Consider the following 97,021-nt stretch of genomic DNA (forward strand, 5'->3'; position numbering starts at 1 on the left):
GATATTCCGCAGTTAAGCGAGGAGCAGGTCAAGGCGCGCTGGGAGCAGATCAAGGCCGAGGAGCGCGCGGAAAAATCCGACGCACCGGAGCAGCTCTCGCTGCTGGACGATGTGCCGACCGCGTTGCCATCGTTGTCGCGTGCCGCCAAATTGCAGAAGCGCGCCAGCCAGGTCGGGTTCGATTGGCCATCGGCCTTGCCGGTGGTCGACAACGTGCGCGAAGAGCTGGATGAAGTGCTCGAAGCCATGGCCGATAACGACCCGGTGGCTATCGCCGACGAGGTCGGTGACCTGCTGTTTGCGGCGGTCAACCTGGCCCGTCATCTCAAGGTCGACCCCGAAACCGCGCTGCGTGGCGCCAACGCCAAGTTCGAACGCCGTTTCCGATTTATCGAACAGGCATTGCGCGACACGCACCAACCCATAGAAGATTGCACCCTCGAAGAGTTGGACGCCCTGTGGGGCGAAGCCAAACGTCAGGAAAAGAATGTGTCCAGCTGCGGTTGAGCAGTTGCCTAAGTGAGTAAGCACCATGAGCCTTTCCCTTCGCGACCAGTTGCTCAAAGCAGGTCTGGTCAACCAAAAGCAGGCCAAGCAGGTCGGCAAAGAGAAACAGAAACAGCAGCGCCTGGTCCACAAGGGCCAGATCGAGGCCGATGATACCCAGGCTCGCCTGGCTGCCGAGGCGCAGGCCGAGAAGGTCAAGCGCGACCAGGAGCTGAACCGCCAGCAGCAGGAAAAAGCCGAGGCCAAGGCCCGCACGGCCCAGGTCAAGCAACTGATCGAGACTTCGCGCCTGCCCAAGCTGACCACCGAGGACTACTACAACTTCGTGGATGACAAGAAGGTCAAGCGCCTGTCGGTCAACACATTGATGCGCAACAAGCTGAGCAACGGCTCCCTGGCCATCGTGCACCACGGCGGCGGCTACGAGGTGATCCCGCGCGAGGCCGCCCTGAAGATCCAGGAACGCGCCCCGGAGCGTATCGTGCAGCTCAACATCCTCACCGAAAGCCAGGTGCCGGACGAGGATGATCCATACGCCGCGTACCAGATCCCTGACGATCTGATGTGGTAAGGCGTCAAAGCATTGCAATGACCCGATTGTGAGGAGCTGCAGCGTCGCCGTGGCACACAGGCTTGTGAGAATGGCAGGTGTGTCGTGGCAAGCAGGCTTGTCAGGGTGACAGGCGTGTCGTGGCAAGCAGGCTTTTGAGGATGGCAGGTGTGTCGTGGCAAGCAGGCTTTTGAGGATGGCAGGTGTGTCGTGGCAAGCAGGCTTGTGAGGATGACAGGCGTGTCGTGGCAAGCAGGCTTGTCAGAGTGACAGGTGTGTTGTGGCAAGCAGGCTTGTGAGGATGGCAGGTGTGTCGTGGCAAGCAGGCTTGTCAGAGTGACAGGTGTGTTGTGGCAAGCAGGCTTGTCAGGGTGACAGGTGTGTCGTGGCAAGCAGGCTTGTCAGGGTGACAGGCGTGTCGTGGCGAGCAGGCTTGCCCTGCGTTGGGGTGCGAAGCGCCCCCAAAAAAAACCAAGCCAACAAAACACAAACCCCGCTCAAAAGGCGGGGTTTTTGTTTATCGGCACCCCAGCTGCGTGGGGCTGGGATGCCTACCGGATTTCAGAGTCTCAGGAGCCTTGCGCCTGGCTTCTCATTTCAAGGGCTTCAAGCTCGTTTTTATAATTATGAGCGTCGCTCTCATTGTGAAACATGCCGACCAACATATCTTGTTGGTGTACATCCCAGATGTGAATCCCATGGCCCAGTGCTTCGTGGGACATATGTTCGTCGTCGCGTTCAGTTACTTTTACAGTCATCTGCTTGCTCCAATCTCTGGTGGATCTGCGGCAAGTCGTCGCAGGCCTTTGTTATATGTTTTGTTAGCTTGCTAAGTAAACCGATTTTGCACGCAACAAATCATTGCGCAAAACGCAACAGTGCTGCAGGCCGCGAAAACCGCGACATTGCGCCGCAGGGTGCTGAGTTATATGACAAAAGTTTCATGTTCGAGTAAGGCTTTTTAGCCCTGTATTGGGCCTGCCGGCGATGGCGTTCTTCGAGCCGCCACACATCCAAGGCGAAAAAAAGCCCCGCATTCGCGAGGCTCTTTGTTCCATCTACCGATCAGCTACCTTTGACAGCCTTGCCGTCCACGGTACCGTCCTGCAGCATGATGTTGTATTCCTTGCCGTCGGTCTCGACCTGGCGCAGGGCAACGAGGATGCCGCCCTGGTCCTTGGCAAACCACATCTGGGTGATGCGCTTGCTCTGAGTCGGGTCACGCACGCGCTCGACCTTGATCGCGTCGATGGAGCCGACCTTGGTCTGGACCTTTTCCGGGCCGATCACGCGGAAGTCGTACGTGTCGACGTCAGTGCCTTCCACCACGTTGTAGCTCATGCTCTTCTTGCCCGCTGCCACGTCGCGCTGCAGCGCCAACTGGTAGGTGGACTTGTCGAGCATGCCGCTTTGCAAGGGCACATTGACCGGGTCCTTGTTCTCGAAACCGGTGACTTTCTTGGCTGCCTGGTCGAAGTCCAGGTTGATCTTCTTGGCCTTGCCCAGGCCACCGCGCTCGAAGGTGTAGCTCTTCGGTTGCAGGGCATCCTTGTCAAACTGGATCACGCTGGTTTCGGTCAGGCTGGCGATCATCATGGAAGCCTTGAAATTCAAGGTCCAGGTGCCGTCGCCGTTCTTGGTCAGGCTGCGCTCAGCCGAACCACTCATGGGCAACTGTTTCCAGTCGGCGGTGTAGCTCGCGGAGAAAGGGTGAAGGTCTGCTGCTTGCACGGCAGGCAAGGCGAACAGCGCAAAAGCGAAGAGCAAGGCGCGACGCATAAAATCTCCTAGGTTCGAATCAAGTGGCCGCTGGCCGCAAGTAACTGACCGTCCAATAATGCACCCTGGTCGCCAAGAATCAACCGCCCCTCGGCAAACCAGCGAACCGCCAGCGGGTAAATCCTGTGTTCCTGGGTGTGAACCCGTTGCGCAAGCGTCTGCGCCGAGTCGTCAGACTCTACCGGAACCACTGCCTGTACGACCAGAGGCCCGCCATCGAGTTCCTCGGTGACGAAGTGCACACTGCAGCCATGCTCGCTGTCACCGGCGTCGAGTGCGCGCTGGTGCGTGTGCATGCCTTTGTACTTGGGGAGCAGGGAAGGGTGGATATTGAGCAGGCGCCCTTCGTAGTGCCGCACGAAATCCGCGCTGAGGATGCGCATGAAGCCGGCGAGTACCACAAGTTTGGGGTTGAAAGCGTCGATCAGGTCGACCAGGGCACTGTCGAAGGCCTCGCGGCCTTCGAAAGCCTTGTGATCCAGGGAGCGGGTTTCAATGCCCGCGTCCCTGGCGCGCTGCAGGCCGTAGGCGTCGCTGCGGTTGGAGATCACCGCAGCGATGCGCACCGGGCTGTCGCCGGTGCGCGTGCTGTCGATCAGGGCCTGCAAGTTACTGCCGGTGCCGGAAAGCAGCACCACGACATCACAGGTCTGGGACATCAATGCGCCTTGAGGTTCTTCAGTTCAACCTGGGCTGCGCCTTCCGGGGCAGTGGCGATCTGGCCGATGACCCATGGCTGCTCGCCGGCTTCACGCAGTACATTCAGCGCGGTTTCCACGTGCTCTTGTGCCACGCAGATGACCATGCCCACGCCGCAGTTCAGCACGCGGTGCATTTCGGTTTCGTTGACGTTGCCTTTCTCTTGCAGCCAGTCGAACACTGCAGGACGCTGCCAGCTGGCCACGTCGACGATTGCCTGGGCGCCTTTTGGCAGCACGCGCGGAATGTTGTCCAGCAGGCCGCCGCCGGTGATGTGGGCCATGGCCTTGACCGCGCCAGTGTCCTTGATCAGCTTGAGCAGTGGCTTGACGTAGATGCGCGTCGGGGCCATCAGCAGGTCGGTCAGTGGCTTGCCGTCGAGCTGGATGTTCTCGATATCGGCGCCGGACACTTCGATGATCTTGCGGATCAGCGAGTAGCCGTTGGAGTGCGGGCCGGAAGAAGGCAGGGCGAGCAGGGCGTCACCCGCGGCGACTTTGGAGCCGTCGATGATCTCGGCTTTTTCCACGACGCCGACGCAGAAGCCGGCCAGGTCGTAGTCTTCGCCTTCGTACATGCCTGGCATTTCAGCGGTTTCGCCGCCGACCAGGGAGCAACCCGACAGTTCGCAGCCGGCGCCGATGCCGGTGACTACCTGGGTGGCGGTCTCGACGTTGAGCTTGCCGGTGGCGTAGTAGTCCAGGAAGAACAACGGCTCGGCGCCGCACACCACCAGGTCGTTGACGCACATGGCCACCAGGTCGATGCCGATGCTGTCGTGCTTGTTCAGGTTCAGCGCCAGGCGCAGCTTGGTGCCCACGCCGTCGGTGCCGGAAACCAGCACAGGCTGCTTGTAGCCGGCCGGGATTTCGCAGAGGGCGCCAAAACCGCCCAGGCCGCCCATGACTTCGGGGCGCGCAGTGCGCTTGGCGACGCTCTTGATGCGTTCGACCAATGCTTCACCGGCGTCGATGTCTACACCGGCGTCCTTGTAGCTCAGGGAGGGTTGCTTGCTCATGATCCAGGCCTTTAGGGGGGATTTCTGGGTAACGACCGAGCGGGCAGGGGCTTTTGAACAGCGGCCCAGCCGTTGACGGTCTGCGAAGGCGCGCGATTTTATCAGGCTTGAGGGGCAGCGGCCATCCTCGGGCCGACGGGCAGGGCTGCATATCTGAAAAAAGCCGGTTAAAAAAATGCTAATCGGGTCTGCCATGCTGCGTATTAAGGTATAGCCTTTAATCCGCTATCGTTATGACAGTACGAAAACTTACCGAGACCCTGTGAATGTTTTACCGGTCGCTGTGGTCACAGCCTTGCCAAGCCGAGTTCACGCGGTCTGTTCCAGCCGCTAAATTTGTCGTTCGGGAATCTTCCATGCGTCTGTGTAAATTCTTTTTTGTGGGCTGCCTGTCTTGGGTCAGCCTGGCGAGTCATGCCGAAACCCTCAATGGTCTTTATCAAGTACTTGAACCGGTCAGCAGTCAGTCCCCGCAGGAGCGCGACCAAGCCACCCAGCGCGCCGTGCAGACGCTGGTGATCCGCCTCACCGGCGATGCCAAGGCCGCCGATGGCCCGGGCCTGGCGGCGGTGCGCAAGGATCCGCAGCAAATCATCAGTCAATACGGCTACGACGCCGGCCCGCCGGAAAGCCTGCAAGTGGATTTCGATCCAGTCAGCACCGATCGCGCCCTGCGTGACGCCGGCCTGTCGATCTGGGGCAGCAATCGGCCCTCGATCCTCGGTTGGTGGCTGAACGACTCCACCGAAGGCAGCAGCCTGGTGGGTGATGGTCAGACTGTCGCCCAGGCGCTGCGCCGTGCGGCACAACACCGTGGCTTGCCGTTGCGCCTGCCGCTGGGCGATCTGGATGAACAGGTCGTTGCCACCGCGCCGAACCTTGAAAGCGCCGATGCCACGCCATTGCGCGCCGCTTCTGAACGCTACGGCGCCGATGCCTTGCTCGCCGTGCACGCGCGCCAGGAAGGCAACCAATGGCAGGCCAAATGGCGCCTGTGGCTGGGCGACAAGAGCGATCAGGGCACCGCGCAAGGCGCCGACACCGCCGCCGTGGCCGATGCGGTGATGTTGGCCGTCAGCCAGAAGCTGGCGCCGCGTTTTGCGGTCAAGCCCGGTGCGAGCGCCGAACAACTGCTGGAAGTGCAGGGCATGAACCTGGAGCGCTACGCGGCCCTGGGACATCTGCTCGAGCCGTTTGGTGGCCATCCGCTGCGGGTGGATGGCAATCGCATTGTGTATCGCGTCAACGGCAGCGCCGACCAGTTGCGTACCCAGTTGAGCCTGGCCAAGTTGCAGGAGGTGCCGGCCGGCGAGGCGCCTGTGCAGCAGCCAGTGGGTGATGGCACCCAGCCGGCGCCCGCTCCTGAGCCGCAGGCGCAGCTGCGTTTTCGCTGGTAAACGTTCTTCCTTTATATAGAAGCAAAGACAGATGGAGTGGTTTATGGCGGATACGCGTCGTTGGGTGTGGCTTGGTGGGCTGGTCCTGCTGTGCGCTTTTGTATTCTTGCTGCATTCGATCCTGACGCCGTTCCTGGTGGCGTTGCTGCTCGCCTATCTGTTCGATCCCGTGGTGGATCGCCTGGAAAAAGCCGGACTGTCGCGGACCCTGGGCGTGGTGACGGTGTTTGCCCTGTTCACGTTGATCATCACCGCATTGGTGCTGGTGCTGGTGCCGATGCTGGCCAAGCAACTGTTTCGCTTGTACGAGTTGGCGCCGCAAATGCTTGACTGGCTGCAACACACGGCCATGCCGTGGGTGCAGACCAAGCTGGGGTTGGCGGATGGCTTCTGGAAGTTCGACAAGGTCAAGGCTGCGATCAGCGAACACATGGGCCAGACCACCGACATTGTCGGGGTGGTGCTCAGTCAGGCCACCGCATCCAGCCTGGCGCTGATCGGCTGGCTGACCAACCTGGTGTTGATCCCGGTGGTGGCGTTCTACCTGCTGCGCGACTGGGACATCATGATGGCGAAGATCCGCAGCCTGCTGCCGCGCAACCGCGAAGAGCGCATCGTGGCCCTGGCTGGCGAATGCCATGAGGTGCTGGGCGCCTTCGTGCGGGGGCAGTTGCTGGTGATGCTGGCCTTGGGGATCATCTACGCGGCAGGCTTGATGGCGATCGGCCTGGAGCTGGGCCTGTTGATCGGCCTGATCGCCGGCCTGGCGGCTATCGTGCCGTACATGGGTTTTGTGATCGGGATCGGCGCGGCGCTGGTTGCCGGGTTGTTCCAGTTTGGCGGCGACCTGTACCCGATGCTGGGGATTGTCGCGGTGTTCATGGTTGGCCAGGCCCTGGAAGGCATGGTGCTCACGCCGTTGCTGGTGGGCGACCGGATCGGCCTGCACCCGGTGGCAGTGATCTTTGCGATCCTGGCGGGCGGTGAGCTGTTCGGTTTTACCGGCATCCTGCTGGCGCTGCCGGTGGCGGCGGTGATCATGGTGCTGGTGCGCCATGTGCACGATCTGTACAAGGATTCGGATGCGTATACCGGGGTCGAAGACCCTGACCTGTAACCGTTTCATCACAAACCCGGCCTGAGCCGGGTTTGTTGTTTCTGGGGGCGGGGCGTCAAACAATCCGCGAAAAACCGCCAAGTTAACGCAAACCTTTGATTTTGCTTGTGGTCTGCTGCATTGTGCGCCCGGCGTCACGGGTATAAACTTTGCAAACTTTACACAGAGGCCACTAACGGTTCGTTTGGAGCCGTTCAGTCAGCATGAAACCGATTCAGCTGCCCTTGGGTGTGCGTCTGCGTGATGACGCCACCTTTATCAACTACTACCCAGGCGCCAATGCCGCTGCACTCGGCTATGTCGAGCGGCTCTGCGAAGCCGACGCCGGGTGGACCGAAAGCCTGATCTATCTGTGGGGCAAGCACGGCGTAGGGCGTACCCACCTGTTGCAGGCCGCGTGCCTGCGTTTCGAACAGATGGGCGAGCCGGCGGTGTACCTGCCATTGGCGGAGTTGATGGACCGCGGTATCGGCATCTTCGATCACCTCGAGCAATACGAGCTGGTGTGCCTGGACGACTTGCAGGCGATTGCCGGCAAGGCGGAGTGGGAAGAGGCGCTGTTTCATCTGTTCAACCGCCTGCGCGACAGTGGCCGGCGCCTGCTGATCGCCGCCTCGACGTCGCCGCGTGAATTGCCGGTGAAGCTGGCAGACCTCAAATCGCGCCTGACCCTGGCGTTGATCTTCCAGATGCGCCCCCTGTCCGACGAAGACAAATTGCGTGCCCTGCAGTTGCGCGCATCCCGTCGCGGCCTGCACCTGACCGACGAGGTCGGACACTTCATTCTGACTCGCGGTACGCGCAGCATGAGCGCGTTGTTCGATTTGCTCGAACAGCTCGACCAGGCCTCTTTGCAAGCCCAGCGCAAGCTGACCATTCCCTTCCTCAAGGAAACCCTCGGCTGGTAGCCGGCCCTTTGTTTTCAGGGCTTTCGGCAATTTCCAGGCGTCAGAAAACCCGCGTTTGGGCCGTTTTGGCCACGCGAAAGGCGGGTAAGGGGTGTTAAGGGCTTAGATGTCATAGTCCAAACAAGAAGTCACATAGATCACGATTGAATTTGCAAATCGATGTGATAGAAGGCATAGTCTCGACTTCTTTACATATCAGCCACGGTCGTGCCCATGCTAAATCGCTTCGCACCCCTCGTGCCTCTCGCACTCGTTACCCTGTTGTTTGGTTGCGCCTCCCACCCTCAACAGGTGGCAGAACAGCAAAAACCACAGGTTCAAAATCAGGCAAAATTCGTTGCTGCACAGTCTTCCACTGTTTATGAGGAAGAAGTGGCAACTGAAAAGGAACTGGCCGACTTCGCCGGCAACAAGCCTTACCAGCTTCCAGTCCTCGCCGACAGTATCCTCGAACGCGGCATGTCCCTGATCGGTACCCGTTACCGTTTCGGCGGTACTTCTGAAGCCGGTTTCGACTGCAGCGGCTTCATCGGTTATCTGTTTCGTGAAGAAGCTGGCATGAACCTGCCACGCTCCACGCGCGAAATGATCAACGTGAATGCACCGTTGGTCGCACGCAACAACCTCAAGCCCGGTGATCTGCTTTTCTTCAGTACAGCGGGTCGTGGTCGCGTCAGCCATGCCGGTATCTACCTGGGCGATAACCAGTTTATCCACTCCAGCAGCCGTCGCAGTGGCGGTGTTCGAGTCGACAACCTGGGTGACAGCTACTGGAGCAAAACCTTCATCGAAGCCAAGCGCGCACTCGCCATGGCCCCGACGACGGTTACCGCTAGCAAGTAAACTTAAAGTGATACTTGAAGTTTGACGTGTAAGCGCTAGAATCCCTGGATATTGTTGGAATCCGTTCGCGCGAGCTTTGCTTGCGCGTTCTGGTTTTCAGCGTTCGGCAGCGAAAGCCGCATCCAGACCAGGATTGTTCTGCACATGTCGACCTCGGCCCGCCTGATTCTCATTGTTTGCGCCGCGCTGCTCAGCGCCTGCGCCAGCCGTCCACCGCCGCCCGCTCCCGTAGCGGTGAAACCCAAGCCGGTGTTCAACTACTCCACACAGAATTTTTCGCCTGCTGCCGAAGATGTGCTCTTCCGTGCCTTGGGCCTGGTTGGCACGCCTTATCGATGGGGCGGCAACACGCCGGACTCAGGGTTTGACTGCAGTGGCTTGATCGGCTTTGTGTTTCGCGATGCGGCCGGTATTTCCCTGCCGCGTACCACCCGTGAGTTGATCGTGATGCGTGCGCAGGACGTCAGCGAGCAGAACCTGCAAACCGGCGACCTGCTGTTCTTCGCCACCGGTGGCGGTTCCCAGGTCAGCCACGCCGGGATCTATGTGGGAGAGGGCCGCTTCGTGCACGCGCCACAGACCGGCGGTACGGTGAAGCTGGATACCTTGTCCAAGGCGTATTGGCAGAATGCCTACCTGAGTGCCAAGCGCGTATTGCCAGGCAATCTGGCGCGTAACCCCTGACGCACAGTATCCCTGTAGGAGCCGGCAAGCCGGCTCCTACCCATCATTTAGCGGCCGACACCCGCCACACCTTGTTCCCCACATCATCTGCCACCAGCAAATCCCCCTGCTGATCAATCACCACGCCCACCGGCCGGCCCATGGCTTTCTCATCCTTGTCGAGGAAACCGGTCAGCACGTCCACGGGCTGCCCCTTCGGCTGGCCAGCCTCGAACGGGACGAAGATCACCTTGTAGCCACTGTGCGGCTTGCGGTTCCACGATCCATGCTGGCCGATGAATGCGCCGTTGCTGAACTGGGCGGGCAGTTTGCTGCCCTCGGCAAACGTCAAACCCAGGGAGGCGGTGTGCGGGCCCACTGCGTAATCCGGCGCGATCGCCTTGGCGACCAGGTCCAGGTTCTGCGGGCTGACGCGCACGTCCACATGCTGCCCGTAGTAGCTGAAGGGCCAGCCATAGAATGCGCCGTCCTTGACTGAGGTGATGTAGTCCGGCACCAGGTCGCTGCCGATTTCATCGCGTTCGTTCACTGCCGTCCACAGCTTGCCGCTTTGTGGCTCCCAGGCCATGCCGTTGGGGTTGCGCAGGCCGGAGGCGAAGATGCGGTGCTCGCCGCTGGCACGATCGACTTCCCAGATGGCCGCCCGGCCTTGTTCCGCTTCCAGGCCGTTTTCACCGACATTGCTGTTGGAACCGACGCTCACATACAGTTTGCTGCCGTCCTTGCTCGCCACCACGTTCTTGGTCCAGTGGTGATTGATGCTGCCGCCCGGCAGGTCGACGACTTTGGTGCCGGCCTCCTTGATCGCGGTTTCACCCGGTTGGTAGGGGAAGCGCAACAGCTTGTCCGAGTCGGCCACGTACAGATCGTTACCGACCAGGGTCATGCCAAACGGCGAATTGAGGTTTTCCAGGAACACCGTGCGCGTTTCGGCGACGCCGTCGTGGTCGGCGTCACGCAGCAAGGTGATGCGGTTCGGGCTCGGCACAGCGGCGCCGGCACGGCCCATGACTTTCTCCATGACCCAGCCGCGAATACCCTTGGCGTCATCCGGCTTGGGTGGCGCGTTGGTTTCCGCCACCAGCACGTCGCCATTGGGCAATACATACAGCCAGCGCGGATGGTCCAGGCCTTCGGCGAACGCCGCCACCTGGGTGCCGGCGGCGGCGGTGGGCTTGGCGCCGTCCGGCCAGCCAATCGCCGGGGCGATATTCACGGTCGGGATCAGGGTCTTGTTCGGCTCCGGCAACTTGGGCGAGGGTCCGGTGCCATCGGAGACCTGCAAGGTAGAGCTTTCCCCGCAGGCAGCGAGGGTGCCGGCGAGCATGATAAGCAGGGCGAGTCTGGTTTTGTGCATGGTGTTCTCCTTAATACCTGTAAGGGTAGAGGAGGCCGGCCGTAGGATGGTTCAAGTGCAAGGCCAGCTTTAATTGACGCTCCACCCCCAACCCACTAACCTTCGCGGCTTGTTCCAGGTGCTCTGTGACCCATGGGTCGACGGAGTGAAACAGGGAAGCCGGTGAGTGAGCACACTTGTACACAGTGCTGCCGCGATTCCGGCGCTGCCCCCGCAACGGTAAATGAGTCAAGACGGTGCTTTCTGCCACTGTATCGCGTGCGATATGGGAAGGCGCGCTGTCGGCCTGTCCGAGTGCTCTCTTTATAAAGAGCCAGGGCGCCACTCATGAGTCCGGAGACCGGCCTGGTTCATCCAACAGCATCACGGTGGGCGATGCTTGGCTGTCTGTTTATCCTTTTTCCTGCCCGCCGTTTTTGTCCAGCCCCAACGGAGAGCTGTCATGACCGATTCCCCCGACCGCGACGAACGCCACCTGGCGCGCATGCTGCGCAAAAAAGCCGTGATCGATGAGCGCATCGCCAACTCCCCCAACGAATGCGGCCTGCTGCTGGTGCTCACCGGCAACGGCAAAGGCAAGAGCAGCTCGGCATTCGGCATGCTCGCCCGCGCCATGGGCCACGGCATGCAGTGCGGGGTGGTGCAGTTCATCAAGGGGCGCAACAGCACCGGTGAAGAGTTGTTCTTCCGCCGCTTTCCCGAGCAGGTGCGTTTTCATGTGATGGGCGAAGGCTTTACCTGGGAAACCCAGGACCGCCAGCGCGATATCGCCGCCGCCGAAGCCGCGTGGGCGGTGTCGCGCGAGTTGCTGCAAGACCCGTCCATCGGCCTTGTGGTGCTGGACGAGCTGAACATCGCCCTCAAGCACGGCTATCTCGACCTCGACCAGGTACTCAGCGACCTGCAGGCGCGCCCGCCAATGCAACACGTGGTGGTCACTGGCCGTGGCGCCAAGCCCGAGTTGATCGAAATGGGCGACACCGTCACCGAGATGGGCATGCTCAAGCACGCGTTCCAGGCCGGTATCAAGGCACAGAAGGGCGTCGAACTTTGAATCAGCCCCGTCATTGCCCGGCTGTCTTGATCGCCGCACCGGCGTCCGGCCAGGGCAAAACCACCGTCACCGCCGCGCTCGCCCGTTTGCACCGCAATATGGGGCGCAAAGTCCGCGTGTTCAAATGCGGCCCGGACTTTCTTGATCCGATGATCCACGAGCGCGCCAGTGGTGCGCCGGTGTATCAATTGGACATGTGGATGGTGGGCGAGCAGGAAAGTCGCCGCCTGTTGTGGGAAGCCGCCGCTGAAGCCGACCTGATCCTCATCGAAGGGGTGATGGGGCTGTTCGACGGCACGCCATCCAGCGCCGACCTGGCGCGGCATTTTGGCGTGCCGGTATTGGGCGTGATCGACGGCACTGCGATGGCGCAGACGTTTGGCGCCCTGGCCTTGGGCCTCGCGCGTTATCAGCCGGATTTGCCGTTCGCGGGCGTGCTCGCCAATCGCGTCGGCACCTTGCGCCATGCGCAACTCCTCGAAGGCAGTCTCACCGAAGGTCTGCGCTGGTATGGCGCGCTGTCCCGCGAAACCGGGATCGAACTGCCGAGCCGCCACCTGGGCCTGGTGCAAGCCAGTGAGCTGAACGACCTCGACCTGCGCCTGGATGCTGCTGCCCAGGCACTGGGCAGCAGTTGTGAAGTTGCCTTGCCGCCGCCGGTGACCTTTGCCGCCCCCGAAGTGATCGAGGCCGAGCCGTTGCTGGTCGGCGTGCGCATTGCGGTTGCCCGTGACGAAGCGTTTGCCTTCACCTACGGCGCCAGCCTTGACCTGTTGCGGGCGATGGGCGCCGAGCTGCGCTTTTTCTCGCCGATCCATGACCGCGAATTGCCTGACGCCGACAGTCTGTATCTGCCCGGCGGCTATCCGGAACTGCACCACCAGGCGCTGTCGGAAAATACCTCGATGCTCGATGCCATCCGCGCCCATCACGCGGCCGGCAAACCCTTGCTCGCTGAATGTGGCGGCATGCTCTACCTGCTGGACTCGCTGACCGACGTCGACGGCACCCGCGCCGAACTGGTCGGCCTGCTGCAGGGCGATGCGGTGATGCAAAAGAAACTTGCGGCCCTGGCCCTGCAAAACGTCGAGCTGCCGGAAGGCGTGCTGCGTGGGCACACTTATCACCATTCCCTGACCAGCACCGAGTGGCAGCCGATTGCCCGTGGCGTCAGCCCCAATGGTGGGCGCGGCGCCGAGGCGGTATTCCGACAAGGGCGTATGACCGCGTCCTACGTGCACTTCTATTTCCCGTCCAACCCGAGGGCGGTGGCGGCCTTGTTTGCGCCCGACCCTGAGGTCGCCAGCGCCGGCCAGCCGGCTCCCACCATTGACCGCGTTGAATCCCCATCCACTGTGGGAGCGGGCTTGCCCCCGATGCGGCCATGACCGACAACGCCTTCCCCCAGGCCGACCGCGACGCCGTCTACCGCGCCATCGCCGAGCGCCGCGACATGCGCCACTTCAGCGGCGGCAGCGTGGCCCCCGAGTTGCTGCACCGCTTGCTCCAGGCTGCACACCAGGCGCCGAGTGTCGGCCTGATGCAGCCGTGGCGCTTTATCCGCATCAGCGACCGCCAACTGCGTGGGCAGATCCAGCAATTGGTGGAAGAAGAACGCGTGCGCACTGCCGAGGCGTTGGGCGAGCGTTCCGATGAGTTCATGAAACTCAAGGTCGAAGGCATCCATGACTGCGCTGAAGTGCTGGTGGCAGCGCTGATGGATGATCGCGAGCGGCATATCTTCGGCCGGCGCACCTTGCCGGAAATGGACATGGCCTCGCTGTCCTGTGCGATCCAGAACCTGTGGCTGGCGGCTCGCGTCGAAGGGCTGGGCATGGGCTGGGTCTCGCTGTTCGAGCCCCAGGCCCTGGCCGACCTGCTGGGCCTGCCGCTCGGGGCAAAACCCCTGGCGGTGTTGTGCCTGGGGCCGGTGGCCGAGTTCTATCCGGCACCGATGTTGCAGCTCGAAGGCTGGACCGAACCACGGCCGCTGAGTGAGATGTTGTATGAGAATGTGTGGGGAGTGAGTCAATGAGTGTGGCCTTGCTGTGTGTCGCCGCAGTGGCGCTGGATGCGCTGCTGGGTGAACCCAGGCGCTGGCATCCGCTGGTGGCGTTCGGCAATTTTGCCGGGCGCATCGAGCAACGTTTCAACAGCGGTGGCCGTGGCTGGCGCAGCCATGGGGTGACCGCGTGGTTTATCGCGGTGGTGCCGCTGACCCTGCTGGCGACCGCCTTGTCGTGGGCGCCGTATATCGGCTGGGTGCTGGAGATCCTCGCGCTGTACTGTGCCCTCGGCATGCGCAGCCTTGGCGAACACGTGATCCCGGTGGCCCAGGCGCTGCGCAGCGATGACCTGGAAGAAGCCCGCCAGCGCGTGAGCTACCTGGTCAGCCGCCAGACCAGTGAACTGGATCGCACCGAAGTCGCCCGCGCCGCCACCGAGTCGGTACTCGAAAACGGCAGCGATGCGGTGTTTGCCGCGCTGTTCTGGTTCGTCGTCGCCGGCGTGCCGGGCGTGGTGCTTTACCGCCTGAGCAACACCCTCGACGCGATGTGGGGCTATCGCAACGAACGCTTCGAGCGCTTCGGCTGGGCTGCGGCGAAAATCGACGATCTGCTGAACTACATTCCGGCACGCCTGGTGGCGTTGACCTACGCAGTGCTGGGCAAAACCCGCCTGGCGCTCAAATGCTGGCGCACCCAGGGCCCGACGTGGGACAGCCCCAACGCTGGCCCGGTGATGGCCGCCGGTGCTGGCGCCTTGGGCGTGGAGCTGGGCGGCGCGGCGATCTACCACGGCGAGGTGCATCAACGGCCGCCACTGGGCGAAGGTCCGGCGGCGGATGCCGATTCCATCGACCGGGGCTGGCAACTGGTGCAGCGCGGCGTATGGTTATGGCTGCTGATCCTATGTGCGGGGGCGCAATTCTATGCTTGAACACGGTGGCCGGCTGCGCAAGGCGGCGATGCAGTACGGGATTGCCGAGGCTGATTGGCTCGACCTCTCCAGCGGCCTGGCGCCGTGGCCCTGGCCGATCCCCGAAATCCCGCTGCGAGCCTGGGCGCGTCTGCCGGAAACCGACGACGGCCTGGAGCAGGCCGCCAGCGAGTATTACGGCGCTGCGCATCTGTTGCCGGTGGCCGGTTCCCAGGCGGCGATCCAGCTGCTGCCGCGCTTGCGCCGTGCGGGCAAGGTCGGCGTGTTGTCACCGTGCTATGCCGAACACGCCGAAGCCTGGCGCCGTGCCGGTTATGTGGTGCGCGAGGTGCAGGAGCAGGAAGTCGACTTCTTCCTTGATGGCCTCGACGTGCTGGTGGTGGTCAATCCCAACAATCCCACCGGCCTGAGCCTGGCGCCGCAACGCCTGCTCGACTGGCACACCCGGCTGGCCCAGCGCGGCGGTTGGCTGGTGGTGGACGAAGCGTTCATGGATGTCACCCCGCAACTGAGCCTGGCCAGCCAGGCCCATCAGGTCGGTTTGATTGTGCTGCGCTCATTCGGCAAGTTTTTCGGCCTGGCCGGTGTGCGCCTGGGCTTCGTGCTGGCCGAACGCAAACTGCTCAAGCTGCTCGCCGAACAGGTCGGGCCCTGGGCCGTCAGCGGGCCGACACGCGTGCTGGGCCAGGCCTGCCTGCGCGACACCGCCGGGCATGCGCGACAACGTGCGCGCTGCATCGAGGCCGGCCAGCGCCTCTACGCCTTGCTCAAGCGCCATGGTTTCCAGCCCCAGGGCGGCTGCGCGTTGTTTCAATGGCTGATCACACCGCATGCCGAACGCATGCACGAATTCATGGCCCAGCGCGGCATTCTGCTGCGCCTGTTTGTCCACGACAGCAGCCTGCGCTTTGGCTTGCCCGACACCGAGGCGGACTGGCTGCGCCTCGACGAGGCCCTGGGCGCCTACAAGGAAGCTGCATGACTACGCTGATGGTGCAAGGCACCACCTCCGACGCTGGTAAAAGTACCCTGGTGACCGCGCTGTGCCGTTGGCTGGTGCGCCAAGGCGTGGCGGTGGCACCGTTCAAGCCGCAGAACATGGCGCTCAACAGTGCCGTGACCGCCGAGGGTGGCGAAATCGGCCGCGCCCAGGCGGTGCAGGCGCAGGCTGCCAACCTCGCACCCCACACCGACATGAACCCGGTGCTGCTCAAACCCAACAGCGACACCGGCTCCCAGGTGATCATCCACGGCCGCGCCGTGACCAGCATGAACGCCGTGGCCTACCACGACTACAAAGCCATCGCGATGCAAGCGGTGCTGGCCTCCCACGCGCGGTTGAGCGAACGCTTCCCGGTGGTGATGGTCGAGGGCGCGGGCTCGCCGGCGGAAATCAACCTGCGCGCCAATGACATCGCCAACATGGGGTTCGCCGAGGCGGTGGACTGCCCGGTGCTGCTGATCGCCGACATCAATCGCGGCGGCGTGTTCGCCCATCTGGTCGGCACCCTGGAGCTGCTGTCTCCGAGCGAACAGGCGCGGGTCAAGGGTTTCATCATCAACCGTTTTCGCGGCGACATCGCGCTGTTGCAACCGGGCCTGGATTGGCTCGAGGCACGCACCGGCAAACCGGTGGTGGGCGTGTTGCCCTACGTGATGGACCTGCATCTGGAAGCTGAAGACGGCATCGACCAGCGCCAGATCGACAAGGCCGCGCAAGTGCTCAAGGTGGTGGTGCCGGTGCTGCCGCGCATCAGCAACCACACGGATTTCGACCCGTTGCGCCTGCACCCCCAGGTGGATTTGCAGTTCATCGGGCCGGGCCAGCCGATCCCGGCCGCCGACCTGATCATCCTGCCAGGCTCGAAAAGCGTGCGCAGTGACCTTGCCTACCTGCGCGCCAATGGTTGGGACAGCGCCGTGGCCCGGCATTTGCGCTACGGCGGCAAAGTGCTGGGGATTTGCGGTGGCCTGCAGATGCTCGGGGAGCAGGTGCATGACCCGCTGGGCCTCGAAGGGGCGGCCGGCTCCAGCCCTGGCCTGGGTCTGCTGGCATTCAGCACGACGTTGGAAGAAGAGAAGCAATTGCGCAATGTGCGCGGGCGTTTGTTGCTGGAGAACGCCGAGGTCAGTGGCTATGAAATTCACGCGGGCGTGACGTCCGGCGACGCGCTGTCGACCGCCGCGGTCGTGCTCGATGACGGCCGCAGTGATGGCGCGCAAAGTGCCGACGGGCAGATTCTTGGCACCTACCTGCATGGCCTGTTCGAGACGCCGGCGGCGTGTAGCGCCTTGCTGCGCTGGGCCGGCTTGCAGGATGTGCAGGAGGTGGATTACCACGCCCTGCGCGAGCGCGATATCGAGCGGTTGGCCGACTTGGTGGAAAATCATCTGGATACCGAACTGCTGCGCACGCTATGTGGGATTTGACGGTGCGCACGCACTCTCCCGGTACGCGCTGGCTAGCCTGCGATGCAGGCACCTCGGTGAATCAGCAAACCCCGGTTGACGCCATCGCAGGCAAGCCCACGCCTACGGTTGAGCGGGTGGTAAATAGAGGGAGTGTCCCATGCACCAACTGATTCTCGGCGGCGCTCGCTCCGGCAAAAGCCGCCTGGCGGAAAAGCTCGCCGCTGACAGCGCGTTGCCCGTCATCTACATCGCCACCAGCCAGCCGCTGGACGGCGAAATGAACGCGCGCGTGGCCCTGCATCGCCAGCGCCGCCCCGACCACTGGGGCTTGATCGAAGAGCCCGTCGAACTGGCGCGGGTGCTGCGCGCAAACGCATCGCCGGATCGTTGCCTGCTGGTGGATTGCCTGACGCTGTGGCTGACCAATCTGCTGATGCTCGAAGACGCCGACCGCCTGGCGTTCGAGCGCGATCAATTGCTGGAAACCCTGGCCGCGCTGCCGGGGCAGATTATCTTTGTCAGCAACGAAACCGGACTGGGTGTCGTGCCGCTGGGCGAATTGACTCGCCGCTATGTAGATGAAGCCGGTTGGCTGCATCAAGCTTTGGCCGAGCGGTGTCAGCGTGTGGTCCTGACGGTTGCCGGCCTGCCCCTGACTTTGAAAGGTACTGCGATATGACTGACACCTGGTGGCTCAACCCCTGTAAGGCGATTGACGCTCAAGCGTATGAACAAGCCTTGGCACGCCAGCAACAATTGACCAAGCCGGCCGGCTCCCTTGGCCAACTCGAAGCGCTGGCGGTGCAATTGGCCGGCCTGCAGGGCCAGGTCAAACCCTCGGTCGAGCAGCTATGGATTGCGATTTTTGCCGGTGATCACGGTGTGGTAGCCGAAGGCGTGTCGGCGTTTCCCCAGGAAGTGACCGGGCAGATGCTGCTCAATTTCGTCAGCGGCGGCGCGGCGATCAGCGTGTTGGCGCGGCAGTTAGAGGCGCAACTGGAAGTGGTCGACCTCGGCACTGTCACGCCGTCGCTGGATTTGCCCGGGGTTCGTCACTTGAACCTCGGCGCGGGCACGGCCAACTTCGTCAATGGCCCCGCGATGACCGCAGCCCAAGGGCGCCTGGCCTTGCACGCCGGGCGTGAGAGTGTGCTGCGCGCGCGCGAAAGCGGCGCACAGCTGTTTATCGGCGGCGAGATGGGCATCGGCAACACCACTGCCGCCAGTGCACTGGCGTGTGCCTTGCTCGATTGCCAGGTCAGTGACCTGACCGGGCCGGGCACCGGGCTGAATGCCCAGGGCGTCAGTCACAAGGTGGCGGTGATCGAGCGCGCGCTGGCCGTGCATGCCGGGCAGCGCGGTGATGCGTTGCAAACCCTGTTCAACCTGGGCGGCTTTGAGATCGCGGCGCTGGTGGGCGCCTATCTGGCCTGTGCCCAGGAAGGCATCGTGGTGCTGGTCGACGGGTTTATCTGCAGCGTCGCTGCGCTGGTTGCCACGCGGTTGAATCCGGCCTGTCGCGAGTGGTTGCTGTTTGGCCATCGTGGCGCCGAGCCGGGCCATCGTCATGTGCTGCAGAGCCTCGACGCACAGCCCTTGCTGGAACTCGGCCTGCGCTTGGGCGAGGGCAGTGGGGCGGCGCTGGCGGTGCCGTTGCTGCGCCTGGCGTGTGCGTTGCACGGGCAGATGGCGACCTTCGCCGAAGCGGCCGTGGCAGACCGCCCCGCATGAATCTGCACCTGGACCTGTTGCGTCACGGCGAAACCGAACTGGGCGGCGGCCTGCGCGGCAGCCTGGACGATGCACTGACTGCCCAGGGGTGGGAGCAGATGCGCGCCGCCGTCGAGGCGCGCGGGCCGTGGGACCGCTTGATCAGCTCGCCGCTGCAACGCTGTGCGCGCTTTGCCGATGAGCTGGGCGCGCGCCTCAATGTGCCGGTCAGCCTCGAAAAAGATCTGCAGGAGCTGCATTTCGGTGCCTGGGAAGGCCAGAGCGCGGCGGCGTTGATGGAAACCGATGCCGAAGGATTGGGGCTGTTCTGGGCCGATCCCTACAGCTTCACACCGCCGGAGGGGGAGCGTGTCAGCGATTTTTCCGACCGTGTCCTGGGCGCCGTCTCACGCTTGCACCAAGCCTATGCTGGCCAACGGGTGCTGTTGATCAGCCACGGTGGTGTGATGCGCCTGCTGTTGGCCCGGGCGCGGGGATTGCCCCGGGAGCAGTTGCTGAACGTCGAGGTCGGGCACGGTGGATTGTTCAGTCTGCAGGTCGCGGCTGACGGCGTATTGAAGGAAGTGGATTGAGCATGTTGCCCTTCTGGATTGCCCTGCAATTTCTCAGCAGTCTGCCGATTCGCCTGCCGGGCATGCCGCAACCTCAGGAGCTGGGACGTTCGCTGCTGTTTTATCCGCTGGTTGGCCTGTTATTCGGCGTGCTGTTGTGGGCGCTGAATTCGGCGCTGATGGGCGCACCGCTGTTGCTGCACGCCGCGTTGCTGCTGACTGTTTGGGTGCTGCTCAGTGGCGGCCTGCACCTGGACGGCCTGGCGGACAGCGCCGACGCCTGGCTGGGTGGCTTCGGCGATCGCGAGCGTACCCTTGCCATCATGAAAGACCCGCGTAGCGGACCGATTGCCGTGGTCACTCTCGGCCTGGTGTTGCTGCTCAAGTTCACTGCGTTGGTGGCCTTGATTGAACAGCACAATGGCGCGGCGCTGATCCTGGCACCCCTGATCGGCCGGGCGTCGATGCTGGCGTTGTTCCTCACCACGCGTTACGTGCGTGCCGGGGGATTGGGCCAGGCGCTGTCGGATCACTTGCCGCGCATCGTCGGCCAGCAGGTGCTGATCCTGAGTGGCTTGGCATGCCTCCTGGTCGGAGGTTTCAGTGGCGGGATCGCGGTGTTGCTGGCGGCCCTGTGCTTTGTCGGCCTGCGCCAGCTGATGATCAACCGCCTGGGTGGCACCACCGGCGACACGGCGGGCGCGTTGCTGGAGCTGCTGGAAGTCGCGGTATTGGTCGGCCTGGCGCTGTAACACTTTCTTGCATTTCCTTAATCGCGGGTATATACACGTTCCATGCTTGCCTCCCAATGTTTATGTACCAACCTGCGACGTGCCGCCCGTGGCGTCAGCAGGCATTACGACGGCGCTCTCGACGGCTTCGGGATCAACGTCGCCCAGTATTCTCTGCTGTGCAACCTGCAGCGCCTTGATCAACCGAGCATTTCCAGCCTGGCGGAAGCCATGGGCCTGGATCGCAGTACGTTGGGGCGCAACCTGCGGGTGCTGGAAGGCGAGGGCCTGGTGCAGTTGGTCGAGGGCGATGACCTGCGCAACCGCCTGGTGCTGTTGACCACAGCCGGTGAGGAGCGACTGGCCGCAGCGTTACCCGCCTGGGAAGCGGCGCAACAGAAATTGATCAATCAACTCGGCGCGGAAAAACGCGAAACCTTGTTGGCCTTGCTGGATGAACTCGCCTGACGGCGGGTTTGTTCGACTACAAGCGGGTATATACCCGCGAACGGAGAATAAGAAATGACCTCGATGTGGCGCACCAGTGGCTGGATTCTTGTAGGAAGTGCGCTGATCCTGGCGTTGTCATTGGGTGTGCGGCACGGTTTCGGCCTGTTCCTGGCGCCGATGAGCAGCGAATTTGGCTGGGGCCGTGAGACCTTTGCCTTTGCCATCGCCTTGCAGAACCTGATCTGGGGTCTGGCGCAGCCGTTCACCGGCGCGCTGGCCGACCGCTTCGGCGCGACCAAGGCAGTGTTTGTCGGCGGTGTACTGTACGCCGCGGGCCTGGTGCTGATGGGCATGTCGGATTCGGCGTGGTCGTTGTCGCTGAGTGCCGGCCTGTTGATTGGTATCGGCCTGTCCGGCACCTCGTTCTCGGTGATCCTGGGTGTGGTCGGGCGCGCCGTGGCGCCGGAAAAACGCAGCATGGCCATGGGCATTGCCAGCGCTGCCGGCTCGTTCGGCCAGTTCGCCATGGTGCCAGGCACCCTGGGCCTGATCAGTTGGTTGGGCTGGTCGGCAGCGCTGCTGGCGCTGGGCTTGATGGTGGCGTTGATCCTGCCGCTGGTGGCGATGCTCAAGGACCGCCCGCTGCCGGTAGTGGCCGGCCAGCAAACCCTGCGTGAAGCGCTCAAGGAAGCCTGCTCGCACTCGGGTTTCTGGCTGCTGGCCTTCGGCTTTTTTGTCTGCGGTTTCCAGGTGGTATTTATTGGTGTGCACCTGCCGGCCTATCTGGTCGACCAGCACTTGCCGGCCACGGTGGGCACCACGGTGCTGGCACTGATCGGCCTGTTCAATATCTTCGGCACCTACACCGCCGGCTGGCTGGGCGGGCGCATGTCCAAGCCACGCCTGCTGACGGGCCTGTACTTGCTGCGCGCCGTGGTGATCGTGTGGTTCCTGTGGGCACCGGTCACTGAAGTCACGGCTTACCTGTTCGGCATGGCCATGGGCTTTTTGTGGTTGTCCACGGTGCCACTGACCAACGGCACGGTCGCCACGCTGTTTGGGGTGCGCAACCTCTCGATGCTCGGCGGGATCGTATTCCTGTTCCACCAGCTCGGCTCGTTCCTCGGCGGCTGGCTGGGCGGGGTGGTCTATGATCGAACCGGCAACTACGATTTGATCTGGCAGGTGGCAATTCTCTTGAGCCTGCTCGCCGCAGCCCTCAACTGGCCGGTGCGTGAGCGACCCGTGGCGCGCTTGCAGGCGCAGATGGAGGCGGCATGAGTTTCAACGGGTATTGGCTCGTCGGGGCAGGGACGGTGGCACTGCTGTTGCTGCTGGCGTGGTGGGGCTGGCAACGCGGTGGCCTGGCGTTGATGCAACTGGGTATGTCGATCTGTTAAGTTCGTGGTCTGAACTCTTTAAAGGACTTTTCGACATGCAGATGCGCTGGCTTGCAGTTCCCGTGCTGATGGCTGCTTTTGGCGGTGTGGCGATGGCCGCCGATTGCCCACCGTTGCTCGAAGGCCAATTACCCAAGTTGCGCGCCAAGGAATCCATCGACCTGTGCCAGCGCTTTGCCGGCAAGCCCTTGGTGATCGTCAATACCGCGAGTTTCTGTGGGTTTGCCCCGCAATTCAAAGGCCTTGAGGCCTTGTACCAGCGCTACAAGGGTGAAGGGCTGGAGGTCATCGGTGTACCGTCCGATGACTTCAAGCAGGAGGCCAAGACCGGCGAGGAAACCGCCAAGGTCTGCTATGTGAATTACGGCGTGACCTTCACCATGACCGAGCCACAGAAGGTCAAGGGGCCGGACGCGGTGCACTTGTTCAAGGTGCTGGCACAGCAGACCGACGCGCCGCCGAAGTGGAATTTCTACAAATATGTGGTCGATCGCCAAGGCAAGGTGATTGCCAATTTCTCCAGCCTGACCAAGCCGGACAGTCCGGAGCTGATCAAGGCAGTCGAGCAGGCGATCGCCTCTAAACCTTGATCGAAGCCCACTAAAAAGCCCCGCCTCCTTTGCAGGAGAGCGGGGCTTTTTTATGCGGCGTTGAATCAGAACTTGTACGTTACACCCAAGCCGAAACCGTTGGCGCTGTTTTCGTACTTGGAAGCGTAGGTCTGGCCCAGCGCGTTCTCTTTGTTAACTTTGACGGGCTCTTCCTTCAGGTAGGAATAAGCCAGGTCGACGGTCATGTTGTCCATTACCGCGTAGCCCAAGCCGACACTGAAAATGGTCCGGTCACCGGTAGGAATACGTGGCGAACGGTCAGTGTTGTTGGTTGGCGACTGGTCGAATGTCAGACCGGTACGCAGTACCACTTGCTTGGTGATCTGGTACGAAGTACCCACGGCGTAGGCCCAGGTGTCGTGCCAGTTCTGTGGCTCGGTGATCTGGCCGACGATCCGAGGCGCCAAGGCACCACCGCTAGCTGCCGTGACACCTTCGTTGTTGACAGTGATGTCTTTCAGGCGGCTCCAGCGAGTCCAGGTAGCACCGCCATACACCTTCCAGGCATCGCTCAGGTCTTGGGTGACCGAGGCATCCCAGGATTCAGGGGTGTCAACTTTCAGCGAGGCATCGTAACGGGCGCCAATCAGGTAGGGCGCTGGAACTCGCGCTCCTGGCGTGACTTCGGTGTGGCCTTCGAGCTTGTATTTCACTTTCGAGTGGTACGTCAGACCTACACGAGTGGTGTCGGTGGCTTGCACGAGGATACCGGCGTTGAAGCCGATAGCGGTGTCGTCGCCCTTGACTTTGATTTTGGCGTCGCCGGTGCCAGCCAGGCCTGGCAGTGGCAACAAGCCCAGGTTTGGCCGCGATTCCAGGGTGCCGTCGATACGGTTAATAGTCGGGCCGAAACCGATCGAAACTTTGTCATTGAAGGCGTAGCTGACGGTCGGCTGGAAGGTGATAACCGACACTTCGCTCTTGCTGCCAAACGCACGACCTTGGAAACCACTTTCGTAGTCGGTCTTCAGGCCGAACGGCGCGTAGACACCGAAGCCGATTGCCCACTGATCATTGAGTTTGTTGGTGTAGAAACCAAAGGGGACTGCGGTGAAAGGCACCATATCGCCTTTGTTACTGCCGCTGGAGCGGCCGCTGGCATCTTTGATATCAGTCGACGCATCAATCGCTGCAACGCCACCCGTAATCTGCTGGCCTTCAAGGCGAGCCATACCGGCAGGGTTACCATAAACGGTGCTTGCGTTATCGGCAGAAGAAGAGCGACCTGCGAAACCTGTACCCATCCCGGCGACATCTTGTTCGTTAAGGGCGAAGCCGCTTGCGAAGATGCTGGAAGAGGCCATGGCAACGGCGAGGCTAAGTGTGGTCTTGAGCATTACTTTTTTCATTATTAGAACTCCGTGGTGATCACCGCTGCGGAAAGTAACAATAATTTTAAGATCGCGCTATAGGCTGAAATGCAGGAGATAGAGCGGTTTTGTAGGACAATCCGACCAAAATTCGTGATTTTTGGCGAATCTTGCAAAATGCCCGGTCAGCAAACCACGTGATTCATGGGTGAAACACAGGTTTGCCAGGCTTGAGTGAAATCACGCAGCCGTCCTTGTGGATGAAAAATTTCTTTCCAGATACGCGCCATGGCCAAGACGTCACCCGGTTCCGGCAGTGCCGGACGGTGCTGTTCCACCAGTAGCCAGGCGATGGCCGTGGCGTAACGCAGGTTGACCGTCAGCTCAAGCTGGGGTGCGCTGAGAAACGCGTGTTGGCTGGCGAGCCCGCGTACCAGGCTGGCGCGTTCCGGGTCCAGCGCCAGGTAGTTGTCCCACAAGGCGCGGTGGCGGGGTTCGGTGATGCTGTACAGGCCGTGGCCGCGGCGGTCGTGCAAGGCGGAGCCGAGCTCCGATTGACTGGCGGCGATGCCCAGCAGCAGGGACTCAGCCGTTTGATCGTGTCGGCCCAGGTACATCAACGTTGGCCGGATCACATAACGACACAATTCGCTGGCGGCGATACCCATACAAGCCTCAATCCGTGGAAGTGGGCGACGGGCCTGAGAAGGGTGGGGGCTTGGCAGCAGTGGATCGGATCTCAGGCGCGTCGCAAGCGGATCATGCCGCTTGAGTTGAAGTGTAGTGTCATATTTGTGATGTAAAGGACTGTTTTTAAAACATCTTCGCTATGCAGTTATAACGGTTATATCTATTTGAACTTAGTGCAAAAGCTCAATGGCCGAATTCCAGGCAATAAAAAACCCTGTTTTTCAGACAGGGTTTTTGGTGTTTCAGCGACTCGGGTCGATCAGGCAACCAGTGCCTGACGGGTACGCTCGATCACGGCCTGCAGCGGTTCTGCGCTGGAGTATTGATCGGGGTACAGGCGTTCGCTGTGACGAGCGATGCCGTGTTCGTTGACCAGGGTGAAGCTGAAGCAGCCTTTGCGAGCGGCCATGATCAGGCAGTTCATTGGAGCAAAAGCGTTGGTGAGGGTGCGAATGGCATCCTGAGTGTGGATAGTCGACATATTATTGGTGTTCCTACAAATGACACGGTTAAGAACCGTGCAACGTTAAAACGTTCCAGTGACGTTGATCACCATTGATCGAACGAAGAACCCGACTGGAACAAAGCAGCCAGTTTGAAGCGCTGATAAGTTAGGCGCGCTTGGGCTGGCAGGTAGGTACTTAGGAGGGCAGGCAACACAACAGGGGCAAAGGTTCTGGGCCCGGGGTGAAGATCCTGATCAATTTGCAGGTTGGTTCGGTCAGAGTATTGAGACTTCGCGGCACCCTTTGCTTGTTCAAAGGCAGTGTCGTCGCAAGTGATACCTGGAAACCATCGAGGTGGTCGATCCCGTGTTGTTCAGGGGAGTTGTTCGACCAGAATTGACTTTCAGCTTGGTACTAACGCCGCGGATAGTAACGGATTGAAACAGGGAAGGGAAGTGTGCTAGCCAAAAAACTTCAATCAGGCGCTCAGCAGGCCACGGTAGACCAGCACCGTGATCGCCGCCGCCAGCGAGCAACCCAGGGCATAGGCCGCCAATGTCAGGCGCATGGACCGACCGGTCTCGATCACGTTGATCACATCGCCCATGTCATCGATGCGACCTTCACCCAGTTCGATGCACAGGCACACGGCCGTGAAGGCTGCCGACAGCAGAATGGCAATGGCAAACAAGGCGCCGTCCGGCGACGGCAGGGCCGCGTTGATTCCCAGGGAAAGGGCGCAGATCGCCAGTAACAGCAGCGCGAACAGCAGAATGCCTTTCATCGACCCACCCACTGTTGTGCTGTCGGTCGGGCAGTGTGGCGAGCGCGCAAAGTTTTGAAAAGTCCCGACCTGGCCTGTCGGTAACATTTTTGGCGGCGGTCGCTTCAAAAAACGCCGGCGATATAACCAATGGATGGGTACTTGTGCACATTAGTTGCCGCATGTGTAACCGCGCTGTCAACTGCTTCGCTCGGCCGCCATTTGCCTGCAATGGAAATTTAAGTCAATGAAAAATCTGGCTTTTTTTTATTGGTGAAAAAATCGTCAGTTTGACTGCGGCCCCCATTCCATGGGGCTTTGCGCGAGTTAAAGGGGGGTTGTCCACTGAGTTATCCACAGCTTCTGTGGATTGTCCCGAGCGCTTGCTCTAGAACGGGCGTGCAGGGTTTTTTCAGCTTTACCTGTACGAAAAAAAGAGTAGAGTGGCGCGCCTTCCGTTCTGTCCCACAGTGCTTTATGAAGTTTCGCTCAGTATCACCTTCTGTTACCGATACCCCTCAGACTGTTACCGCACCCAAGCGTTTCTCTATGAAAGTTGCCTTGTGGTTGCTCGACAGTCCACGCCTGGGTCACAACACCAACGTCAAACACTTTGCCGGACGTTTGCTCAAGCAGCCTGCCCGTGAAGGTGTGGTCGCGGCACAGAGCCGCCTGGGCCAATTGATGTGCCGTGAATGCGGCAACGCCCGCGACCGTCGCATTGGCCACGATCTGTTGCGCCTGGCCGCCCGCGCGGGCGACCGCCGCGCCCAACGCGAACTCGGCCAGGTCGAAGACTGAGCTGTCCTCCAGCCCTGTGCTTGGTTAACCTTGCTCTTTTTCGGTAATGGCAGAAATGGCTATGGTTTTTGACTGGACCAGTATCGCCCTGGGCCTGGCGGGTGCCGCAGTGCCTTTATTGGCGGTGTGCTGGCAGATTCAGCGACGACTGACTGCGCGCATGGCCGGTTGGGAGCTGCTCGAAGAGCGCCTGGCCACTGCGCAACTGGCCCAGGAAGGCCTCGCCGCCCAGCTGGATGCCAGTCGCGACGAGATCAGCGACTTGAGCCAGGCCAACGCCGCCAAGCAGGCTGACCTGGCCGCCGTCCGCCGCGAAGTCGAGCTGCTGCAGATCGACCGCGACAACGCCCGTGATGCGGCCCACGCCTGGAACCTCGACCGCAGCGCCAAGGAAACCGAATTGCGCCGCCTCGATGCGCTGGCGGCGGCCTTGCGCGCCGAACTGCGCGAGCAACAGGACAGCCATCAGCAGCGCCTCGCCGACCTTCAGGGCTCGCGCGACGAGCTGCGTGCGCAGTTCGCCGAGCTGGCCGGCAAGATCTTCGATGAACGCGAGCAGCGCTTTGCCGAAACCAGCCAGGAGCGCCTGGGCCAGTTGCTCGACCCGCTCAAGGAGCGCATCCAGTCGTTCGAAAAGCGCGTGGAAGAAAGCTATCAGAACGAGGCGCGCGAGCGCTTTTCCCTGGCCAAGGAGCTTGAGCGCCTGCAGCAATTGAACCTGCGTCTGTCAGACGAAGCCACCAACCTGACCCGCGCACTCAAGGGCCAGAAAACCCAGGGCAACTGGGGCGAACTGATTCTTGAGCGGGTGCTGGAGCACGCCGGCCTGGAGAAGGGCCGCGAGTACCAGACCCAGGTCAGCCTCAAGGGCCCGGATGGCGAGCGCTTCCAGCCTGACGTACTGATCATGTTGCCCGGCGACAAGCAGGTGGTGGTCGATTCCAAGGTCAGCCTGACCGCGTATCAGCAATTCGTCGCCGCCGATGATGAAGTGATCGGCCAGGCAGCGCTGAAGCAGCACGTGCTGTCGCTGCGCAATCATGTCAAAGGCTTGGCCGGCAAGGATTACAAACGCCTGGAGGGCCTGCACAGCCTGGACTTTGTCCTGCTGTTCGTGCCCATCGAAGCGGCGTTTTCGGCGGCGCTGCAGGCCGAACCCAACCTGTTCCAGGAAGCTTTCGACCGGCATATCGTCATCGTCAGCCCGACGACGTTGCTCGCCACCCTGCGGGTGATCGACAGCCTGTGGAAGCAGGAACGCCAAAGCCAGAATGCCCGGGAGATCGCCGAGCGTGCGGGATGGCTGTACGACAAGTTTGTACTGTTTATCCAGGACCTGGATGAAGTGGGCAACCGTCTGCAGCAGTTGGACAAGGCTTACAGTGCTGCGCGGAACAAGCTGACAGATGGACGCGGAAACCTGGTCAGCCGCACCGAGCAATTAAGACTGCTCGGCGCGCGTGCCAGTAAAAGCCTGCCGGCCGATCTGCTGGAGCGGGCGATGACCGACTCCGACGGTGTGGCGCACCTGCCCGAATGATTGCTGGCGATGGCGTCGGTAAAATCGGCGCCACGCTGGAGGCCCGCTTCGCCGGCAAGCCGGCTCCTAGAGGGGACTGAGTCGGGCCGGTCTACAGCGGGAGATGCCGGCTCAGCAGCGCCCGCAGGGCCGCGGGCTTGACCGGCTTGGCCAGGTAGTCCAACCCTGCCGCATGCACCTGGGCGACCATCTCCGGGCGGCCATCGGCGCTGATCACCACGCCGGGAATCGGCTCCGCCAGTTGCGCTCGCAGCCATCCCATCAGTTCGGTACCGGTTTCCCCATGGTCGAGGTGATAGTCCACCAAGGCCAGTTGCGGGCGCACGCCCTCGGCGAGCAGCGCTGCGCATTGTGCCTGGTCGGTGGCGGTCCACACCTCGCAGCCCCAGCGCGTCAGCAGGCTGCGCATGCCGATCAGAATGCTTTCTTCATTATCCACGCACAGTACCTGCGCGCCGCTCAGCGGCAGGCCGTTTTCCGGCGCAGCCTTGATCTGCGGACTGGCCTGGTTGCGCGCCAGCGGCACGCGCACACTGAACACGCTGCCCTTGCCTGGCCAGGAGCGCACGCTCAATCGGTGATCGAGCACCCGGCACAGGCCGTCGGCGATCGCCAGGCCCAGGCCCAGGCCTTTTTCTGCACGGGTCTGGTGGCTGTCCAGGCGTTTGAATTCCTCGAAGATCACTTTCTGTTTGTCCAGCGGGATGCCGGGCCCTCGGTCCCACACTTCCAGGCACAGTTCGCCCTTGCGACGGCGTACGCCAAGCAGCACCGGGCCGTCGGCATAGCGGAAAGCGTTGGTCAGGAAATTCTGCAAAATCCGCCGCAGCAACTTGATATCACTGTCCACCCGCAATCGGCTGCCACGCAGTCGGAAGCGCAAGCCCTGCTCGTGGGCCAGCGCCTTGAATTCGGCGCCGAGGGTATCGAACAGCTCGTTGAGCACGAACGGCTGGCGTTGTGGATTGATCTTGCCGTTTTCCAGGCGCGAAATATCCAGTAAATCGCTGATCAAGTCTTCGGCGGAGCGCAGCGAACTGTCCAGGTGTTGCACCAGTTGCCGCGCTTCACTCGACAGGCCGTCGTGCTGGTGGGAGAGGGCGGCGGAGAACAGGCGCGCGGCGTTCAACGGCTGCATCAAGTCATGACTGACGGCGGCAAGAAAGCGTGTCTTCGACTGGCTGGCAGACTCGGCCACACCCTTGGCGTCGGTGAGCGCCACATTCAGTTGCGACAGCTCATGGGTACGCTCGGTGACTCGTTGCTCCAGGCCCTCGTTGGCTTCGGTGAGGGCCTGTTCGGCTTCGCGGAACGCAGTAATGTCGGTAAAACTCATGACGAAACCGCCACCGGGCATCGGATTGCCAATCAGCTCGATCACCCGCCCGTTCGGAAACAAGCGTTCGGACGTGTGCGCGCGGCCCTGGCGCATCCAGTGCAGACGGCGCGCCACATGCACCTCGGCCTCGCCTGGGCCACACAAGCCGCGCTCGGCGTTGTAGCGGATGATGTCGGCAATCGGCCGCCCCACGCTGATCAGCCCGTCCGGGTAGTTGAACAGCTCCAGGTAGCGTCGGTTCCAGGCCACCAGCTTGAGGGACTGGTCCACCACGCTGATGCCCTGGGTGATGTTCTCGATGGCGCCCTGCAGCAGGGCCCGGTTGAATTGCAGCACTTCGGAGGCTTCGTCGGCGATCCGTACCACGTCCTCCAGTTGCATTTCGCGTCCTTCGATGGCGGCTTTCACCACCGCCCGCGTCGACGATGCACCGAGTACACCGGCCAGCAATCGCTCGGTGTGAGCGATCCAGTCGTTGTCGGCATTCTGGTTGGGGTTGAAGCCTTTGCCCTGCCGGTAGGCAAAGCGAATAAAGCTCTGCTGGGCCCGCTCATCCCCGACGAAGCGCGCGGCCAAACTGAGCAGGTCGCTGATTTGTACCGAGAGCATCGAACGGGCGCTGGCACGTTGGTTGATTTCCTGGCCAATGAAGCGTCCGGCCTGCCAGTGTTCCGACACGCGCGTGCGCGACAGCATCGACACCCACACAAACAGCGTGAAGTTACCCGCCAGCGAGAACACGGTGCCCAAGGTCAATGACGTCACGGACAAACCCAGCGGGTGCGAATGCATCCACGTCAGCCCAGGGAAAAGGCTGAGGGACCAGCCCAGGCTTTTCGCCGTCACCGGTAGGACCAGGGTGTAGAACCACAGGAAGGTGCCCGCCGCCAATCCGGCAAATACGCCGCGCCGGTTCGCCTGTTTCCAATACAGCGCACCGAGCATCGCCGGCGCCAATTGGGTCACGGCGGCAAAGGCGATCTGGCCGATGGTCGCCAGGCTGGCACTCGAGCCGAGCAAGCGGTAGCTGACATACGCCAGCAGCAGGATGATCACGATGCTGACCCGGCGCACCGACAGCATCCAGTGGCGGAACACTTCGAACGGCCGCTCGGCACTGGAGCGACGCAGCAACCACGGCAGCAGCATGTCGTTGGAGACCATGGTCGACAGCGCGATGCTCGCCACGATCACCATGCCGGTGGCCGCCGACGCACCGCCGATAAACGCCAGTACGGCGAGGGCCGGATGGGCTTCGGCGAGTGGCAGGCTGATGACATAGGAGTCCGGCATCACCGAGCCGGGCAGCATCATTTTGCCGCCGAGAGCGATAGGGATCACAAACAGGGCGGCGAGAATCAGGTAGGCCGGGAACACCCATTTGGCCAGGCGCAGGTCCTGCGGGTCGATATTCTCGACCACGGTGACGTGGAATTGCCGCGGCAAGCAGATGATCGCCATCATCGCCACGCCGGTCTGTACCACCATCGATGGCCAGTTGACGGTTTCTTTCCAGTATTCCTCCAGCCTCGGCGCGAGCATGGCCTGGCTGAACAAGTCGCCGAAACCGTCGTACAGGCCGTAGGTCACGAACGCGCCGACGGCGAGAAACGCGAACAGCTTGACCAGCGATTCAAAGGCAATCGCCAGCACCATGCCACGGTGGTGCTCCGTGGCGTCGAGGTTGCGCGTACCGAAGACGATGGTGAACAGCGCGAGCACCAGCGACACGATCAGTGCCGTGTCCTGGGCGCGGGTGCCCGTGGTGTCGGCACCCGCACCGATCAGCAGGTTGACGCCCAGCACGATGCCTTTGAGTTGCAGGGCGATATAGGGCAGCACGCCAACCAGGCAGATCAGTGCCACGACCACGGCCAGCGATTGGGATTTCCCGTAGCGTGCGGCGATAAAGTCGGCGATCGAGGTAATGTTTTCTTGCTTGCTGATCAGAATCATCTTCTGCAGCACCCAGGGTGCCAACACCAGCAGCAGCACGGGTCCCAGGTAGATCGGTAAAAACGCCCACAATTGTTCGGCGGCCTGGCCTACGGCGCCGAAGAACGTCCAGCTGGTGCAGTAGACCGCCAGCGACAGGCTGTACACCCACGCGCGCATGCGCGGTGGCAGCGGCGCACGGCGGCGGTCACCGTAGAAGGCGATGGCAAACATAATGGCCATATAGGCCAGGGCAACGGCGGCGATCAGCCCGCTGGACAGCGTCATGGTAACTCCGAGCGTAAGAACACCCAGGCATTCCAGGCCCGGTTGGACAGTCTCGCATGATGCCTGGGGTTAGTCAGTGTCGACCAAGGTCGTGTGGGCGCTAATGTCGCAGGCAGTGATCAACGTGGCGGCAGGGTTTTCTGGCGCAGGATGTAGATCGTCACCAGCACGGCGCTGGTCAGCATGAAACCACGGGCCCACGGCAGCGGTACCAGGTAGCAGGAGACACCGATGCTCAGCCACATCAAGCCAATGGCGTAGACCTTGCCTTTGAGCGGGATGCCATTGCCGTCCAGGTAGTCCTTGATCCACGGACCCAGGCGCGGGTGTTCCACCAGCCAGTGGTAGAAACGCGGGGAGCTTCGGGCGAAGCAGGCGGCGGCGAGCAGCAGGAAGGGCGTAGTCGGCAGTACCGGCAGGAAGATGCCGATGACGCCCAACGCTACGCTGAGCCAGCCGATGGCCAGCAGCAGGTAGCGCAGGAGCAGCGAGCGATTGCCCATGGGTGTCACGGGCAACTGACTCAGTGGTGACGTGGCTTGAGGATCGCCGGTTTTTCGTCAGGGGCGTTGCACAGCAGGTACAGCGCGGTCAGTGCTTCGGGGATCTGTACGATCATGTCGTCCATCAGGTTGGCGTCGGCGGCGATGTCGGAGAATTCCGGCTGATCGTCGAACAGGCCCGAACCGACCATGATCGGCAGCAGCATTTCGCTGACTTCTTCCTCGGCGGTTTCGAACCAGGCGGCTTCGCGCAGGAACACACCTTCCATGAAACCGATGCACCAGCCGCGCAGGTCGGAGTCATCCGGCTCTTCGCCCAGGTCCAGGTCGCACGGCAACTCGAATTCCTCGTCGGAGGCCAGCTGGCGACCGATATGGGCCTTGAGGGCGAGCAGGGTCGATTCGATTTCTTCACGCTGGGCCGCGTCGGTGTAGTGCGGCTCTTCGGCGAACAAGGCGTCGATCCACTCACGGTCCGGCACGGCCTCGGAGCAGATGGACAGGGCGGTCAGGTAGCCGTGGGCGGCCACGTAGTCCAGCGCCTCGTCATGCAGCTCATCGGCGTCGAGGAAGGCTTGCAGGCGGGTTAGTTGCTCAGCGAAGGACATTGAAGGGCTACCTTGGGAATAAACGATGCTGAATTCTAGGCTTTCTTGAGCGCCCAGGCCAGCTGCAAGGCATATTTGCCGGGTTTTAGAGACGGGCGTCTATTCGTCAGTCGCGCCCTTTGCCGAGTGTCGCTCGGGTATACTGCCGCGTTTTGTGATGCCCCTGCAGGTTAGGCGCCCGTCCGCGAAAACTTCGCTTACGGATTATTCTCCGTGAAAACGTATTTTTTCGGCCAGCCTGTACAGAGGGATTTCGGCACTATTTGGAGTTTTACATGCTCGAGCAGGCTCAACGCGTCCTCAAGGACATCTTCGGCTACGACAGTTTTCGTGGCCGCCAGGGTGCGATCATTGAGCGCGTGGCCAGTGGCGGTGACGCGCTGGTCCTGATGCCTACCGGTGGCGGCAAATCGTTGTGCTTCCAGGTACCGGCGCTGTTGCGCAACGGCCTGGCCGTGGTGGTGTCGCCGCTGATCGCGTTGATGGACGACCAGGTGGCGACCCTCGAAGAACTTGGCGTCGCCGCCGCCTCCCTGAACTCCACCCTCAGCGCCGAGCAGCAGCGCGACCTGGCCGCCCGCATCAAGCGCGGTGAAGTCAAGATGCTCTACCTGGCCCCCGAGCGCCTGGTGCAGCCGCGCATGCTGGCGTTTTTGCAGAGCCTGGAAATCGCGCTGTTTGCCATCGATGAAGCCCACTGCGTGTCGCAATGGGGGCATGATTTCCGTCGCGAGTATCTGCAGCTGGGCCAATTGGCGGAGCTGTTTCCTGACGTGCCGCGCATCGCGCTGACCGCCACCGCCGACAAGCGCACCCGCGAAGAGATCGTCGAGCGCCTGCATTTGCAGAATGCCGAGCGCTTCCTCTCGAGCTTCGACCGCCCGAACATCTTCTACCGCATCGTACCCAAGGAGCAGCCGCGCAAGCAGTTGCTGGCGTTCCTGTCCGAGCGGCGCAGCGATGCGGGCATCGTGTACTGCCTGTCGCGCAAGAAGGTCGATGAGGTCGCCGCATTCCTCTGCGAACAAGGTTACCCGGCGCTGCCCTATCACGCCGGGCTGCCGAATGATTTGCGTGCCTACCACCAGAAGCGCTTCCTCAACGAGGAAGGCCTGATCATGGTGGCGACCATCGCGTTCGGCATGGGCATCGATAAATCCAACGTGCGCTTCGTGGCGCACATGGATCTGCCCAAGTCCCTCGAGGCGTATTACCAGGAAACCGGACGTGCCGGCCGTGATGGCCTGCCGGCCGATGCCTGGATGGTCTATGGCCTGCAAGATGTGGTGATGCTCAAGCAGATGCTGCAGAACTCCGAAGGCGATGAGCGCCACAAGCGCCTGGAGCAGCACAAGCTCGACGCCATGCTCTCGCTGTGTGAAGAAACCCGCTGCCGTCGCCAGACGCTGCTGGCGTACTTCGACGAGGATATGCCCGAGCCGTGCGGCCACTGCGACAACTGCGTCGACGGCGTGCAGACCTGGGACGCCACCGAGCCTGCGCGCCAGGCGTTGTCGGCGATCTACCGCACCGGCCAGCGCTACGGCGTCGGTCACCTGGTGGATGTGCTGCTGGGCAAGGACAACGAAAAGGTGCGCAGCTTCGGCCACGAGAAACTGTCGGTCTACGGCGTCGGCAAGGCCCGCGCCGAGGGCGAGTGGCGCTCGCTGTTCCGGCAGATGGTCGCGCGCGGCCTGGTGGATATCGACCTGGAAGGCTATGGCGGGCTGCGCCTCAACGACAGTTGCCGGCCATTGCTCAAGGGCGAAGTGAGCCTGGAGCTGCGACGCGACCTCAAGCCGCAGACCACCGCCAAGAGCAGTACCAGCCAGGCCAGCCAACTGGTGCGCGGCGAAGAGCGCGAACAGTGGGAAGCCTTGCGCACCCTGCGGCGCAAACTGGCACAGGAACACAGTGTGCCGCCGTACGTTATTTTCCCCGACTCGACCCTGCTGGAAATGCTGCGCGAGCAGCCGACCACGATGGCCGAAATGGCGCGGGTCAGCGGTGTCGGCGCGCGCAAGCTGGAGCGTTACGGCCAGGCCTTCCTCGAAGTGCTCGGCGGCCAGGCCGAAGCACCCAAGGAAGTTGCCGATATTCGCCACGAACTGATCAGCCTGGCGCGCGCCGGGATGACTCCGATCCAGATCGCCGGCCAGCTGCAATGCTCGGAAAAAAATGTGTACACCTTGCTGGCCGAGTCCATCGGCAAGCAACAGTTGTCGCTGGAGCAGGCGCTGGATTTGCCGGAGGATCTGCTCGGTGAAATCCAGGATGCCTTCCTCGACGGAGAAGGCGAATTGCCACCGGTTGCCGAGATCGCGCCGCTGTTTACCGGGCGTGTTCCGGAGGGCGTTTTGTACTGCGTACGCGCTGCTTTGCAGTCTGAATTCGAAATTTAGTGCGTTGATTATGACAATGTAACGAATCAGTACATAGCAACTCTTGCCTACTGGCATGGCTCATGCTTAGCTGACTAATAATTAGCCACACTTTATTTTCAGTCTAAACCATGAGTTTTTTATGCCGTTAACCGATCAACACCGTTTTGGCATGCAACTGGCGCAAATGTCCCGAGGTTGGCGCGCCGAGTTGGACCGCCGTCTGGCGGGGCTGGGCCTGTCCCAGGCGCGCTGGCTGGTGCTGCTGCACCTGGCCCGTTTCCAGGACGCGCCGACGCAACGCGAGCTGGCGCAAAGCGTCGGCGTCGAAGGGCCGACACTCGCACGCTTGCTCGACAGCCTGGAAGGCCAGGGTTTGGTGCAACGCCAAGCCGTCGTGGAAGATCGTCGTGCCAAACGCATTCTGCTGTGTGACACCGCGCGCCCCCTGATCGAACAGATCGAAACCATCGCCACCGCCCTGCGCCATGAGTTGTTTGTGGGTGTGGACGAAGCTGACTTGAGCGTGTGCATGCGTGTGCATGGGCACATCCTGGCAAACCTGGAAAAGTCCTGACCTCCAGAAACGACAGCCCCCGTAGGAGTCGGCTTGCCGGCGATGAGGCCCTGGAGCCATGCGGTGAATATCCGCTGCCATCGCCGGCAAGCCGGGCGCCTGTGAAGTGCGTGTCAGAACGTCTGCCCCAGGTTCAGGTACACCGCTTTCTGATTGTCATCGTTGAACCCGTAGCTGAAGTTCAGCGGCCCCAACGGTGTGTCAAAGCCGAGGAAGATACTCGCCGCGTTGATATAGCCACTGTCGAACTCATTGTCGTTGTTCCACGCCCGGCCGCGTTCCAGCGACGCGCCCAGGTACAGCGGGAAATCCAGCGGCAGGTACGAGCGTGGCGTCAACCTGCGGTAGTACACGGCACGCATCAGGCTGATGTTCTGCCCCGAGATCGCATCCTGGCGAAAGCCCGATAGCTGCCGTGCACCGCCGAGCAAGAAGCTGGAAATCACCACGTCCGAATCATCCAGGGTGCGCCCGTAGCGACCGCCCAGCACCAGTGTGTCCGGGCCGTGGCTCATGGCCTTGTCCAGCTTGAATTCCCATTGGCGATAGCGCTGGTCCGAGCCCAGCCCCGGTTCGAATTCGCGGTAGGCCAGGCCGATGTCTTCGCCGGTATGGGGGAAGTACACGTTGTCCAGTGAATCGAAGGAGTACTTCAGTTCATAGAAGCCTTCGCTGAAGCTCACGCTGGGCAAGCTGCGATCGCCGATGCGCACATCGGCCTTGCCCCAGGCTTCGCCGACGCCGAAGCGGATCTCGCCGCTGTTGCCGATCTGGCGCCCCACGTTCAGGCCGAAGCCGTAGCGTTCCAGGCGGTATTCGGAGATCGGGTCGTTGTCCAGGATCAGTTCGACGTTCTGTGCCTGGGCACTCAGGTAGGGGGCGATGAAGTAGCGCGAACCGGTATCCATCGGCTGGTAGAACTCGCTGTACAGCTCCTGGCGATCACCGATCTGCACGCGCGTCAGCCATTCGGCGCCGAGGCGGTTGATGCCATTCATGCGGTAGCTGGCGCCGAGGTTGAAGGCGCTGTCGCCGCGCATGTCGTCCGACAGGTTCAGGCCCAGGCGCAGGTAGTCGGTGCCGCTGCGCTTGCCGCGTGCGCTGATCACCAGGGTGTTGTCCTGGCCTTTCTTGACTACGCGGTACTGCACCTGCTCGAAGTAATCCAGGCCGTACAGGGTGCCCATGTCCGTTTGCAGGCGGCCCAGGTTGAGCGGCTCGCCCAGCGGTTGGCGGATGTAGTAGCGGATCACGTCGTCGCTGACTTTCGAGTCGTTCTCCACGTTGATCGCGGTGATGATCGGGGTGCGCTCACCCGGCGTGCGCGCGGCCACCAGCTGCGGGTCGATCGGCTCGGCCGGGCGCAGGTGCGCCAGGCGCACATCGAGGGCACGGGTGGCGCGGTAGCCGGCGTCGATCATGTCCTTGGCACGGCCGAAGTCGGTCACGCCATAGGCGGCCAGCGGCGGCTGGATCAGCACATCCTTGGGGTGCAGGGCCTTGAGTTGTTCTTCGGAGTTGCGTCGGGTCATCAGGGTGATGGATTGGTTGAGCACGTCCACCACCGTGGCCAGTTGCTTGCGCGAGCGCAGCGGGGTGCCGATGTCCACGACGATAGCGATGTCGACGCCCATCTCCCGCGCCACGTCCAGCGGGATGTTGTCAGTCATGCCGCCGTCCACCAGCAGCCGGCCGTCCAGTTCCACCGGGGCGAACACCGCCGGGATCGACATGCTGGCGCGGATCACCTGGGGCAGATGGCCTTTGCTGAATACCACCTTTTCACCGGTGGTGATGTCGGTGGCCACGGCGCGAAAGGGGATCGGCAGCTTGTCGAAATTACGCGTATTGCTGCTGTGGGCGAACATGCTTTCCAGCAGCAGCGCCAGGTTCTGGCCCTGGATCACCCCGAGGGGCAGGCCGAGGCTGCCGTCATCGCGAAAGCTCAGTTTCTGCTTGACCAGGAAATCGCGGTCATCCTGCTTGCGCCGGAACGGCACGTCTTCACGCGGTGGCGCGTCGGACAGGGCCTGCTGCCAGTCGATGCCGAGCGCGAGTTTTTCCAGCTCGTCGATCTTGTAGCCCGATGCATACAGGCCGCCGATGACGGCACCCATGCTGGTGCCGGCAATCGCATCGATATGGATGCCCTGTTCTTCCAGTGCCTTGAGCACGCCGATGTGGGCGAGGCCACGGGCGGCGCCGCCGGACAGCACCAGGCCGATTTTCGGGCGTGGCGTTTCGAGGGCGTCGGCGAGAAGAGGGAGCAGGCACAGGAACAGGCAGGACAACAGGCGGCGCATCATGAATCTCGAGGCTGGGCGATAAAGGCCGGTATTATAGCCACCCGATCCGCCGAGCCCGTTACGTCAGGAGCCTCTCAAATTATGTCCGCTGATAAACCCGAGATCGTCATCACCTATTGCACCCAGTGCCAGTGGCTGCTGCGCGCCGCATGGCTGGCGCAGGAACTGTTGAGTACGTTTGCCGATGACTTGGGCAAAGTGTCGCTGGAACCGGCCACGGGCGGGGCGTTTCGCATCACCTGCGAGGGCGTGCAGATCTGGGAGCGCAAGGCGGACGGGGGCTTCCCCGAGGCCAAGGTGCTCAAGCAGCGCGTGCGCGACCAGATCGACCCACAGCGCGACCTGGGGCACAACGAGCGCAAGCCCTGACAGTCACCGCCACGGCAGGGCGGTGACTGGTGCCGGCAGCTATTTGGCGGCCATTTTGCTTTTGATGAAGCCTACGACCCAGGTCAGCACCAGGCCGCCGATACCGCCACCGAGGATATTGCCGCCGACTGCCGCGACATCCAGCGCTTCGCCGCTGCTCGTGCCGGTCAGTGCCGCGACTATCTGGCCCAGTACCAGTCCGCCCACGCCGCCGATCAGTGTATTGAGCCCGGTGCCCAGGCTCTCTTTGGTCATGCCGGCGATGTTGCCGCCGATGGCGCCGCTGATGATCTGCACCAGCAAGCTGATGAACATTTCCATGATGAAACCCCTGCATAGCGTTAATCGAGTGACCTCTCGCTTGCAGCAACTTCAAGCATCACGGCTGTCGTCGAGGAGTCCTTATCCGTTGAACGACGACAAACTGTTGCGGATGTCCAGAGTATAGATCAGGCACTCGCTGCGGGCTGTTTGGCCTGGCTGGCGCTGCCCATCAACCCGGACAGCACGATGGCGACGATGATCAGCGCGCCGCCCATCAGCATGCGCAGTGTCGGGGTTTCGGCGAACAGCAGCCAGGCCACGGTGATGCCGTACACCGGTTCCATGGCAAATACCACGGAGGCGGTGCGCGCCTTGATCACCGCGAGGCTGGCGACGAACAGGCTATGGGCCAGGCCGGTGCAGAACACGCCGAGCAGGCCGATCCACAGCCAGTCCAGCGCGCGAACCTCGGCCAACCCCGGCGCCGCCACGGGCAGCAGGCAGGCCGCGACTACCAGGTTCTGGCACAGCGCCGCCTGCACCGCCGGAATCCGCCCGGAGCTGGCGCGATTGTTCAGCGACAGCAACGAGAACAGCAACCCCGAGACGATCCCCCAGAGCAGGCCGCCGGTGGCTTCGCTGGCGAGATTGAAATCCGGTGTCACCAGCACCAGGCCGACGGTGACAAGCGCCACCAGCAGCACTTCATTGGCGCGAATGCGCTCGCGGAAGATCAGCCCTTCGAGGATCACGGTAAACGCCGGGAACGCGGTGAACCCCAGCGTTGCCACGGCGACGCCAGCCACCTTGACCGCGATGAAAAACGTCACCCAATGCGCGGCCAGCAGCACGCCGCTGATCACCAGCCGGCGCCAGTCGCGCAACGCCAGGCGCTTCCAGGTGGTGTTGCTGGCAAAGCGCGCAAACACTGCCAACGCCAGCACCGCAAACGCGGCACGGCCGAACACGATGATGGCGGGTGAGGCGGCCGCCAGTTTGCCGAATACGCCGGTGAGGCCAAACATCAGTGCGCCGATATGCAGGGCGCCGAGGGCTGAGCGGGGAGTCATTGCGATCCTTGAAACCAACGGGAGTGACAGGTTCGCAGTCTAGAGGGTTGCGGGCGAGGGTGTCTGTCGTGGGGCTCGCGATTTATAGCGCAGGACTCTCGCCCACGCGCAAGGCGGTGGGGGAAGCGCCAAATTCACGCAGCATCGCCGCCGCGAATGCACTTTGCGACGCATAGCCGACGCGCGCGGCAATCTCGCCGATCGCCAGTGGCGTCTCGCGCAGCAGGCCCAGGGCCTTGTGCAGGCGGCGGCTGCGGATGTAGTCCATCGGCGTCTGCCCACACTCGGCGACGAATCGCGCGTGCAGGCGCGCCACCGACAGCTCGGCGATACGGGCCAGATCGGCGACTTGCAGCGGGTGCGCCACGTGTCGCTCGATATGCGCATTGAACGCCGCATACGGCAGGCGCCGGCCCGGCAACGGTGGCGCGAGGGAATGATTGAGGCTGGCCAGCAGCAACACCGCGCCCTGCTGGACGATCAGCGGATCGTCCACCGGGCTGTGCGCCAGCCATTGCACCAGTTGATGTTGCCGCGAGTCGAGGGCCAGGCGCGCGGGCTGGTCGAGCAGGCGGCGGCTGGCGTCCGCATGCTCGCCCAGGGATTGCAGCAGCCAATGTTCGGTGGGCACATCCAGCACCAGGCACCGGCTGCCATCACGACTGCCGCACGCGTGGTGAGCGGAGAAGGGCAGCACCATCACGCTGCTTTCGCGCACCTGGCTGCCACGGCCATCCACTTCCAGGTCCAGGTGCCCGGACAGGCCGAACACCAACTGCGCGTGGTCATGGCTGTGGGCGAGCGGTGCTTCGAGGTAGTGGCGCAGCGTGAGGGCGGCTCTCATCGCGGTCTCCAGGGTTGCAGCGTGCCAGTCTACAACGCTTTGCGGCGCGCCGGCGCTGTCATCAGAGTGACGCACGACTGTCATGGGCTATTAATCGCCAGGGCGCAAGCTCGCGAAAACACCGTCGAGGGATGCCCATGACCAGTGCCGAGTTCGCCAAGCCCAGCCGCAAGCAACGGGTTCGTACCCTATGGATCTCTGATGTGCACCTGGGCACCCGGGATTGCCAGGCCGAACATTTGTCGCAGTTCCTCAAGGGGTATCACGCCGACAAGGTGTACCTGGTCGGCGATATCATCGATGGTTGGAAAATGCGCGGTGGCATGTATTGGCCGCAGGCCCATACCAACGTGATCCGCCGCCTGTTGACCATGGCCAAGCGCGGTACCGAAGTGATCTACGTCACCGGCAACCACGACGAATTCCTGCGCCGCTATTCCAAGCTGATCCTGGGCAACATCCAACTGGTGGACGAGGCCGTGCATGTCACCGCCGATGGTCGTCATTTGCTGGTGATCCACGGCGACCAGTTCGATGTGATCACCCGGTATCACCGCTGGCTGGCGTTTCTCGGCGACTCGGCCTACGAGCTCACCCTCACTTTGAACCGCTGGCTCAATCACTGGCGTGCGCGTTATGGCTATGGCTACTGGTCGTTGTCGGCGTACCTCAAGCACAAGGTCAAGACCGCGGTGAGTTTCATCAGCGATTTCGAAGAAGCCATCGCCCATGAAGTGACCAAGCGCGAGCTGCACGGCGTGGTGTGTGGGCATATCCACCATGCGGAGATTCGCAAGGTGGGCGAGGTGGACTACCTCAACTGTGGGGATTGGGTGGAGTCGTGCACGGCGTTGATCGAGCACTGGGATGGGAGTATCGAGTTGTATCGGTTGGCGGATGCGCAGGCGAAAGAGGCGCAGCTCAAGGCTGAAATGGTGGCGGGCTAAGGGCCCGACACCTTCCACCTGTGGGCGCTGGTGTGCCGGCGATAGCGGTGTTCAGTCAGCTTGTTCAGTGACTGATACACCGCCATCGCCGGCACGCCAGCTCCTACAGTTTGAGTCGGTTTCGTCAGTTGGAGACGTCGGCGATGGCTTCGGCCAGCAGCGTCAGGCGCGTGGCATCGATGCCCGCGACGTTAGCCCGGCCCGAACTCACCATGTACACGCTGTGCTTCTCCCGCAGCTGTTTCACCTGCTCGGCACTCAGGCCGGTATAGGAAAACATCCCGCGCTGTGTGCCGATGTGCGCAAACCGCGCCGACAGGCCATGGGGCGCCAATGCTTCCACCAGCCCGGAACGCAGGTGTGCAATGCGTGAACGCATGGCTTCGACCTCGTCGCTCCAGCGCTTTTTCAGCTCGGCATCCCCCAGGATCGTCGCGACCACCGCCGCGCCATGATCCGGCGGCGTCGACCAGAGGTTGCGTGCGATATTCGCCAGTTGGCTGCGCACATCCGTCAGCTTCTCGGCATCCGCCGCGCACACGATCAACGCGCCGACGCGGTCGCTGTACAGGCCGAAGTTCTTCGAGCAGGAGCTGGTGACCAGGACTTCCGGCAACTCGGCCGCAAACAGGCGCACCGCCCAGGCATCCTGCTCCAGGCCGTCGCCGAAGCCCTGGTAGGCGAAGTCGATCAGCGGCAGCAGTTGGCGCTCGCGCACGATCTGCAGGACCTGGCGCCAGTCATCCTGGGACAGGTCGAAACCCGTCGGGTTGTGGCAGCAGGCGTGCAGCAGCACCACGTCGCCCTTGGGGATGGTAGCGAGGGTCGCCAGCATCGCCGCCACATCCAGGCGGTTGTCGGTGCCCACGTAAGGGTAATGACTGACCTTGAGGCCGGCCTTGGCGAAGATGGTTTCGTGGATCGGCCAGGTCGGGTTGCTCAGCCACACACCACGGCCGGGCAGGCTGTGGGCGATGAAGTCGGCACTCAGGCGCAAGGCACCGGTGCCGCCCGGCGTCTGGGTCGCACCGGCGCGGCGGGCGTGGATCAGGGCCGAATCGGCGCCGAGCACCAGGGCGCTGATCAGCGTACCGAAGGCCGCGTTGCCATGGCCGCCGATGTAGGTCTTGGTGGTCTGGGTGTCGACCAGGCGCTGCTCGGCGAGCTTCACCGAGTGGGGAATCGGCGTCAGGCCCTGGTCGTCCTTGTACACGCCCACGCCGAGGTCGAATTTGTTCGGGTTGGGGTCCTGGGCGTACAGGTCCATCAGCCCGAGGATCGGGTCGCCGGGCACACGGCCAATGGCATCGAAATGCATTACTTGCGGCCCTCGGCGTCCTTGGCCACTTCGTCGGTGCGCGCGGCCATGATGAAGTCATTGCGGTGCAGGCCCTTGATGGAGTGGCTCCACCAGGTCACGGTGACCTTGCCCCATTCGGTCAGCAGGCCTGGGTGATGGCCTTCGGCTTCGGAGATTTCACCCATGGCGTTGGTGAAGGCCAGGGCAAACTTGAAGTTCTTGAACAGGAAGACCTTCTCCAGTTGCATCACGCCGTCGCGCACTTCGATGTTCCAGTCGGGAATCTGCTTGAGCAGCACCGGCAGTTCTTCATCGCTGACTTGTGGAGCGTCGGCGCGGCAGGCTTCGCAATGGGCTTGGTTCAAGGTGGTCATGGGGGTGTCCTGAATTCGAATGTATGAAGGTCAGTAGCGTTACCCTAAAGCAACGCGCGGCCAGGGAACAGACTCACCTGGCCTCAAGATGTAAGGTTCAAGCAGCCTTGGGCTTTGGCGGGAATTTCGGTGCATGCAGACCCAGCTGCATCCCGCGTTCGACCATGCCCATGATGTCTTCCTGCGCCACGTCGAACAGGCGCTTCAGGTCCGGCAGCACGAAGTACAACGGCTGCAGGATGTCGATGCGGTACGGCGTGCGCATTGCTTCCAGTGGGTCGAAGGCTTGGTGCTCGGGCTCGGACGACAGGCTGTACACCGTCTCCTTGGGCGACGACAAAATGCCGCCACCGTAGATGCGCAGGCCGGTGGGCGTATCCACCAGGCCGAACTCGATGGTCATCCAGTACAGGCGCGCCAGGTACACGCGCTGCTCTTTGGTGGCCGCCAGGCCGAGCTTGCCGTAGGTGTGGGTGAATTCGGCGAACCAGGGGTTGGTAAGCAACGGGCAGTGACCAAAGATCTCGTGGAAAATATCCGGCTCTTGCAGGTAGTCCAGCTCTTCACGGGTACGAATAAAGGTCGCCACCGGGAACTGCTTGTTGGCGAGCAATTCGAAAAAGGTCTGGAAGGGGATCAATGCGGGGACCCGGGCGACTTGCCAGCCTGTGGTCTCGGCCAGCACTTTATTGATCTCGCCCAATTGCGGAATGCGGTCCAGTGGCAGGCCGAGCTTGTCGATGCCGTCCAGGTATTCCTGGCAGGCGCGGCCTTCGATCACTTTCAACTGGCGCGTGATCAGGGTGTTCCACACCGCGTGTTCTTCCGGCGGGTAGTGGATAAAACCTTGCGCATCGGGCTCGCGGGCCACGTATTGCGTCTGCTTCATACGGCTCTCCTGCTAGGCATTCGTTCTTGTTATGTCCTGCGATGCCTCTATTGATACCGAGGCGCCGCGCCGATGCCATCCACCCGCGGCAGCTATCTGTAGGAAAATTTACCGAATTATGTAAAGTATTCGTTACGCTGGTGGGCCGGTGGCGTCCGCGGGCTGTAAAAAGGCCGGTGACTGTCACATAATCTTGACGACTATCTGCGCCCAGCGGCAAAAAGACGCGGCGCCTCCCCACTCTTCGGGCCTTTTCATGCGTATCAAAGTGCACTGCCAGAACCGCATCGGCATCCTGCGGGACATCCTCAACCTGCTGGTGGAATATGGCGTCAACGTCGCCAAGGGCGAGGTCGGCGGCGAGCATGGCAACGCCATCTACCTGTATTGCCCGAACCTGGTGAACATGCAGTTCCAGGCGTTGCGCCCGCAGTTCGAGGCGATTGCCGGGGTGTTTGGCGTCAAGCGGGTCGGGCTGATGCCCAGCGAGCGGCGGCATATGGAGCTCAATGCCTTGCTCGGCGCCCTGGAGTTTCCGGTGCTGTCGATCGACATGGGCGGTTCCATTGTCGCCGCCAACCGTGCGGCGGCGCAGTTGCTCGGGGTGCGGGTGGATGAGGTGCCGGGGATTCCACTGTCGCGCTACGCCGAAGACTTCGACTTGCCCGAGCTGGTGCGCGCGAGCAAATCGCGGATCAATGGCCTGCGGGTCAAGGTCAAGGGTGACGTGTTCCTGGCGGATATCGCGCCGCTGCAATCTTCCGAGCACGATGACAGCGAGGCCATGGCCGGTGCCGTGCTGACCCTGCACCGCGCCGACCGCGTGGGCGAGCGTATCTACAATGTGCGCAAGCAAGAGCTGCGTGGCTTCGACAGTATTTTCCAAAGCTCCAAGGTCATGGCCGCGGTGGTGCGTGAAGCCCGGCGTATGGCGCCGCTGGATGCGCCTCTATTAATAGAAGGCGAAACCGGCACCGGCAAAGAGCTGCTGGCGCGTGCCTGTCACCTGGCCAGTCCACGCGGGCAGTCGCCGCTGATGGCGCTCAATTGCGCCGGTCTGCCGGAGTCCATGGCCGAGACCGAACTGTTCGGCTACGGTCCCGGTGCGTTTGAAGGTGCGCGGGCCGAGGGCAAGCTCGGGCTGCTGGAGTTGACGGCGGGCGGTACGCTGTTTCTCGATGGTGTCGGTGAAATGAGCGCGCGGTTGCAGGTGAAATTGCTGCGCTTTCTGCAGGACGGTTGCTTTCGCCGGGTCGGCAGTGATGAAGAGGTGTACCTGGATGTGCGCGTGATCTGCGCCACCCAGGTGGATTTGTCCGAGCTGTGTGCCCGGGGCGAATTCCGCCAGGACCTGTATCACCGCCTCAATGTATTGTCCCTGCATATCCCGCCGCTGCGCGAATGCCTGGATGGCCTGGCGCCGCTGGTCGAGCACTTTCTCGATCAGGCCAGCCGCCAGATCGGCTGCCCGCTGCCCAAGCTGGCACCTGCCGCGATGGATCGCCTGAGCCACTACCACTGGCCGGGCAACGTGCGGCAGCTGGAAAACGTGCTGTTCCAGGCGGTGTCGTTGTGCGAGGGCGGCACGGTCAAGGCTGAGCATATTCGCTTGCCGGACTACGGCGTGCGCCAGCCGCTTGGCGATTTCTCCCTCGAGGGCGGCCTGGAAGAGATCGTTGGACGCTTTGAGAAGGCAGTACTGGAAAGCCTGTATGCCGAGCATTCCAGCAGCCGGCAACTGGGCAAGCGCCTGGGGGTGTCCCACACCACCATCGCCAATAAGTTACGCGATTACGAAATTCTCAAGACCGACAAGTAACTACCTGACACAACTGGGTCAAAATGTGGGAGCGGGCTTGCTCGCGAATGCGGTGGATCAGTCACCTTCTGTGCTGGCTGACACAGCGCCTTCGCGAGCAAGCCCGCTCCCTCATTTGATTGTGTCGTTGCCGTAAGCGGCATAAGTCCGCCGTTTTTTCGACTCTTACTCAACGCCCATTTCCCGTCACTCAGCCGCAAACCCTTGCCCCGCCTGGTCTTTCCCTCATTTTAAAAAGTTGGTTCGCAAATTGCTTAAGCCTCATCAGTACAGCGGTGGGCGGCAAGCGTCCGTCAGAAAGAGGAAAGAGCGTGGACAAGTACCTTTATGTGGCAATGACCGGCGCCAGCCAGAATGCTCTGGCGCAGAAGGCCCATGCCAACAACCTGGCGAACATTTCCACCAATGGTTTCCAACGCGACCTGGAACAGGCGCGTTCGATGCCGGTGTTCGGCGACAGCTTTCCGGCGCGCGCCTTTGCCATGACCGAGCGCCCAGCCACCGACTTCAGCCCCGGCGCGATGATCGAAACCGGTCGCGACCTTGATGTGGCCGTCAACGGCAACGGCTGGTTGGCCGTGCAGACCCCGGATGGCAGCGAAGCCTACGTGCGCAGCGCCAGCATGAACGTCGATGCATTGGGCGTGCTGCGGGCCGGCAACGGTATGCCGGTAATGGGCAATGGTGGTCCGATCGCCGTGCCGCCGCAGCAAAAAATCGAAGTGGGTTCCGACGGCACCATCAGCATCCGCGCCATGGGCGAAGGCCCGCGTGTGATGGCCGAAGTGGACCGCATCAAGCTGGTCCAGCCGGACCTCAAGAATATGAATAAAGGCCTGGACGGCACCATCCACACCAAGGATGGCCAGCCGGCCCAGGCCGACGCGAACGTGACCCTGACCTCGGGTTTCCTGCAGGCGAGCAACGTGAATGCGGTGGAAGAAATGACCGCAGTGCTGGCGCTTTCCAAGCAGTTCGAGCTGCACATCAAGATGATGAACAGCGCTAAAGAAGACGATCAGGCCATGACTCGCGTCATGCAGATGAGCTGATAACAGCCCTAACTAATTTGTGATGCGGCGCCAACAAACAGGCGCACGAAGGAGAACAGCATGCTTCCGGCTCTATGGGTTGCCAAAACAGGTCTGTCTGCCCAGGACACCAACCTGACCACCATTTCCAACAACTTGGCCAACGTGTCGACCACGGGTTTCAAACGTGACCGTGCCGAGTTCCAGGACTTGCTCTATCAGATCAAGAAACAGCCAGGCGCCCAGTCGACCCAGGACAGCGAACTGCCGTCGGGCCTGCAACTGGGTACCGGTGTGCAGATCGTCGGCACCCAGAAGAACTTCAGCGCCGGTAACCTGCAACAGACCGGCCAACCGCTGGACATGGCCATCAACGGCCGTGGCTTCTTCCAGATCCTGCAGCCGGATGGCACTACTTCCTACACCCGTGACGGTACTTTCCACCTGGACTCCAACGGCCAGATCGTGACGGCCAACGGTTTTGCCCTGGAGCCGGCTGTGGTCGTCCCAGCGGATGCCAAGACCTTCACCGTCGGCAACGACGGCACCGTGTCGATCACCGTCGCCGGCAACCCGGCGTCGCAAGTGATCGGCAACCTGCAGACCGCCGACTTCATCAACCCGGCCGGCCTGCAGGCCATGGGTAACAACCTGTTCCTGGAAACCGCCTCCAGCGGCGCGCCGCAAATCGGCACCCCTGGCCTCAACGGTTTCGGCACCACGCTGCAAAGCACCCTGGAAACTTCCAACGTGAGCACGGTTGAGGAGATGGTCAACATGATCACCACCCAGCGCGCCTACGAGATGAACTCCAAGGTGATTTCCACCGCCGACCAGATGCTTTCGTTCGTAACGCAGAATCTGTAATCAAGTCTATGGGGCGCTCTTGAGGGCGCCTGCAACACCGTGAGGTAAGGGTCATGAATCGCTATGTTTCCGTTCTGGCATTGAGTGGGATTGCCGTGCTCGCGGGCTGTGTCGCCCCGACGCCAAAACCCAATGACCCGTACTACGCGCCGGTGTTGCCACGCACGCCGCTGCCGGCGGCGGCCAACAATGGCTCGATCTACCAGGCCGGTTTCGAACAGAACCTGTACAGCGACCGCAAGGCGTTCCGCGTGGGTGACATCATCACCATCACCCTGAACGAGAAGACCCAGGCCAGCAAGAATGCCAACTCGCAGATCGGCAAGACCAGCAAGACCAGCATCGGCCTGACTTCGCTGTTCGGCGGCGTGCCCAACACCAACAACCCGTTGGGCAGCGGTGACCTGAGCCTTGACGCCGGCTACAGCGGCGACCGTGCCACCAACGGCAAGAGCGCTGCAGGGCAGGGCAACAGCCTGACCGGCTCGATCACCGTGACCGTGGCTGACGTGTTGCCCAACGGCATCATCGCCGTACGGGGTGAAAAGTGGATGACCCTCAACACCGGCGATGAGCTGGTGCGCATCGCCGGCATGGTCCGCGCCGATGATATTTCCACCGACAACACCGTGCCGTCGACGCGGATTGCCGATGCGCGCATTACCTACTCGGGTACGGGTTCGTTTGCTGATGCGAGTCAGCCGGGCTGGTTCGACCGTTTCTTCCTTAGCCCGCTGTTCCCTTTCTAGGTGGCCACTTTGAAACTCAAACAGCTGATGGCGGCGGCACTCCTGCTGTCCCTGAGCGCCGTCGCCCAGGCCGAACGCCTGAAGGACATCGCCAGTATTTCCGGCGTGCGTTCCAACCAGTTGATCGGCTACGGCCTGGTGGTGGGGCTCAATGGCACGGGTGACCAGACCACCCAGACCCCGTTCACCTTGCAGACCTTCAACAACATGCTCTCGCAGTTCGGCATCAAGGTGCCGGCGGGCTCGGGCAACGTGCAGCTCAAGAACGTCGCCGCCGTATCGATCAGTGCCGACTTGCCTGCGTTTTCCAAGCCGGGCCAGGTGGTAGACATCACCGTGTCGTCCATCGGTAACTCGAAAAGCCTGCGTGGCGGCACCCTGTTGATGACGCCCCTGAAGGGTATCGACGGCAATGTCTACGCCATCGCCCAGGGCAACCTGGTGGTCGGCGGTTTTGATGCCGAAGGTCGCGACGGTTCGAAGATTACCGTCAACGTGCCGTCGGCCGGGCGTATTCCCGGGGGCGCCACGGTCGAGCGGACCGTGCCGAGTGGTTTCAACCAGGGCAACAGCCTGACCCTGAACCTCAATCGCTCCGACTTCACCACCGCCAAGCGCGTGGTCGACAAGATCAACGACATGCTCGGCCCTGGCGTGGCCCAGGCCATCGACGGCGGCTCGATCCGCGTCACCGCGCCGCTCGACCCAAGCCAGCGCGTCGACTACCTGTCGATCCTGGAAAACCTGGAAGTCGATCCGGGCCAGGCCGTGGCCAAGGTCATCATCAACTCGCGGACCGGCACCATTGTGATCGGCCAGAACGTCAAGGTCTCGCCAGCGGCAGTGACCCACGGCAGCCTGACCGTGACCATCACCGAAGACCCGATCGTCAGCCAGCCTGGCCCGTTGTCCAACGGCCAGACCGCAGTGGTACCGCGTTCGCGCGTCAACGCCCAGCAAGAAGCCAAGCCGATGTTCAAGTTCGGCCCCGGCACCACCCTGGATGAGATTGTCCGCGCGGTGAACCAGGTGGGCGCAGCCCCCGGCGACTTGATGGCGATCCTCGAAGCACTGAAACAGGCCGGCGCCTTGCAAGCCGACCTGATTGTGATCTGAGGCCATGGCCATGGATATGCGCAAGAGCGGGATCAGCAGCACGGCGGACTCGGGGTCCTACTCCGACCTGAACCGGCTTAACCAGCTCAAGGTCGGTGACGACAAGAACAGCGAAGGCAACATGCGCAAAGTGGCGCAGGAGTTCGAGTCGCTGTTCTTGAGCGAGATGCTCAAGTCGATGCGCTCGGCCACTGAAGCGCTGGGCAAGGACAACCCGCTGAACACCCCGGCAGCCAAGCAGTATCAGGAAATGTACGACCAGCAACTGGCGGTCTCGATGTCCCGCGAGGGCGGCGGTATCGGCCTGGCCGACGTGCTGATGCGCCAGATGCAGAAGAACAAGCCGGTGGACGCCCAGGCGGCCACCTTGCAGGGCCCGGCGGCAGCCGAGCCGGTGAAGAAAGCCGCAGTGCCGACCGAGATTGCCGCCGGCACCCAGGCCGAAGGTCCGCTGGGCCGTTCCAATGGCCAGCGCCCACTCTGGGCTTACCGCGTGGCGGTCCCCGAGGGCGCCAGCGCGCATGCCAACGATATGGAGCTGATGAACCAGCGCCGTATCGCCTTGCCGAGCAAACTGACCGATCGCCTGCTGGCCGGCATCGTGCCGAGCACCGACGCAACCACCGTGGCCCAGGCCGCGCCGCTGCGTAACAGCGCGGCTGCCGACAACGTGATCAACAGCAGCGCACGCACCTTTGCCGTGCCCAGCGGGCGCATGCAGGTGTACGGCCGCGCCGTCGCCCAGCCACCGTTGGCGCCGGCGAAGAAGGCCTTCAGCTCGCAGGATGAATTTGTCGCCACCATGTTGCCGATGGCCAAGGCGGCCGCCGCGCGTATTGGCGTCGACCCCAAATACCTGGTGGCCCAGGCCGCGCTGGAAACCGGCTGGGGCAAGTCGGTGATGCGCGCCGAAGATGGCAGCAGCAGCCACAACCTGTTCGGCATCAAGGCCGGCCAGAGTTGGCAGGGCGGCCAGGCGCGCGCAATCACCAGCGAGTTTCGGGATGGGGCGATGGTCAAGGAGACGGCACAGTTCCGTTCCTACAATTCCTACCAGGACAGCTTCCATGACCTGGTGACATTGCTGCAAAGCAATGATCGCTATAAAGAAGTTGTGAAGTCGGCCGACAACCCGGAACAGTTTGTACGCGAGTTGCAAAAAGCCGGATACGCAACCGATCCGGACTACGCCAGCAAGATTTCGCAGATCGCCAAAACGATGAACAGTTACCAGAACTACGCTGCCGCTGGCGCAACCACACATTTATAAGGTCTGAACCATGAGTTTGCTCAGTATCGGGATGTCAGGGCTTAACGCCGCTCAAGGATCGTTGTCGGTCTTGAGTAATAACATTGCCAACGCCAATACCGCGGGCTATTCGCGTCAGCAGACCACCCAGAGCGCCAATGCGTCGAACCCGTACGGCGGCGTGTTCATCGGCAGCGGCACGACCCTGGCTGACGTGCGTCGGGTGTACAACGAGTACCTGGACACCGCCTACCAGAACAGCACCGCGCTCAATAGCGATGCCGCGGCTTACCTGGACCAGGTCAGTGCCGTCGACAAGACGCTGTCGGACAAGACCACCGGCATGTCGGCCGTGCTCAGTTCGTTCTTCGCTGCCGTGCAGACGGCGTCGGCCAACCCCAACGATACGTCGGCCCGCCAGATTCTGCTCACCAACGCCCAGACCTTGAGCAACCGGTTCAACTCGATCTCCAACCAGTTGGGCCAGCAGAAAGAAACCATCAACAGCCAGCTGACCTCGATGGCCGACCAGGTCAATCAGCTGACCTCGTCGATTGCTTCCCTGAACAAGCAGATCAATCAGGTCCAGGGTTCGTCGAACACCACGCCGGCCAACCTGCTGGATGCGCGTGCCGAGGCCGTGCGCTCGCTGAACGAGTTGATTGGCGTGACCGCCAGTGAGAAAAACGGCGTGTTCAGTGTCAGCACCGGCAGCGGTCAATCGCTGGTGCTGGGTGACCAGTCCAACACGATTTCTGCAGTACCGAGCAAAGGCGACACCAGCCAATACACGATCCAGCTCAACATGGCCGGGAACACCGCCGTCGACCTGGGCAACGTGATCAGCGGCGGCAGCATCGGCGGCCTGTTGCGCTATCGCAGCGACGTGCTGATGCCGGCGATCAACGACCTGGGTCGGATTGCCATCGTCACCGCCGACGCGATCAACAGCCAGTTGGGCCAGGGCGTGGACCTCAACGGTGAGTTCGGCGCCTCGATGTTCAAGGACATCAACAACGCGGCGTCCGTCGCCCTGCGCAGCCAGGCGGCACAAGGCAACACGGGTGACGCCAGCCTGGGCGTGACGATTGCGGACAGCAGCAAGCTGACCAACTTCGACTACAAGGTCTCGTTCAACGACGGTACCAACCTCAACAAGGTCACCGTGCTGCGCTCCGACGGCAAGGCCATGGGTACCTACGATCTGAGCGCCACGCCGCCGCCGGTAATCGACGGGGTTACCCTGACGATCAAGAACGGCGCGGCCGGGGTAAAAGAGGGTGACAGCTTCAAGGTCAGCCCGACCGCCAACGGCGCCAAGGAAATCGGCACCGTGCTGACCGACCCGAGCAAGATCGCGTTTGCCGCACCGTTGCAGGGCGAGGCCGGCAAGAGCAACCAGGGCACCGGCACGTTCACGCCACCGACCCTGACGGTGCCCATCGACATCGAGGGCGGAGCTGACGCCGCGCAGCTGCGCGTCGGCATCGCCAACTCGATGCCGGTGAAAATGGTATTCGGCGACAAAGCCGCTGATGGCACCCAGAGCTACACCCTGAGTAACGCCAAGGGTGAGCCTATCGGCACGGGCACTATCGTTCCTGGCCAAGCCAACAAGATCACCATCAATGTGCCGATGCGCGATGCCAGCGGTACTTTGCTCGATCCGGCCAAGAGCTTCAGCTTCGACACCACCGTGGCCGGTTCGCCGACCAGCGGTGACAGCACCTCGTTCTCGTTCAATGCCACCGGCAAGTCCGACAACCGCAACGCCCAGGCGCTGATCGGTCTGCAGACCAAGGCGACCGTCGGTGTTGGGGCGGATGGCAGTGGCGGGCTCAGCCTGGTGGGGGCCAACAGCAAGTTGGTGTCGACCGTCGGCGCCAAGGCCGCTGCAGCCACCACCGACACCACGGCTACCACCGCGCTGTTGACGGCCAACAAGAACGCGCGCAACTCGGTGTCCCAGGTCAACCTGGACGAAGAGGCGGGCGACATGATCAAGTTCCAGCAGTATTACACCGCGTCGTCGCAGATCATCAAGGCTGCGCAAGAAACCTTCAGTACGCTGATCAATAGTCTTTAAGGGAGCCTGGGACGATGCGCATTTCTACACAGCAGTACTTCGACACCAGTGCCACGCGCTACACGGATAACTACTCCAGCGTGGTCAAGGCGCAGCAGCAGGCGAGCTCCGGCGTGCGTGTGCAAACCGCCGCGGATGATCCCGTTGCCGCCCAGCGCCTGCTGATGCTGCAACAGCAGAAAGACATGCTGGCCCAGTTCAGCGGCAATATCACCAGCATTCAAAATACGCTGACCAACGAAGAAAGCGTCCTGACTGCGATCAGTAACACGATCCAGGCCGGTAGCCAGCTCGCACTGCGCGCCGGCGGCGTGACCAGTGATGCCGACCGCAAGTCGATTGCGGTCGAGGTGGGCGCGCTTGAAGATCAACTGCTGGGCTTGCTCAACAGCAAGGATTCGGCGGGCAACTACCTGTTCTCCGGCTCCAAGACCGATACACCGCCGTACTCGCGCAACAACGATGGCACTTATAGCTATCAGGGCGACGAAAACGAGCTGAGCCTGCAAGTCTCCGAGACGCTCAACGTGCGCACCGGCGACACCGGCAAGACCATCCTCGAAGGGGCGGTCAACACCAGTCGTACCCAGTCCAATTACCTCGCACCTGCGACTGCGCCTGTGCCGCCGGCGATTTCGCCGCCGCTGGTGGATGATCACAAGGTCGCGATTTCGGCTGGCCTGGTGGGTTCGGGCATCGACTACACCAAGCAGTTCGCCGATGGCCAGCCGTACAAGGTGACCTTTACCAGCAGCACCCAGTACGTGGTGACGGACAAGGACAACAACAACATTACCTCGCAGATGCCAGGTAATGGCACGTTCGATTCCACCAAGGAAGGCAGTGCCAGCATCAACATCCGCGGGGTGAAGTTCGATATCACCGTCGACCTCACCGATACCGCCACCGGGCCTGACGCCGATGCGCTGGTCGCCGGGCGCGAATTCAGCCTGAGCGCCAAGCCGGACGCCTTCAACACCTCGCGCACCCCGAGCAACACCTCCTCGGCGCAATTGACCAATGGCCAGGTCAGCAGCGCGGCCGGCTACGCCAGCACCTTTCCGAACAGCGGCGTGTTGATCAAGTTCGATGACACCGACGCGACGGCTTATAAAGTCTATGCCCAGCCGTACACCGCCAACAGCAAGTCGATTGGCGAGGGCGTGATCAACGCCGGCACTCCACCGGCTCCGAACACGATCACTGCGGCGGGGGTCACCTTCGAGGTGAGCGGCACGCCGAATGTGGGCGATCAGTTCTCGATCGGCAACAGCACCCAGAAAACCCAGAACGCCCTCGACACCCTGAGCCAACTGCGCCAGGCCCTGCAACAGCCGGCAGACGGTATCCCGGGCGCGCGGGTCAAGCTCCAGGACGCCTTGAACGCGGCGGTCGCCAACCTGACCAGTTCGTCCGACCAGGTCGACAACGTGCGCGGTTCCATCGGCGCGCGGCAGAACGCGCTGACGGTGCAGGCCAGCGAAAACACCAGCGTCGGCCTGGCCAATACCAGCACTATGAGTGCGCTGGCCAACGTCGACATGGGCGAGGCGGCGATCAACCTGACCTTGCAGCAAACCATGCTGGAAGCCTCGCAACTGGCGTTTGTGAAAGTCTCGCAGTTGAGCCTGTTCAACAAGATGTAAGCGATGGCATGTCAAGCGGCCCAGCCTGGAAACAGGCTGGGCCGTTGTCGTTTCTGGGATTTAATTGTTTGAAGGTTTTGCATAAAGCACACAAAATTGAGTGACCTGTGAGTCATAAAGCGCATCTTCACTGTATCGTGTGAAAAGGATAAGTCGTCACAGGGTCCGTGCGGGGCGGCTTTCAGCGAGATTTTTATGGGGTTATCCCCTTTATTGTCAGCACCCCAGGCGTGGTCCGGGGGTGTTCTCCAGCTATTTAGTATTGGGAAGCCACAATGATTGGCATAAAAAGCATCGCCAGTTACGTGCCGGCAGACGGGATCGATAACTACGCCCAGGGTGCCAAATTCGCCAAGGATGAAGAGTTCATCATTGGCAAGATCGGTTCGGCCTTCCTGCCACGCAAGGAAGCGGCGCAGGAAACCTCTGACCTGTGTGTCGAGGCGGTCAACGCTTTGTTTGCCAACAACCCGGATTTGAAGCGCGAGTCCATCGACGCGCTGATCGTCGTCACCCAGAACGGCGATGAAGAGGGCCTGCCCCACACTGCCGCCATCGTCCAGGACAAACTGGGCCTGCCGACTCACGTCGCCGCCTTTGATATCTCCCTGGGCTGCTCCGGCTATGTCTACGGCATCTACGCGATGAAGGGCTTCATGGAAGCCGCCGGCTTGAAAAACGGCCTGCTGATCACCGCTGACCCGTATTCGAAGATCGTCGACCCGGAAGACCGCAACACCACCATGCTGTTCGGTGATGCCGCCACCGCTACCTGGATGGGCGAAGACGCACCGTGGTTGCTCGGCAAGTCCAAGTTCGGCACCGACGGTTCCGGCGCGCCGCACCTGAAGGTCAGCGATGGCGTGTTCTTCATGAATGGTCGCCAGGTATTCAACTTCGCCTTGCTCAAGGTGCCGGCGCATTTGCACGAGCTGCTCGATGAGTCGCAGCTCAAGGCCGATGACATCGATGCATTCTGTATTCACCAGGGCAGTGCGGCGATTGTCGACGCCGTGGCGCGCCGCTTCGAAGATGCGCCGGTGGACAAGTTCATCAAGGACATGGTCGAGACCGGCAACACCGTGTCGTCGAGCATTCCGCTGCTGTTGGAAAAGCACGTGATGGACGCTACCTGGAAGCGCGTGGCTATCAGCGGTTTCGGGGTTGGCCTGTCGTGGGGTTCGGCGATTCTCTATCGCCCGTGACGCTTTAATAGCGACAAGCAAAAACGCCGATGATCGAAAGATCATCGGCGTTTTTTATTTGGCGCCAGAAAAGCCAATGTTTGTTGGGTTTTGCGCAAGCGTAAACCCTTGAATTGCAAGGGGTGGCACGGCGCCAGTAAAAAAAATCAAAAAAATCCTCAAGCAACCGGCTACCACGACGATAACTATTACGTAGGTTCTCAGGCCACACCCGGCGGTTGCCAGGGCCGGAAGCCGCAGTATCCATCCAACGAGGATTTCGTCATGGCTTTAACAGTAAACACCAACATTGCTTCGATCACTACTCAGGGCAACCTGAACAAAGCTGGCGGCGCCCTGGCCACTTCCATGCAGCGCCTGTCTTCCGGCCTGCGTATCAACAGCGCTAAAGACGACGCTGCCGGCCTGCAGATCGCTAACCGCCTGACCAGCCAAATCAACGGCCTGGGCCAAGCTGTAAAAAACGTGAACGACGGTATCTCCATCGCTCAGACCGCTGAAGGCGCGATGCAGGCTTCGACCGACATCCTGCAGAAAATGCGTACCCTGGCTCTGTCCTCCGCTACTGGCTCCCTCAGCGCTGACGACCGTAAGTCGAACAACGACGAATACCAGGCTCTGACTTCGGAACTGACCCGTATCTCCAACACCACCACCTTCGGTGGCCAGAAGTTGCTGGACGGTTCGTACGGTACCAAAGCTATCCAGGTTGGCGCCAACGCCAACGAAACCATCAACCTGAGCCTGGAAAACGTTGCGGCCAACAAAATTGGTTCTCAGCAGGTTAAAAGTTCTGACGTTGCTATCACCGAGAAAGGTTTGGCTGCAGGCGACATTACTGTAACAGGTAACGGCCAGACCAAAACCGTAAGCTACCTTGAAGGCGCTTCCGCAAAAAGCATCGCTGCCCAGCTCAATGGTTCGATCGGTGGCCTGACTGCAAGCGCCAGCACCGAAGTCAAACTGAAGGTTGATACCACTAAGACCACTGGTGCTACACCTCCTGCTTCTGCCAACTTCAAGCTCACCGTTGGTGATGGCAAAGAAGTAAGCTTCATCGGTGTTACTGATAACGCCAGCCTGGCTGACCAGCTGAAATCCAACTCCGCTAAACTGGGTATCAGCGTCAACTACGATGAAGTTAACGACACCCTGGAAATCAAATCCGATTCTGGCGAGAACCTGGTATTTGGTGCTGGTACCGGCGCTGACGCTGTTTCGGTTAACGCCAAAAACGGTAAGGGTGAGTACACGTTCGATACCGCTACTCCACCTGCTGAGAAGTTCACTGCCCTGTCTGCTACCGTAGCATCTACCGTTACCGGTCAGGTATCGCTTGATTCGGCTAAAGGCTACTCCCTGGCTGCCGGTACTGCTGATGGTGTAACTGGTCTGTTCGGTAAAGCCAGCGTTGTGGCAGAGAAGACCACCATCTCTGACACCACCGTGACCGACGCTTCTTCTGCCCAGAACGCCCTGGCTGTAATCGACAAGGCCATCGGCACCATCGACAGCGTTCGTTCGGGCCTGGGTGCTACCCAGAACCGTCTGACTACCACTGCAGACAACCTGCAGAACATTCAGAAGAACTCCACCGCTGCACGTTCCACCGTTCAGGACGTCGACTTCGCTTCCGAAACCGCCGAACTGACCAAGCAACAAACCCTGCAGTCGGCTTCCACCGCGATCCTGTCGCAGGCTAACCAGCTGCCATCCGCTGTACTGAAACTGCTTCAGTAATCCCAGCGCTTGGTAACTAACGGAAGGGCGCGTCTACGTGCCCTTCCGTTTTTTCGGTTTAGAGGAGATTGGACATGGACATGAGTGTAAAGCTGAACCAGTCTTATCCGCCGGTTGCACCTCAGAGCGCGCCTGTTCAGGTGGCAGCCGACAAAAGCACCACCCAAGTCCAGGAAGCCCCCGCCATCGGCAAACAGCCTGAGCGTGCGGACCTGGAAAAAGCGGTAACCGATATTCGCGAATTCGTACAAGCTGCCCAGCGCAGCCTGGATTTTTCCATTGATGACACGACTCACCGTGTGGTGGTCAAGGTCATCAATACCGACAATGGTGAAGTGATTCGCCAGATTCCGTCGGAAACGGCATTGAAACTGGCACAGAGCCTCTCCAGCGCAAGCCACGTGTTGTTTGACGACAAGGCTTGAGCTGGCATGAAACTTGTTGCTGAGTTGTCTTGAGGCGTAATAAGTCAAGATAACGGCAGCCACCGAACAGGAGATAGATGATGGCGGGTTCAACGGTAAGTGGTATCGGTTCGAACATCGATACGCAAGCGATCGTGACATCCTTGGTCAACGCCGAAAAGGTGCCCAAGCAGACGCAGATCAATACCGCGTCCCAGAAGGCGACCACCACGCTGTCTTCGATCGGCAAGATTCAGGCGGCGCTGGATGCGTTTCGTGGTGCGCTGGATACTATGACGGCGAGTTCCAGCTTCACGGGTTTGACCGGTTCGTCCTCGGATGAAAAAGTTGCGACCATGACGGCGAGCAACACGGCTTCCAACGGCAGCTTTCGGTTGATTGTCAGTCAGCTTGCACAGGCCTCGAAGCTGTCGACCCAAAACTTCAAGGGCGGCACATCGACGGTGGTGAATACCACTGACAAGCCGACGACATTGACTATCAGCCAGTCCGGCAAGAACTACGACGTCAGTATCCCCGTTGGCGCAACCTTGCAGCAGGTGCGTGACTCGATCAATACCCAGTTCGGCACATCGGGTTTGAGTGCGAACATCCAGACCGACTCCAACGGCTCGCGGTTGATCCTGACCTCGACCACCATGGGCACGGGATCGGACCTGAAGTTGTCGGGTAATTCGGGATTGGACACTGGCTCGACGGTCGTTGATAAACCATTGGATGCGCTGTACACCATTGACGGCGTTGCGTCTGTTTCCAAAACCAACAACATCGAAGGCGCGTTGAGCGGCGTGAATATCAAGTTGGTATCGGTTTCGGCGCTCAAGACTGCGGGGGATACCAGTACAAACCCTGAGCGAAACGCGACCCTCATCACCGTCAGCACCAACAACACCGCGCTCAAGTCTGGGGTCAAGGGTTTCATCGACACCTACAACGCCCTGATCACCGCCATGAACGCCGAAACCAAGGTCACCACCAACCTCGATGGCAGCACCACGGGGGCGACCCTGACGGGCGACTCCACCATGCGCTCGCTCCAGGCGGCCATCCGTAATGAGTTCAACGCGCTGTCGGGCACTGGTCAGTTCAAGTCCCTGGCTCAGTTCGGTGTGGTCACCAACTCGAGCACCAGTCTGCTGAGCATCGACGACAAAAAGTGGGACGCCGCGGTAAAAACCAACGCTGCCGATATCAACAGCATGTTCACCGGCCCAAGCGGCATGCTGGCGCGCATGAAAAGCGCCACCGACGACTACGCCAAGTCCACCACCGGCATCCTGGCAACGCGTTCCACCTCGTTGTCCGACACGCTCAAGGACCTGACCAAGCAACAGTCCTCCCTGGACGAGCGCATGGACCTGCTGACCAAGAGCCTCTCGGACAAGTACAACGCCATGGACACCCTGGTTGCCCAGTTGCGCCAGCAAAGCACCAGTGTGATGACCACGCTCAATGCGCTGAACAACCCAAAGACCAATAGTTGATCCCTGCGAATAAAAAAAGGCCAGGCAACCTGCCTGGCCTTTTTTTATCGAGAGACGACTGGTGCTAAAGCTTTTTGCGAACCCGTCGACATATTGGTTACTGAAACCCTTTTCGCTGTCGCCTGTCACGAGGTAGAAACATGAATCCCATGAGAGCCCTTCGCCAATACCAGAAGGTCAATTCCCATGCTCAGATCTCCGAAGCCAGCCCTCATCGCCTGGTGCAGATGCTGATGGAAGGCGGGCTGGACCGCATGGCCCAGGCCAAAGGTGCGCTGGCGCGTGGTGACATCGCGCAGAAGGGCCTGATGCTCGGCAAGGCTATCGATATCGTGATCGGGCTGCGTGACGGCCTGGATGCAGAAAAGAGTGATAACCCGGCTTACGTCCAGCAGTTGGAAAGTCTGTACGCGTACATGACCAACCGCCTGATGGAGGCGAACCTGCATAACGACGCCGACATGATCGACGAAGTGGCGCGTTTGTTGATTACCGTGAAAGAAGGCTGGGATGCCATCGCCGCGCCACAGGCTGTAACCGAGTAAGGCGCAGCAGAGAAGGGCCTGAGGGCCTTGAGGACTATGTGATGAGCCAAGCACTGCAACGCATTGATGAAACCCGTGAGGCGCTGATGGGCGCGCTGGCGGACCGTAACTGGGACGCGATTGGCGAGCTCGACATGGGGTGTCGCGACGTGATCGAGCAGGTGCTCAGCGAGGCGCCGGTCGACGAGGATGCGTTGCGTGAGAAGCTTGAGAGCCTGCTCGCGGTTTACCAGCAATTGCTTGAGGTGACGACGGGCGAGCGGCAGGCGATTTTCGAAGAGATGTCGCAGATCAACCAAGCGAAAAATGCGTCAAAGGTTTACCATCTGTTCGGCTGAATGAGCTCAGTTAATCCGAACGGCGCGTCATATATTTGACTGTGCCAGCATTTTTGACTTAACTAGTGCTGTTTTCAGATTTCAGACGTCTAGTAAGGCATGAAGTCTTACAGGCGTCTCGATTGCCCTCACTCTTGGGGCAGAGCGTTTTACTAGGGAAGTTGCTATTGCATGTGGCGTGAAACCAAAATTCTGCTGATTGATGACGATAGCGTCCGCCGCCGCGATTTAGCGGTGATTTTGAATTTTCTTGGCGAAGAAAATTTGCCCTGCGGCAGCCATGATTGGCAGCAGGCGGTCAGCTCATTGTCATCGAGCCGTGAAGTCATTTGTGTGCTGATCGGGACGGTGAACGCTCCTGGCGCTGTTTTGGGCTTGTTAAAGACACTGTCAACCTGGGATGAGTTCCTTCCGGTGTTGCTGATGGGCGATATTTCTTCTATCGACCTGCCTGAAGACCAGCGCCGCCGCGTGCTGTCCACCCTGGAAATGCCGCCCAGCTACAGCAAATTGCTCGACTCCCTGCACCGTGCCCAGGTCTATCGCGAGATGTATGACCAGGCGCGCGAGCGCGGTCGCCACCGCGAACCCAACCTGTTCCGCAGCCTCGTCGGCACCAGCCGTGCGATCCAGCACGTGCGCCAGATGATGCAGCAAGTGGCCGACACCGACGCCAGCGTGCTGATCCTTGGCGAGTCGGGCACCGGCAAGGAAGTGGTCGCGCGCAACCTGCACTATCACTCCAAGCGCCGCGACGGGCCTTTTGTGCCGGTCAACTGCGGGGCGATTCCGGCCGAGCTGCTGGAAAGCGAATTGTTCGGCCATGAGAAGGGCGCCTTTACCGGGGCGATCACCAGCCGTGCCGGGCGTTTCGAACTGGCCAACGGCGGCACGCTGTTCCTCGACGAAATCGGCGACATGCCGCTGCCGATGCAGGTCAAGCTGCTGCGCGTGCTGCAGGAACGTACCTTCGAGCGCGTGGGCAGCAACAAGACCCAAAGCGTCGACGTGCGCATCATCGCGGCCACCCACAAGAACCTCGAAAGCATGATCGAGGTGGGCAGCTTCCGCGAAGACTTGTACTACCGCCTCAACGTATTCCCGATCGAGATGGCCCCGCTGCGCGAGCGCGTGGAGGACATCCCGCTGCTGATGAACGAACTGATCTCGCGCATGGAACACGAAAAGCGCGGCTCGATCCGTTTCAACTCGGCGGCGATCATGTCCCTGTGCCGCCACGGCTGGCCGGGCAACGTCCGCGAGCTGGCCAACCTGGTGGAGCGCATGGCGATCATGCACCCCTACGGCGTGATCGGCGTGGTCGAGTTGCCGAAGAAATTCCGCTACGTCGACGATGAAGACGAGCAACTGGTCGACAGCCTGCGCAGTGACATGGAAGAGCGGGTCGCCATCAACGGCCACACCCCGGACTTCGGCTCCACCGCCATGCTGCCGCCCGAAGGCCTTGATCTCAAGGACTACCTCGGCAACCTCGAACAGGGGCTGATCCAGCAGGCGTTGGATGACGCCAATGGCATCGTCGCGCGGGCTGCCGAGCGCCTGCGCATCCGCCGAACCACCCTGGTTGAGAAGATGCGCAAGTACGGTATGAGCCGCAAAGAAGGTGATGAACAGGCGGATGATTGACGCCTGTTTTCCAAACCGCTGAAATTTCAGCGGTTTTTTTTCGGCACAACTATTGCTACAGCCCTCGCAACGTTCCGTTTAACTGACGGTCAGCCAAGCGAGAGAGCATGATGCCCCACGCCGCCCAACTATCTTCGGTCCCTGTCCTGCAGGGGCCTGCCACGTCTGTAGAAGAACTCAGCCGCAATGGCCTGGAGCAGGCCTTTTCGCTGTTCAACCAGATGTCGAGCCAATTGACTGACTCCTACAGCCTGCTGGAAGCCCGGGTCTCCGAGCTTAAAGGCGAGCTGGCGGTGGTCAGTGCCCAGCGCATGGAAGAGCTGGCCGAGAAAGAGCGCCTGGCCAACCGTCTGCAAAACCTGCTGTCACTGTTGCCGGGCGGCGTGATCGTGATTGACGATCAAGGCCGAGTGCGCGAAGCCAACCCGGCGGCCTGCGACATGCTCGGCCTGCCGCTGGAAGGTGAGTTGTGGCGCCATGTCATCACGCGCTGCTTTGCGCCGCGCGAAGACGACGGCCACGAAATCTCCCTGAAGGACGGGCGCCGCTTGTCCATCGCCACCCGTTCCCTGGATGCGGAGCCGGGCCAGCTGGTGCTGCTCAACGACCTGACTGAAACCCGTCACCTGCAAGACCAGCTGGCGCGCCACGAGCGTTTGTCGTCGCTGGGGCGGATGGTCGCTTCTTTGGCGCATCAGATCCGCACGCCCCTGTCGGCGGCGTTGATCTACGCCAGTCATTTGACTGATGAACAATTGCCCGCTGCCACCCACCAGCGATTTGCCGGGCGCCTCAAGGAGCGCCTGCACGAGCTGGAGCACCAGGTGCGCGACATGCTGGTGTTTGCCCGTGGCGAATTGCCGCTGACTGACCGCATCACTCCGGCCGCGCTGATGCATGCCCTGCAGGCTGCAGCCGCCACACATATTCAAGACGTCCAGGTGCGCTGGCAGTGCGACAGTCATCTCGGTGAGCTGCTGTGCAACCGCGACACCCTGGTCGGCTCGCTGCTCAACCTGATCGAAAACGCCACCCAGGCCAGTGGCCCCGGCGCGCGCCTCAAGGTGCACCTGTACAGTCGCGAGCAAACCCTGCGCCTGTGCATCAGCGACAGCGGCAGCGGTATCGACCCGGTCGTATTGCAGCGCCTGGGCGAGCCGTTTTTTACCACCAAGACCAACGGTACCGGCCTCGGCCTGACCGTGGTCAAGGCGGTGGCACGTGCCCATCAGGGAGAATTGCAACTGCACTCCCGGGTCGGGCGTGGCACCTGTGCATTGATGACCTTGCCGCTGTTTTCATGCGCGGCAGGCGCGGAGTAAAAAGTAATGGCTATCAAGGTTCTGTTGGTGGAAGACGATCGCGCCCTGCGTGAAGCATTGGCTGACACGCTGTTGCTGGCGGGCCATGACTACCGGGCGGTCGGTTCTGCCGAGGACGCCTTGGAGGCGGTCGAGCAGGAAACCTTCAGCCTGGTGGTCAGCGACGTGAACATGCCTGGCATGGACGGCCACCAGTTGCTCGGCCTGCTGCGTGCGCGCCAGCCGCAACTGCCGGTGTTGCTGATGACCGCCCATGGCGCCGTTGAGCGCGCGGTGGATGCAATGCGCCAGGGCGCGGCGGATTACCTGGTCAAGCCTTTCGAGCCCAAGGCCCTGATCGAACTGGTGGCGCGGCATGCCCTGGGCGTGATCACGGCCAGTGACAGCGAGGGCCCGATTGCCTTCGAACCGGCCAGCGCGCAGTTGCTGGAACTGGCGGCCCGCGTGGCGCGCAGCGATTCGACCGTGTTGATTTCCGGCGAGTCCGGTACCGGTAAAGAGGTGCTGGCGCGCTATATCCACCAGCAATCGACTCGCGCCAAACAACCGTTTATCGCCATCAACTGTGCGGCGATCCCCGACAACATGCTCGAAGCCACGCTGTTCGGCCACGAAAAGGGCTCCTTTACCGGCGCCATCGCGGCCCAGGCGGGCAAGTTCGAACAGGCGGACGGCGGCACCATCTTGCTCGACGAGATCTCGGAGATGCCCCTGGGCCTGCAGGCCAAGCTGCTGCGGGTGTTGCAGGAGCGTGAAGTGGAACGTGTGGGGGCGCGCAAGCCGATCCAGCTGGATATTCGCGTGGTAGCCACCACCAACCGAGACCTTGCCGGTGAAGTGGCGGCGGGGCGCTTTCGTGAGGATCTGTTCTACCGCCTCTCGGTGTTTCCGCTGGCCTGGCGTCCGTTGCGCGAACGCCCGGCGGATATCATTCCACTGGCCGAGCGCCTGCTGAACAACCACGTCAAAAAAATGAAGCATGCCCAGGCGCGGCTCTCGGCCGAGGCCCAGGCGTGCCTGATCGGCTATCCATGGCCGGGCAACGTGCGCGAATTGGACAACGCCATCCAGCGCGCGCTGATTTTGCAGCAGGGCGGCTTGATCCAGCCCCAGGATTTCTGCCTGGCCATGGGCAGTGGCGCGGCACCGCTTCCGACCCTGGCGCCGGTGCCGGTGGTCGCCGAAACCGAGACCGCCGGGGCCCTGGGCGACGACCTGCGTCGCCGCGAATTCCAGATGATCATCGACACCCTGCGTGCCGAGCGCGGCCGTCGCAAGGAAGCCGCCGAACGCCTGGGGATCAGCCCACGCACGCTGCGCTACAAGCTGGCACAGATGCGCGACGCCGGGATGGATGTCGAGGCTTATCTTTTCGCCACCTGATCGGTAACAAGGCGGACAAGCTTTGTCGCCTTTTCTTACGAGTTGCTACAGAGCTGGCACCCTTGTTGCTACCTCCCCTAGTAATTGCTGCGTAGTGTCAAAAATTTGCGGGTTGTCGGGAGAGAGAAGGTCATGAGCCAGGGTATTGAGTTCAATCGGTTGATGTTGGATATGCGCTCCATGCAAATGGATGCCATGGCTCAACCGAAATCCGTCGCGCCAGCGCCGGAATTGGGCCAAAGCAGCTTCGCCGACATGCTCGGCAAAGCCATCAACAAAGTCAGTGATACCCAGCAAGCCTCCAACCAGTTGGCCAATGCGTTCGAGATCGGCAAAAGCGGCGTGGACCTCACCGATGTGATGGTCGCCTCGCAAAAGGCCAGCGTCTCGTTCCAGGCCCTGACCCAAGTGCGTAACAAGCTGGTTCAAGCCTACCAAGACATCATGCAGATGCCGGTTTAAGGACGAGATTTAAGTCATGGCAGAAGCAGTCGTGGACAACGTACCCGCCAAGGCAGACGGCAAGCCGCCACTGTTTGGCCTGTCGTTCCTGGAAAACCTCTCGGAAATGACCATGTTGCGTCAGGTGGGCCTGATGGTCGGCCTGGCTGCCAGCGTGGCGATTGGTTTTGCCGTGGTGTTGTGGTCGCAGCAACCCGATTACCGGCCGCTGTACGGCAGCCTGGCGGGCATGGATTCCAAGCAGATCATGGAAACCCTGTCGGCTGCCGACATTTCCTACACTGTGGAGCCCAACTCCGGCGCTCTGCTGGTCAAGGCCGACGACGTGGCCCGGGCGCGGATGAAACTCGCGGCGGCTGGCGTGACCCCGTCCGACAGCAACATCGGTTTTGAAATCCTCGACAAGGACCAGGGCCTGGGGACCAGCCAGTTCATGGAAGCCACTCGCTATCGTCGTGGCCTCGAAGGCGAACTCGCCCGCACCATCTCCAGCCTCAACAACGTCAAGGGCGCCCGCGTGCACTTGGCTATTCCGAAAAGCTCGGTGTTTGTGCGCGATGAGCGCAAGCCAAGTGCCTCGGTATTGGTCGAACTGTTTTCCGGCCGCTCCCTGGAGCCTGGCCAGGTTCTGGCGATCATCAACCTGGTGGCCACCAGCGTTCCTGAATTGAGCAAGTCGCAAATCACTGTGGTCGACCAGAAGGGTAACCTGCTGTCCGACCAGGCTGAAAACTCCGCGCTGACCCAGGCCGGCAAGCAGTTCGACTACAGCCGCCGCATGGAAAGCATGCTCACCCAGCGTGTGCATAACATCCTGCAACCGGTGCTGGGCAACGACCGCTACAAGGCTGAAGTGTCTGCCGATGTGGACTTCAGCGCCGTCGAGTCGACCTCCGAGCAGTTCAACCCCGACCAGCCGGCCTTGCGCAGCGAGCAGTCGACCAGCGAACAACGCACCGCCAGCAATGGCCCGCAAGGTGTGCCGGGTGCCCTGAGCAACCAGCCACCGGCACCGGCCACCGCGCCGCAAACCACCGGTGGCGCTGCCGCGACTGCTGGTGCAGTGCAACCTGGGCAGCCGCTGCTGGACGCCAACGGCCAGCAGATCATGGACCCGGCCACCGGCCAGCCGATGCTCGCCCCGTACCCGGCGGACAAGCGTAACCAGTCCACCAAGAACTTCGAACTCGACCGTTCCATCAGCCACACCAAGCAGCAGCAGGGCCGTGTCAATCGCCTGTCGGTGTCGGTGGTGGTCGATGACCAGGTCAAGGTCAACCCGGCTGACGGCGCGGTCACCCGTGCGCCCTGGAGCGCCGACGAATTGGCGCGCTTCACTCGCCTGGTGCAGGACGCCGTCGGTTTTGACGCCAGCCGTGGCGACAGCGTCAGCGTGATCAACATGCCGTTCTCCGCCGAGCGTGGCGAAGTGATCGCCGACCCGGCGTTCTACACGCAGCCGTGGTTCTGGGACATCGTCAAGCAAGTGCTGGGTGTGTTGTTCATCCTGGTGCTGGTGTTCGGCGTGCTGCGTCCGGTGCTCAACAACATCACCGGCAACGGCAAGAAACAACTCGCGGCCTTCGGTGGCAGCGACGTCGAGTTGGGTGGCATGGGCGGCCTGGATGGCGAACTGGCCAACGACCGCGTCAGCCTCGGCGGCCCGCAAAGCATCCTGTTGCCAAGCCCGAGCGAAGGCTATGACGCTCAGCTGAATGCAATCAAGAGTCTGGTGGCAGAAGACCCGGGCCGTGTGGCCCAGGTCGTGAAAGAGTGGATCAACGCAGATGAGTGATAATCGAGCCGCTGTTGCCAAGCTCACCAAAGTCGACAAAGCCGCTGTATTGCTGCTGTCGCTGGGTGAAACCGACGCCGCCCAAGTGCTGCGCCACATGGGCCCTAAAGAAGTCCAGCGGGTTGGCGTGGCCATGGCGCAGATGCGCAATGTGCACCGTGAGCAGGTCGAGCAGGTGATGAGTGAGTTCGTCGAGATCGTCGGCGACCAGACCAGCCTGGGCGTCGGCTCCGACAGCTACATCCGCAAGATGCTCACCTCGGCCCTGGGCGAAGACAAGGCCAACGGCCTGATCGACCGCATCCTGCTGGGTGGCAACACCAGCGGCCTCGACAGCCTCAAATGGATGGAGCCGCGCGCCGTCGCCGACGTGATCCGCTACGAGCACCCGCAGATCCAGGCGATCGTCGTGGCGTACCTCGACCCGGACCAGGCCGGTGAAGTGCTTGGTCACTTCGACCATAAAGTGCGCCTGGACATCATCCTGCGCGTGTCGTCGCTGAACACTGTGCAGCCGGCGGCCTTGAAAGAACTCAATACGATTCTCGAGAAGCAGTTCTCGGGCAACTCGAATGCCTCGCGGACCACCTTGGGCGGTATCAAGCGCGCGGCCGACATCATGAACTTCCTCGACAGCTCGGTCGAAGGCCAGTTGATGGACTCGATCCGCGAGATCGACGACACCCTGTCCGGCCAGATCGAAGACCTCATGTTCGTGTTCAACAACCTCTCCGATGTCGACGACCGTGGCATCCAGGCGTTGCTGCGCGAGGTGTCCTCCGACGTGCTGGTGCTGGCGCTCAAGGGCTCCGACGAGAACGTCAAGGAGAAGATCTTCAAGAACATGTCCAAGCGTGCTTCCGAGCTGCTGCGCGACGACCTCGAGGCCAAGGGCCCGGTGCGCGTCAGCGACGTGGAAACTGCGCAGAAAGAGATCCTCACCATTGCCCGCCGTATGGCCGAAGCCGGAGAAATCGTTCTCGGCGGGAAGGGCGGCGAAGAAATGATTTAAGGCGCCACTCATGTCGAACAAAGATGGGGCTCCCAGCGATCTGATTCGCGCGCGGGATGTCGGCGGGTTCGACATCTGGTCGTTGCCCAGCTTCGATCCGCATGTGCCGGAGCCCGAGCCGGAACCGGTGGAAGAGCCGCCTGCGGAAATGGAAGAAGTGCCGCTGGAAGAAGTCCAGCCACTGACCCTGGAAGAGTTGGAGAGCATCCGCCAGGAGGCTTACAACGAAGGGTTTTCCGCCGGTGAAAAAGACGGTTTTCGCAGCACCACCCTCAAGGTGCGCCAGGAGGCCGAGGCGGCGCTCGCCGTCAAGCTGGCCAGCCTGGAGCGCTTGATGGGCGGCTTGTTCGACCCCATCGCCGAACAGGATTCGCAGATCGAGAAAGCCATGGTCGGCCTGGTGGAGCATATCGCCCGCCAGGTGATCCAGCGTGAGCTGGTGCTCGATTCCAGCCACATCGAAAGCGTGATGCGCGAAGCGCTCAAGTTGCTGCCGCTGGGCGTCGGCAATGTGCGGCTGTACATCAACCCGCAGGATTTCGAACAGGTCAAGGCCCTGCGCGAGCGCCATGAAGAAACCTGGCGCATCGTCGAGGACGCCTCCCTGCAGCCAGGGGGTTGCCGCGTCGAGACCGAGCACAGCCGCATCGATGCGACGGTGGAAACCCGGATCAGCCAGATCATGGCCAAGCTGTTCGACCAACTCCACGAACAAGCCCTGCACCCGGCCGAGCCTGACCTGAGTGTGGACCTGGACGCCCCTGATGCGCCTTGATCGCACCAGCTTCGCCAAACGCCTGGGTGGCTATGCCGAAGCCACCGAATTGGCTGGCCAACCGATCCTCGAAGGGCGCCTGTTGCGCATGGTCGGCCTGACCCTGGAGGCCGAGGGCCTGCGCGCGGCCATGGGCAGCCGCTGCCTGGTGATCAACGACGACAGCTATCACCCGGTGCAGGTCGAAGCCGAAGTGATGGGCTTTTCCGGCAGCAAGATTTTCCTGATGCCCGTCGGCAGCCTGGCCGGCATCGCCCCCGGTGCCCGCGTGGTGCCGTTGGCTGATACCGGTCGCCTGCCCATGGGCATGAGCATGCTCGGCCGCGTGCTCGACGGCGCCGGTCGCGCGCTGGACGGCAAGGGCGGGATGAAGGCCGAAGACTGGGTGCCGATGGACGGCCCGACCATCAACCCGCTGAACCGCAACCCGATCAGCGTGCCGCTGGACGTGGGCATTCGCAGCATCAACGGATTATTGACGGTCGGTCGCGGCCAGCGTCTGGGCCTGTTCGCCGGTACCGGCGTGGGTAAGTCGGTGTTGCTCGGCATGATGACCCGCTTTACCGAGGCCGACATCATTGTGGTGGGGCTGATCGGCGAGCGGGGTCGTGAGGTCAAGGAATTCATCGAGCACAGCCTCGGTGAAGAAGGCCTCAAGCGCTCGGTGGTGGTCGCGTCCCCGGCCGACGATGCACCGCTGATGCGTTTGCGCGCCGCGATGTATTGCACGCGCATCGCCGAATATTTTCGCGACAAGGGCAAGAACGTCCTGTTGCTGATGGACTCGCTCACGCGTTTTGCCCAGGCCCAGCGGGAAATCGCCCTGGCCATCGGTGAGCCGCCGGCCACCAAGGGCTATCCGCCGTCGGTGTTTGCCAAGCTGCCCAAGTTGGTGGAGCGCGCCGGTAATGCCGAAGCCGGTGGGGGCTCGATCACCGCGTTCTACACGGTGTTGTCCGAAGGCGATGACCAGCAGGACCCGATTGCCGACTCGGCGCGGGGTGTACTCGACGGCCACATCGTACTGTCGCGGCGCCTGGCGGAAGAGGGGCACTATCCGGCCATCGACATCGAGGCGTCGATCAGCCGGGTGATGCCGGCCGTGGTCACGCCGGAGCACATGGCGCGCGCGCAGCATTTCAAACAGTTGTGGTCGCGCTACCAGCAGAGTCGCGACCTGATCAGTGTCGGCGCCTATGTGGCCGGCGGTGATCGCGAGACCGACCTGGCGATCGCCCTGCAACCGCAACTGGTGACCTACCTGCGCCAGGGCCTCAACGACAAGATCAGCATGGGTGAAAGCGAAGCGCACCTGGGCTCGATCTTCGCCCCGGCGCCAGGCGGCTAAGCCATGGCCAGCACGCGTTCCTCACGTCTGGCCCCGGTGGTGGACATGGCCGAAAAGGCCGAGAAAACCGCCGTGCAGCGCCTGGGGTATTTCCAGGGCCAGGTGCGTCTGGCGGAAAGCAAGCTGGGCGACCTCGAGCGTTTTCGCAGCGAGTACCAGCAGCAATGGATCGAACGCGGCAGCAAAGGCGTTTCCGGCCAGTGGCTGATGGGCTACCAGGGCTTTCTCAACCAGTTGGAAACCGCCGTCGGCCAACAGCGCCAGAGCCTGGCCTGGCACCAGAACAATCTCGATAAAGCCCGCGAGAGCTGGCAAGCGGCGTTTGCGCGGGTCGAAGGCCTGCGCAAACTGGTGCAGCGCTACATCGACGAGGCGCGGGCCATCGAAGACAAGCGTGAGCAGAAGCTGCTCGACGAACTGTCCCAGCGTCTGCCGCGTCAATCCCAATTCTAAAAATGTGGCAGCGGGCCTGCTCGCGAAGGCGGTATGTCAGTTTGCATCTGTGGTGGCTGACAGACTGCTTTCGTGAACAAGCCCGCTCCCACATTTGATTCGCTGTGTTGCTCAGATCCGCTTCGCCTGCTAAACCTTGTTGCACATTGCCAATGACAAGGAAGCAGTCGTATGTCAGTCGAGTCAGAAGTATCCCTGGATGGGACGAAGTTGACGATTTCCATCAAGGGGCGGTTCGATTTCGGTAGCCACCAAGCCTTTCGTGATGCCTACGAGCGGTTTTACAAAGTGCCCGAGATCTATGTGGTGGACTTGAAGCACACCACTTATATGGACAGCTCGGCCCTGGGCATGCTCCTGCTGCTGCGTGACCATGCGGGTGGCGATAACGCCGAGGTTCAGGTGATCAACAGTAATTCTGACGTGCGCAAGATCCTCGCCATTTCTAACTTCGACAAATTGTTCGACCTCACTTGAGCGTCCTGGCCCCGGTTCCTGAAGCGCTGAGCATATTGATCGCCGAAGACAGCGCCGCCGACTTGTTGTTGCTGTCGACGATCATCCGGCGTCAGGGCCATCAGGTGCTGACCGCCACCAACGGCGCGCAAGCGGTTGAGGTGTTCGCCCGCGAGCGTCCGCAGCTGGTGCTGATGGATGCGCTGATGCCGGTGATGGACGGCTTTGAGGCGGCCCGCCGCATCAAGCAACTGGCCGGCGAGGCGCTGGTGCCGATTATCTTCCTCACCTCCCTGCGCGAAAGCGAGGCGCTGGCCCAATGCCTGGATGCCGGCGGTGACGACTTCCTGCCCAAGCCCTACAACCAACTGATCCTGGCCGCGAAGATCAACGCCATGGACCGCCTGCGCCGGTTGCAGGCCACCGTGTTGCAGCAGCGCGATCTGATCGCCAGGCACCACGACTATCTATTGCATGAGCAGCGGGTCGCCAAGGCCGTGTTCGACAAGGTCGCCCATTCCGGCTGCATCAATGCCGCGCCGAACATTCGCTACCTGCAATCGCCCTATGCGTTGTTCAACGGTGACCTGCTGCTGGCGGCCTACACGCCGTCCGGCGACATGCACGTGCTGCTCGGCGATTTCACCGGCCACGGCCTGCCGGCAGCGGTGGGCGCGATGCCGCTGGCGGAAGTGTTCTACGGCATGACCGCCAAGGGCTACGGCCTGGCGCAGACCCTGCGCGAGATGAACGCCAAGCTCAAGCGCATCCTGCCGGTGGACATGTTCTGCTGTGCCACCCTGTTGTGCCTGAGCACGCAGCGCCGCGTGGTGGAGGTGTGGAACGGCGGCATGCCCGATGGCTATGTGCATGAAGTCGCCAGTGGCCAGCGCACGCCGCTGCAGTCGCGGCATTTGCCGTTGGGCGTGCTTTCGGCCGACGCTTTTGATGATCGCACCGAAGTCTGGCCCATGGCCTTGGGCGACCGCGTGTTCCTGCTGTCCGATGGTGTGCTGGACACCGCTGACGCGAATGATCAATTGTTTGGCGCCGAGCGTTTGCAGCAGGTGTTCGCCGCCAATCGCGAGCCGGATCGGCTGTTCGAAGACATTGAACAGGCGCTGGCGGCCTTTCGCGGCGAGGCGCGGGATGACGTGAGCATGGTGGAAATCACCCTGCAGCCCGGCCAGTCGTTGCGCGCGACCGGGCCGTTGTATGCCGACAGCGGCCAGTCGTGCCCGCTGGATTGGTCGGTGAGTTTCGAGTTTCGCGCCGAAACCCTCAAGCGCTACAACCCGTTGCCCTACCTGCTGCAACTGTTGCTGGAGATCCACGGCCTGCGTGAGCAGAGCGGGGCGCTCTACAGCGTGATGGCCGAGCTGTATTCCAACGCGCTGGAGCATGGCGTGCTGGGCCTGGACTCGCGGCTCAAGCGCGATGCCCAGGGGTTTACCGAGTATTACCGCCAGCGCAACGATCGCCTGGCGCAGTTGAACAGCGGTTATGTACGCGTGCACGTGCAGGTGGTGCCCACCGAAGCGGGCGGCAAGATGACCTTGCGCCTGGAAGACAGCGGGCCGGGGTTCGACGTCGAACAGGTGCTGGCCCGCCCGTTGGATATCGACCGTCTGTCCGGCCGCGGGCTGAGCCTGGTGCGCCAGTTGAGCAGCGATGTACGCTGGTCCGATGGCGGGCGCAGTGTCTGCGTGGAGTTTTGCTGGGGGGCTCTGGCATAATCCGCCGATTCTTGATCAAGGAGCGAGCAAGTGGTTGATATTCATCTGGACCCTGACGTGTTGTCGGGTTTGCAGGAGGTCATGGAAGGCGAGTACCCCAAGCTGCTCGATACCTTTCTCGATGATTCCCAGAAGCGCGTCGAAGCCCTGCGCAAGGCCCGCGACGACGCCAAGGCGCTGGGGCGCATCGCCCATAGCTTCAAGGGCAGCAGCGGCAACCTCGGCGCGGTCCGCTTGGCGCAGTTGTGCCAGCGGCTGGAGGTCGAGTCGGTTGAGTCCTCGGCGGACCTGGGGGCGCTGGTGGATCAGATTGATCACGAGTTTGCGTTGGTGAAGCCGTTGTATGAGTCCGAGCGGCAGCGGTTTGGCGTGTAGTTGGGGGGTGTACGTATCCATCAGCCGTTACCTGAATAACGGATAGGTACACAACAAAAACAAAGCCAAGTAAAACCTGGCCCGACTCTTGCTCTATCTCCCGATACTGCATCCCCGATCCCCATGCAGTGGAGACCTTTACCTATGCCAGTCGCCCCGAATTCGCTCCTTCAGGCTGCCCCCGCGGCCAAGCCTCAAGCGTCCGCCGCCCCGCAGCCGGTTGTGGATGCGGACCCACGGGACAAGGGCCCTGGCTTCGCACAGGTGTTCGCCAACCAAGGCGCCAAGCCCGCGATCAAGGCCGACGACAACTCGGCCAAGCCCACACGGGACAAGCCTTCCGACAACTCTGCCAAGCCTGTCGCCAGCAGCGACAAGCCTGCCGCCAGCACGCCAGCGGTTGCCGATAGCGGCAATACCTTGCCTGCCACGCCGCCGGCCAAGTCCGATGACAGTGCCAGCACCGATGACGACGCGCCGGTCGATCCGACCCTGGTGCAGCAGCCCCCGACCGACCCGGTGGTCGATCCGGCGTTGATTGCCACGGTCACGCCGGTGGTTGTGCCGGTACCGGTGCAAACCCCGGCACCGGCGGCTGCCGCCCAGGACGACAGCGCCCAGCCGGTGGTTGCGGCGCCGATCGCGGCCACCGAGGAAGCCAAGCCGGCGTTCGACCCCGAGGCCGATCCACTGGATGCGATGCCGGCCGTGCGCCTGGCGATGGAGCAGGGCGGGCATGTGTCGGCCAGCAGCCAGGCACCGGCAAAAACCGCCCCGGCGCCGACCCAGGACCAGCCGACGGCCGCGCAGAACTTTGCCGCCGGCCTGGCCAATATGGTCGACCAGCAAGCCACCAAGGACAGCACTGACTCCGGCGGCGAGAAGGCCTTCAGCGGGTTGATCGAAGGCGGCCTCAAGGACCTCAAGGAAGCCAGCAGCGACACGCGCGTCGATGACTTCGCCAATCGCCTTGCCGCGCTGACCCAGGCCGCCACGCCGAAAACCGCCAATGCGCTGCCGCCCACGACCAATGCGCCGCTGGCCATGCACCAGAGCGGCTGGACCGACGAAATCGTCAACCGCGTGATGTACCTCTCCAGCGCCAACCTCAAGTCGGCAGAGATCCAGTTGCAGCCGGCCGAACTCGGTCGCCTGGACATCAAGGTCAACATGACGGCCGACCAGCAGGCCCAGGTCAACTTCATGAGCGCCCACCCGGTGGTGCGTGAAGCGCTGGAAAGCCAGTCCGGCCGCCTGCGGGAGATGTTCGCCCAGCAAGGCATGGGCCAGGTCGACGTCAACGTGTCCGACCAGTCCCGTGGCCAGGAGCAGCAGCAACAGCAGGCCCAGACCCGTGGCGTGAGTGGCACGGGTGGGCGCGGCGGCGACAACGGCGACAATGCCAGTCACGGCGATGTAGCTGAGGCCGTCGCGCCGGTGACGTCTACCGTGATCGGCTCCAGCGCCGTCGACTACTACGCCTGATCCTGAGCCTGGCACAGGCCAAAATGTGGGAGCGGGCTTGCTCGCGAAGGCGGTGTGTCAGTTTGCATCTGTGCTGACTGACATACTGCTTTCGCGAGCAAGCCCGCTCCCACATTTGATTTGCAGTGTTCTCTCTTCCTGAATTACCAGACAACTCTGGCATAACACTTGCTCTTGCCTTTCCGTAGATCTATGAATCCCCGAATAGTGACGGATTATTGGCATGGCGAAGAGCGACGACGCAGCAAAAGCACCCGCAGGCAAAGGAAAGCTCAAGCTTATCCTGTTGATAGTCCTGGGCCTGCTCCTGGCCATCGGCGCCTCGGTGGGTGGCACCTGGTACATCATGCACAGCAGTGCAAGCAAACCGGCACCCGCCGCCGAAACCGCCAGTAACGTCAAGCAACCGGCAATCTTCGAGCCGATGCTCCCGGCCTTTGTCGCCAACTTCAACCAGAACGGGCGTCAACGCTACCTGCAGGTGAGCATCACCTTGCTGGCGCGTAACCAGGCGGACCTGGATGCCCTCAAGGTGCATATGCCGGTGATCCGCAACAACCTGGTGATGCTGTTCTCCGGACAGAGCTTCGACACCCTGGCCACCCCGGTGGGCCAGGAAATGCTGCGCCAGAAGGTCACTGCCAGCGTGCAGGAAGTGGCCCAGAAAGAGCTCGGCAAAGTGGTGGTCGAACAGGCGCTCTTCACTAACTTCGTATTGCAGTAGGATCACGACATGGCCGTGCAAGACCTGCTGTCCCAGGATGAAATCGACGCGCTGCTGCATGGCGTGGACGATGGTCTGGTACAGACCGAAATGGCTGCCGAACCCGGCAGCGTCAAAAGTTATGACCTCACAAGCCAGGATCGCATCGTCCGTGGACGCATGCCGACCCTGGAAATGATCAACGAGCGTTTTGCCCGCTACACCCGTATCAGCATGTTCAACATGCTGCGCCGCTCGGCGGACGTGGCGGTGGGCGGCGTGCAGGTGATGAAGTTCGGTGAATACGTGCACTCGCTGTACGTGCCCACCAGCCTCAACCTGGTCAAGATCAAGCCGCTGCGCGGTACCGCGCTGTTCATCCTCGACGCCAAGCTGGTGTTCAAGCTGGTGGACAACTTCTTCGGCGGCGACGGCCGTCACGCCAAGATCGAAGGCCGTGAATTCACCCCGACCGAACTGCGGGTGGTGCGCATGGTGCTGGAGCAAGCCTTCATCGACTTGAAGGAAGCCTGGCAGGCGATCATGGAAGTCAATTTCGAGTACATCAACTCGGAAGTGAACCCGGCCATGGCCAACATCGTCGGCCCCAGTGAGGCCATCGTGGTGTCGACCTTCCATATCGAACTCGATGGCGGTGGCGGCGACCTGCACGTGACCATGCCGTACTCGATGATCGAGCCGGTGCGCGAGATGCTCGATGCGGGCTTCCAGTCCGACCTCGACGACCAGGACGAACGCTGGGTCAAGGCCCTGCGCGAAGACCTGCTCGACGTCGACGTGCCCCTGAGCGCCACCGTGGCCCGTCGCCAGTTGCGTCTGCGAGATATTTTGCACATGCAGCCGGGGGACGTGATCCCGGTCGAATTGCCGGAAGAAATGATCATGCGCGCCAATGGCGTGCCGTCGTTCAAGGTCAAGCTGGGGTCCCACAAGGGCAACCTGGCTTTGCAAGTGGTTGAGCCGATCAACCGTCGCTGATCCCTAATTTATGAATGTTTGCTCCGCCGAGGACATGTAATGGCTACCGAACACGAAAACACTTCCGCCGAAGACCAGGCCCTGGCTGACGAATGGGCAGCTGCCCTGGAAGAAACCGGCGATGTTGGCCAGGACGATATCGACGCACTGCTGGCGGCCGACGCGGCCACTGCACCGGTCGGCAATCGCCTGCCGATGGAAGAATTCGGCAGCGTGCCGAAGAACAACGATCCGGTGACCCTTGATGGCCCGAACCTGGATGTGATCCTCGACATCCCGGTCTCGATCTCGATGGAAGTCGGCAGCACCGAAATCAACATCCGCAACCTGCTGCAGCTCAACCAGGGCTCGGTGATCGAGCTCGACCGCCTGGCCGGTGAGCCCCTGGACGTGCTGGTCAACGGCACGCTGATCGCCCACGGCGAAGTGGTGGTGGTCAACGAGAAGTTCGGCATCCGCCTGACCGACGTGATCAGCCCGAGCGAACGCATCAAGAAGTTGCGCTGAGATGAAGTATTCGATGGCGGGACTGTTGTCGGCGCTGCCATTGAGCGCCCTGGCGGCTGAGCCGGTCGCGCAGGCGGCGGCTGCGGCGCCAGTGGTGAGCAGCGGCATCGGCGGCCAGTTGACCCAGTTGGTATTGGGGTTGTTGCTGGTGGTCGGGCTGATCTTCGTGCTGGCCTGGCTGATGCGCCGCGTGCAGAACGTCGGGCCGGGCAACGCCCAGGTGATCGAAATGATCGGCTCGCGCGCCCTCGGCCCGCGTGATCGGCTGGTGCTGGTGCAGGTCGGTGGGGAACAGATCCTGCTGGGCCTCACCCCCGGCCGCATCACCCCGTTGCATGTGCTCAAGACGCCGGTGGACGTGGCCCAGACCCAGGCCACCACACCGGAATTCGCCCAGCGCCTGATGGAGTTGCTGGGCAAGGATCAGAAGGATAAGAAGTAATGCGCGTTTTGTTGACGCTCATGCTGTTGCTGGCCGCGCCACTGGCGTTCGGCGCCGACCCGTTGTCGATCCCGGCGATTACGCTGGGCACCAACGCGGCGGGGGCCCAGGAGTATTCGGTCAGTCTGCAGATCCTGCTGATCATGACCGCGCTGAGCTTTATCCCGGCGTTCGTGATGCTGATGACCAGCTTCACGCGGATCATCATTGTGTTCTCGATCCTGCGCCAGGCCCTGGGCCTGCAGCAGACGCCGTCGAACCAGATCCTCACCGGCATGGCCTTGTTTCTGACGCTGTTCATCATGGCGCCGGTGTTCGACAAGGTGAACCAGCAAGCCCTGCAGCCTTACCTGGCGGAAAAAATGACCGCCCAGGACGCGATCGACAAGGCCCAGGGCCCGATCAAGGACTTCATGCTGTCGCAGACCCGCTCCAGCGACCTCGAGCTGTTCATGCGCCTGTCCAAGCGCACTGACATCGCCACCCCGGACCAGGCGCCGCTGACCATCCTGGTCCCGGCGTTTGTCACGTCGGAGTTGAAGACCGCGTTCCAGATCGGCTTCATGATCTTTATCCCGTTCCTGATCATCGACCTGGTGGTGGCGAGCGTGCTGATGGCCATGGGGATGATGATGCTGTCGCCGCTAATCATCTCGTTGCCGTTCAAGATCATGCTGTTTGTGCTGGTGGACGGCTGGGCGCTGATTATCGGCACCCTGGCCGGCAGTTTCGGCGGAGTGTAGGGCCATGACCCCAGAAGTTGCCGTCGACCTGTTCCGTGAAGCGCTGTGGCTGACCACCATGATGGTCGCCGTGCTGGTGGTGCCGAGCCTGTTGGTCGGCCTGCTGGTGGCGATGTTCCAGGCCGCGACCCAGATCAACGAACAGACCTTGAGCTTCCTCCCGCGCTTGCTGGTGATGCTGATCACCCTGATCGTTGCCGGCCCCTGGCTGGTGCAGACTTTCATGGAATACATCCTGCAGTTGTACGGCAGTATTCCGCAGTTGATCGGCTGACCCGATGCAGTCTTTGCTGGCATTGACCGACACCCAGATCAGCACCTGGGTGGCCTCCTTCATCCTGCCGCTGTTTCGCGTGACGGCGGTGCTGATGAGCATGCCGGTGTTCGGCACCACCCTGGTCCCGCGCCGCGTGCGCCTGTACTTTGCAGTGGCGATTACCGTGGTGATCACGCCGGGCTTGCCGGCCATGCCCCCGGTCAATGCGCTGGACCTCAGCGCGCTGATGCTGATCGCCGAGCAGATCCTGATCGGCGCGTTGCTGGGCTTTTCCCTGCAGCTGTTCTTCCAGGCATTCGTGATTGCCGGGCAAATCATCTCGATCCAGATGGGCATGGGCTTCGCGTCCATGGTCGACCCCACCAACGGCGTGTCGGCGGCGGTGATCGGGCAGTTCCTGACCATGCTGGTGACGTTGCTGTTCCTGGCCATGAACGGCCACCTGGTGGTGTTCGAGGTGCTGACCGAAAGCTTCACCACCTTGCCGGTGGGCTCGGGCCTGGTGGTCAATCATTTCTGGGAAGTGGTCGGGCGCCTCGGTTGGGTGCTGGGCGCCTCGCTGTTGCTGGTGCTGCCGGCAATCACCGCGTTGCTGGTGGTCAACATCGCGTTCGGCGTGATGACCCGCGCGGCACCGCAACTGAACATCTTCTCGATCGGCTTCCCGTTGACCCTGGTGTTGGGCATGGGGATTTTCTGGGTCGGCCTGGCTGACATTCTCAATCAGTATCAACCGCTGGCGACCGACGCCCTGCAGTTCTTACGTGATCTGGCACGGGCGCGCTGAGCCATGGCCGAGAGCGAGAGTGGTCAGGACAAAACAGAAGACCCCACGGAGAAACGCAAAAAGGACTCCAGGGAAAAGGGCGAGATTGCGCGCTCCAAAGAGCTGAATACCGTTGCGACCATGATGGCTGGCGCGGGCGGCCTGCTGATTTACGGCGGCGGGTTGGCGTTGGACTTGCTGGAGTTGATGAAGCACAACTTCACCTTGCCGCGCGAGGTGCTGCTCAATCCCGATTCGATGGGTCAATACCTGCTGCACTCGGGCAAAATCGCGATCCTGGCGGTGCAGCCGATTCTGATCACTTTGCTGCTGGCCGCCTTGATCGGCCCGGTCGCCCTGGGCGGCTGGTTGTTCGCCGCCGGCAGCATGGCGCCCAAGTTCAGCCGGATGAACCCGGCGGCCGGGCTCAAGCGCATGTTTTCCGCCAAGGCGCTGGTGGAGCTGCTCAAGGCGTTGGCCAAGTTCATCCTGATTCTATTCGTGGCCTTGACGGTGTTGTCCTCGGATATCGACGATTTGCTGCGCATCGCCCACGAACCGCTGGAGTCGGCGATCATCCACAGTGTGCAGGTGGTCGGCTGGAGTGCGCTGTGGATGGCGGCCGGGTTGATCATCATCGCGGCGGTGGATGCGCCGATCCAGCTGTGGGAAAGCCACAAGAAACTGCTGATGACCAAGCAGGAAGTGCGCGACGAACACAAGGACCAAGAGGGTCGCCCCGAGGTCAAGCAGCGCATTCGCCAGCTGCAGCGGGAAATGTCGCAGCGCAAGATGATGGCCTCGGTGCCCGACGCCGACGTGGTCATCACCAACCCGACGCACTACGCCGTGGCCCTCAAATACGACCCGGAGAAGGGTGGCGCGCCGATGCTGCTGGCCAAGGGCAGCGACTTCACCGCGCTTAAAATCCGCGAAATCGCCGTGGCCAACGACATCCTGCTGCTGGAGTCGCCGGAGCTGGCGCGATCGATCTTCTACTCCACCGACCTCGACCAGGAAATCCCCGCCGGGCTGTACCTGGCCGTGGCCCAGGTGTTGGCGTATGTCTATCAGATTCGCCAGTACCGCGCGGGCAAGGGCAAGCGGCCCGATCCGCTCAAGGACCTGCCCATTCCGCCGGAGCTGCGCCGCGATTCCTGACTGCTCGGCTGATACGCTCTTTGTGGTGAGCGGGCTTGTTGTGGGTAGCGGGCTTCTTGTGGTGAGCGGGCTTGCACCCGCGTTGGAGTGCGAAGCGCTCCCAATCCAGCCACCGCGGTCCAACAGTCAGACCGAGTCGCCAGGTTTCAGGGCTGCTTCGCAGCCCAACGCGGGGCAAGCCCGCTCACCACAGTGAGTGCGTTCGCTACAACAAGCCTGCCCGCTTCATCCGCTACCACTCGTCGGCAACCCTCGTCTACCTGTCAACTTTGACAGTAGCCAGCGCCGTCCTCTCGCGCTTCCATGGCTCCCTACTGTGCACAGGTCATCCAGCGATGCAGAGGGCGTAGTGATGGAAGCGGTGACGGGAACGATCAAATCCTACAGCCGAAAAACCGGAAAAGGCCTGATTGCGCTGGATGGCGATGACGAGCCGGTGCATGTGGATCGCACCGGCTCAGCCGGCATCTGGCTCAAGAAAGGCTTGCGCGTACAGTTCGTGAGGATCCATTGCCCTCAAGGGGTGTATGCGTTCCATATCAAACTTATCTAGCGGCATGCATGCCTGGCTGTTGGCGGTGTGTCCACCGACCAATAATGTGGGAGCTGACTTGCCTGCGATGACTGAGTTCAGCCTGGCGCTTCAGGTGACCGACACACCGTCATCGCAGGCAAGCCCCTACATGTGAAGCGCGTTCCCCTCGACGATCGTCGCCCTGAAACCAAAGTTGGAAGGCTTCTTGCAATACCGCCTCCAGGACGCCTCCCGGCGTCAAAAGTTTGCTTCAAGGAAACGAGGAATACCGGTGGTGGATCGCTCTCAAATGCTCGGCACGGCCCGTACGACCCTGACTGACCTCTCGCGGGGCAATCTGGGTGTGCCGTTGTTGTTGCTGGTGATGCTGGCAATGATGATGTTGCCGATGCCGCCGTTCCTGCTGGACGTGTTCTTCACCTTCAACATTGCCCTGTCCGTGGTGGTGCTGCTGGTCTGCGTATACGCTCTGCGACCGCTGGATTTTGCGGTATTCCCGACCATCCTGCTGGTGGCGACCCTGTTGCGCCTGGCGCTCAACGTGGCGTCGACGCGCGTGGTGATGCTCCACGGCCAGGACGGCCACGCCGCCGCCGGTAAGGTGATCCAGGCCTTCGGTGAGGTGGTGATCGGCGGCAACTACGTGGTGGGTATCGTGGTCTTCGCGATCCTGATGATCATCAACTTCGTGGTGGTGACCAAGGGCGCCGGGCGGATTTCCGAGGTGAGCGCGCGCTTTACCCTCGACGCCATGCCCGGCAAACAGATGGCCATCGACGCCGACCTCAACGCCGGCCTCATTGACCAGAACCAAGCCAAGTCGCGCCGTCTGGAAGTGGCCCAGGAAGCCGAGTTCTATGGCTCCATGGACGGTGCCAGCAAATTCGTGCGCGGTGACGCCATCGCCGGCCTGCTGATTCTGTTCATCAACCTGATCGGCGGCATGGCGGTCGGGATCTTCCAGCACGGCATGACCTTCGGCGATGCCGGCAAGGTGTACGCCTTGCTGACCATTGGTGACGGTTTAGTGGCGCAATTGCCATCACTGTTGTTATCCACAGCTGCCGCGATCATGGTGACCCGTGCTTCGGGCTCCGAAGACATGGGCAAGCAGATCAGTCGCCAGATGTTCGCCTCGCCCAAGGCCCTGGCCGTGGCGGCGGGCATCATGGCGATCATGGGTATCGTGCCGGGCATGCCCCACGTGTCGTTCCTGAGCATGGCGGCCATGGCGGCCGGCGGTGCCTACCTGTTCTGGAAGAAGCAGAACGCGGTCAAGGTCCAGGCCCAGCAGGAAATCGCGCGTCAGCAGGAACTGCTGCCGTCGCCGGCCCGGGCCCAGGAAACCAAGGAGTTGGGCTGGGACGACGTGACCCCGATCGACATGATCGGCCTGGAAGTCGGCTACCGCCTGATCCCGCTGGTCGACCGCAATCAGGGTGGCCAATTGCTCGCGCGGATCAAGGGGGTGCGCAAGAAGCTCTCGCAGGACCTGGGCTTCCTGATGCCCACCGTGCATATCCGCGACAACCTCGACCTGGCCCCCAGCGCCTACCGCCTGACCCTGATGGGGGTGATCCTGGCCGAAGCCGAGATCTACCCGGATCGCGAACTGGCGATCAACCCGGGGCAGGTATTCGGCAGTCTCAACGGCATTACCGCCAAAGATCCGGCTTTTGGCCTGGACGCGGTGTGGATCGAAATCAGCCAGCGCAGCCAGGCGCAGTCCCTGGGCTACACCGTGGTGGACGCCAGTACCGTGGTCGCCACCCACCTCAACCAGATTCTGTACAAGCACTCCCATGAGCTGATCGGTCACGAAGAAGTCCAGCAATTGATGGGTTTGCTCGGCAAAGCCTCGCCAAAACTCGCCGAGGAACTGGTGCCGGGCGTGCTGTCGCTGTCGCAACTGCTCAAGGTGCTGCAGGCACTGCTGGCCGAGCAGGTGCCGGTACGCGATATCCGCAGCATTGCCGAAGCTATCGCCAACAATGCCGCCAAGAGTCAAGATACTGCCGCCCTGGTGGCTGCAGTGCGCGTCGGATTGTCGCGCGCAATCGTCCAAAGCATTGTAGGGCTTGACTCTGAGCTGCCTGTGATCACCTTGGAACCAAGGTTGGAACAAATATTGCTCAATAGTATTCAGAAGGCAGGACAAGGCCAGGAAGAGGGCGTTCTGCTGGAGCCAAGCATGGCTGAGAAGCTGCAGCGTTCGTTGATCGACGCCGCGCAGCGCCAGGAAATGCAGGGCCAACCAGTGATCCTGCTGGTGGCCGGCCCCGTCCGGGCGATGTTGTCGCGGTTTGGGCGCCTGGCAGTACCGAATTTGCACGTTTTGGCTTATCAGGAAATTCCTGACAACAAGCAAGTGACTATCGTCGCGACAGTAGGGCCCAACGGCTGAGGGTAGTGGGTTATGCAAGTTAAGCGTTTTTTCGCCGCCGATATGCGTCAGGCCATGAAACTGGTTCGTGATGAGCTGGGCGCCGACGCCGCGATTATCGGTAACCGTCGTATTGCCGGCGGTGTCGAGCTGACGGCTGCCCTGGATTACACTCCCCAGGCCCTGGCCCCGCGCGTCCCGAACATGGAACTCGAAGACGAGCTGCGCAAGACGGCCTCGCGCATTGTCTCGGCCCAGGCCGAACTGAGCATGCGTGGCGACAGCGACGCCACCACCAACCGCCAGTTGTTCGCCGGCCTGCCGCTGACCGCTGCCGAGCCGCTGGTCGAGCCGACCTTCGTTGAACCCCCGCGTCCTGCAGCGCCGGCCCCGGCCGCCGCAGTCGACCAGCGCGTGTTCGACTCGATGCGCTTTGAACTCAATGGCCTGCGCGAGCTGCTGGAAGTGCAACTCGGCTCCCTCGCCTGGAACCAGCTGCAAGGCAGCAAGCCGCAACAGGCCAACCTGTGGCGTCGCCTGCAACGCATCGGCCTGTCCGGCCCGTTGTCGCGCGACCTGCTGGCCCTGACCACTGAAATCGAAGAACCTCGCCAGGCCTGGCGCATGTTGCTGGCCCACTTGGCGCGGATGATCGTCACCCCGGAAATCGAGCCGCTGGAAGAGGGCGGTGTGATCGCCATGGTCGGCCCTGCCGGCATGGGCAAGACCACCACCCTGGCCAAGCTGGCCGCCCGTTACGTGCTCAAGTACGGCGCCCAGAATATCGCGCTGGTGAGCATGGACAGCTACCGTATCGGTGCCCAGGAGCAGCTCAAGACCTTGGGTCGGATCCTCAATGTGTCGGTGACCCATGTCGACCCGGGCCAATCCCTGGCCAACGCCCTCGACCCGCTGCTGCGCAAGCGCGTGGTGCTGATCGATACCGCCGGCCTGCAAGCCAGCGACCCGGCGTTGCGCATGCAGCTGGAAAGCCTGGCCGGGCGCGGCATCAAGTCGAAAAATTACCTGGTGCTTGCAACCACCAGCCAGAAACAGGTTCTTACCGCTGCGTACCATAGCTACAAACGCTGCGGCCTGGCCGGCTGCATCCTCACCAAGCTCGACGAAACCGCGAGCCTGGGCGAGGTGTTGAGCCTGGCCATCAGTCATGAGTTGCCGGTCGCCTACCTGACCGACGGCCCGCGGATTCCGGATGATCTGCATCTGCCGCGCCGTCATCAGTTGGTCAGCCGTGCAGTCAGCGTGCAAATGCAAGAAGAGCCTAGCGAGGAAGCGATGGCCGATATGTTCGCCGACCTCTATCACAGCCCGGCAAAGCGGGTGGGTTGAGGGCAGGATGAACACCGTGAAATGTACCTACATCGATGGTCTGCAAGCGATTCACGCGGCCAAGCCATGTAGCCTGCGTCTAAGCAAGACAAGGTAAAGAAATAAAATGGGCAGCATGCATCCCGTACAGGTGATCGCGGTGACCGGCGGCAAAGGTGGCGTCGGGAAAACTAACGTGTCAGTGAATTTGTCCCTGGCCCTGGCAGAGCTTGGCCGTCGCGTCATGCTGCTGGATGCTGACCTGGGGCTGGCGAACGTCGACGTTCTGCTGGGGCTGACGCCCAAACACACGCTTGCCGATGTGATCGAAGGGCGCTGCGAGCTGCGCGACGTGCTGCTGCAGGGCCCTGGCGGTATCCGCATCGTGCCGGCCGCCTCCGGCACCCAGAGCATGGTGCACCTGAGCCCGGCGCAGCATGCCGGCCTGATCCAGGCGTTCAGCGATATCGGCGACAACCTCGACGTGCTGGTGATCGACACCGCCGCCGGGATCGGCGAGTCCGTGGTCAGCTTCGTGCGCGCTGCGCAGGAAGTCCTGTTGGTGGTCTGCGATGAACCCACCTCGATCACCGACGCCTATGCCCTGATCAAACTGCTTAACCGTGACTACGGCATGAACCGCTTCCGCGTGCTGGCCAACATGGCCCAGAGTCCACAGGAAGGGCGCAATCTGTTCGCCAAGTTGACCAAGGTCACGGATCGCTTCCTCGATGTCGCCTTACAATACGTCGGCGCAGTTCCCTACGACGAGTGTGTACGCAAGGCTGTGCAAAAGCAGCGTGCAGTCTACGAAGCGTTCCCTCGTTCCAAATGCGCCTTGGCGTTCAAGGCTATTGCCCAGAAGGTCGATACCTGGCCGTTGCCTGCCAACCCTCGGGGGCATCTGGAGTTTTTCGTCGAGCGATTGGTGCATCAGACGAGCGCAGGACCGGTGCTATGACATCCAGCGGCTACAACCTTTACAAGAAATCGGCACGTGACAGCCAGGGTGAATTGATCGAGCGCTATGCGCCGCTGGTCAAGCGCATCGCTTATCACTTGCTGGCACGCCTGCCCGCCAGCGTCCAGGTCGAAGACCTGATCCAGGCGGGCATGATCGGCCTGCTCGAAGTGTCGACCAAGTACGACGCGAGCAAGGGCGCGAGTTTCGAGACGTATGCGGGTATCCGCATCCGGGGCGCGATGCTCGATGAAGTGCGTAAAGGTGACTGGGCGCCGCGTTCGGTGCATCGCAATACGCGCATGGTCAGTGACGCAATTCGCGCAATTGAAGCAAAAACCGGTCGCGACGCTAAAGATCACGAAGTTGCGGCCGAACTCCAATTGAGTCTCGACGATTACTACGGGATTTTGAACGATACCTTGGGCAGCCGCCTGTTCAGTTTCGACGACCTGTTGCAGGACGGCGAACACGAAGGGCTGCACGAGGACGGCGCGAGTGCTCATCTGGAGCCGTCGCGCGACCTGGAGGATGAACGCTTCCAGGGTGCGCTGGCGGACGCGATTGCCAATTTGCCGGAGCGTGAGCGACTGGTGTTGGCGCTGTACTACGACGAAGAGCTGAACCTCAAGGAAATCGGTGAGGTCCTGGGTGTCAGCGAATCGCGGGTCAGCCAGTTGCACAGCCAGTGCGCAGCCCGCTTGCGGGGGCGTTTGGGAGAGTGGCGAGCGCGCTGACAGGCAGTGTTGGGGAGCACTGCAAACCACACCGCGAGGGTGATTGACCCTCGCGGGATCGGCCCGTGGTGCCCCCAGCAGTCCTTTTTGTGTAATGCCTGTTGATTGAAATGGCGCGTCCAGGTGCTGGGCGCGTTTAAGACTGCTTGGAGGTCGAATTGGACAAGAACATGAAAATCCTCATCGTTGATGACTTCTCAACGATGCGGCGGATCATAAAAAACCTGTTGCGTGACCTTGGGTTCACTAACACGGTCGAGGCGGATGACGGCATTACGGCGATTCCGATCCTCAACAGCGGGAGCATCGACTTTCTGGTAACGGACTGGAACATGCCGGGCATGACCGGTATCGACTTGCTGCGCCATGTGCGCGCCGACGAAAAACTGCGCAGCCTTCCCGTGCTGATGGTGACCGCCGAAGCCAAGCGTGAGCAGATCATCGAAGCCGCCCAAGCCGGGGTCAACGGTTACGTGGTCAAGCCATTCACTGCATTGGCCTTGAAAGAGAAGATCGAAAAAATCTTCGAACGCATCCACGGCTAATGCCATCGCGGGGGAGCTATGGAGCATAAAGAAACGTCACAGGGAGACTTTGAGTCGACCCTGAAAAAGCATGCTCACCAGTTGGTCGACAGCCTTGAAAAAGGCCAGTTCGGCGACGCGGTGCAGTTAATCCATGAGCTCAACCAGACCCGTGACCGCGGCCTGTATCAGGAAGTGGGCAAGCTCACACGCGAGCTGCACAGTGCGATTGTCAATTTCCAGATTGACCCGCACATGCCCCAGGCCGAAGAAATTTCGCAAATCACCGACGCGACCGAACGCCTGTCCTATGTGGTCAGGCTGACTGAAGCGGCGGCCAACCGCACCATGGACCTGGTGGAAAACGCCACGCCCCTGGTCAATGGCATGGCCACCGAAGCCCAGGCCCTGAGCCACGATTGGGGCCGCTTCATGCGCCGCGAGGTGGGGGCTGAGGAGTTTCGTGAACTGGCGCGTCGGGTCGATGGATTCTTGTCACGCAGCGAGCAGGAAAACCGCACGGTTTCCAGCAACCTCAATGACATTCTGCTGGCCCAGGATTACCAGGACCTCACCGGCCAGGTGATCAAGCGTGTGACCCAGTTGGTCACCGAAGTGGAAAGCAACCTGCTCAAACTGGTGCTCATGGCCGGCCAGGTAGACCGTTTTGCCGGCATCGAACATGACCGTGAAGCGATCCTCTCGGAAAAAGATCCACAAAAACATCTCGCCAAGGGTGAAGGTCCGCAGATTCATGCCGATAAACGTGAAGACGTTGTGTCAGGTCAGGATGACGTAGATGACCTGTTATCCAGTTTAGGCTTCTAAGGAGCACCCACATGAGCTTCGGCGCCGATGAAGAAATCCTTCAGGATTTCCTTGTAGAGGCCGGCGAAATTTTAGAGCAACTGTCCGAGCAACTGGTCGAGCTGGAAAGCCGTCCGGATGATGCGAACCTGCTCAATGCAATTTTTCGCGGTTTTCACACTGTAAAAGGGGGCGCCGGCTTCCTCCAGCTCCATGAGCTGGTGGAGTGCTGCCACATCGCCGAGAACGTGTTCGACATCCTGCGCAAGGGTGAGCGTCACGTTGACTCGGAATTGATGGACGTGATTCTCGAAGCACTGGATGCGGTCAACGGCATGTTCAGCGAAGTCCGCGAACGTGCCCCGATCACTGCGGCCACCCCGGAACTGCTCGCCGCCCTGGCGAGCCTGGCAGAGCCGGCAGACACTTCGGCAGCGCCCGTGGCGCAGGCTGAGCCTGCGCCTGTGGCAGAGCCTGAAGCGGATGTGACGGACAGCGAGTTCGAGCAGTTGCTCAACTCCCTCAATGCGGTGAAAGCCGAGGCTGAAGCGCCTGCTGCAGCCGCGCCACAAGCGCCGACCAGCGAAGACATTACCGACGCAGAATTTGAATCCCTGCTCGACCAGTTGCACGGCAAAGGCCAGTTCGCGGCCGACGCCGTGGCCCCTGCCGCCGCTGTGGATGCGCCTGCCGCGTCGACCAGCACCGACATCACCGATGACGAATTCGAAGCACTGCTCGACCAACTGCATGGCAAAGGCACCTTCGCGGCCGACGCCTTGCCGGAAGTCGCCGCGACTGCCACTGCGCCGTCCGCTGCGGCAGAACCTGCGGGCGACGGTCTGATCAGCGACCACGAGTTCGAATCCCTGCTCGACGAATTGCACGGCAAGGGCAAGTTCAGCGAAGTGGCTCCGGCAGCTGCCGCGACCGCCACTCCGGTGGCGGCCAAACCGGCGCCGGCCAAGGCCGCTGCACCTGCTGCTGCCAAACCGGCCCCGGCACCTGCCGCCGCCCCGGCTGCTGCCCGCGCGCCGGCGGCTGCCGTGGCCGAGAAGCCGGCCAGTGAAGCTGAAACCACCGTGCGCGTCGATACCGCGCGCCTGGACGACATCATGAACATGGTCGGCGAACTGGTGCTGGTGCGTAACCGTCTGGTGCGCCTGGGCCTGAGCAGTGGCGATGAAGCCATGCAAAAGGCCGTGTCGAACCTCGACGTGGTCACCGCCGACCTGCAGACCGCCGTGATGAAGACGCGGATGCAGCCGATCAAGAAAGTCTTCGGGCGCTTCCCGCGCCTGGTTCGCGACCTGGCACGCCAGCTCAAGAAAGAGATCAACCTGGAACTGGTGGGCGAAGAGACCGACCTCGACAAGAACCTGGTCGAGGCCCTGGCCGATCCGCTGGTCCACTTGGTGCGCAACGCCGTCGACCACGGCGTCGAAACCCCGGAAGAGCGCGAAGCTTCGGGCAAGTCGCGCAACGGCAAAGTGATCCTGGCGGCCGAGCAGGAGGGTGACCACATCCTGCTGTCGATCACCGATGACGGCAAGGGCATGGACCCGACCATCCTGCGCAATATCGCGGTCAAGCGTGGCGTGATGGACAAGGACGCCGCCGACCGCCTGACCGACACCGAGTGCTACAACCTGATCTTCGCCCCGGGCTTCTCGACCAAGACCGAGATTTCCGACGTGTCCGGCCGTGGCGTCGGCATGGACGTGGTGAAGACCAAGATCAGCCAGCTCAACGGCTCGATCAACATCTACTCGACCAAGGGCCAGGGCTCGAAGATCGTCATCAAGGTGCCGCTGACCCTGGCGATCATGCCGACCCTGATGGTGATGCTGGGCAACCAGGCGTTCGCCTTCCCGCTGGTCAACGTCAACGAAATTTTCCACCTCGACCTGTCGCGCACCAACGTGGTGGACGGCCAGGAAGTGGTGATCGTGCGCGACAAGGCGTTGCCACTGTTCTACCTCAAGCGCTGGCTGGTGGCATCGGCCAAGCATGAAGAGCAGCGCGAAGGCCATGTGGTGATTCTCTCCGTGGGCACCCAGCGTATCGGCTTCGTGGTCGATCAACTGGTGGGCCAGGAAGAAGTGGTCATCAAGCCTTTGGGCAAAATGCTGCAGGGAACCCCGGGCATGTCGGGTGCGACCATCACCGGTGACGGTCGGATCGCGCTGATTCTGGATGTTCCGAGCATGCTCAAGCGTTACGCCGCTCGGCGTATTTGATTCTGGTGGGGCAGGGCGGTTTGCCCGCCCCGTCTAACGGAGTGTTTATGGTAGTCAAGGTCCTGGTGGTGGACGATTCGGGTTTCTTCCGCCGCCGCGTCTCGGAAATTCTTTCCGCCGATCCAACGATTCAAGTGATCGGCACGGCCACCAACGGCAAAGAGGCGATCGATCAGGCTATCGCGTTGAAGCCCGACGTGATCACCATGGACTACGAGATGCCGATGATGGATGGCATCACGGCTGTCCGTCACATCATGCAGCGCTGCCCGACCCCGGTGTTGATGTTCTCCTCGCTCACCCATGAAGGCGCCCGGGTCACCCTGGATGCGCTGGATGCCGGCGCGGTGGACTTCCTGCCGAAGAATTTCGAAGACATCTCGCGCAACCCCGAGAAGGTCAAGCAACTGCTGTGCGAGAAAGTCCACAGCATTTCCCGCAGTAACCGTCGCAGCCTGTTCAGCACGCCTGCACCTGCACCTGCACCTGCACCGGTTGCGGCGCCGGCCCCGGCCCCTGCGTTTGGTCGACCTGCGCCTGCGCCCGCCCCGGTGGCTCGGCCTGCCGTGGCCCCGGTCCGCGCTCCGGCGCCCAGCGCCCATTCGCCCGCGCCCAAGCGCAAGGCCTACAAGCTGGTCGCCATCGGTACTTCCACCGGCGGCCCGGTGGCCTTGCAGCGCGTGTTGACGCAATTGCCGGCCAACTTCCCGGCGCCGATCGTGTTGATCCAGCACATGCCGGCGGCCTTCACCAAGGCCTTTGCCGAACGCCTGGACAAGCTCTGCCGCATCAGCGTCAAGGAAGCCGAGGATGGCGACATCCTGCGTCCAGGCCTGGCGCTGCTGGCGCCGGGTGGCAAGCAGATGATGGTCGACGGGCGTGGTGCGATCAAAATCCTGCCGGGCGACGAGCGCCTCAACTACAAGCCGTGCGTGGACATCACCTTCGGTTCGGCGGCCAAGTCCTACGGCGACAAAGTTCTGGCGGTGGTGCTCACCGGCATGGGCGCTGATGGCCGTGAAGGCGCACGCCTGCTCAAGCAGGGCGGCAGCGCGATCTGGGCCCAGGACGAAGCCAGCTGCGTGATCTATGGCATGCCCATGGCGATCGTCAAGGCTGACCTGGCCGACGCCGTCTACAGCCTGGACGAGATCGGCAAGCATCTGGTGGAGGCCTGCCTCTGATGGATGTATTGAGCCTGATCGGCATCATCATGGCGTTTGTCGCGATCATCGGCGGCAACTACCTCGAAGGCGGCCACCTCGGCGCCCTGGCCAACGGCCCGGCGGCCTTGATCGTGATCGGCGGCACGGTCGGCGCGGCCTTGTTGCAGTCGCCCTTGAGTTCGTTCAAGCGCGCCATGCAGATCCTGGTGTGGATTATTTTCCCGCCACGCGTGGACCTGCCCGGCGGCATCGACCGCGTGGTCAACTGGAGCCTCACCGCCCGCAAGGAAGGCCTGCTCGGCCTGGAAGGCGTGGCCGATGCCGAGCCCGACAGCTACGCGCGCAAAGGCCTGCAACTGCTGGTGGACGGCGCCGAGCCGGAAGCGATCCGCAGCATCCTGGAAGTGGATTTCTACACCCAGGAAAGCCGCGACATCAACGCTGCCAAAGTCTTTGAAAGCATGGGCGGCTACGCGCCGACCATCGGCATCATCGGTGCGGTGATGGGCCTGATCCACGTGATGGGCAACCTGGCCGACCCGTCGCAACTGGGCAGCGGCATTGCCGTGGCGTTCGTGGCCACCATCTACGGTGTCGCGAGTGCCAACCTGGTGCTGCTGCCGGTGGCCAGCAAGCTCAAGTCCATCGCCATGCGCCAGTCGCGTTACCGCGAGATGTTGCTCGAAGGCATCCTGTCGATTGCCGAGGGTGAGAACCCGCGGTCGATCGAATTGAAGCTCCAGGGCTTCATGGATTGATGAACATGGCTATCGACTTGTGGCGAGCGGCCACATGATTTACGTACAGAGAGGTGTCAGCCTGTGAGCCGTCGCCGTCGCGAGCCTGAAGAGCACGTCAACCACGAACGCTGGCTGGTGTCCTACGCGGACTTCATTACCTTGCTGTTCGCGTTTTTCGTGGTGATGTACTCCATCTCGTCGATCAACGAAGGCAAGTACAAAGTCATTTCCCAGGCGCTGATCGGGGTGTTCAACGACGCCGACCGCGCCCTCAAGCCGATCCCCATTGGCGAGGAACGGCCCAAGACCGTGACCCCGGCCAAGCCGCTGGTCAATGACAGCGATGAAACCGCCGCCGGCGTGGGCGGCACCAGCGACCCGCTGAAAAGCATCGCCGACGACATCAGCGCCGCGTTCGGCGACCTGATCAGTTCCAACCAGATGACCGTGCGCGGCAATGAGTTGTGGGTGGAGATCGAACTCAACTCCAGCCTGTTGTTCGCCAGCGCCGATGCAATGCCCAGCGACCAGGCGTTCACCATCATCGACAAGGTGGCGGCGATCCTCAGGCCGTTCGAAAACCCGATCCACGTGGAAGGCTTTACCGACAATTTCCCGATCAGCACCGCGCAGTACCCGACCAACTGGGAGCTGTCGTCGGCGCGGGCCGCGAGCATCGTGCGCATGCTCGCGATGCAGGGCGTAAACCCCGGGCGCCTGGCCTCGGTGGGTTATGGCGAGTTCCAGCCGGTGGCCAACAACGCCACGGTGGAAGGCCGCGCGCGCAACCGCCGGGTGGTACTGGTGGTCTCGCGCAACCTGGATGTGCGCCGCAGCCTGACCGGTACCGGCACCGCCAATGCAACACCGGACGCGGCCTTGAAGCGGGCTGGCACACAAACTGCACCGGCCCCTGCAAAGCCGCCGGTGCGTCAGAGTGCCGTCAATTCTCCGTCGCCGGCTCAATAACCTTATGCAATGTCTCGGTCGCGCCTGTGCCTGCCGGGAGGAACCATCCGAATGAGAGTCTGGGCAGTTGCCAATCAAAAAGGTGGAGTCGGCAAGACCACCACCTCCATCGCCTTAGCCGGTTTGCTGGCCGAGGCGGGCAAGCGTGTGGTCGTAGTGGACCTGGACCCGCATGGCTCCATGACCAGCTATTTCGGCTACGACCCGGATGCGCTGGAGCACAGCTGCTACGACCTGTTCCTGCACAAGGGCAGCGTGCCGGCCGACCTGCCCGGGCAACTGCTGTTGCCCACCAGCAACGAGAGTATTTCCCTGCTGCCGTCGAGCACCGCGCTGGCCACCCTCGAGCGCCAGTCGCCGGGGCAGAGCGGCCTGGGCCTGGTGATCGCCAAGACCCTGGCGCAACTGTGGCAGGACTTCGACTACGCGATCATCGACAGCCCGCCGTTGCTCGGCGTGCTGATGGTCAACGCCTTGGCGGCCAGCCAGCAACTGGTGATCCCGGTGCAGACCGAGCACCTCGCGGTCAAAGGCCTGGAGCGCATGGTCAGTACCCTGGCGATGATCAACCGCTCGCGCAAGCAGGCGCTGCCGTTCAGCATCGTGCCGACCCTGTTCGACCGTCGCACCCAGGCGTCGCTGGGCACCTTGCGCGTGCTGCGCGATGCCTACCCGGACACCATCTGGAATGGCTACATCCCGGTGGACACGCGCCTGCGTGACGCCAGCCGCGCCGGCCTGACCCCGTCGCAGTTCGACGGTAAAAGCCGTGGCGTGCTGGCTTACCGCGCGTTGCTCAAGCACCTGCTGTCCCAGCAGCTTGTCGCGCAGGTGGCGTGATGAACCGTCCCATCGAACTCAAGACCCGGCCGCAACTGGCACTGGAATCCTACCTGGATGCCCTGCTGCAGGATGCGACCGAGGAAGAGCAGCCGATACTGGTATTGGAACCGGCCCTGGCGCCGGAAAGCTCCCTGGATGAATTCCAGTTGGCGGTGCTGGAAGAGCAGGCCCGCGATGCGCAGGTCGTGACCGCGCCAGTGGTGGTGCCGATCGCCCCGGCAGTTGTCGTGCCCGTGGTGGTCGAGCCGGTGGTCGTTGCCCCGGTCGTGGTCGAGCCGGTGGTGGAAGTGCACCTGCCGCCCAGCATCACGCCGCCGCCGGTGGCCGGCGATGATCGCCCGGCCTGGGCCGCCGAGCCGTTCGAATGCCTGTTGTTCGACGTCGCCGGGTTGACCCTGGCGGTGCCGCTGGTGTGCCTGGGCTCGATCTATTCCCTGGAAGGCCAGGAACTGACGCCGCTGTTCGGGCAGCCGGAGTGGTTCCTCGGCATCCTGCCCAGCCAGGCCGGCAACCTCAAGGTGCTGGACACCGCGCGCTGGGTGATGCCCGACCGCTACCGCGATGATTTTCGCCAGGGCCTGCAATACGTGATCTCGGTGCAGGGCTACGAGTGGGGGCTGGCGGTGCATCAGGTCAGCCGCTCGTTGCGCCTGGACCCGAATGAAATCAAATGGCGCAGCCACCGGGGCCAACGGCCTTGGCTGGCGGGCACCGTGATCGAACACATGTGCGCGTTGCTCGACGTCGCCGAGCTGGCCGAGTTGATCGCCAGCGGCGCGGTCAAGACGCTGCCGGTGAATAAACGCAGTTGATTGAACAATAAGGGCCGCGCGGTTGCGCGGTCAGCGAAGCACACACGCCGTGTGAAGCGGCATTTGAAGGGGTCAGGGGTATGAATAAGTCAGCGTCCGCACAAGGTTTGGATGATCCGATCCTGCAATGGGTTACCTTCAAACTGGACAACGAGTCCTATGGCATTAACGTGATGCGCGTGCAGGAAGTGCTGCGCTACACCGAGATCGCCCCGGTCCCGGGTGCGCCAAGCTACGTGCTGGGTATCATCAACCTGCGCGGCAACGTGGTGACGGTGATCGACACCCGCCAGCGTTTCGGCCTGGTACCGACCGAAGTCAACGACAACACCCGTATCGTCATCATCGAAGCCGACAAGCAAGTGGTCGGGATCATGGTCGACAGCGTGGCCGAAGTGGTTTATCTGCGCCAATCGGAAGTGGAAACCGCACCGAACGTGGGTAATGAAGAATCCGCCAAGTTCATCCAGGGCGTGTGCAACAAGAACGGCGAGCTGCTGATTCTGGTTGAGCTGGACAAGATGATGAGCGAAGAAGAATGGTCGGAACTGGAGAGCATCTGATTGTTCCTTGAGGCCGCAGTGATCATCCTGGCCCTGTTGTGGGCCGGGACCTTGGCATTCCTGCTGCGCTATGTGCGCCAGCAGCGTGAGTCGGTGGTGCAGCAGGCCGAGCGGGATGCCGTGCGTGACCGGCGCATCCTGGAGCTGGTCAAGCGTGTCGACCATTTCCAGCAGAGTGCAGTGAAGGTGGGGGACGAGGTGCATGAACTGCGCGCGATCCTCGGGCCGTTGCCGGACAAGCTTGCGCAGCTGGAGCAGCGTGATCCTTCGAGCCTGTCGTTTGCCCAGGCTGCCAAGCTGGTGGGGATGGGGGCTACGGTGGATGAGTTGACGCAGTCGTGTGGGTTGACCCAGGCTGAGGCGCAGTTGATGAGTAAGTTGCACAAGGGCTGACTTCCTGGGGGTATATCCGGATTTGGGGGAGTGGCTGAAATTGGTTCCGCCCTTACGGCGGGTCACTTTTGGAAAAGAGCCCCAAAAGTAACCAAAAGGGCTCTTGCCCCAACACTCGGCACCTCGCCTAGGCTCGGTGTGCCCTCACTCCGGCTTGAATCCGTGGGCCGCCGCAATGGGCCATCCTTGGCCCAGTGCGGCTAACCCGGCGTCCTGCCGGGTTACCCACGGATTCAAGCCTGCGTGAGGCCAGCGTGTTTAATGGGGCGCCTAGATCAAGATCAAGGTCAAAAGCGGCTCGCTTCGCATCGTAGGTACGCTTTTTGATCTCTGTAGGAGCCGGCTTGAACTGGTCAAGTAATCTTGGACACCGATTAAGGTTTCACGCCACCAGCTTCTCCCTGGCGACTGGTGACCGATAGTCGTTGTAGCTATGCGGCCTGGTGATGTTGTAGCGCGATACATAGCGCTGCACATCCGCTCGGGCCTCATGTTCCGACCCGTAGCCTGCTTCTGGCACCCACTCTGATTTCAAACTTCCAAAGAAACGCTCCATCGGAGCGTTATCCCAGCATTCGCCTTTACGGCTCATGCTTTGTCGGAGTCCATGTTCCAGCAGTTCATTTCTGAATTTATGGCTGGTGTACTGGCAACCTTGGTCGGAGTGAAACAGTACGTCTTTTGGGCGACCGCGCAGTTCAATCGCCATGCGCAGGGCTTCGCAGGTCAGCGTGGCATCAGAGATCATCGAAAACGACCAGCCCACAATCCGGCGAGCGAACAAGTCCAGAACCGCCGCAAAATACAGCCAACGCTTGCCGACTTTGATGTACGTCACGTCCCCACACCACACCTGATTGACCGTCGCAACATCAAACTTGCGTTTGAGCACATGCGGTGCCACCAAAGCCTCCACGCCAGGTGACTTGTACTTATGGCGCCGGCGTTGACGGCTGACAATGCCTGCTTCTCGCATCAAGCTGCGAGCCATGAACCGCCCGACATCATGCCCGCCGGCTTGCAGCTGTTTAGCCAAGGTACGAGCGCCCGCAGACTCTCTCGACGCCCTGTGGTGCTTGACCAGCATAGCCTTGAGTTTCTCTCGCTTAGGGCTCACCTTGCCTTGGCGCTGACGCCATGCGTAAAAGCTACTGCGGTTTATTCCGAACACACGACAGCAATCGTTAACGCCGTACTGCTCGCCCAGCTCACAGATCAACGAGAGTGATCTTTGGCGTCCAAAAGCAGGAGAGCACTGGCCTTTTTTAGGATTTCGATATCCCGGTCTCTTTGCCTGAGCAAGGCTTTAAGTTCCTGGATCTCTCGCTGATCCGCGGTAATCGCCTTGGCTCCCACCGGAGTCGAGCCCAAGCGTTCCTTGCGAACTTGATCGACCCAGCGGCGCAAGGCCGTAGGGCCAATATCCAAGCTGGCACAGACCTCGGGAACCGACTGCCCCTCGTCCAGCACCATGCTGGCAGCCTTGAGTTTGAACTCACATGAATAAGATTTACGCATATCCAAACACCTCAGATTTGGACGCCATCATAGCGCCCGATTGAGGTGTCCAAAATCATTAGGCCAGTTCA

98 protein-coding genes and 1 riboswitch (1 of these 99 running past the window's edge) are annotated in these 97,021 nt (G+C 61.8%); of the genes, 77 read left to right on the top strand and 21 right to left on the bottom strand.

What is annotated here, in order from left to right:
- Positions 1 to 507, top strand: the 3' portion of a protein-coding gene (gene mazG, locus BBG20_RS29215; RefSeq protein ID WP_065909700.1) for a nucleoside triphosphate pyrophosphohydrolase. Its footprint begins 327 nt before the window's first position; only the last 507 of its 834 coding nucleotides appear in the window; its start codon lies beyond the left edge, outside the window; the stop codon is at positions 505 to 507.
- Positions 508 to 532: 25 nt separating this feature from the next.
- Positions 533 to 1,078 carry a DUF2058 domain-containing protein gene (locus tag BBG20_RS29220; RefSeq protein ID WP_010208656.1) on the top strand — a complete coding sequence of 182 codons (546 nt, stop codon included), beginning with the start codon at positions 533 to 535 and terminating at the stop codon, positions 1,076 to 1,078.
- 548 nt (positions 1,079 to 1,626) lie between these two features.
- On the opposite strand, the gene BBG20_RS29225 is transcribed toward BBG20_RS29220, so the two are convergent.
- The 4 genes from BBG20_RS29225 to purM all read right to left on the bottom strand — a co-directional run bounded on the left by BBG20_RS29225 (position 1,627) and on the right by purM (position 4,553).
- Positions 1,627 to 1,815 carry a hypothetical protein gene (locus tag BBG20_RS29225; RefSeq protein WP_065909702.1) on the bottom strand — a complete coding sequence of 63 codons (189 nt, stop codon included), beginning with the start codon at positions 1,813 to 1,815 and terminating at the stop codon, positions 1,627 to 1,629.
- A 307-nt stretch (positions 1,816 to 2,122) separates the two neighbouring features.
- The gene (locus BBG20_RS29230; protein WP_065909705.1) at positions 2,123 to 2,836 is read right to left on the bottom strand and encodes a DUF3108 domain-containing protein; all 714 of its coding nucleotides are present in this window, start codon (positions 2,834 to 2,836) and stop codon (positions 2,123 to 2,125) included.
- 8 nt (positions 2,837 to 2,844) lie between these two features.
- Positions 2,845 to 3,495 carry a phosphoribosylglycinamide formyltransferase gene (gene purN, locus BBG20_RS29235; protein ID WP_065909707.1) on the bottom strand — a complete coding sequence of 217 codons (651 nt, stop codon included), beginning with the start codon at positions 3,493 to 3,495 and terminating at the stop codon, positions 2,845 to 2,847.
- Entirely contained in the window at positions 3,495 to 4,553 is a 1,059-nt protein-coding gene (purM, locus tag BBG20_RS29240) for a phosphoribosylformylglycinamidine cyclo-ligase (protein ID WP_005790182.1), read from the bottom strand. Before purM ends, purN begins: the two co-directional genes overlap by 1 nt.
- A gap of 356 nt (positions 4,554 to 4,909) precedes the next feature.
- On the opposite strand from purM, the gene BBG20_RS29245 reads away from it, so the two are divergent.
- From BBG20_RS29245 to BBG20_RS29265, 5 genes are all read left to right on the top strand, one after another.
- Positions 4,910 to 5,950: a DUF2066 domain-containing protein gene (locus tag BBG20_RS29245; protein WP_065909711.1), complete on the top strand. Its 1,041-nt coding sequence runs from the start codon at positions 4,910 to 4,912 to the stop codon at positions 5,948 to 5,950.
- 43 nt (positions 5,951 to 5,993) lie between these two features.
- Positions 5,994 to 7,067: an AI-2E family transporter gene (locus tag BBG20_RS29250; RefSeq protein ID WP_065909713.1), complete on the top strand. Its 1,074-nt coding sequence runs from the start codon at positions 5,994 to 5,996 to the stop codon at positions 7,065 to 7,067.
- A 203-nt stretch (positions 7,068 to 7,270) separates the two neighbouring features.
- Entirely contained in the window at positions 7,271 to 7,975 is a 705-nt protein-coding gene (hda, locus tag BBG20_RS29255; protein WP_058422138.1) for a DnaA regulatory inactivator Hda, read from the top strand.
- Positions 7,976 to 8,188: 213 nt separating this feature from the next.
- Positions 8,189 to 8,818, top strand: coding sequence for a C40 family peptidase (locus tag BBG20_RS29260; RefSeq protein WP_065909715.1), 630 nt, complete (start codon positions 8,189 to 8,191; stop codon positions 8,816 to 8,818).
- A 144-nt stretch (positions 8,819 to 8,962) separates the two neighbouring features.
- Entirely contained in the window at positions 8,963 to 9,502 is a 540-nt protein-coding gene (locus BBG20_RS29265; RefSeq protein ID WP_025855819.1) for a C40 family peptidase, read from the top strand.
- A gap of 43 nt (positions 9,503 to 9,545) precedes the next feature.
- Here BBG20_RS29265 and BBG20_RS29270 read toward each other — a convergent pair whose 3' ends face one another.
- Positions 9,546 to 10,859, bottom strand: coding sequence for a PQQ-dependent sugar dehydrogenase (locus tag BBG20_RS29270; RefSeq protein ID WP_065909717.1), 1,314 nt, complete (start codon positions 10,857 to 10,859; stop codon positions 9,546 to 9,548).
- Between the two features lie 99 nt (positions 10,860 to 10,958).
- A riboswitch (cobalamin riboswitch) is annotated at positions 10,959 to 11,222 on the top strand.
- Positions 11,223 to 11,301: 79 nt separating this feature from the next.
- Between BBG20_RS29270 and cobO the strand changes: the two genes are divergently transcribed.
- From cobO to BBG20_RS29335, 14 genes are all read left to right on the top strand, one after another.
- Positions 11,302 to 11,913, top strand: a complete 612-nt coding sequence (gene cobO, locus BBG20_RS29275) for a cob(I)yrinic acid a,c-diamide adenosyltransferase (RefSeq protein WP_010208674.1) — start codon at positions 11,302 to 11,304, stop codon at positions 11,911 to 11,913.
- On the top strand, positions 11,910 to 13,301 hold the full coding sequence (locus BBG20_RS29280; protein WP_065909719.1) for a cobyrinate a,c-diamide synthase: 1,392 nt from the start codon (positions 11,910 to 11,912) through the stop codon (positions 13,299 to 13,301). Before cobO ends, BBG20_RS29280 begins: the two co-directional genes overlap by 4 nt.
- On the top strand, positions 13,298 to 13,948 hold the full coding sequence (gene bluB, locus BBG20_RS29285) for a 5,6-dimethylbenzimidazole synthase (RefSeq protein ID WP_065909721.1): 651 nt from the start codon (positions 13,298 to 13,300) through the stop codon (positions 13,946 to 13,948). Before BBG20_RS29280 ends, bluB begins: the two co-directional genes overlap by 4 nt.
- The gene (gene cbiB / locus BBG20_RS29290) at positions 13,945 to 14,853 is read left to right on the top strand and encodes an adenosylcobinamide-phosphate synthase CbiB (RefSeq protein ID WP_065909723.1); all 909 of its coding nucleotides are present in this window, start codon (positions 13,945 to 13,947) and stop codon (positions 14,851 to 14,853) included. The genes bluB and cbiB overlap by 4 nt, the downstream gene beginning before the upstream one ends.
- Positions 14,846 to 15,835 (top strand): threonine-phosphate decarboxylase CobD, encoded by a 990-nt coding sequence (gene cobD / locus BBG20_RS29295; protein WP_065909725.1) that lies wholly within the window; start codon positions 14,846 to 14,848, stop codon positions 15,833 to 15,835. The genes cbiB and cobD overlap by 8 nt, the downstream gene beginning before the upstream one ends.
- On the top strand, positions 15,832 to 17,283 hold the full coding sequence (locus BBG20_RS29300; RefSeq protein ID WP_065909726.1) for a cobyric acid synthase: 1,452 nt from the start codon (positions 15,832 to 15,834) through the stop codon (positions 17,281 to 17,283). The genes cobD and BBG20_RS29300 overlap by 4 nt, the downstream gene beginning before the upstream one ends.
- 139 nt (positions 17,284 to 17,422) lie before the next feature.
- Positions 17,423 to 17,944 (top strand): bifunctional adenosylcobinamide kinase/adenosylcobinamide-phosphate guanylyltransferase, encoded by a 522-nt coding sequence (gene cobU / locus BBG20_RS29305; protein ID WP_065909728.1) that lies wholly within the window; start codon positions 17,423 to 17,425, stop codon positions 17,942 to 17,944.
- Positions 17,941 to 18,996: a nicotinate-nucleotide--dimethylbenzimidazole phosphoribosyltransferase gene (cobT, locus tag BBG20_RS29310; RefSeq protein ID WP_065909729.1), complete on the top strand. Its 1,056-nt coding sequence runs from the start codon at positions 17,941 to 17,943 to the stop codon at positions 18,994 to 18,996. Before cobU ends, cobT begins: the two co-directional genes overlap by 4 nt.
- On the top strand, positions 18,993 to 19,568 hold the full coding sequence (cobC, locus tag BBG20_RS29315) for an alpha-ribazole phosphatase family protein (protein WP_065909730.1): 576 nt from the start codon (positions 18,993 to 18,995) through the stop codon (positions 19,566 to 19,568). Before cobT ends, cobC begins: the two co-directional genes overlap by 4 nt.
- A gap of 2 nt (positions 19,569 to 19,570) precedes the next feature.
- Positions 19,571 to 20,299, top strand: coding sequence for an adenosylcobinamide-GDP ribazoletransferase (locus BBG20_RS29320; protein WP_065909731.1), 729 nt, complete (start codon positions 19,571 to 19,573; stop codon positions 20,297 to 20,299).
- Between the two features lie 42 nt (positions 20,300 to 20,341).
- Positions 20,342 to 20,746, top strand: a complete 405-nt coding sequence (locus BBG20_RS29325; RefSeq protein ID WP_065909733.1) for a MarR family winged helix-turn-helix transcriptional regulator — start codon at positions 20,342 to 20,344, stop codon at positions 20,744 to 20,746.
- Between the two features lie 63 nt (positions 20,747 to 20,809).
- Complete coding sequence (locus tag BBG20_RS29330) at positions 20,810 to 22,009, top strand: MFS transporter (RefSeq protein ID WP_162946160.1); 1,200 nt, start codon at positions 20,810 to 20,812, stop codon at positions 22,007 to 22,009.
- Positions 22,006 to 22,128 carry a hypothetical protein gene (locus BBG20_RS33365; RefSeq protein ID WP_256595067.1) on the top strand — a complete coding sequence of 41 codons (123 nt, stop codon included), beginning with the start codon at positions 22,006 to 22,008 and terminating at the stop codon, positions 22,126 to 22,128. Before BBG20_RS29330 ends, BBG20_RS33365 begins: the two co-directional genes overlap by 4 nt.
- 35 nt (positions 22,129 to 22,163) lie before the next feature.
- Positions 22,164 to 22,718: a glutathione peroxidase gene (locus BBG20_RS29335; protein WP_065909737.1), complete on the top strand. Its 555-nt coding sequence runs from the start codon at positions 22,164 to 22,166 to the stop codon at positions 22,716 to 22,718.
- A gap of 65 nt (positions 22,719 to 22,783) precedes the next feature.
- Here BBG20_RS29335 and BBG20_RS29340 read toward each other — a convergent pair whose 3' ends face one another.
- The 4 genes from BBG20_RS29340 to BBG20_RS29355 all read right to left on the bottom strand — a co-directional run bounded on the left by BBG20_RS29340 (position 22,784) and on the right by BBG20_RS29355 (position 25,969).
- The gene (locus BBG20_RS29340; protein WP_065909739.1) at positions 22,784 to 24,088 is read right to left on the bottom strand and encodes an OmpP1/FadL family transporter; all 1,305 of its coding nucleotides are present in this window, start codon (positions 24,086 to 24,088) and stop codon (positions 22,784 to 22,786) included.
- A 146-nt stretch (positions 24,089 to 24,234) separates the two neighbouring features.
- Positions 24,235 to 24,717, bottom strand: a complete 483-nt coding sequence (locus BBG20_RS29345; protein WP_065909741.1) for a hypothetical protein — start codon at positions 24,715 to 24,717, stop codon at positions 24,235 to 24,237.
- 281 nt (positions 24,718 to 24,998) lie between these two features.
- Positions 24,999 to 25,220, bottom strand: coding sequence for a hypothetical protein (locus BBG20_RS29350; RefSeq protein ID WP_024076751.1), 222 nt, complete (start codon positions 25,218 to 25,220; stop codon positions 24,999 to 25,001).
- 443 nt (positions 25,221 to 25,663) lie between these two features.
- Positions 25,664 to 25,969, bottom strand: a complete 306-nt coding sequence (locus BBG20_RS29355) for a hypothetical protein (RefSeq protein WP_065909743.1) — start codon at positions 25,967 to 25,969, stop codon at positions 25,664 to 25,666.
- 456 nt (positions 25,970 to 26,425) lie between these two features.
- Between BBG20_RS29355 and BBG20_RS29360 the strand changes: the two genes are divergently transcribed.
- Both BBG20_RS29360 and rmuC read left to right on the top strand, forming a co-directional pair.
- Positions 26,426 to 26,749: an SEL1-like repeat protein gene (locus BBG20_RS29360; protein WP_065909744.1), complete on the top strand. Its 324-nt coding sequence runs from the start codon at positions 26,426 to 26,428 to the stop codon at positions 26,747 to 26,749.
- A 175-nt stretch (positions 26,750 to 26,924) separates the two neighbouring features.
- Positions 26,925 to 28,289 (top strand): DNA recombination protein RmuC, encoded by a 1,365-nt coding sequence (gene rmuC, locus BBG20_RS29365; RefSeq protein WP_177343968.1) that lies wholly within the window; start codon positions 26,925 to 26,927, stop codon positions 28,287 to 28,289.
- A gap of 91 nt (positions 28,290 to 28,380) precedes the next feature.
- On the opposite strand, the gene BBG20_RS29370 is transcribed toward rmuC, so the two are convergent.
- The 3 genes from BBG20_RS29370 to BBG20_RS29380 form a co-directional block, all read right to left on the bottom strand.
- A complete protein-coding gene (locus BBG20_RS29370) occupies positions 28,381 to 31,851 on the bottom strand; it encodes a hybrid sensor histidine kinase/response regulator (protein WP_065909747.1) in 3,471 nt (1,156 codons plus the stop codon).
- A gap of 119 nt (positions 31,852 to 31,970) precedes the next feature.
- On the bottom strand, positions 31,971 to 32,354 hold the full coding sequence (locus BBG20_RS29375; RefSeq protein WP_065909749.1) for a YbaN family protein: 384 nt from the start codon (positions 32,352 to 32,354) through the stop codon (positions 31,971 to 31,973).
- Positions 32,355 to 32,374: 20 nt separating this feature from the next.
- A complete protein-coding gene (locus BBG20_RS29380; protein WP_065909751.1) occupies positions 32,375 to 32,962 on the bottom strand; it encodes a UPF0149 family protein in 588 nt (195 codons plus the stop codon).
- A 275-nt stretch (positions 32,963 to 33,237) separates the two neighbouring features.
- Between BBG20_RS29380 and recQ the strand changes: the two genes are divergently transcribed.
- Entirely contained in the window at positions 33,238 to 35,364 is a 2,127-nt protein-coding gene (gene recQ / locus BBG20_RS29385) for a DNA helicase RecQ (protein ID WP_065909753.1), read from the top strand.
- 121 nt (positions 35,365 to 35,485) lie between these two features.
- Complete coding sequence (locus tag BBG20_RS29390; RefSeq protein ID WP_065909756.1) at positions 35,486 to 35,920, top strand: MarR family transcriptional regulator; 435 nt, start codon at positions 35,486 to 35,488, stop codon at positions 35,918 to 35,920.
- 113 nt (positions 35,921 to 36,033) lie between these two features.
- On the opposite strand, the gene BBG20_RS29395 is transcribed toward BBG20_RS29390, so the two are convergent.
- Positions 36,034 to 38,223 (bottom strand): patatin-like phospholipase family protein, encoded by a 2,190-nt coding sequence (locus BBG20_RS29395; protein ID WP_065909758.1) that lies wholly within the window; start codon positions 38,221 to 38,223, stop codon positions 36,034 to 36,036.
- Positions 38,224 to 38,307: 84 nt separating this feature from the next.
- Here BBG20_RS29395 and BBG20_RS29400 point away from each other — a divergent pair, with 84 nt between their 5' ends.
- The gene (locus BBG20_RS29400; RefSeq protein ID WP_065909760.1) at positions 38,308 to 38,595 is read left to right on the top strand and encodes a SelT/SelW/SelH family protein; all 288 of its coding nucleotides are present in this window, start codon (positions 38,308 to 38,310) and stop codon (positions 38,593 to 38,595) included.
- Between the two features lie 39 nt (positions 38,596 to 38,634).
- On the opposite strand, the gene BBG20_RS29405 is transcribed toward BBG20_RS29400, so the two are convergent.
- The 3 genes from BBG20_RS29405 to BBG20_RS29415 all read right to left on the bottom strand — a co-directional run bounded on the left by BBG20_RS29405 (position 38,635) and on the right by BBG20_RS29415 (position 40,773).
- A complete protein-coding gene (locus BBG20_RS29405) occupies positions 38,635 to 38,916 on the bottom strand; it encodes a hypothetical protein (protein ID WP_065909762.1) in 282 nt (93 codons plus the stop codon).
- A 128-nt stretch (positions 38,917 to 39,044) separates the two neighbouring features.
- Positions 39,045 to 39,929 (bottom strand): DMT family transporter, encoded by an 885-nt coding sequence (locus tag BBG20_RS29410; protein WP_065909764.1) that lies wholly within the window; start codon positions 39,927 to 39,929, stop codon positions 39,045 to 39,047.
- 82 nt (positions 39,930 to 40,011) lie between these two features.
- Positions 40,012 to 40,773 carry a helix-turn-helix transcriptional regulator gene (locus tag BBG20_RS29415; protein ID WP_065909766.1) on the bottom strand — a complete coding sequence of 254 codons (762 nt, stop codon included), beginning with the start codon at positions 40,771 to 40,773 and terminating at the stop codon, positions 40,012 to 40,014.
- A gap of 137 nt (positions 40,774 to 40,910) precedes the next feature.
- On the opposite strand from BBG20_RS29415, the gene BBG20_RS29420 reads away from it, so the two are divergent.
- Entirely contained in the window at positions 40,911 to 41,720 is an 810-nt protein-coding gene (locus BBG20_RS29420; protein WP_065909768.1) for a UDP-2,3-diacylglucosamine diphosphatase, read from the top strand.
- A 124-nt stretch (positions 41,721 to 41,844) separates the two neighbouring features.
- Here BBG20_RS29420 and BBG20_RS29425 read toward each other — a convergent pair whose 3' ends face one another.
- From BBG20_RS29425 to phhA, 3 genes are all read right to left on the bottom strand, one after another.
- Entirely contained in the window at positions 41,845 to 43,038 is a 1,194-nt protein-coding gene (locus BBG20_RS29425; RefSeq protein WP_065909770.1) for an amino acid aminotransferase, read from the bottom strand.
- Positions 43,038 to 43,394 (bottom strand): 4a-hydroxytetrahydrobiopterin dehydratase, encoded by a 357-nt coding sequence (locus BBG20_RS29430; protein WP_010208721.1) that lies wholly within the window; start codon positions 43,392 to 43,394, stop codon positions 43,038 to 43,040. Before BBG20_RS29430 ends, BBG20_RS29425 begins: the two co-directional genes overlap by 1 nt.
- 97 nt (positions 43,395 to 43,491) lie before the next feature.
- Positions 43,492 to 44,283, bottom strand: a complete 792-nt coding sequence (gene phhA, locus BBG20_RS29435) for a phenylalanine 4-monooxygenase (RefSeq protein ID WP_065909772.1) — start codon at positions 44,281 to 44,283, stop codon at positions 43,492 to 43,494.
- A gap of 256 nt (positions 44,284 to 44,539) precedes the next feature.
- Between phhA and BBG20_RS29440 the strand changes: the two genes are divergently transcribed.
- From BBG20_RS29440 to BBG20_RS29685, 50 genes are all read left to right on the top strand, one after another.
- The gene (locus BBG20_RS29440) at positions 44,540 to 46,102 is read left to right on the top strand and encodes a sigma-54-dependent transcriptional regulator (protein ID WP_065909774.1); all 1,563 of its coding nucleotides are present in this window, start codon (positions 44,540 to 44,542) and stop codon (positions 46,100 to 46,102) included.
- A 311-nt stretch (positions 46,103 to 46,413) separates the two neighbouring features.
- Positions 46,414 to 47,154, top strand: a complete 741-nt coding sequence (locus BBG20_RS29445) for a flagellar basal body rod protein FlgF (protein WP_065909780.1) — start codon at positions 46,414 to 46,416, stop codon at positions 47,152 to 47,154.
- Between the two features lie 60 nt (positions 47,155 to 47,214).
- Positions 47,215 to 48,000 (top strand): flagellar basal-body rod protein FlgG, encoded by a 786-nt coding sequence (gene flgG, locus BBG20_RS29450; RefSeq protein ID WP_005790105.1) that lies wholly within the window; start codon positions 47,215 to 47,217, stop codon positions 47,998 to 48,000.
- A gap of 53 nt (positions 48,001 to 48,053) precedes the next feature.
- Complete coding sequence (gene flgH / locus BBG20_RS29455) at positions 48,054 to 48,749, top strand: flagellar basal body L-ring protein FlgH (RefSeq protein ID WP_003214607.1); 696 nt, start codon at positions 48,054 to 48,056, stop codon at positions 48,747 to 48,749.
- A 27-nt stretch (positions 48,750 to 48,776) separates the two neighbouring features.
- Positions 48,777 to 49,865, top strand: coding sequence for a flagellar basal body P-ring protein FlgI (locus BBG20_RS29460; RefSeq protein WP_033901075.1), 1,089 nt, complete (start codon positions 48,777 to 48,779; stop codon positions 49,863 to 49,865).
- Between the two features lie 4 nt (positions 49,866 to 49,869).
- Positions 49,870 to 51,135 (top strand): flagellar assembly peptidoglycan hydrolase FlgJ, encoded by a 1,266-nt coding sequence (flgJ, locus tag BBG20_RS29465; protein ID WP_065909782.1) that lies wholly within the window; start codon positions 49,870 to 49,872, stop codon positions 51,133 to 51,135.
- A 10-nt stretch (positions 51,136 to 51,145) separates the two neighbouring features.
- Complete coding sequence (flgK, locus tag BBG20_RS29470) at positions 51,146 to 53,200, top strand: flagellar hook-associated protein FlgK (RefSeq protein WP_065909784.1); 2,055 nt, start codon at positions 51,146 to 51,148, stop codon at positions 53,198 to 53,200.
- A 14-nt stretch (positions 53,201 to 53,214) separates the two neighbouring features.
- On the top strand, positions 53,215 to 54,846 hold the full coding sequence (locus tag BBG20_RS29475; RefSeq protein WP_065909786.1) for a flagellar hook-associated protein 3: 1,632 nt from the start codon (positions 53,215 to 53,217) through the stop codon (positions 54,844 to 54,846).
- Between the two features lie 275 nt (positions 54,847 to 55,121).
- A complete protein-coding gene (locus BBG20_RS29480) occupies positions 55,122 to 56,051 on the top strand; it encodes a ketoacyl-ACP synthase III (RefSeq protein WP_065909788.1) in 930 nt (309 codons plus the stop codon).
- A gap of 264 nt (positions 56,052 to 56,315) precedes the next feature.
- Entirely contained in the window at positions 56,316 to 57,791 is a 1,476-nt protein-coding gene (locus BBG20_RS29485; protein WP_065909790.1) for a flagellin N-terminal helical domain-containing protein, read from the top strand.
- A gap of 74 nt (positions 57,792 to 57,865) precedes the next feature.
- On the top strand, positions 57,866 to 58,216 hold the full coding sequence (locus BBG20_RS29490) for a flagellar protein FlaG (protein WP_065909792.1): 351 nt from the start codon (positions 57,866 to 57,868) through the stop codon (positions 58,214 to 58,216).
- Positions 58,217 to 58,296: 80 nt separating this feature from the next.
- Entirely contained in the window at positions 58,297 to 59,700 is a 1,404-nt protein-coding gene (gene fliD / locus BBG20_RS29495; protein WP_065909793.1) for a flagellar filament capping protein FliD, read from the top strand.
- A gap of 140 nt (positions 59,701 to 59,840) precedes the next feature.
- Positions 59,841 to 60,245 carry a flagellar export chaperone FliS gene (gene fliS / locus BBG20_RS29500; RefSeq protein WP_065909795.1) on the top strand — a complete coding sequence of 135 codons (405 nt, stop codon included), beginning with the start codon at positions 59,841 to 59,843 and terminating at the stop codon, positions 60,243 to 60,245.
- Between the two features lie 41 nt (positions 60,246 to 60,286).
- The gene (fliT, locus tag BBG20_RS29505) at positions 60,287 to 60,583 is read left to right on the top strand and encodes a flagellar protein FliT (RefSeq protein WP_028617332.1); all 297 of its coding nucleotides are present in this window, start codon (positions 60,287 to 60,289) and stop codon (positions 60,581 to 60,583) included.
- 171 nt (positions 60,584 to 60,754) lie between these two features.
- Complete coding sequence (locus BBG20_RS29510; RefSeq protein WP_065909797.1) at positions 60,755 to 62,230, top strand: sigma-54 dependent transcriptional regulator; 1,476 nt, start codon at positions 60,755 to 60,757, stop codon at positions 62,228 to 62,230.
- 110 nt (positions 62,231 to 62,340) lie between these two features.
- A complete protein-coding gene (locus BBG20_RS29515) occupies positions 62,341 to 63,552 on the top strand; it encodes a sensor histidine kinase (RefSeq protein WP_065909876.1) in 1,212 nt (403 codons plus the stop codon).
- A gap of 6 nt (positions 63,553 to 63,558) precedes the next feature.
- Positions 63,559 to 64,935, top strand: coding sequence for a sigma-54-dependent transcriptional regulator (locus tag BBG20_RS29520; RefSeq protein ID WP_065909799.1), 1,377 nt, complete (start codon positions 63,559 to 63,561; stop codon positions 64,933 to 64,935).
- 132 nt (positions 64,936 to 65,067) lie between these two features.
- Positions 65,068 to 65,397 (top strand): flagellar hook-basal body complex protein FliE, encoded by a 330-nt coding sequence (gene fliE, locus BBG20_RS29525; RefSeq protein ID WP_065909800.1) that lies wholly within the window; start codon positions 65,068 to 65,070, stop codon positions 65,395 to 65,397.
- Positions 65,398 to 65,413: 16 nt separating this feature from the next.
- Positions 65,414 to 67,192, top strand: coding sequence for a flagellar basal-body MS-ring/collar protein FliF (fliF, locus tag BBG20_RS29530; protein ID WP_065909802.1), 1,779 nt, complete (start codon positions 65,414 to 65,416; stop codon positions 67,190 to 67,192).
- Complete coding sequence (gene fliG / locus BBG20_RS29535; RefSeq protein WP_010208743.1) at positions 67,185 to 68,204, top strand: flagellar motor switch protein FliG; 1,020 nt, start codon at positions 67,185 to 67,187, stop codon at positions 68,202 to 68,204. Before fliF ends, fliG begins: the two co-directional genes overlap by 8 nt.
- Positions 68,205 to 68,214: 10 nt before the next feature.
- On the top strand, positions 68,215 to 68,979 hold the full coding sequence (gene fliH / locus BBG20_RS29540) for a flagellar assembly protein FliH (RefSeq protein ID WP_065909803.1): 765 nt from the start codon (positions 68,215 to 68,217) through the stop codon (positions 68,977 to 68,979).
- Entirely contained in the window at positions 68,969 to 70,327 is a 1,359-nt protein-coding gene (fliI, locus tag BBG20_RS29545) for a flagellar protein export ATPase FliI (RefSeq protein ID WP_065909805.1), read from the top strand. Before fliH ends, fliI begins: the two co-directional genes overlap by 11 nt.
- Positions 70,328 to 70,330: 3 nt before the next feature.
- Complete coding sequence (gene fliJ / locus BBG20_RS29550; protein ID WP_065909807.1) at positions 70,331 to 70,780, top strand: flagellar export protein FliJ; 450 nt, start codon at positions 70,331 to 70,333, stop codon at positions 70,778 to 70,780.
- A 171-nt stretch (positions 70,781 to 70,951) separates the two neighbouring features.
- Positions 70,952 to 71,257: an STAS domain-containing protein gene (locus BBG20_RS29555; protein WP_065909808.1), complete on the top strand. Its 306-nt coding sequence runs from the start codon at positions 70,952 to 70,954 to the stop codon at positions 71,255 to 71,257.
- Positions 71,254 to 72,972, top strand: coding sequence for an ATP-binding SpoIIE family protein phosphatase (locus BBG20_RS29560; protein ID WP_065909809.1), 1,719 nt, complete (start codon positions 71,254 to 71,256; stop codon positions 72,970 to 72,972). Before BBG20_RS29555 ends, BBG20_RS29560 begins: the two co-directional genes overlap by 4 nt.
- 30 nt (positions 72,973 to 73,002) lie before the next feature.
- Complete coding sequence (locus BBG20_RS29565; RefSeq protein WP_065909810.1) at positions 73,003 to 73,347, top strand: Hpt domain-containing protein; 345 nt, start codon at positions 73,003 to 73,005, stop codon at positions 73,345 to 73,347.
- A gap of 144 nt (positions 73,348 to 73,491) precedes the next feature.
- On the top strand, positions 73,492 to 74,832 hold the full coding sequence (locus BBG20_RS29570) for a flagellar hook-length control protein FliK (protein WP_065909814.1): 1,341 nt from the start codon (positions 73,492 to 73,494) through the stop codon (positions 74,830 to 74,832).
- Between the two features lie 223 nt (positions 74,833 to 75,055).
- On the top strand, positions 75,056 to 75,556 hold the full coding sequence (fliL, locus tag BBG20_RS29575) for a flagellar basal body-associated protein FliL (RefSeq protein ID WP_065909816.1): 501 nt from the start codon (positions 75,056 to 75,058) through the stop codon (positions 75,554 to 75,556).
- Positions 75,557 to 75,565: 9 nt separating this feature from the next.
- Positions 75,566 to 76,534: a flagellar motor switch protein FliM gene (fliM, locus tag BBG20_RS29580; RefSeq protein ID WP_065909818.1), complete on the top strand. Its 969-nt coding sequence runs from the start codon at positions 75,566 to 75,568 to the stop codon at positions 76,532 to 76,534.
- Positions 76,535 to 76,573: 39 nt separating this feature from the next.
- On the top strand, positions 76,574 to 77,041 hold the full coding sequence (gene fliN / locus BBG20_RS29585) for a flagellar motor switch protein FliN (RefSeq protein ID WP_003214557.1): 468 nt from the start codon (positions 76,574 to 76,576) through the stop codon (positions 77,039 to 77,041).
- Between the two features lies 1 nt (position 77,042).
- A complete protein-coding gene (gene fliO / locus BBG20_RS29590; protein WP_065909820.1) occupies positions 77,043 to 77,483 on the top strand; it encodes a flagellar biosynthetic protein FliO in 441 nt (146 codons plus the stop codon).
- On the top strand, positions 77,483 to 78,226 hold the full coding sequence (fliP, locus tag BBG20_RS29595) for a flagellar type III secretion system pore protein FliP (protein WP_016976565.1): 744 nt from the start codon (positions 77,483 to 77,485) through the stop codon (positions 78,224 to 78,226). The genes fliO and fliP overlap by 1 nt, the downstream gene beginning before the upstream one ends.
- 4 nt (positions 78,227 to 78,230) lie before the next feature.
- Positions 78,231 to 78,500: a flagellar biosynthesis protein FliQ gene (gene fliQ, locus BBG20_RS29600; RefSeq protein ID WP_003214552.1), complete on the top strand. Its 270-nt coding sequence runs from the start codon at positions 78,231 to 78,233 to the stop codon at positions 78,498 to 78,500.
- Positions 78,501 to 78,504: 4 nt separating this feature from the next.
- Complete coding sequence (gene fliR, locus BBG20_RS29605; RefSeq protein WP_065909822.1) at positions 78,505 to 79,290, top strand: flagellar biosynthetic protein FliR; 786 nt, start codon at positions 78,505 to 78,507, stop codon at positions 79,288 to 79,290.
- 3 nt (positions 79,291 to 79,293) lie between these two features.
- Positions 79,294 to 80,430 (top strand): flagellar biosynthesis protein FlhB, encoded by a 1,137-nt coding sequence (gene flhB, locus BBG20_RS29610; RefSeq protein WP_065909824.1) that lies wholly within the window; start codon positions 79,294 to 79,296, stop codon positions 80,428 to 80,430.
- Between the two features lie 352 nt (positions 80,431 to 80,782).
- Positions 80,783 to 80,983, top strand: a complete 201-nt coding sequence (locus tag BBG20_RS29615; protein ID WP_065909826.1) for a S1 domain-containing protein — start codon at positions 80,783 to 80,785, stop codon at positions 80,981 to 80,983.
- 271 nt (positions 80,984 to 81,254) lie between these two features.
- Complete coding sequence (gene flhA, locus BBG20_RS29620) at positions 81,255 to 83,369, top strand: flagellar biosynthesis protein FlhA (RefSeq protein WP_216864328.1); 2,115 nt, start codon at positions 81,255 to 81,257, stop codon at positions 83,367 to 83,369.
- A 12-nt stretch (positions 83,370 to 83,381) separates the two neighbouring features.
- On the top strand, positions 83,382 to 84,698 hold the full coding sequence (gene flhF, locus BBG20_RS29625; protein WP_065909827.1) for a flagellar biosynthesis protein FlhF: 1,317 nt from the start codon (positions 83,382 to 83,384) through the stop codon (positions 84,696 to 84,698).
- Between the two features lie 106 nt (positions 84,699 to 84,804).
- Entirely contained in the window at positions 84,805 to 85,638 is an 834-nt protein-coding gene (gene fleN / locus BBG20_RS29630) for a flagellar synthesis regulator FleN (RefSeq protein WP_003192912.1), read from the top strand.
- Positions 85,635 to 86,375 carry an RNA polymerase sigma factor FliA gene (gene fliA, locus BBG20_RS29635; RefSeq protein ID WP_065909829.1) on the top strand — a complete coding sequence of 247 codons (741 nt, stop codon included), beginning with the start codon at positions 85,635 to 85,637 and terminating at the stop codon, positions 86,373 to 86,375. The genes fleN and fliA overlap by 4 nt, the downstream gene beginning before the upstream one ends.
- A gap of 170 nt (positions 86,376 to 86,545) precedes the next feature.
- A complete protein-coding gene (locus BBG20_RS29640; RefSeq protein WP_015885173.1) occupies positions 86,546 to 86,920 on the top strand; it encodes a chemotaxis response regulator CheY in 375 nt (124 codons plus the stop codon).
- A gap of 18 nt (positions 86,921 to 86,938) precedes the next feature.
- Entirely contained in the window at positions 86,939 to 87,727 is a 789-nt protein-coding gene (locus BBG20_RS29645; RefSeq protein ID WP_065909831.1) for a protein phosphatase CheZ, read from the top strand.
- Between the two features lie 11 nt (positions 87,728 to 87,738).
- Complete coding sequence (locus BBG20_RS29650; RefSeq protein WP_065909833.1) at positions 87,739 to 89,946, top strand: chemotaxis protein CheA; 2,208 nt, start codon at positions 87,739 to 87,741, stop codon at positions 89,944 to 89,946.
- Between the two features lie 47 nt (positions 89,947 to 89,993).
- Positions 89,994 to 91,130 carry a protein-glutamate methylesterase/protein-glutamine glutaminase gene (locus BBG20_RS29655; protein WP_065909835.1) on the top strand — a complete coding sequence of 379 codons (1,137 nt, stop codon included), beginning with the start codon at positions 89,994 to 89,996 and terminating at the stop codon, positions 91,128 to 91,130.
- On the top strand, positions 91,130 to 91,870 hold the full coding sequence (locus BBG20_RS29660; protein ID WP_010208778.1) for a flagellar motor protein: 741 nt from the start codon (positions 91,130 to 91,132) through the stop codon (positions 91,868 to 91,870). The genes BBG20_RS29655 and BBG20_RS29660 overlap by 1 nt, the downstream gene beginning before the upstream one ends.
- A gap of 63 nt (positions 91,871 to 91,933) precedes the next feature.
- Positions 91,934 to 92,821 carry a flagellar motor protein MotD gene (motD, locus tag BBG20_RS29665; protein ID WP_065909838.1) on the top strand — a complete coding sequence of 296 codons (888 nt, stop codon included), beginning with the start codon at positions 91,934 to 91,936 and terminating at the stop codon, positions 92,819 to 92,821.
- 51 nt (positions 92,822 to 92,872) lie between these two features.
- Positions 92,873 to 93,661, top strand: coding sequence for a ParA family protein (locus tag BBG20_RS29670; protein ID WP_014719332.1), 789 nt, complete (start codon positions 92,873 to 92,875; stop codon positions 93,659 to 93,661).
- Entirely contained in the window at positions 93,661 to 94,476 is an 816-nt protein-coding gene (locus BBG20_RS29675) for a CheW domain-containing protein (protein WP_065909841.1), read from the top strand. Before BBG20_RS29670 ends, BBG20_RS29675 begins: the two co-directional genes overlap by 1 nt.
- 80 nt (positions 94,477 to 94,556) lie before the next feature.
- The gene (locus BBG20_RS29680) at positions 94,557 to 95,039 is read left to right on the top strand and encodes a chemotaxis protein CheW (RefSeq protein WP_010564003.1); all 483 of its coding nucleotides are present in this window, start codon (positions 94,557 to 94,559) and stop codon (positions 95,037 to 95,039) included.
- Entirely contained in the window at positions 95,040 to 95,432 is a 393-nt protein-coding gene (locus BBG20_RS29685; RefSeq protein WP_065909843.1) for a DUF2802 domain-containing protein, read from the top strand.
- A 382-nt stretch (positions 95,433 to 95,814) separates the two neighbouring features.
- On the opposite strand, the gene BBG20_RS29690 is transcribed toward BBG20_RS29685, so the two are convergent.
- Together BBG20_RS29690 and BBG20_RS33295 are read right to left on the bottom strand one after the other, a co-directional pair.
- Positions 95,815 to 96,651: an IS3 family transposase gene (locus BBG20_RS29690; RefSeq protein ID WP_065899479.1), complete on the bottom strand. Its 837-nt coding sequence runs from the start codon at positions 96,649 to 96,651 to the stop codon at positions 95,815 to 95,817.
- Positions 96,648 to 96,950, bottom strand: coding sequence for an IS3 family transposase (locus BBG20_RS33295; RefSeq protein ID WP_065899480.1), 303 nt, complete (start codon positions 96,948 to 96,950; stop codon positions 96,648 to 96,650). Before BBG20_RS33295 ends, BBG20_RS29690 begins: the two co-directional genes overlap by 4 nt.
- Positions 96,951 to 97,021: the final 71 nt, after the last annotated feature.

This window comes from Pseudomonas aylmerensis, assembly GCF_001702265.1.
GTDB lineage: Bacteria > Pseudomonadota > Gammaproteobacteria > Pseudomonadales > Pseudomonadaceae > Aquipseudomonas > Aquipseudomonas aylmerensis.

Bases quoted from the DNA above. Each gene is read 5' to 3' on its own strand.
- purN (WP_065909707.1), bottom strand. From the start codon at position 3,495: ATGTCCCAGACCTGTGATGTCGTGGTGCTGCTTTCCGGCACCGGCAGT.
- BBG20_RS29360 (WP_065909744.1), top strand. From the start codon at position 26,426: ATGAAGTTTCGCTCAGTATCACCTTCTGTTACCGATACCCCTCAGACT.
- BBG20_RS29510 (WP_065909797.1), top strand. From the start codon at position 60,755: ATGTGGCGTGAAACCAAAATTCTGCTGATTGATGACGATAGCGTCCGC.
- BBG20_RS29250 (WP_065909713.1), top strand. From the start codon at position 5,994: ATGGCGGATACGCGTCGTTGGGTGTGGCTTGGTGGGCTGGTCCTGCTG.
- fliQ (WP_003214552.1), top strand. From the start codon at position 78,231: ATGACCCCAGAAGTTGCCGTCGACCTGTTCCGTGAAGCGCTGTGGCTG.
- BBG20_RS29660 (WP_010208778.1), top strand. From the start codon at position 91,130: ATGGATGTATTGAGCCTGATCGGCATCATCATGGCGTTTGTCGCGATC.
- hda (WP_058422138.1), top strand. From the start codon at position 7,271: ATGAAACCGATTCAGCTGCCCTTGGGTGTGCGTCTGCGTGATGACGCC.
- BBG20_RS29650 (WP_065909833.1), top strand. From the start codon at position 87,739: ATGAGCTTCGGCGCCGATGAAGAAATCCTTCAGGATTTCCTTGTAGAG.
- BBG20_RS33365 (WP_256595067.1), top strand. From the start codon at position 22,006: ATGAGTTTCAACGGGTATTGGCTCGTCGGGGCAGGGACGGTGGCACTG.
- BBG20_RS29225 (WP_065909702.1), bottom strand. From the start codon at position 1,815: ATGACTGTAAAAGTAACTGAACGCGACGACGAACATATGTCCCACGAA.
- BBG20_RS29480 (WP_065909788.1), top strand. From the start codon at position 55,122: ATGATTGGCATAAAAAGCATCGCCAGTTACGTGCCGGCAGACGGGATC.
- BBG20_RS29440 (WP_065909774.1), top strand. From the start codon at position 44,540: ATGCGTATCAAAGTGCACTGCCAGAACCGCATCGGCATCCTGCGGGAC.
- BBG20_RS29355 (WP_065909743.1), bottom strand. From the start codon at position 25,969: ATGAAAGGCATTCTGCTGTTCGCGCTGCTGTTACTGGCGATCTGCGCC.
- BBG20_RS29415 (WP_065909766.1), bottom strand. From the start codon at position 40,773: ATGAGAGCCGCCCTCACGCTGCGCCACTACCTCGAAGCACCGCTCGCC.
- cbiB (WP_065909723.1), top strand. From the start codon at position 13,945: ATGAGTGTGGCCTTGCTGTGTGTCGCCGCAGTGGCGCTGGATGCGCTG.
- fliS (WP_065909795.1), top strand. From the start codon at position 59,841: ATGAATCCCATGAGAGCCCTTCGCCAATACCAGAAGGTCAATTCCCAT.
- flhB (WP_065909824.1), top strand. From the start codon at position 79,294: ATGGCCGAGAGCGAGAGTGGTCAGGACAAAACAGAAGACCCCACGGAG.
- BBG20_RS29570 (WP_065909814.1), top strand. From the start codon at position 73,492: ATGCCAGTCGCCCCGAATTCGCTCCTTCAGGCTGCCCCCGCGGCCAAG.
- BBG20_RS29645 (WP_065909831.1), top strand. From the start codon at position 86,939: ATGGAGCATAAAGAAACGTCACAGGGAGACTTTGAGTCGACCCTGAAA.
- fliI (WP_065909805.1), top strand. From the start codon at position 68,969: ATGCGCCTTGATCGCACCAGCTTCGCCAAACGCCTGGGTGGCTATGCC.
- fliN (WP_003214557.1), top strand. From the start codon at position 76,574: ATGGCTACCGAACACGAAAACACTTCCGCCGAAGACCAGGCCCTGGCT.
- BBG20_RS29675 (WP_065909841.1), top strand. From the start codon at position 93,661: ATGAACCGTCCCATCGAACTCAAGACCCGGCCGCAACTGGCACTGGAA.
- BBG20_RS29380 (WP_065909751.1), bottom strand. From the start codon at position 32,962: ATGTCCTTCGCTGAGCAACTAACCCGCCTGCAAGCCTTCCTCGACGCC.
- BBG20_RS29230 (WP_065909705.1), bottom strand. From the start codon at position 2,836: ATGCGTCGCGCCTTGCTCTTCGCTTTTGCGCTGTTCGCCTTGCCTGCC.
- BBG20_RS29300 (WP_065909726.1), top strand. From the start codon at position 15,832: ATGACTACGCTGATGGTGCAAGGCACCACCTCCGACGCTGGTAAAAGT.
- fliA (WP_065909829.1), top strand. From the start codon at position 85,635: ATGACATCCAGCGGCTACAACCTTTACAAGAAATCGGCACGTGACAGC.
- fliD (WP_065909793.1), top strand. From the start codon at position 58,297: ATGGCGGGTTCAACGGTAAGTGGTATCGGTTCGAACATCGATACGCAA.
- BBG20_RS29425 (WP_065909770.1), bottom strand. From the start codon at position 43,038: ATGCATTTCGATGCCATTGGCCGTGTGCCCGGCGACCCGATCCTCGGG.
- phhA (WP_065909772.1), bottom strand. From the start codon at position 44,283: ATGAAGCAGACGCAATACGTGGCCCGCGAGCCCGATGCGCAAGGTTTT.
- fliF (WP_065909802.1), top strand. From the start codon at position 65,414: ATGGCAGAAGCAGTCGTGGACAACGTACCCGCCAAGGCAGACGGCAAG.
- flhF (WP_065909827.1), top strand. From the start codon at position 83,382: ATGCAAGTTAAGCGTTTTTTCGCCGCCGATATGCGTCAGGCCATGAAA.
- BBG20_RS29320 (WP_065909731.1), top strand. From the start codon at position 19,571: ATGTTGCCCTTCTGGATTGCCCTGCAATTTCTCAGCAGTCTGCCGATT.
- cobU (WP_065909728.1), top strand. From the start codon at position 17,423: ATGCACCAACTGATTCTCGGCGGCGCTCGCTCCGGCAAAAGCCGCCTG.
- fliM (WP_065909818.1), top strand. From the start codon at position 75,566: ATGGCCGTGCAAGACCTGCTGTCCCAGGATGAAATCGACGCGCTGCTG.
- BBG20_RS29395 (WP_065909758.1), bottom strand. From the start codon at position 38,223: ATGCGCCGCCTGTTGTCCTGCCTGTTCCTGTGCCTGCTCCCTCTTCTC.
- fliJ (WP_065909807.1), top strand. From the start codon at position 70,331: ATGGCCAGCACGCGTTCCTCACGTCTGGCCCCGGTGGTGGACATGGCC.
- flgH (WP_003214607.1), top strand. From the start codon at position 48,054: ATGAATCGCTATGTTTCCGTTCTGGCATTGAGTGGGATTGCCGTGCTC.
- BBG20_RS29410 (WP_065909764.1), bottom strand. From the start codon at position 39,929: ATGACTCCCCGCTCAGCCCTCGGCGCCCTGCATATCGGCGCACTGATG.
- BBG20_RS29390 (WP_065909756.1), top strand. From the start codon at position 35,486: ATGCCGTTAACCGATCAACACCGTTTTGGCATGCAACTGGCGCAAATG.
- BBG20_RS29220 (WP_010208656.1), top strand. From the start codon at position 533: ATGAGCCTTTCCCTTCGCGACCAGTTGCTCAAAGCAGGTCTGGTCAAC.
- fliE (WP_065909800.1), top strand. From the start codon at position 65,068: ATGAGCCAGGGTATTGAGTTCAATCGGTTGATGTTGGATATGCGCTCC.
- BBG20_RS33295 (WP_065899480.1), bottom strand. From the start codon at position 96,950: ATGCGTAAATCTTATTCATGTGAGTTCAAACTCAAGGCTGCCAGCATG.
- BBG20_RS29375 (WP_065909749.1), bottom strand. From the start codon at position 32,354: ATGGGCAATCGCTCGCTGCTCCTGCGCTACCTGCTGCTGGCCATCGGC.
- BBG20_RS29475 (WP_065909786.1), top strand. From the start codon at position 53,215: ATGCGCATTTCTACACAGCAGTACTTCGACACCAGTGCCACGCGCTAC.
- bluB (WP_065909721.1), top strand. From the start codon at position 13,298: ATGACCGACAACGCCTTCCCCCAGGCCGACCGCGACGCCGTCTACCGC.
- cobD (WP_065909725.1), top strand. From the start codon at position 14,846: ATGCTTGAACACGGTGGCCGGCTGCGCAAGGCGGCGATGCAGTACGGG.
- BBG20_RS29460 (WP_033901075.1), top strand. From the start codon at position 48,777: ATGGCGGCGGCACTCCTGCTGTCCCTGAGCGCCGTCGCCCAGGCCGAA.
- BBG20_RS29520 (WP_065909799.1), top strand. From the start codon at position 63,559: ATGGCTATCAAGGTTCTGTTGGTGGAAGACGATCGCGCCCTGCGTGAA.
- BBG20_RS29670 (WP_014719332.1), top strand. From the start codon at position 92,873: ATGAGAGTCTGGGCAGTTGCCAATCAAAAAGGTGGAGTCGGCAAGACC.
- BBG20_RS29640 (WP_015885173.1), top strand. From the start codon at position 86,546: ATGAAAATCCTCATCGTTGATGACTTCTCAACGATGCGGCGGATCATA.
- BBG20_RS29555 (WP_065909808.1), top strand. From the start codon at position 70,952: ATGTCAGTCGAGTCAGAAGTATCCCTGGATGGGACGAAGTTGACGATT.
- fleN (WP_003192912.1), top strand. From the start codon at position 84,805: ATGGGCAGCATGCATCCCGTACAGGTGATCGCGGTGACCGGCGGCAAA.
- BBG20_RS29405 (WP_065909762.1), bottom strand. From the start codon at position 38,916: ATGGAAATGTTCATCAGCTTGCTGGTGCAGATCATCAGCGGCGCCATC.
- BBG20_RS29265 (WP_025855819.1), top strand. From the start codon at position 8,963: ATGTCGACCTCGGCCCGCCTGATTCTCATTGTTTGCGCCGCGCTGCTC.
- BBG20_RS29350 (WP_024076751.1), bottom strand. From the start codon at position 25,220: ATGTCGACTATCCACACTCAGGATGCCATTCGCACCCTCACCAACGCT.
- BBG20_RS29335 (WP_065909737.1), top strand. From the start codon at position 22,164: ATGCAGATGCGCTGGCTTGCAGTTCCCGTGCTGATGGCTGCTTTTGGC.
- BBG20_RS29485 (WP_065909790.1), top strand. From the start codon at position 56,316: ATGGCTTTAACAGTAAACACCAACATTGCTTCGATCACTACTCAGGGC.
- BBG20_RS29330 (WP_162946160.1), top strand. From the start codon at position 20,810: ATGTGGCGCACCAGTGGCTGGATTCTTGTAGGAAGTGCGCTGATCCTG.
- BBG20_RS29430 (WP_010208721.1), bottom strand. From the start codon at position 43,394: ATGACCACCTTGAACCAAGCCCATTGCGAAGCCTGCCGCGCCGACGCT.
- purM (WP_005790182.1), bottom strand. From the start codon at position 4,553: ATGAGCAAGCAACCCTCCCTGAGCTACAAGGACGCCGGTGTAGACATC.
- cobT (WP_065909729.1), top strand. From the start codon at position 17,941: ATGACTGACACCTGGTGGCTCAACCCCTGTAAGGCGATTGACGCTCAA.
- fliL (WP_065909816.1), top strand. From the start codon at position 75,056: ATGGCGAAGAGCGACGACGCAGCAAAAGCACCCGCAGGCAAAGGAAAG.
- fliO (WP_065909820.1), top strand. From the start codon at position 77,043: ATGAAGTATTCGATGGCGGGACTGTTGTCGGCGCTGCCATTGAGCGCC.
- fliP (WP_016976565.1), top strand. From the start codon at position 77,483: ATGCGCGTTTTGTTGACGCTCATGCTGTTGCTGGCCGCGCCACTGGCG.
- BBG20_RS29490 (WP_065909792.1), top strand. From the start codon at position 57,866: ATGGACATGAGTGTAAAGCTGAACCAGTCTTATCCGCCGGTTGCACCT.
- flgK (WP_065909784.1), top strand. From the start codon at position 51,146: ATGAGTTTGCTCAGTATCGGGATGTCAGGGCTTAACGCCGCTCAAGGA.
- cobC (WP_065909730.1), top strand. From the start codon at position 18,993: ATGAATCTGCACCTGGACCTGTTGCGTCACGGCGAAACCGAACTGGGC.
- BBG20_RS29400 (WP_065909760.1), top strand. From the start codon at position 38,308: ATGTCCGCTGATAAACCCGAGATCGTCATCACCTATTGCACCCAGTGC.
- flhA (WP_216864328.1), top strand. From the start codon at position 81,255: ATGCTCGGCACGGCCCGTACGACCCTGACTGACCTCTCGCGGGGCAAT.
- flgJ (WP_065909782.1), top strand. From the start codon at position 49,870: ATGGCCATGGATATGCGCAAGAGCGGGATCAGCAGCACGGCGGACTCG.
- BBG20_RS29260 (WP_065909715.1), top strand. From the start codon at position 8,189: ATGCTAAATCGCTTCGCACCCCTCGTGCCTCTCGCACTCGTTACCCTG.
- BBG20_RS29270 (WP_065909717.1), bottom strand. From the start codon at position 10,859: ATGCACAAAACCAGACTCGCCCTGCTTATCATGCTCGCCGGCACCCTC.
- BBG20_RS29515 (WP_065909876.1), top strand. From the start codon at position 62,341: ATGCCCCACGCCGCCCAACTATCTTCGGTCCCTGTCCTGCAGGGGCCT.
- fliG (WP_010208743.1), top strand. From the start codon at position 67,185: ATGAGTGATAATCGAGCCGCTGTTGCCAAGCTCACCAAAGTCGACAAA.
- cobO (WP_010208674.1), top strand. From the start codon at position 11,302: ATGACCGATTCCCCCGACCGCGACGAACGCCACCTGGCGCGCATGCTG.
- flgG (WP_005790105.1), top strand. From the start codon at position 47,215: ATGCTTCCGGCTCTATGGGTTGCCAAAACAGGTCTGTCTGCCCAGGAC.
- BBG20_RS29420 (WP_065909768.1), top strand. From the start codon at position 40,911: ATGACCAGTGCCGAGTTCGCCAAGCCCAGCCGCAAGCAACGGGTTCGT.
- BBG20_RS29245 (WP_065909711.1), top strand. From the start codon at position 4,910: ATGCGTCTGTGTAAATTCTTTTTTGTGGGCTGCCTGTCTTGGGTCAGC.
- BBG20_RS29655 (WP_065909835.1), top strand. From the start codon at position 89,994: ATGGTAGTCAAGGTCCTGGTGGTGGACGATTCGGGTTTCTTCCGCCGC.
- BBG20_RS29340 (WP_065909739.1), bottom strand. From the start codon at position 24,088: ATGAAAAAAGTAATGCTCAAGACCACACTTAGCCTCGCCGTTGCCATG.
- BBG20_RS29615 (WP_065909826.1), top strand. From the start codon at position 80,783: ATGGAAGCGGTGACGGGAACGATCAAATCCTACAGCCGAAAAACCGGA.
- fliH (WP_065909803.1), top strand. From the start codon at position 68,215: ATGTCGAACAAAGATGGGGCTCCCAGCGATCTGATTCGCGCGCGGGAT.
- BBG20_RS29680 (WP_010564003.1), top strand. From the start codon at position 94,557: ATGAATAAGTCAGCGTCCGCACAAGGTTTGGATGATCCGATCCTGCAA.
- recQ (WP_065909753.1), top strand. From the start codon at position 33,238: ATGCTCGAGCAGGCTCAACGCGTCCTCAAGGACATCTTCGGCTACGAC.
- BBG20_RS29345 (WP_065909741.1), bottom strand. From the start codon at position 24,717: ATGGGTATCGCCGCCAGCGAATTGTGTCGTTATGTGATCCGGCCAACG.
- BBG20_RS29325 (WP_065909733.1), top strand. From the start codon at position 20,342: ATGCTTGCCTCCCAATGTTTATGTACCAACCTGCGACGTGCCGCCCGT.
- BBG20_RS29370 (WP_065909747.1), bottom strand. From the start codon at position 31,851: ATGACGCTGTCCAGCGGGCTGATCGCCGCCGTTGCCCTGGCCTATATG.
- fliT (WP_028617332.1), top strand. From the start codon at position 60,287: ATGAGCCAAGCACTGCAACGCATTGATGAAACCCGTGAGGCGCTGATG.
- fliR (WP_065909822.1), top strand. From the start codon at position 78,505: ATGCAGTCTTTGCTGGCATTGACCGACACCCAGATCAGCACCTGGGTG.